At 33.7% G+C, this 112,577-nt stretch carries 146 protein-coding genes, 13 tRNA genes and 1 pseudogene (2 of these 160 cut by a window edge); 129 read left to right on the plus strand and 31 right to left on the minus strand.

Annotation, left to right across the window (positions count from 1 at the left end; translation table 11 throughout):
- The 20 genes from BJL90_RS12915 to BJL90_RS21990 all read left to right on the plus strand — a co-directional run.
- Positions 1–390, plus strand: the end of a protein-coding gene (locus BJL90_RS12915; protein WP_070968700.1) for an XkdQ/YqbQ family protein. Its footprint begins 615 nt before the window's first position; the window shows 390 of its 1,005 coding nt (coding positions 616–1,005); its start codon lies beyond the left edge, outside the window; the stop codon is at positions 388–390.
- Positions 390–788 carry a DUF2577 family protein gene (locus BJL90_RS12920; protein ID WP_070968704.1) on the plus strand — a complete coding sequence of 133 codons (399 nt, stop codon included), beginning with the start codon at positions 390–392 and terminating at the stop codon, positions 786–788. Before BJL90_RS12915 ends, BJL90_RS12920 begins: the two co-directional genes overlap by 1 nt.
- 14 nt (positions 789–802) lie before the next feature.
- Positions 803–1,249 carry a DUF2634 domain-containing protein gene (locus BJL90_RS12925; protein WP_070968707.1) on the plus strand — a complete coding sequence of 149 codons (447 nt, stop codon included), beginning with the start codon at positions 803–805 and terminating at the stop codon, positions 1,247–1,249.
- Positions 1,250–2,284 carry a baseplate J/gp47 family protein gene (locus tag BJL90_RS12930; protein WP_070968710.1) on the plus strand — a complete coding sequence of 345 codons (1,035 nt, stop codon included), beginning with the start codon at positions 1,250–1,252 and terminating at the stop codon, positions 2,282–2,284.
- A complete protein-coding gene (locus BJL90_RS12935; RefSeq protein WP_081561981.1) occupies positions 2,277–2,816 on the plus strand; it encodes a YmfQ family protein in 540 nt (179 codons plus the stop codon). The genes BJL90_RS12930 and BJL90_RS12935 overlap by 8 nt, the downstream gene beginning before the upstream one ends.
- A complete protein-coding gene (locus tag BJL90_RS12940; RefSeq protein ID WP_070968713.1) occupies positions 2,817–3,104 on the plus strand; it encodes a hypothetical protein in 288 nt (95 codons plus the stop codon).
- 12 nt (positions 3,105–3,116) lie between these two features.
- Positions 3,117–3,929: a collagen-like domain-containing protein gene (locus BJL90_RS12945; protein WP_070968717.1), complete on the plus strand. Its 813-nt coding sequence runs from the start codon at positions 3,117–3,119 to the stop codon at positions 3,927–3,929.
- An 11-nt stretch (positions 3,930–3,940) separates the two neighbouring features.
- Positions 3,941–4,807: a pyocin knob domain-containing protein gene (locus BJL90_RS12950; protein WP_070968720.1), complete on the plus strand. Its 867-nt coding sequence runs from the start codon at positions 3,941–3,943 to the stop codon at positions 4,805–4,807.
- A 13-nt stretch (positions 4,808–4,820) separates the two neighbouring features.
- Positions 4,821–5,057 carry a hypothetical protein gene (locus BJL90_RS12955; protein ID WP_070968723.1) on the plus strand — a complete coding sequence of 79 codons (237 nt, stop codon included), beginning with the start codon at positions 4,821–4,823 and terminating at the stop codon, positions 5,055–5,057.
- A 104-nt stretch (positions 5,058–5,161) separates the two neighbouring features.
- Entirely contained in the window at positions 5,162–5,365 is a 204-nt protein-coding gene (locus BJL90_RS12960) for a BhlA/UviB family holin-like peptide (RefSeq protein ID WP_070968726.1), read from the plus strand.
- Positions 5,366–5,378: 13 nt separating this feature from the next.
- Positions 5,379–6,158, plus strand: coding sequence for an N-acetylmuramoyl-L-alanine amidase family protein (locus tag BJL90_RS12965; RefSeq protein WP_070968729.1), 780 nt, complete (start codon positions 5,379–5,381; stop codon positions 6,156–6,158).
- A gap of 2 nt (positions 6,159–6,160) precedes the next feature.
- On the plus strand, positions 6,161–7,207 hold the full coding sequence (locus tag BJL90_RS12970) for a stalk domain-containing protein (protein ID WP_070968733.1): 1,047 nt from the start codon (positions 6,161–6,163) through the stop codon (positions 7,205–7,207).
- Between the two features lie 12 nt (positions 7,208–7,219).
- Positions 7,220–7,507, plus strand: coding sequence for a phage holin family protein (locus tag BJL90_RS12975; protein WP_070968736.1), 288 nt, complete (start codon positions 7,220–7,222; stop codon positions 7,505–7,507).
- A 409-nt stretch (positions 7,508–7,916) separates the two neighbouring features.
- On the plus strand, positions 7,917–8,759 hold the full coding sequence (locus tag BJL90_RS12985; RefSeq protein WP_070968742.1) for an LPO_1073/Vpar_1526 family protein: 843 nt from the start codon (positions 7,917–7,919) through the stop codon (positions 8,757–8,759).
- A 353-nt stretch (positions 8,760–9,112) separates the two neighbouring features.
- A complete protein-coding gene (locus BJL90_RS12990) occupies positions 9,113–10,075 on the plus strand; it encodes a hypothetical protein (protein WP_070968745.1) in 963 nt (320 codons plus the stop codon).
- Between the two features lie 213 nt (positions 10,076–10,288).
- Positions 10,289–11,527 (plus strand): PIN domain-containing protein, encoded by a 1,239-nt coding sequence (locus BJL90_RS23145; RefSeq protein ID WP_070968748.1) that lies wholly within the window; start codon positions 10,289–10,291, stop codon positions 11,525–11,527.
- Positions 11,528–11,775: 248 nt separating this feature from the next.
- Positions 11,776–12,849, plus strand: a complete 1,074-nt coding sequence (locus BJL90_RS13000) for a hypothetical protein (RefSeq protein WP_156778783.1) — start codon at positions 11,776–11,778, stop codon at positions 12,847–12,849.
- A 26-nt stretch (positions 12,850–12,875) separates the two neighbouring features.
- Positions 12,876–13,028: a hypothetical protein gene (locus BJL90_RS21985; protein ID WP_156778784.1), complete on the plus strand. Its 153-nt coding sequence runs from the start codon at positions 12,876–12,878 to the stop codon at positions 13,026–13,028.
- A gap of 166 nt (positions 13,029–13,194) precedes the next feature.
- A complete protein-coding gene (locus tag BJL90_RS13005; RefSeq protein WP_070968752.1) occupies positions 13,195–13,437 on the plus strand; it encodes a hypothetical protein in 243 nt (80 codons plus the stop codon).
- The gene (locus tag BJL90_RS21990) at positions 13,434–13,580 is read left to right on the plus strand and encodes a hypothetical protein (RefSeq protein ID WP_156778785.1); all 147 of its coding nucleotides are present in this window, start codon (positions 13,434–13,436) and stop codon (positions 13,578–13,580) included. The genes BJL90_RS13005 and BJL90_RS21990 overlap by 4 nt, the downstream gene beginning before the upstream one ends.
- A 181-nt stretch (positions 13,581–13,761) precedes the next feature.
- On the opposite strand, the gene BJL90_RS13010 is transcribed toward BJL90_RS21990, so the two are convergent.
- Positions 13,762–13,848 (minus strand) — tRNA-Leu (locus BJL90_RS13010).
- 163 nt (positions 13,849–14,011) lie between these two features.
- On the opposite strand from BJL90_RS13010, the gene BJL90_RS13015 reads away from it, so the two are divergent.
- The 10 genes from BJL90_RS13015 (at position 14,012) to BJL90_RS13060 (ending at position 24,347) form a co-directional block, all read left to right on the plus strand.
- Entirely contained in the window at positions 14,012–14,971 is a 960-nt protein-coding gene (locus BJL90_RS13015) for a metal-dependent hydrolase (protein WP_070968755.1), read from the plus strand.
- A 303-nt stretch (positions 14,972–15,274) separates the two neighbouring features.
- A complete protein-coding gene (locus tag BJL90_RS13020; protein ID WP_236904913.1) occupies positions 15,275–15,859 on the plus strand; it encodes an RNA polymerase sigma factor in 585 nt (194 codons plus the stop codon).
- Positions 15,860–15,872: 13 nt separating this feature from the next.
- A complete protein-coding gene (locus BJL90_RS13025) occupies positions 15,873–17,138 on the plus strand; it encodes a DUF4349 domain-containing protein (protein WP_070968761.1) in 1,266 nt (421 codons plus the stop codon).
- Between the two features lie 88 nt (positions 17,139–17,226).
- Positions 17,227–17,391 carry a hypothetical protein gene (locus tag BJL90_RS13030; protein WP_169824218.1) on the plus strand — a complete coding sequence of 55 codons (165 nt, stop codon included), beginning with the start codon at positions 17,227–17,229 and terminating at the stop codon, positions 17,389–17,391.
- The gene (gene polA / locus BJL90_RS13035) at positions 17,354–20,044 is read left to right on the plus strand and encodes a DNA polymerase I (protein WP_070968765.1); all 2,691 of its coding nucleotides are present in this window, start codon (positions 17,354–17,356) and stop codon (positions 20,042–20,044) included. Before BJL90_RS13030 ends, polA begins: the two co-directional genes overlap by 38 nt.
- Positions 20,045–20,059: 15 nt before the next feature.
- Positions 20,060–20,659 carry a dephospho-CoA kinase gene (gene coaE, locus BJL90_RS13040; RefSeq protein ID WP_070968768.1) on the plus strand — a complete coding sequence of 200 codons (600 nt, stop codon included), beginning with the start codon at positions 20,060–20,062 and terminating at the stop codon, positions 20,657–20,659.
- Positions 20,660–20,676: 17 nt separating this feature from the next.
- Positions 20,677–21,249 (plus strand): lytic transglycosylase domain-containing protein, encoded by a 573-nt coding sequence (locus BJL90_RS13045; protein ID WP_236904914.1) that lies wholly within the window; start codon positions 20,677–20,679, stop codon positions 21,247–21,249.
- Positions 21,250–21,334: 85 nt separating this feature from the next.
- Entirely contained in the window at positions 21,335–22,963 is a 1,629-nt protein-coding gene (locus tag BJL90_RS13050) for a peptide ABC transporter substrate-binding protein (RefSeq protein WP_070968771.1), read from the plus strand.
- Positions 22,964–23,199: 236 nt separating this feature from the next.
- Positions 23,200–23,284, plus strand: a tRNA-Leu gene (locus tag BJL90_RS13055).
- A 673-nt stretch (positions 23,285–23,957) separates the two neighbouring features.
- Positions 23,958–24,347, plus strand: a complete 390-nt coding sequence (locus BJL90_RS13060; protein ID WP_070968776.1) for a hypothetical protein — start codon at positions 23,958–23,960, stop codon at positions 24,345–24,347.
- Here the strand turns inward: BJL90_RS13060 and istB are convergent.
- Together istB and istA are read right to left on the minus strand one after the other, a co-directional pair.
- Positions 24,312–25,073 carry an IS21-like element helper ATPase IstB gene (gene istB / locus BJL90_RS13065; protein ID WP_070963417.1) on the minus strand — a complete coding sequence of 254 codons (762 nt, stop codon included), beginning with the start codon at positions 25,071–25,073 and terminating at the stop codon, positions 24,312–24,314. The genes BJL90_RS13060 and istB overlap by 36 nt on opposite strands.
- Positions 25,070–26,653, minus strand: a complete 1,584-nt coding sequence (istA, locus tag BJL90_RS13070) for an IS21 family transposase (protein ID WP_070963420.1) — start codon at positions 26,651–26,653, stop codon at positions 25,070–25,072. The genes istB and istA overlap by 4 nt, the downstream gene beginning before the upstream one ends.
- A 110-nt stretch (positions 26,654–26,763) precedes the next feature.
- On the opposite strand from istA, the gene ltrA (BJL90_RS13075) reads away from it, so the two are divergent.
- The 45 genes and pseudogenes from ltrA (BJL90_RS13075) (at position 26,764) to BJL90_RS13265 (ending at position 59,467) form a co-directional block, all read left to right on the plus strand.
- A complete protein-coding gene (gene ltrA, locus BJL90_RS13075) occupies positions 26,764–27,777 on the plus strand; it encodes a group II intron reverse transcriptase/maturase (protein ID WP_081561985.1) in 1,014 nt (337 codons plus the stop codon).
- 588 nt (positions 27,778–28,365) lie between these two features.
- Entirely contained in the window at positions 28,366–29,676 is a 1,311-nt protein-coding gene (gene ltrA / locus BJL90_RS13080) for a group II intron reverse transcriptase/maturase (RefSeq protein WP_070968781.1), read from the plus strand.
- 204 nt (positions 29,677–29,880) lie between these two features.
- On the plus strand, positions 29,881–30,234 hold the full coding sequence (locus tag BJL90_RS13085; protein ID WP_070968784.1) for a calcium-binding protein: 354 nt from the start codon (positions 29,881–29,883) through the stop codon (positions 30,232–30,234).
- 571 nt (positions 30,235–30,805) lie between these two features.
- Complete coding sequence (locus tag BJL90_RS21515) at positions 30,806–30,976, plus strand: Ada metal-binding domain-containing protein (RefSeq protein ID WP_081561986.1); 171 nt, start codon at positions 30,806–30,808, stop codon at positions 30,974–30,976.
- A 45-nt stretch (positions 30,977–31,021) separates the two neighbouring features.
- Entirely contained in the window at positions 31,022–31,438 is a 417-nt protein-coding gene (locus BJL90_RS13090; protein ID WP_070968788.1) for a secondary thiamine-phosphate synthase enzyme YjbQ, read from the plus strand.
- Positions 31,439–31,514: 76 nt separating this feature from the next.
- On the plus strand, positions 31,515–31,712 hold the full coding sequence (locus BJL90_RS13095; protein WP_070968791.1) for a DUF3006 domain-containing protein: 198 nt from the start codon (positions 31,515–31,517) through the stop codon (positions 31,710–31,712).
- 135 nt (positions 31,713–31,847) lie between these two features.
- Entirely contained in the window at positions 31,848–33,908 is a 2,061-nt protein-coding gene (locus BJL90_RS13100; protein ID WP_070968794.1) for a DUF262 domain-containing protein, read from the plus strand.
- A gap of 332 nt (positions 33,909–34,240) precedes the next feature.
- Positions 34,241–34,459, plus strand: a complete 219-nt coding sequence (locus tag BJL90_RS13105) for a hypothetical protein (RefSeq protein WP_156778787.1) — start codon at positions 34,241–34,243, stop codon at positions 34,457–34,459.
- A gap of 68 nt (positions 34,460–34,527) precedes the next feature.
- On the plus strand, positions 34,528–35,529 hold the full coding sequence (locus tag BJL90_RS13110) for an HIRAN domain-containing protein (RefSeq protein WP_156894491.1): 1,002 nt from the start codon (positions 34,528–34,530) through the stop codon (positions 35,527–35,529).
- A 1-nt stretch (position 35,530) separates the two neighbouring features.
- Positions 35,531–36,325: pseudogene (locus tag BJL90_RS13115) on the plus strand (IS982 family transposase); the annotation flags it as partial.
- A gap of 247 nt (positions 36,326–36,572) precedes the next feature.
- Positions 36,573–37,148, plus strand: a complete 576-nt coding sequence (locus tag BJL90_RS13120) for a hypothetical protein (RefSeq protein ID WP_070968805.1) — start codon at positions 36,573–36,575, stop codon at positions 37,146–37,148.
- A 96-nt stretch (positions 37,149–37,244) separates the two neighbouring features.
- Positions 37,245–38,051 carry a hypothetical protein gene (locus BJL90_RS13125; protein WP_070968809.1) on the plus strand — a complete coding sequence of 269 codons (807 nt, stop codon included), beginning with the start codon at positions 37,245–37,247 and terminating at the stop codon, positions 38,049–38,051.
- A 197-nt stretch (positions 38,052–38,248) separates the two neighbouring features.
- Positions 38,249–38,464, plus strand: a complete 216-nt coding sequence (locus BJL90_RS13130) for a hypothetical protein (protein ID WP_156778789.1) — start codon at positions 38,249–38,251, stop codon at positions 38,462–38,464.
- Between the two features lie 74 nt (positions 38,465–38,538).
- On the plus strand, positions 38,539–38,733 hold the full coding sequence (locus BJL90_RS13135; RefSeq protein ID WP_070968814.1) for a transcription initiation factor TFIIIB: 195 nt from the start codon (positions 38,539–38,541) through the stop codon (positions 38,731–38,733).
- A gap of 11 nt (positions 38,734–38,744) precedes the next feature.
- Positions 38,745–39,278, plus strand: coding sequence for a GIY-YIG nuclease family protein (locus BJL90_RS13140; RefSeq protein WP_156778790.1), 534 nt, complete (start codon positions 38,745–38,747; stop codon positions 39,276–39,278).
- A 77-nt stretch (positions 39,279–39,355) separates the two neighbouring features.
- Complete coding sequence (locus BJL90_RS13145) at positions 39,356–39,751, plus strand: hypothetical protein (protein ID WP_070968819.1); 396 nt, start codon at positions 39,356–39,358, stop codon at positions 39,749–39,751.
- 38 nt (positions 39,752–39,789) lie between these two features.
- Positions 39,790–40,362, plus strand: coding sequence for a hypothetical protein (locus BJL90_RS13150; protein ID WP_070968822.1), 573 nt, complete (start codon positions 39,790–39,792; stop codon positions 40,360–40,362).
- Between the two features lie 174 nt (positions 40,363–40,536).
- Positions 40,537–41,385, plus strand: coding sequence for a tyrosine-type recombinase/integrase (locus tag BJL90_RS13155; protein WP_070968825.1), 849 nt, complete (start codon positions 40,537–40,539; stop codon positions 41,383–41,385).
- Between the two features lie 279 nt (positions 41,386–41,664).
- The gene (locus BJL90_RS13160) at positions 41,665–41,862 is read left to right on the plus strand and encodes a hypothetical protein (RefSeq protein WP_070968828.1); all 198 of its coding nucleotides are present in this window, start codon (positions 41,665–41,667) and stop codon (positions 41,860–41,862) included.
- A 174-nt stretch (positions 41,863–42,036) separates the two neighbouring features.
- Positions 42,037–42,651, plus strand: coding sequence for a DUF3841 domain-containing protein (locus tag BJL90_RS13165; protein WP_070968831.1), 615 nt, complete (start codon positions 42,037–42,039; stop codon positions 42,649–42,651).
- A 15-nt stretch (positions 42,652–42,666) separates the two neighbouring features.
- Positions 42,667–44,274 carry a hypothetical protein gene (locus tag BJL90_RS13170; protein ID WP_205684241.1) on the plus strand — a complete coding sequence of 536 codons (1,608 nt, stop codon included), beginning with the start codon at positions 42,667–42,669 and terminating at the stop codon, positions 44,272–44,274.
- A 58-nt stretch (positions 44,275–44,332) separates the two neighbouring features.
- Positions 44,333–45,127 carry a hypothetical protein gene (locus tag BJL90_RS13175; RefSeq protein ID WP_169824219.1) on the plus strand — a complete coding sequence of 265 codons (795 nt, stop codon included), beginning with the start codon at positions 44,333–44,335 and terminating at the stop codon, positions 45,125–45,127.
- Between the two features lie 73 nt (positions 45,128–45,200).
- Complete coding sequence (locus BJL90_RS13180; RefSeq protein ID WP_070968835.1) at positions 45,201–46,466, plus strand: phage portal protein; 1,266 nt, start codon at positions 45,201–45,203, stop codon at positions 46,464–46,466.
- A complete protein-coding gene (locus BJL90_RS13185) occupies positions 46,459–47,217 on the plus strand; it encodes a minor capsid protein (protein WP_070968838.1) in 759 nt (252 codons plus the stop codon). The genes BJL90_RS13180 and BJL90_RS13185 overlap by 8 nt, the downstream gene beginning before the upstream one ends.
- 49 nt (positions 47,218–47,266) lie before the next feature.
- Positions 47,267–47,677, plus strand: coding sequence for a cysteine-rich VLP protein (locus BJL90_RS13190; RefSeq protein ID WP_081561988.1), 411 nt, complete (start codon positions 47,267–47,269; stop codon positions 47,675–47,677).
- A 142-nt stretch (positions 47,678–47,819) separates the two neighbouring features.
- Positions 47,820–48,428: a capsid assembly scaffolding protein Gp46 family protein gene (locus BJL90_RS13195; RefSeq protein WP_236904915.1), complete on the plus strand. Its 609-nt coding sequence runs from the start codon at positions 47,820–47,822 to the stop codon at positions 48,426–48,428.
- Between the two features lie 30 nt (positions 48,429–48,458).
- Positions 48,459–48,842 (plus strand): hypothetical protein, encoded by a 384-nt coding sequence (locus BJL90_RS13200; protein WP_070968848.1) that lies wholly within the window; start codon positions 48,459–48,461, stop codon positions 48,840–48,842.
- A gap of 27 nt (positions 48,843–48,869) precedes the next feature.
- Positions 48,870–49,004 (plus strand): hypothetical protein, encoded by a 135-nt coding sequence (locus BJL90_RS23075; RefSeq protein ID WP_257786386.1) that lies wholly within the window; start codon positions 48,870–48,872, stop codon positions 49,002–49,004.
- 33 nt (positions 49,005–49,037) lie between these two features.
- On the plus strand, positions 49,038–49,925 hold the full coding sequence (locus BJL90_RS13205; RefSeq protein ID WP_236904916.1) for a major capsid protein: 888 nt from the start codon (positions 49,038–49,040) through the stop codon (positions 49,923–49,925).
- 211 nt (positions 49,926–50,136) lie between these two features.
- On the plus strand, positions 50,137–50,697 hold the full coding sequence (locus BJL90_RS13210; RefSeq protein WP_070968851.1) for a GNAT family N-acetyltransferase: 561 nt from the start codon (positions 50,137–50,139) through the stop codon (positions 50,695–50,697).
- Positions 50,698–50,789: 92 nt separating this feature from the next.
- Positions 50,790–50,954, plus strand: coding sequence for a hypothetical protein (locus BJL90_RS21995; RefSeq protein WP_156778791.1), 165 nt, complete (start codon positions 50,790–50,792; stop codon positions 50,952–50,954).
- 146 nt (positions 50,955–51,100) lie between these two features.
- Positions 51,101–51,343, plus strand: a complete 243-nt coding sequence (locus tag BJL90_RS13215) for a hypothetical protein (RefSeq protein WP_156778792.1) — start codon at positions 51,101–51,103, stop codon at positions 51,341–51,343.
- An 83-nt stretch (positions 51,344–51,426) separates the two neighbouring features.
- Entirely contained in the window at positions 51,427–51,594 is a 168-nt protein-coding gene (locus BJL90_RS22000; RefSeq protein WP_156778793.1) for a hypothetical protein, read from the plus strand.
- Positions 51,595–51,672: 78 nt separating this feature from the next.
- Positions 51,673–51,972, plus strand: coding sequence for a hypothetical protein (locus BJL90_RS22805; RefSeq protein ID WP_236904917.1), 300 nt, complete (start codon positions 51,673–51,675; stop codon positions 51,970–51,972).
- 127 nt (positions 51,973–52,099) lie between these two features.
- Positions 52,100–52,321, plus strand: a complete 222-nt coding sequence (locus tag BJL90_RS13225; protein ID WP_070973220.1) for a PF20097 family protein — start codon at positions 52,100–52,102, stop codon at positions 52,319–52,321.
- 262 nt (positions 52,322–52,583) lie between these two features.
- The gene (gene tnpA / locus BJL90_RS13230) at positions 52,584–52,922 is read left to right on the plus strand and encodes an IS66 family insertion sequence element accessory protein TnpA (RefSeq protein WP_081561990.1); all 339 of its coding nucleotides are present in this window, start codon (positions 52,584–52,586) and stop codon (positions 52,920–52,922) included.
- Positions 52,916–53,266 carry an IS66 family insertion sequence element accessory protein TnpB gene (tnpB, locus tag BJL90_RS13235; protein WP_070968856.1) on the plus strand — a complete coding sequence of 117 codons (351 nt, stop codon included), beginning with the start codon at positions 52,916–52,918 and terminating at the stop codon, positions 53,264–53,266. Before tnpA (BJL90_RS13230) ends, tnpB (BJL90_RS13235) begins: the two co-directional genes overlap by 7 nt.
- 73 nt (positions 53,267–53,339) lie before the next feature.
- Positions 53,340–54,968, plus strand: a complete 1,629-nt coding sequence (gene tnpC / locus BJL90_RS13240) for an IS66 family transposase (RefSeq protein ID WP_081561992.1) — start codon at positions 53,340–53,342, stop codon at positions 54,966–54,968.
- 171 nt (positions 54,969–55,139) lie between these two features.
- The gene (locus BJL90_RS22005; RefSeq protein WP_156778794.1) at positions 55,140–55,286 is read left to right on the plus strand and encodes a hypothetical protein; all 147 of its coding nucleotides are present in this window, start codon (positions 55,140–55,142) and stop codon (positions 55,284–55,286) included.
- On the plus strand, positions 55,238–55,522 hold the full coding sequence (gene tnpB, locus BJL90_RS21520) for an IS66 family insertion sequence element accessory protein TnpB (RefSeq protein WP_070968859.1): 285 nt from the start codon (positions 55,238–55,240) through the stop codon (positions 55,520–55,522). The genes BJL90_RS22005 and tnpB (BJL90_RS21520) overlap by 49 nt, the downstream gene beginning before the upstream one ends.
- 368 nt (positions 55,523–55,890) lie before the next feature.
- Complete coding sequence (locus BJL90_RS13250; protein WP_156778796.1) at positions 55,891–56,880, plus strand: ATP-dependent DNA helicase; 990 nt, start codon at positions 55,891–55,893, stop codon at positions 56,878–56,880.
- A 91-nt stretch (positions 56,881–56,971) separates the two neighbouring features.
- Positions 56,972–57,136 (plus strand): hypothetical protein, encoded by a 165-nt coding sequence (locus tag BJL90_RS22010; RefSeq protein WP_156778797.1) that lies wholly within the window; start codon positions 56,972–56,974, stop codon positions 57,134–57,136.
- A 241-nt stretch (positions 57,137–57,377) separates the two neighbouring features.
- Positions 57,378–57,761, plus strand: coding sequence for a helix-turn-helix domain-containing protein (locus BJL90_RS13255; protein WP_070968865.1), 384 nt, complete (start codon positions 57,378–57,380; stop codon positions 57,759–57,761).
- Entirely contained in the window at positions 57,751–58,551 is an 801-nt protein-coding gene (locus BJL90_RS13260; protein WP_070968868.1) for an ImmA/IrrE family metallo-endopeptidase, read from the plus strand. The genes BJL90_RS13255 and BJL90_RS13260 overlap by 11 nt, the downstream gene beginning before the upstream one ends.
- Complete coding sequence (locus tag BJL90_RS13265) at positions 58,544–59,467, plus strand: transposase (RefSeq protein WP_070968871.1); 924 nt, start codon at positions 58,544–58,546, stop codon at positions 59,465–59,467. The genes BJL90_RS13260 and BJL90_RS13265 overlap by 8 nt, the downstream gene beginning before the upstream one ends.
- Positions 59,468–59,682: 215 nt before the next feature.
- Here the strand turns inward: BJL90_RS13265 and BJL90_RS13270 are convergent, their stop codons facing one another.
- The 4 genes from BJL90_RS13270 to BJL90_RS13280 all read right to left on the minus strand — a co-directional run bounded on the left by BJL90_RS13270 (position 59,683) and on the right by BJL90_RS13280 (position 63,222).
- Positions 59,683–60,423, minus strand: a complete 741-nt coding sequence (locus BJL90_RS13270; protein WP_169824220.1) for an arsenic resistance protein — start codon at positions 60,421–60,423, stop codon at positions 59,683–59,685.
- On the minus strand, positions 60,417–60,656 hold the full coding sequence (locus BJL90_RS21525) for a hypothetical protein (RefSeq protein WP_081561994.1): 240 nt from the start codon (positions 60,654–60,656) through the stop codon (positions 60,417–60,419). Before BJL90_RS21525 ends, BJL90_RS13270 begins: the two co-directional genes overlap by 7 nt.
- Before the next feature lie 402 nt (positions 60,657–61,058).
- Positions 61,059–61,730 (minus strand): P-II family nitrogen regulator, encoded by a 672-nt coding sequence (locus BJL90_RS13275; protein ID WP_070968874.1) that lies wholly within the window; start codon positions 61,728–61,730, stop codon positions 61,059–61,061.
- Positions 61,720–63,222 (minus strand): DUF1538 domain-containing protein, encoded by a 1,503-nt coding sequence (locus BJL90_RS13280; RefSeq protein ID WP_472234729.1) that lies wholly within the window; start codon positions 63,220–63,222, stop codon positions 61,720–61,722. Before BJL90_RS13280 ends, BJL90_RS13275 begins: the two co-directional genes overlap by 11 nt.
- An 882-nt stretch (positions 63,223–64,104) precedes the next feature.
- On the opposite strand from BJL90_RS13280, the gene BJL90_RS22015 reads away from it, so the two are divergent.
- From BJL90_RS22015 to BJL90_RS13295, 4 genes are all read left to right on the plus strand, one after another.
- Positions 64,105–64,260 carry a hypothetical protein gene (locus BJL90_RS22015; protein ID WP_156778798.1) on the plus strand — a complete coding sequence of 52 codons (156 nt, stop codon included), beginning with the start codon at positions 64,105–64,107 and terminating at the stop codon, positions 64,258–64,260.
- 828 nt (positions 64,261–65,088) lie between these two features.
- Complete coding sequence (locus BJL90_RS13285; RefSeq protein WP_070968879.1) at positions 65,089–65,790, plus strand: lysophospholipid acyltransferase family protein; 702 nt, start codon at positions 65,089–65,091, stop codon at positions 65,788–65,790.
- 435 nt (positions 65,791–66,225) lie between these two features.
- The gene (locus tag BJL90_RS13290) at positions 66,226–67,797 is read left to right on the plus strand and encodes a glycoside hydrolase family 26 protein (RefSeq protein ID WP_070968882.1); all 1,572 of its coding nucleotides are present in this window, start codon (positions 66,226–66,228) and stop codon (positions 67,795–67,797) included.
- A gap of 192 nt (positions 67,798–67,989) precedes the next feature.
- A complete protein-coding gene (locus BJL90_RS13295) occupies positions 67,990–68,427 on the plus strand; it encodes a YaiI/YqxD family protein (protein ID WP_070968885.1) in 438 nt (145 codons plus the stop codon).
- 187 nt (positions 68,428–68,614) lie between these two features.
- Here BJL90_RS13295 and BJL90_RS13300 read toward each other — a convergent pair whose 3' ends face one another.
- A complete protein-coding gene (locus BJL90_RS13300) occupies positions 68,615–69,085 on the minus strand; it encodes an AmiS/UreI family transporter (RefSeq protein ID WP_236904918.1) in 471 nt (156 codons plus the stop codon).
- Between the two features lie 363 nt (positions 69,086–69,448).
- Positions 69,449–70,150, minus strand: a complete 702-nt coding sequence (locus BJL90_RS13305; protein ID WP_156778799.1) for a hypothetical protein — start codon at positions 70,148–70,150, stop codon at positions 69,449–69,451.
- A 431-nt stretch (positions 70,151–70,581) separates the two neighbouring features.
- Here BJL90_RS13305 and BJL90_RS13310 point away from each other — a divergent pair.
- The 11 genes from BJL90_RS13310 (at position 70,582) to BJL90_RS13360 (ending at position 71,617) form a co-directional block, all read left to right on the plus strand.
- Positions 70,582–70,656 (plus strand) — tRNA-Asn (locus BJL90_RS13310).
- A gap of 9 nt (positions 70,657–70,665) precedes the next feature.
- Positions 70,666–70,754: transfer RNA gene (locus BJL90_RS13315), tRNA-Leu, on the plus strand.
- Between the two features lie 8 nt (positions 70,755–70,762).
- Positions 70,763–70,836, plus strand: a tRNA-Gly gene (locus tag BJL90_RS13320).
- A 13-nt stretch (positions 70,837–70,849) separates the two neighbouring features.
- Positions 70,850–70,925: transfer RNA gene (locus BJL90_RS13325), tRNA-Lys, on the plus strand.
- A 3-nt stretch (positions 70,926–70,928) separates the two neighbouring features.
- Positions 70,929–71,017 (plus strand) — tRNA-Ser (locus BJL90_RS13330).
- Positions 71,018–71,039: 22 nt separating this feature from the next.
- Positions 71,040–71,131, plus strand: a tRNA-Ser gene (locus BJL90_RS13335).
- 4 nt (positions 71,132–71,135) lie between these two features.
- Positions 71,136–71,212: transfer RNA gene (locus BJL90_RS13340), tRNA-Pro, on the plus strand.
- A gap of 26 nt (positions 71,213–71,238) precedes the next feature.
- Positions 71,239–71,315 (plus strand) — tRNA-Ile (locus tag BJL90_RS13345).
- A 20-nt stretch (positions 71,316–71,335) separates the two neighbouring features.
- Positions 71,336–71,411: transfer RNA gene (locus tag BJL90_RS13350), tRNA-Trp, on the plus strand.
- A 45-nt stretch (positions 71,412–71,456) separates the two neighbouring features.
- A tRNA-Ile gene (locus BJL90_RS13355) sits at positions 71,457–71,533 on the plus strand.
- Positions 71,534–71,541: 8 nt separating this feature from the next.
- Positions 71,542–71,617: transfer RNA gene (locus BJL90_RS13360), tRNA-Phe, on the plus strand.
- A gap of 45 nt (positions 71,618–71,662) precedes the next feature.
- Here BJL90_RS13360 and BJL90_RS13365 read toward each other — a convergent pair.
- A complete protein-coding gene (locus BJL90_RS13365) occupies positions 71,663–72,655 on the minus strand; it encodes an asparaginase (protein ID WP_070968892.1) in 993 nt (330 codons plus the stop codon).
- Positions 72,656–73,248: 593 nt separating this feature from the next.
- On the opposite strand from BJL90_RS13365, the gene BJL90_RS13370 reads away from it, so the two are divergent.
- The 4 genes from BJL90_RS13370 (at position 73,249) to moaC (ending at position 76,951) form a co-directional block, all read left to right on the plus strand.
- Positions 73,249–73,851, plus strand: a complete 603-nt coding sequence (locus tag BJL90_RS13370) for a lactate utilization protein (RefSeq protein WP_070973224.1) — start codon at positions 73,249–73,251, stop codon at positions 73,849–73,851.
- Between the two features lie 205 nt (positions 73,852–74,056).
- Positions 74,057–75,214 carry a cysteine desulfurase family protein gene (locus BJL90_RS13375; protein ID WP_070968895.1) on the plus strand — a complete coding sequence of 386 codons (1,158 nt, stop codon included), beginning with the start codon at positions 74,057–74,059 and terminating at the stop codon, positions 75,212–75,214.
- A 7-nt stretch (positions 75,215–75,221) separates the two neighbouring features.
- Positions 75,222–76,394: a tRNA uracil 4-sulfurtransferase ThiI gene (gene thiI / locus BJL90_RS13380; protein WP_070968899.1), complete on the plus strand. Its 1,173-nt coding sequence runs from the start codon at positions 75,222–75,224 to the stop codon at positions 76,392–76,394.
- A gap of 80 nt (positions 76,395–76,474) precedes the next feature.
- Positions 76,475–76,951, plus strand: a complete 477-nt coding sequence (gene moaC / locus BJL90_RS13385; protein WP_070968903.1) for a cyclic pyranopterin monophosphate synthase MoaC — start codon at positions 76,475–76,477, stop codon at positions 76,949–76,951.
- A gap of 127 nt (positions 76,952–77,078) precedes the next feature.
- Here the strand turns inward: moaC and BJL90_RS13390 are convergent, their stop codons facing one another.
- The 3 genes from BJL90_RS13390 to pflB form a co-directional block, all read right to left on the minus strand.
- Complete coding sequence (locus BJL90_RS13390) at positions 77,079–77,582, minus strand: MogA/MoaB family molybdenum cofactor biosynthesis protein (protein WP_070968906.1); 504 nt, start codon at positions 77,580–77,582, stop codon at positions 77,079–77,081.
- 211 nt (positions 77,583–77,793) lie between these two features.
- The gene (gene pflA / locus BJL90_RS13395) at positions 77,794–78,534 is read right to left on the minus strand and encodes a pyruvate formate-lyase-activating protein (protein WP_070968909.1); all 741 of its coding nucleotides are present in this window, start codon (positions 78,532–78,534) and stop codon (positions 77,794–77,796) included.
- 26 nt (positions 78,535–78,560) lie between these two features.
- The gene (pflB, locus tag BJL90_RS13400) at positions 78,561–80,792 is read right to left on the minus strand and encodes a formate C-acetyltransferase (RefSeq protein ID WP_335617793.1); all 2,232 of its coding nucleotides are present in this window, start codon (positions 80,790–80,792) and stop codon (positions 78,561–78,563) included.
- Between the two features lie 225 nt (positions 80,793–81,017).
- On the opposite strand from pflB, the gene spoIIAA reads away from it, so the two are divergent.
- The 11 genes from spoIIAA to spoVAEA all read left to right on the plus strand — a co-directional run bounded on the left by spoIIAA (position 81,018) and on the right by spoVAEA (position 86,862).
- Entirely contained in the window at positions 81,018–81,353 is a 336-nt protein-coding gene (gene spoIIAA / locus BJL90_RS13405) for an anti-sigma F factor antagonist (protein ID WP_070968911.1), read from the plus strand.
- A 14-nt stretch (positions 81,354–81,367) separates the two neighbouring features.
- Positions 81,368–81,805, plus strand: a complete 438-nt coding sequence (gene spoIIAB, locus BJL90_RS13410) for an anti-sigma F factor (RefSeq protein ID WP_070973228.1) — start codon at positions 81,368–81,370, stop codon at positions 81,803–81,805.
- 12 nt (positions 81,806–81,817) lie between these two features.
- A complete protein-coding gene (gene sigF / locus BJL90_RS13415) occupies positions 81,818–82,588 on the plus strand; it encodes an RNA polymerase sporulation sigma factor SigF (RefSeq protein ID WP_070968913.1) in 771 nt (256 codons plus the stop codon).
- Positions 82,589–82,842: 254 nt separating this feature from the next.
- Positions 82,843–83,007 carry a hypothetical protein gene (locus BJL90_RS22020; RefSeq protein ID WP_156778800.1) on the plus strand — a complete coding sequence of 55 codons (165 nt, stop codon included), beginning with the start codon at positions 82,843–82,845 and terminating at the stop codon, positions 83,005–83,007.
- Positions 83,008–83,009: 2 nt separating this feature from the next.
- Complete coding sequence (locus BJL90_RS23150; RefSeq protein WP_070968916.1) at positions 83,010–83,639, plus strand: stage V sporulation protein AA; 630 nt, start codon at positions 83,010–83,012, stop codon at positions 83,637–83,639.
- Between the two features lie 11 nt (positions 83,640–83,650).
- A complete protein-coding gene (locus tag BJL90_RS13425; protein WP_081561996.1) occupies positions 83,651–84,061 on the plus strand; it encodes a stage V sporulation protein AB in 411 nt (136 codons plus the stop codon).
- A 19-nt stretch (positions 84,062–84,080) separates the two neighbouring features.
- Positions 84,081–84,239 carry a hypothetical protein gene (locus BJL90_RS22025; RefSeq protein WP_156778801.1) on the plus strand — a complete coding sequence of 53 codons (159 nt, stop codon included), beginning with the start codon at positions 84,081–84,083 and terminating at the stop codon, positions 84,237–84,239.
- Positions 84,240–84,285: 46 nt separating this feature from the next.
- Positions 84,286–84,741 (plus strand): stage V sporulation protein AC, encoded by a 456-nt coding sequence (gene spoVAC / locus BJL90_RS13430; protein WP_070968921.1) that lies wholly within the window; start codon positions 84,286–84,288, stop codon positions 84,739–84,741.
- A gap of 12 nt (positions 84,742–84,753) precedes the next feature.
- Complete coding sequence (gene spoVAD, locus BJL90_RS13435) at positions 84,754–85,779, plus strand: stage V sporulation protein AD (RefSeq protein WP_070968925.1); 1,026 nt, start codon at positions 84,754–84,756, stop codon at positions 85,777–85,779.
- Between the two features lie 12 nt (positions 85,780–85,791).
- Positions 85,792–86,148 (plus strand): stage V sporulation protein AE, encoded by a 357-nt coding sequence (gene spoVAE, locus BJL90_RS13440; protein ID WP_070968928.1) that lies wholly within the window; start codon positions 85,792–85,794, stop codon positions 86,146–86,148.
- Between the two features lie 138 nt (positions 86,149–86,286).
- Entirely contained in the window at positions 86,287–86,862 is a 576-nt protein-coding gene (gene spoVAEA, locus BJL90_RS13445; protein WP_070968930.1) for a stage V sporulation protein SpoVABEA, read from the plus strand.
- Between the two features lie 76 nt (positions 86,863–86,938).
- Here spoVAEA and BJL90_RS13450 read toward each other — a convergent pair whose 3' ends face one another.
- Positions 86,939–89,518, minus strand: coding sequence for a transglycosylase domain-containing protein (locus BJL90_RS13450; RefSeq protein ID WP_070968933.1), 2,580 nt, complete (start codon positions 89,516–89,518; stop codon positions 86,939–86,941).
- Between the two features lie 286 nt (positions 89,519–89,804).
- Between BJL90_RS13450 and BJL90_RS13455 the strand changes: the two genes are divergently transcribed.
- Positions 89,805–90,104, plus strand: coding sequence for a hypothetical protein (locus BJL90_RS13455; protein ID WP_070968936.1), 300 nt, complete (start codon positions 89,805–89,807; stop codon positions 90,102–90,104).
- Between the two features lie 23 nt (positions 90,105–90,127).
- Here BJL90_RS13455 and BJL90_RS13460 read toward each other — a convergent pair whose 3' ends face one another.
- Entirely contained in the window at positions 90,128–91,711 is a 1,584-nt protein-coding gene (locus BJL90_RS13460; RefSeq protein WP_070968939.1) for a recombinase family protein, read from the minus strand.
- Between the two features lie 474 nt (positions 91,712–92,185).
- Between BJL90_RS13460 and BJL90_RS13465 the strand changes: the two genes are divergently transcribed.
- Positions 92,186–92,947, plus strand: a complete 762-nt coding sequence (locus BJL90_RS13465) for a hypothetical protein (RefSeq protein WP_070968942.1) — start codon at positions 92,186–92,188, stop codon at positions 92,945–92,947.
- 445 nt (positions 92,948–93,392) lie between these two features.
- On the opposite strand, the gene tnpC (BJL90_RS13470) is transcribed toward BJL90_RS13465, so the two are convergent.
- From tnpC (BJL90_RS13470) to BJL90_RS13525, 12 genes are all read right to left on the minus strand, one after another.
- A complete protein-coding gene (tnpC, locus tag BJL90_RS13470) occupies positions 93,393–94,349 on the minus strand; it encodes an IS66 family transposase (protein ID WP_070968945.1) in 957 nt (318 codons plus the stop codon).
- Positions 94,350–94,462: 113 nt separating this feature from the next.
- A complete protein-coding gene (tnpC, locus tag BJL90_RS13475) occupies positions 94,463–96,109 on the minus strand; it encodes an IS66 family transposase (protein ID WP_081561940.1) in 1,647 nt (548 codons plus the stop codon).
- A 72-nt stretch (positions 96,110–96,181) separates the two neighbouring features.
- On the minus strand, positions 96,182–96,532 hold the full coding sequence (gene tnpB, locus BJL90_RS13480) for an IS66 family insertion sequence element accessory protein TnpB (RefSeq protein WP_070967449.1): 351 nt from the start codon (positions 96,530–96,532) through the stop codon (positions 96,182–96,184).
- Complete coding sequence (gene tnpA / locus BJL90_RS13485) at positions 96,526–96,864, minus strand: IS66 family insertion sequence element accessory protein TnpA (protein WP_070964102.1); 339 nt, start codon at positions 96,862–96,864, stop codon at positions 96,526–96,528. The genes tnpB (BJL90_RS13480) and tnpA (BJL90_RS13485) overlap by 7 nt, the downstream gene beginning before the upstream one ends.
- Before the next feature lie 12 nt (positions 96,865–96,876).
- Entirely contained in the window at positions 96,877–97,362 is a 486-nt protein-coding gene (locus tag BJL90_RS13490) for an IS66 family transposase (RefSeq protein WP_070968948.1), read from the minus strand.
- A 113-nt stretch (positions 97,363–97,475) separates the two neighbouring features.
- Positions 97,476–97,790 (minus strand): IS66 family insertion sequence element accessory protein TnpB, encoded by a 315-nt coding sequence (locus tag BJL90_RS13495; protein ID WP_070968951.1) that lies wholly within the window; start codon positions 97,788–97,790, stop codon positions 97,476–97,478.
- Positions 97,787–98,146 (minus strand): IS66 family insertion sequence element accessory protein TnpA, encoded by a 360-nt coding sequence (gene tnpA / locus BJL90_RS13500; RefSeq protein ID WP_070968954.1) that lies wholly within the window; start codon positions 98,144–98,146, stop codon positions 97,787–97,789. Before tnpA (BJL90_RS13500) ends, BJL90_RS13495 begins: the two co-directional genes overlap by 4 nt.
- A gap of 111 nt (positions 98,147–98,257) precedes the next feature.
- Entirely contained in the window at positions 98,258–99,385 is a 1,128-nt protein-coding gene (locus BJL90_RS13505) for a hypothetical protein (RefSeq protein WP_070968957.1), read from the minus strand.
- Between the two features lie 425 nt (positions 99,386–99,810).
- Positions 99,811–100,236, minus strand: coding sequence for an ImmA/IrrE family metallo-endopeptidase (locus BJL90_RS13510; protein ID WP_070968960.1), 426 nt, complete (start codon positions 100,234–100,236; stop codon positions 99,811–99,813).
- Positions 100,237–100,296: 60 nt separating this feature from the next.
- A complete protein-coding gene (locus BJL90_RS13515; RefSeq protein WP_070968963.1) occupies positions 100,297–100,650 on the minus strand; it encodes a hypothetical protein in 354 nt (117 codons plus the stop codon).
- A 36-nt stretch (positions 100,651–100,686) separates the two neighbouring features.
- Positions 100,687–100,950 carry a hypothetical protein gene (locus BJL90_RS13520; RefSeq protein ID WP_070968967.1) on the minus strand — a complete coding sequence of 88 codons (264 nt, stop codon included), beginning with the start codon at positions 100,948–100,950 and terminating at the stop codon, positions 100,687–100,689.
- Positions 100,951–100,988: 38 nt separating this feature from the next.
- Positions 100,989–101,444 carry a helix-turn-helix domain-containing protein gene (locus tag BJL90_RS13525; RefSeq protein ID WP_070968970.1) on the minus strand — a complete coding sequence of 152 codons (456 nt, stop codon included), beginning with the start codon at positions 101,442–101,444 and terminating at the stop codon, positions 100,989–100,991.
- Between the two features lie 121 nt (positions 101,445–101,565).
- Here BJL90_RS13525 and BJL90_RS13530 point away from each other — a divergent pair, with 121 nt between their 5' ends.
- Entirely contained in the window at positions 101,566–101,829 is a 264-nt protein-coding gene (locus BJL90_RS13530; RefSeq protein ID WP_070968973.1) for a helix-turn-helix transcriptional regulator, read from the plus strand.
- A 39-nt stretch (positions 101,830–101,868) separates the two neighbouring features.
- Positions 101,869–102,045 (plus strand): hypothetical protein, encoded by a 177-nt coding sequence (locus tag BJL90_RS22035; RefSeq protein WP_156778803.1) that lies wholly within the window; start codon positions 101,869–101,871, stop codon positions 102,043–102,045.
- Positions 102,046–102,083: 38 nt separating this feature from the next.
- Here BJL90_RS22035 and BJL90_RS22040 read toward each other — a convergent pair whose 3' ends face one another.
- Positions 102,084–102,236 (minus strand): hypothetical protein, encoded by a 153-nt coding sequence (locus tag BJL90_RS22040; RefSeq protein WP_156778804.1) that lies wholly within the window; start codon positions 102,234–102,236, stop codon positions 102,084–102,086.
- Between the two features lie 249 nt (positions 102,237–102,485).
- Here BJL90_RS22040 and BJL90_RS13535 point away from each other — a divergent pair, with 249 nt between their 5' ends.
- The 8 genes from BJL90_RS13535 (at position 102,486) to BJL90_RS22050 (ending at position 105,618) form a co-directional block, all read left to right on the plus strand.
- On the plus strand, positions 102,486–102,680 hold the full coding sequence (locus BJL90_RS13535; RefSeq protein ID WP_070968975.1) for a hypothetical protein: 195 nt from the start codon (positions 102,486–102,488) through the stop codon (positions 102,678–102,680).
- Positions 102,681–102,907: 227 nt separating this feature from the next.
- On the plus strand, positions 102,908–103,036 hold the full coding sequence (locus BJL90_RS23080; RefSeq protein WP_257786387.1) for a hypothetical protein: 129 nt from the start codon (positions 102,908–102,910) through the stop codon (positions 103,034–103,036).
- Positions 103,037–103,104: 68 nt separating this feature from the next.
- The gene (locus tag BJL90_RS13540) at positions 103,105–103,665 is read left to right on the plus strand and encodes a helix-turn-helix domain-containing protein (protein ID WP_070968978.1); all 561 of its coding nucleotides are present in this window, start codon (positions 103,105–103,107) and stop codon (positions 103,663–103,665) included.
- A gap of 145 nt (positions 103,666–103,810) precedes the next feature.
- Entirely contained in the window at positions 103,811–104,284 is a 474-nt protein-coding gene (locus tag BJL90_RS13545; RefSeq protein WP_081561997.1) for a DnaD domain-containing protein, read from the plus strand.
- On the plus strand, positions 104,217–104,984 hold the full coding sequence (locus BJL90_RS13550; RefSeq protein ID WP_236904919.1) for a DnaA ATPase domain-containing protein: 768 nt from the start codon (positions 104,217–104,219) through the stop codon (positions 104,982–104,984). Before BJL90_RS13545 ends, BJL90_RS13550 begins: the two co-directional genes overlap by 68 nt.
- A gap of 10 nt (positions 104,985–104,994) precedes the next feature.
- Complete coding sequence (locus BJL90_RS22045) at positions 104,995–105,135, plus strand: hypothetical protein (RefSeq protein ID WP_156778805.1); 141 nt, start codon at positions 104,995–104,997, stop codon at positions 105,133–105,135.
- Complete coding sequence (locus BJL90_RS13555; RefSeq protein ID WP_070968985.1) at positions 105,128–105,463, plus strand: nucleoside triphosphate pyrophosphohydrolase family protein; 336 nt, start codon at positions 105,128–105,130, stop codon at positions 105,461–105,463. Before BJL90_RS22045 ends, BJL90_RS13555 begins: the two co-directional genes overlap by 8 nt.
- A gap of 14 nt (positions 105,464–105,477) precedes the next feature.
- Positions 105,478–105,618: a hypothetical protein gene (locus BJL90_RS22050; protein ID WP_156778806.1), complete on the plus strand. Its 141-nt coding sequence runs from the start codon at positions 105,478–105,480 to the stop codon at positions 105,616–105,618.
- A 4-nt stretch (positions 105,619–105,622) separates the two neighbouring features.
- Here the strand turns inward: BJL90_RS22050 and BJL90_RS13560 are convergent, their stop codons facing one another.
- Positions 105,623–105,949, minus strand: coding sequence for a hypothetical protein (locus BJL90_RS13560; protein ID WP_070968989.1), 327 nt, complete (start codon positions 105,947–105,949; stop codon positions 105,623–105,625).
- Positions 105,950–106,537: 588 nt separating this feature from the next.
- Between BJL90_RS13560 and BJL90_RS13565 the strand changes: the two genes are divergently transcribed.
- The 9 genes from BJL90_RS13565 to BJL90_RS22060 all read left to right on the plus strand — a co-directional run bounded on the left by BJL90_RS13565 (position 106,538) and on the right by BJL90_RS22060 (position 110,460).
- Positions 106,538–106,720, plus strand: a complete 183-nt coding sequence (locus BJL90_RS13565; RefSeq protein ID WP_070968991.1) for a hypothetical protein — start codon at positions 106,538–106,540, stop codon at positions 106,718–106,720.
- Positions 106,721–107,002: 282 nt separating this feature from the next.
- The gene (locus tag BJL90_RS21530; protein ID WP_081561999.1) at positions 107,003–107,224 is read left to right on the plus strand and encodes a site-specific integrase; all 222 of its coding nucleotides are present in this window, start codon (positions 107,003–107,005) and stop codon (positions 107,222–107,224) included.
- A gap of 13 nt (positions 107,225–107,237) precedes the next feature.
- A complete protein-coding gene (locus BJL90_RS23195; protein ID WP_335617853.1) occupies positions 107,238–107,567 on the plus strand; it encodes a site-specific integrase in 330 nt (109 codons plus the stop codon).
- Positions 107,568–107,812: 245 nt separating this feature from the next.
- Positions 107,813–108,142, plus strand: coding sequence for a hypothetical protein (locus tag BJL90_RS22565; RefSeq protein WP_070968994.1), 330 nt, complete (start codon positions 107,813–107,815; stop codon positions 108,140–108,142).
- 15 nt (positions 108,143–108,157) lie between these two features.
- Complete coding sequence (locus BJL90_RS22570; RefSeq protein WP_070968996.1) at positions 108,158–108,889, plus strand: terminase gpA endonuclease subunit; 732 nt, start codon at positions 108,158–108,160, stop codon at positions 108,887–108,889.
- Positions 108,890–109,129: 240 nt separating this feature from the next.
- The gene (locus BJL90_RS13585) at positions 109,130–109,285 is read left to right on the plus strand and encodes a BhlA/UviB family holin-like peptide (protein WP_070969000.1); all 156 of its coding nucleotides are present in this window, start codon (positions 109,130–109,132) and stop codon (positions 109,283–109,285) included.
- A gap of 158 nt (positions 109,286–109,443) precedes the next feature.
- Entirely contained in the window at positions 109,444–109,821 is a 378-nt protein-coding gene (locus tag BJL90_RS13590) for a hypothetical protein (RefSeq protein WP_070969001.1), read from the plus strand.
- A gap of 43 nt (positions 109,822–109,864) precedes the next feature.
- Complete coding sequence (locus BJL90_RS13595) at positions 109,865–110,083, plus strand: hypothetical protein (protein WP_070969003.1); 219 nt, start codon at positions 109,865–109,867, stop codon at positions 110,081–110,083.
- Positions 110,084–110,304: 221 nt separating this feature from the next.
- Entirely contained in the window at positions 110,305–110,460 is a 156-nt protein-coding gene (locus BJL90_RS22060; protein ID WP_156778807.1) for a hypothetical protein, read from the plus strand.
- 94 nt (positions 110,461–110,554) lie between these two features.
- Here the strand turns inward: BJL90_RS22060 and BJL90_RS13600 are convergent, their stop codons facing one another.
- Positions 110,555–110,914 carry a DUF2512 family protein gene (locus tag BJL90_RS13600; protein WP_070969008.1) on the minus strand — a complete coding sequence of 120 codons (360 nt, stop codon included), beginning with the start codon at positions 110,912–110,914 and terminating at the stop codon, positions 110,555–110,557.
- 123 nt (positions 110,915–111,037) lie between these two features.
- Between BJL90_RS13600 and BJL90_RS21545 the strand changes: the two genes are divergently transcribed.
- From BJL90_RS21545 to BJL90_RS22065, 3 genes are all read left to right on the plus strand, one after another.
- Complete coding sequence (locus BJL90_RS21545) at positions 111,038–111,208, plus strand: alpha/beta-type small acid-soluble spore protein (protein WP_081562002.1); 171 nt, start codon at positions 111,038–111,040, stop codon at positions 111,206–111,208.
- Positions 111,209–111,325: 117 nt separating this feature from the next.
- Complete coding sequence (locus BJL90_RS13605) at positions 111,326–111,535, plus strand: hypothetical protein (protein ID WP_070969011.1); 210 nt, start codon at positions 111,326–111,328, stop codon at positions 111,533–111,535.
- A gap of 168 nt (positions 111,536–111,703) precedes the next feature.
- Positions 111,704–111,877, plus strand: a complete 174-nt coding sequence (locus tag BJL90_RS22065) for a hypothetical protein (protein WP_156778808.1) — start codon at positions 111,704–111,706, stop codon at positions 111,875–111,877.
- 282 nt (positions 111,878–112,159) lie between these two features.
- Here BJL90_RS22065 and yunB read toward each other — a convergent pair whose 3' ends face one another.
- Positions 112,160–112,577 carry the 3' portion of a sporulation protein YunB gene (gene yunB, locus BJL90_RS13610; protein WP_236904920.1) on the minus strand. It continues 29 nt past the right edge of the window, so 418 of the gene's 447 nt are visible here — the last part of the coding sequence; its start codon lies off the right edge, out of view — the gene reads right to left on this strand; the stop codon is at positions 112,160–112,162.

The following is a 112,577-nucleotide window of genomic DNA, read 5'->3' on the forward strand; positions in this document are numbered from 1 at the left end:
GGGAGCATTAACAAAACAGAATCAATTCAAGCCATGAGAAACAGTATTCAAATTACAAGTGGTGACGAACAAAGTACTAGAGTTGTAGCAACTGTAGAAGATGCAGCAAATATAGCAAAATATGGGCTATTACAAGATGTAGAAAGTATAGATGATAAAAACATCTCTCAAGCTAAAAATATAGCTGAAAACAAGCTTAAAGATTCAAACAAAGTACATGAAGATATCTCCCTAGAACTCTTAGGAGATGATAAAGTTAGAAGTGGAAGAATCTTAGAAATTAACAATGAAACCTTCGGGTTAAGTGGAAGATATCTAGTAAAAGAATGTACCCACACCTATAATAACCGTATTCATAAAATGAGTATTACTGTAGAGAAGGTGATCTAATGTCCAAGAAAAATTGGGATGTGGAAATATCTAAGTTATTTACGGAGAGGAATAATCGACAAGTTATAGGAAATGTGGTAGGTAAAGTAGTGTCAACATTTCCAAATGTAAAAGTTAGCATTTTAGATGGCACTGTGATTTTAGAGAAAGATCAACTGTATTGTTGTGACCATGTTTTAGCAGGATACACAAGAGAATTTCAAAGTGAAAGTGAAGGAGATATCATCACTCACACACCACCTCCCCAAATATATGATGCTCATACTGTGATGGAATCTTTGGAACACACAGGCAAAATTACTTATATAGATACAATAAAAGTCGGTGATGAAGTGTTGCTTGTCAGTACAGTTGACGAGCAAACATGGTTTATAGTTGATAAGATCACTAAATTGTAGAGGTGGGTGATGGGATGTTTCCTAGTTTGGATTTAGATGAAATAAGAGAAGCAGGACAATCAGAAGAAGAAAAGCCTGGTGGTAAAAGTTTTTTATATGATTTTAAAAAGGGCGATTTTGTTATGAAGGATGGCCGACTTGTGGTAGTAGAAGATGTTGAGGCTGTTAAAGTTTGGATTGAAAAACTCTTAAGAACTGAAAAGTTTAAATTCAAAATCTATAAAGAAGAGGATGCGGATGAATACGGCGTAACTGTTAGAAAGCTAATACTAGGAAAGAAATTTCCAGCATTCTTTCTACAATCTGAACTCAAAAGAGAAATATCAGAAGCCTTGGCAAAGCACACCAAGATAGAAAAAGTCGAAAATTTTAGGATTGAACGGGAAGTGGCTACTTTGAATATATTTTTTACAGTGGTATTAAAAGATGGACACACCTTCGAGCAGGAGGTGGTATTTTAAATGGACAAAGAACGGTTAAACAGAATGTTGTCAAGTATCAATGATCAGTATGATAAAACAGAAGGGTCTTTTTTTTATGACAATCTTAAAGCAGTTGGTCTAGAACTTGACGAAGCTGATAAAAAAGCTGATGCCATCCTGGATAAAGGTTTTGCCGAAACTTCCTTTGGTGAATGGTTAGATAAAAAAGTCGCTGAACAGGGGATAAAACGTAAGCCGGCAACAAAAGCAACAACTACAGTACTTATAACCGGCTCCCAAGGAGCTTTGATTAATACTGGTGATAAAGTTGCTAGTGATGTAGTGACCTTTGTGTTTAAAGAAAGTAAGACAATAGGACCCAGTGGGCAAGAGAGTGTATTGGTAGAGTGTGAATCCTTTGGCACTATAGGAAATGTGCCGGCAGGAGCTATTAGGTTTTTCCCAGTAACTTTAGCAGGACTTACTTCCGTAACGAACCCTGAAGCTGTGACAAGTGGTTACAATGGAGAAACTAACGAAGAACTCAGAGGGAGGTATTGGGATAAGGTGAGAACTCCTGCTACTAGCGGTAATAAGTATCATTATAGGAATTGGGCCAAAGAGGTTATAGGGGTAGGGGATGCTAGAGTTTTTCCTACTTGGGATGGTCCTGGCACAGTAAAGGTAGTAATTATCAATAGTAATAAACGCGGAGCTGATGCTCAATTAGTGACTAACGTAGCTACACATATTGAAGAAGAAAGGCCGATAGGAGCTACAGTAACAGTTGAGAGCGCTGCAGAATTACAAATAAACTTATCTGTAACATTAATAATTGACACAGATAACTATGAGCTAGACTTTGTTAAGGTAGCCATTGAAAACAATATCACGAATTATTTAACATCTATAGCTTTTCACGAAAACTACGTAAGCTATGCCATCGTTGGAAGCACTATCTTAAATACTAATGGCGTACTTGATTACTCAGGTCTTACAATCAATGGTGGAGCTGGAAACATTAATATTTTAGATACTCAAGTGGCTGTTTTGGGGGTGTTAACAGTTGTCTAACCAATTACTAAGACATATGCCAGGGTATTATAAAACTAGTCAAGTAATGAATAGTTTAACAGGCGTTGAAGCTATACAAATGCAGGAATTCAATAGCAAATTAGATGATGTATTGAATCAATTCTTTGTAGATACAGCAACCTTTGCTTTAGAACGATGGGAAAAAGAGTTAGGTATACCAGTGAATAATTCTAAACCGGCTGCATTCAGAAGATCGGTTATCAAAAGCAAACTTAGAGGATCCGGTACTGTTACTGTAAACTTAATTAAAAACGTATCCGAATCTTACTCCAATGGAGAGGTAGATGTGATTGAAAATAATCCTAACTATTCCTTTACAGTGAAGTTTGTAGGAACTTTAGGTATACCACCTAATCTGGAAGATTTAAAGAACGCTATTGAAGAAATAAAACCGGCACATCTGGTGGCTTTATTTCAATTTATCTACAACACACATAATACCTTGGCACAATTTACACATAATCAATTAAGCCAGTATACTCACGATCAATTAAGAGAAGAGGTGATTTAGTTGGCGCAGACACCTAATTATAGTCTAAAGAAACCTGCAGGTAATGAGTACTATGATGTGCAGATTCAAAATGACAACATGGATATAATCGATCAAAAAATGAAAGAAAATGCTACTGCAATTAATACGCATTTGGCTGAGCATATACAGATAGTAGTAACTGAGGAAAATATACCTGTAGGGGAGAGGGAAAAAGGAGCATTTTATTTTGTTGCTACAGATAAAGCTCCAATAGCCACTACTGAAAATATAAAAGTGAGCCCTACTATGGGGTTGAAAATAGAATAGGGGGAATGCAAGATGTCTACGTTAAGTAAGGTAAGAGTACAATTGCTAGATGAAGCTACTGGCAATGTAATTGAGGAAGTTGATGTACTAACATCAGCTGATGCAGTCAAATTTGCAGACGGACAAACATTTCAGCAGAAGCTTGATGCAGGTACATTAAAGGGACCTAAGGGAGATACTGGTGCTACAGGAGCAACAGGTCCACAGGGTCCACAAGGGTTGAAGGGAGATACAGGGGCAACAGGGTCTCAAGGACCACAGGGGGTTGCTGGTGCTGATGGGAAAACATGGTATGTAGCAACATCAAATCCAAGTACCGGATTAGGTGTTGTTGGAGATATGCATTTAAACACTACTACATGGGATGTGAGGGAAAAGACAGGGTCAAGCACATGGACAGTAAGAGGTAATATAAAAGGGACTACTGGAGATACTGGACCGCAAGGACCACAAGGCATTCAGGGACCCAAAGGAGACACTGGAAATACTGGGGCAACAGGACCTACAGGTCCACAGGGTCCTCAAGGAGTTGCTGGGGCAGATGGGAAGACATGGCACATAAGCACCGGGACTCCTGCAGCAGGACTAGGTGTTGTTGGAGATATGCACCTAAACACATCAACGTGGGATATAAGAGAAAAAACAGCAGCTAGTACATGGACAGTGAGAGGTAATATAAAAGGAGCTACAGGAAACACTGGTGCCACAGGAGCTACAGGACCCCAAGGACCAAAAGGGGATAAAGGAGATCCAGGGGACAGTGTAAAATTTGGAACAACTCTAGCTACAGCTGCTGACGTTAAAGTATTCTTCAAGAAAATATAGGGGGTGGTATAATGACAGAACATAAAATTAGAATAGAGGATCATAGTGGGAATATATATTATCCTCATACAAAAGGGGATGTTGTTTTCACCGCAGATGGACAGTCAATTGAACAGAAAGTTAATATACATTTGGCTGAAAGTACGACACATGATGGGTTTGTAGGTGGTTACAAAATTCTACCTAACTTTACTAATTTCAACGATTTAATAACAGTAGGTAATTATCAGGGTGTTTATTCAACAGCGAAAATAAACGAGCCTATAACCACAGGCACCAACAGAAGAGTAATAATAGCAGTAGAGTCTAACGCCACTGCACTAACACAAAGATTGCAGTATATTGACTTCGGAAACGATAGGGGTAGAATTTTTTATCGTTCAAGAGTAGATGGCAATTGGGGAAATTGGATTGAAATAGCACGAAAGTCAGAGTTAGATACACATATCAACAAAAGTGTTGTAAATGGTGGAGTGCATGGATTTGAAACAGAAAAAGGAAGTTTTACACCTAGCTTATTAAATGGAAGTTATACTTATACTGCTCAAGTTGGGAGATATATTAGACAAGGAAATTTAGTCTTTGTCAATATATGGATTCAATTATCAAGTATTACTACAGCAGGTAGTGGTGCAATAATAATTGAAGGTTTACCCTTCGTTCCTGCACATTACAATGGTGCTGTATATCCTGCAACGATTGCTGAGATGAGAAATGTTTTAATTGATATAACAAATAAACAAGTAGGTGCTAGAATTACATCTGATGCAAGATTAAATTTTCAGATTACCCAAAATAATGCGGGTCCTGAACAATTACAATATAGTGCCTTAACATCAATTACTAGGATAGATGTTTCTTGTGTTTATGAAATATAGGGAGGGATTTTAAATGATTGAAAAAATAACGCTTGATATGCTGAAACAAGATAGTGTAAGTGTAAAAAGACAGCAATACATTATACACGAAGGTATTGAATATCCCATTGGAGAGCCTCATAGAAAAGCTTATGTAAACAATGAAAGAGATAGACAGGAAGCACAAAACGAATTACCAGAAGCACAACAAAAAGCTGTATTTGCAGTATGGGGAGATACACCGACAGTCGATGAAGCTGTGACAGAATAGAAAATTTATGCGACACAAGAGCAATATAACAGTATGAAGAGGGTACTGGTGCACCTATGTAGATGCATTAAAACGCTCCTTTAACTTCAGAAAGCAGGTGGGTTATGGAAAATGAGGTTATCAAAATGTTAGTGGGCCAAGGGGTATTTGCTATACTCTTTGGCTATTTACTTTTTTACGTATTAAAAGAAAACAGTAAAAGAGAAATAAAGTATCAAGAGATTATTCAAGACTTAAGCGGCAGATTTAACATCATTGAAGATGTACAAAAGGATGTTAAAGAGATCAAGAACAAAGTTTTTAGATAAGGGAGGATGAATGATGGAAAAGGTAATTATTCCTGATCCAGGACACGGTGGAGAGGATCGGGCCAATCAAGGCCCTACTGGATATATAGAAGCAGACGGTGTTTTGGATATTGGCCTTAGACTAAAAGAATTGTTAATAAAAGAAGGTTACCCAATAAAAATGACGAGAGAAAAGGATGAAACAGTAGCACTTTATGACAGAGCCCAAATGGCTAATAGATGGCAGGGGAGGCTTTTTATTAGCCTTCATACCAATGCTGGAACTGAAACCTCAAATGGAATAGAAACCTTCTATACCTTAAACAATGAATGGCAAAACCAACAACACCATCAAGAGGCAAAACGAGCAGCAGAAATTCTTCAAAGGAATTTAGTTGAAGCTACAGGATTAAGGGATAGAGGGATCAAAACAAGGCTAGTAGACAATGCAACCTCGCCCATCCATGGTAAAGACTATTATGCAGTCATCAGAAGAAGTAATATGCCAGCAATTCTTGTGGAGATGGGTTTTCATTCCAACCCACGAGAAGAAGCCCTATTAAAAACACCAGCCTTCAGACAAAAACTAGCTGAAGCTCTATTAAAAGGCATGAAGGAGGTCTATCCATTGAAGAAGCAAAACATCGTTGAAAAACAAAATATCAAGTTAAATATTCACGGTATGCCTTCACAAGTTGAAGGTATTTTTTATGAAAATAAAAACTATGTGCCGGTTACTTTTCTAAGAGAATTAGGTTATAAAGTTACTGGCCACGGAACAAATGTAGAAATTGAATACAGAAAGGAGCAATAATCATGTTTGAAAAAGAATATTCTAAATGGTTAAAAAGAATTGAGGAAATCAAAAAACAGTGTCCTGACTCAGCAGTTCTTCCCTCCCCTCCAGATGCCAGGGACTACGCCTTAAGTACATCACCTTTAGCCGCCAAAATAACTACAAACAATGCCAAACTCCCCTATCCACCCTTTGTCATTAACCAAGGGGCAGAACCTGAATGTGTAGAAGCTACTGTAGCAGGCATATTCAATGCTTTCTTTCATGCCTTAGGAAAAATGCCGGAGGGTGGATTTTCCTGGAGTTGGCTTTACGCTATGTGCAAAAAAGAGGATGGTATCCCTAATACCCCTGGTACTTACATCCGTGTAGCCATGAAAATTATTCAAAAGCATGGCCTTTGTCCTGAAAAATTCTGTCCTAGCGGAAAAGGGGTAAAGAACACAGTTCTTACAGATACCATGATGAGACAAGCGGCTCAATACAAAATCAAAGCTTATTATCAGCTGCAGGGGTTAGAAGAAATTAAAAATGCCATAGCAAATGGTATGTATGTGGCTGTTGGAACCATGGTGACAGAAAACAACTGGAAAACAAACATTGATAAAAACAAAGGACATCTTAATAAACCAGATGGCACCCTACTAGGGGGACATGCAACCTTTCTATTGAGCTTTGATGATTACTATAAATTTGCTGATTTAATAGGCTATCAAGAAGGACAAAACAGCTGGGGGAAAGAATGGGCCAACCAAGGGAGATACTTTATGCCATATGCTTATCAAAAATGGCCTTTATCCCTAGACATCCCCGAATGGTTGACCTTCATGGAGGCATGGGCAATAGAATTTCACCAACCTGCCCCAGTAACTGTAGAAGAAAAAGCAAGCATTTCCCTTTGGATAGGAAAAGATGTAGCTACAGTAGAGGGAAAAGAAATCAAACTGGATGTAGCCCCTGAAACAAAGAACAGCCGCACCATGGTACCATTAAAATTCATAAGTGATCAGTTAGGCATAAAAGTAACCTGGGATGAAAAAGAACAAAGAGTAGATATTTACAAATAAGGGGGAGATACAATGCATGAGTTAGATAGTATTATAGAAGTTTTAAAAATATTTTTAGCCAATCCATGGTTATTAGTATTTGCTGGCCTTTGGGTAGTAGGTTACATGCTTAAGGAGCATAGTAATTTAAACAATAAATTAATTCCTTGGATTTTGTTATTATTAGGTGGGACTTTGGGCATCTTTCTAATAGAATGGTCCCTAGGAGGACTTATTATTGGTCTTTTGATGTCCTACATTATTATAGGGTTTTATGAACATTTAAAAAATAGTATAGAACTATTCAAAGGGCTGGATTAATTTCCAGCTTTTTTTGTTTTTTGGAGGATTTTCCATTTTATTGTAGAAATAGGGAGATAGAATAGAAGCTATTTATAAGAAGTGAGTAGTTTTAAGTTGTTATGAAATAAGCAAATATTACTGAAATTAAGTTCGCAAATCCCACTAATATAGCATAAAATGCGAATCTAGGGGCGGTAATGCGATGTTATGTGACAATGTCAACTAGTTGAGGAGGAAATATGGATACAATACTAGCTTTTTTAAAGAATAATTATGAGTGGTTATTGTCAGGTATATTTACTAGTTTTATTTTCTATATACTGGGATTTTTTAAAGGTAGGAACTCGGTTCAAAAACAGAAAATAGGCAATAATAGCAGAGGCATTCAGGTTAGAGGCAACTATACTTCAAATAGGGGGAAATCAAGATGAATGATAGGCAAAAACAGAGTCTAGGTAATAATTCTAGTGCAATTCAAGTGTCTGGTGATATGATTGTTGGTAGCTCATATAAAGATATAAAAGAAATTTTTATGGATTTGTTTGAAATGAATTTTCCTAGAATACAGGATGTAGCTAGACAAGAAGCTGATATAAGAGTTAGTAAAGGATTGGACTCGCTAGAGGACGCTTTAAGTAGGCATCATGATTCGATAGATACGGAGAGGTTTATTGATCCTAATATACAGTATGAATTACAAGGATTAGGTAAGAGTTTCGCAAGATTTGGTGACAAATGCAATTATGAGCTTTTAAGTGAGTTGTTTGCTACACTACTTAATAAAGATGCTACAGATGTTGTTAGCTTAATTGCTGGGGAAGCTCTTCAAGTAGTACCTAAACTTACTAAAAGACATGTATCTGTGTTGACCCTAATGTGCTTGGTTTATGATTTAACAATGGATGATTCTACACTTAGTAGGGTTAATTCAATTATTGATCCTATTGTTAAGAGGATAAACAGTGTTGACATGACAAGACTATTAGATTTAAGCTACTTAACAACCATGAATTGTATGAGAGGGCGCGCCATCACTATTAGTAATAATCAACCATTGATTATTACTAATACTGACGAGTATAAAGCAGTTGGTTCGAAGAATTTTAGAGAGACTAATGCTGTAGCACCTTATAAAAATCTTAGTCTTATAGTTGACTGGATGAATTTATGCCAAGCTGGAAGGTATGAACTAACACCACTAGGGAGACTTATTGGAATGACCTATATTAATGATTTAGTTGGATTGAATGTAAATGACTTTATTATATAGTGTTTCGCGTACTTCCATTAACATCATCGCCTAACAAGCCATTCCGTGTGTCTTGCAAGTCATAGTTTGCTTGCCAGTGAAAGTCTGGTTATGGTAACTGAGATCTGTGTAAAAATCTTGCAGGTTACGGGTAAGGCTGGGTTAATGCCCAGTCTTTTTTCGTTTTTTGGAGGATTTTTCATTTTATTATAGAAATAGATAGAAGGTGTTTATTAGGAAAAATTAGTTAAAATTATTAGGAGATAAGCAAATTTAACAAAGTTAAATTTGCAAATCACACTAATATGGCATAAAATGCGAACCTAGTGTCGGTAATGCGATGTTATGCAACACTATAATTTAGGAGGTATATAATGGTATCAAAGAAATTCAATAAAATGCTATATTTTATTTTCTTTGTTTTATTTGTTCTTTTCTTTGGACTTGCTTTTATCAGCTATAGGAATCCCAAGTTTGAGTTTATTACATACCTTTCGGGATCTTCAACATTTATTGTTGCAGTTTTAACTGTATTATATGTATTTACTACTTCAAAGCAACTTGATATTATGTCAAATCAGCTTGAAGAAATGAAAAAGGATAGAGAATTGCAGAGTCAACCCTTGCCTTATGTAGAAAACATTAAGATAATAGTAGACAAACCAAAGTTTTTTTATACACCTCCAGAAGATGAATATAGTTTTCATTCTAGGTATAGATTAAAAGCGATCTTAAATAATTTATCTGAAGCTGCTGCAATTTGTATTGATTTTTCTGCTTGCATTATAATTCCAACAGAGAATGAAAAATTATCCCTAGAATGCACATTGTATAGAATTGATGTTATGGAAGGAAAGAGTAGGTTAGACGAAGGTGATGGAATTAACTTGCTTTATCCTTTAGATAGAAATGGAAAGTTTTTTCAAGCATTACGTAGTAAAGGAGCTAAAACATATCCAAGATTATATATAAAATCTTTTTATAGAAATGTTTCAGGTGGATGTTTTACTTATACAAATGAATATTATATTATTCCTGATGTTAATAAAGACGATACAATTAAAGATTGGCATACTCAGATAGTTTCTTTTGAAACTAAATATAAAGATAAGTTATCAGACTTACGGTTGTTAAGAAATAGAAGGCGTGAGAAGTGGGATGATTTAGTCAAAGAGGTTAAAGACGAAATTGCATGTGGATTGATTGACGATGTTCTAGAGTTAGAAGTTCTTGCTATTCCAGGAAAATTTAATATTGAAAGTATGGAGCGTAGTGATTATGAAAAAATTATTGAAAACAATAAGTATGGTCGATTTTTAGGTGTAAGTAAAAGATAACTCTTGATGTTTAGCATCGCATAACAAGCCATTCCCACAAGGGTGCAAGAAGCACTGTCAAAAAGCAAGGTCAGCACCACACCTTCTCACTGGGTGCAAGCACTTCCAAGAGGGTATTCCTATGAGGTTCAGTTCGAAGGCGTCGGGAATAGCAGAACCGTTAGGCGTAATCATAATTAAAATGCGTAGAAGAACAAAAAGGGGGGAGAATTAATGACTGATAAAACAAATCCGTACATATTAAACAAGATATATCCTGATGCTAATTCAATATTAAAGCTATCTATAGAGAAACTAGAAAACATTAAAGATAGCTGTGTCGTTGTTATTGATACAAATGTATTGCTTTTACCATATACTGTTGGGAATAAAGGGCTTGATGAAATACGAAAAACTTTTTTAAAACTAGCATCTGAGGAAAGGCTTTTAATTCCTGGGCAAGTTATTAGAGAGTTTGCCAAAAACAGACCCAATAAGTTAGCTGAGATATATCATGCTATATCTGACCAGAAAAGTAGAGTTCAAAAATATAAGATAAATAGCTATCCACTTTTAGAGTCGTTAAGTGAGTTCCAATCAGCATTAAAAACCATTAATGATATGAATGAACTAGTAAGCAAGTTTCAAAAAGAAATGGGTCAGGTGTTAGATTATATAAAAACCTTGAATTGGGATGACGTTGTTAGTAATACATATAAGGAATTATTTAGTCCAAAGCAAATATTTGAACCTGAGATAAATGAAGAAGAATATTTAAGCGAACTTAAAGAAAGGTATGTAAACAAGATACCTCCAGGTTATAAAGACGGTAGGAAATTGGACGAAGGGATAGGCGATTTTATAATTTGGAAAACAATATTAGCAATCGGAAGCAAATTTAAAAGAAATTTAATATTTGTAACAGGTGATGAAAAAAATGATTGGAATCATCAATCAATGGGGAAGCCGCTATATCCTAGGTTTGAGCTTATTGAAGAATATAGAGCGATTAGTAATGGAGCATCTATACATTTAATAAACTTATCAAATTTACTAGAACTCTATGGCGCTGATACATCTATAGTGGATCAGATTGAAACTATAGAAAATCAGTATGTTCAGCAAATGGGAAGAACTAACAGAATTAGAAATATATATGATAAAAAGGTTGCAATGAGTATGGCACGTGAAAAATGTGATATCTGTCAAGAGGAATATCCTTATTTAGAGATACATCATAAGATTCCCTTATCAGAGGGTGGACAAGATGTAATAGATAATATCATAGTATTATGTCCTAATTGCCATAGAAAAATTCATCAGAAAAAGACAAAGCAAAAGGATCCTATAATACCTATAATAGATGAGTCTTTAATTACTGGCATATATTGCATGAAATGTAAAAAGCCCACAATGGGCTCTGGAGGGTATGAAAATGTGTGTGGCTACTGCAACTATACAGATTCTGAATAATGAAGATTTGTTGTTGACTACTCCTAACAATGTTTTTACGCGAGGGTGAGGACGACACGTTATTAGGGAAAGAACAGTGCACTACATCCCTTCACCGGGAACGAAGTTCCTCCAGAGGACAGGTCAGGCGAGTTTGGTTCAGGGACATCGTAAACACGGAAATGTTAAATGAAATTAGTCGCAAGACAGTCGCCACATCGTGTAGCGGAAAGGAAATTCAGGCTTTGGAGTATTTAATTTAGTTACTTATGGAGGAAATTATGAAATCTATTGAAACATATAAAAACAGGTTTTTAGACGAGTTAGAAACAATAGACCGGTATGTCCAATATATGGAGCAAAACTTTTATTTACAATACAAAAAATTAGAAGTTGCAAATGAATTGGTTAAAAAGTTTGATTTATTTACTGAATGTCAGGAGCAAAGAAAGAGTAACCAAATCATTCTTAAAGAAGTTCAAGAAAAAATTAAAAAAGCTTTAGTTGAATGTGAAGATAAAATTAATAAATCTAAAAGGATTGAAATTCCTGAATGGGCAAATGATTTGAGAATATTGAATGATGAATATGGACTTACGGAGTATTTAAATCCAGTTTATTGCGATAATGATTCAGATTATATAGAATATTTAAATACAGTAGATCCTTTAGAATTGAAGTTAAAAATTGATAAGTTGGATGAAAAGAATAATTACGCTGAATTTCACAGTGAAGATTATAAGTACTTAATAGAGTACATGAAAATTATCCATAATAATGAAACTATTAATGATCTTGAAAATACATATGATGAATTAATTAATTTTCTAACCTTATACAAAATCTTTGACTCAGAAAATCCAATAAACATTTATAGACAGTCTTTTATACTTTTAATGACTGCATTTGATGCAACAATTTATGATATTTCAAAGGAATTATTTATTAATAATTTCTTCAGCTGTGTAGAAAAACTGGATAACAAAGGTAAGATATCTTACTCGGATATTGCAAAAAAGGGAAGCTTTGAAAGTATGGCATTAGATATTGTAGAGGATTCATTGAGTAAAATATACCTACATAAATTGTTGTTCATTATTAGGGATAGTATAGAACATTTCTTCGTATTTGAGGGCAAGGATATTTTTGTTGATATTATCGAAATGGTTAAACGTAGGAATATCCATGTTCACAATAAAGGTATAGTAGACCAGCAATATTTTGAATCTGACATAAAACACAATATTTATAATTTGGTTATAAATGAGTATGCAACTATAGATGATGATTATTACATTAAAGCATATGATTACTTAAAGTTAATGATGATAAATATAAGTTGAGGAGTCGACTATAGAGGGGGATAGCTATGTTAGAAAAAAGAGCGGAGTATAAAACAGACACTGTCATCAGTGATAAAGTTAGGCTACAACTCATGGTCAAGCGAATGATTGATTTAGGACGGGATATAGAGAAGCTTACAGAAGAAGGAAAGAGATTTGTTATCCAAGGAGTAGAGTAACAATATTTCCTTGCTTTAGTAGAGTTATATAATACAATACTTGAATAAATGTAGTAAATGTACTAGGCCTTTCTGGGTCTATTTTTTTATCCTTTACACCAAACGTATGTTCTGATATAATATTAGAAAATACTGTAAATAATATAAAATAAATTAGGGTGATAATATGGTTGATTTTTCTCTAAAATATTCAATAGAAAATAAAGCACCAATCACTATAATCTATCAGAAGGGTATGGAAATTATCCAAAGGAAAGTAATTGTTAAAGAAATCCAAGGAGACATGGTTAAAAGCTATTGCTGCAGCAAGAAAGCCACTAGGAATTTTAAGAAGGACAATATTTTAGCGGCTATGATTCTAGGAGTACAAGAAAATTATACTATAGGAAGTAGAACTGTAGGAGTGTGATAGTAATTGCAAAACAATCTGAAGTTAGAGAATGGTACCAAGGATTTAATATACAGGAAGTGGAAGTAGGATACTCTGTATGTAGAGAGAATAAAGGGAGAAGAAATTTTAAGGAACTGATTATAACTAATTATAATCTATAGAATAGAAAACTCATCAGTTAAAGAAATAAAAGTAAAAATATAAGAGGGTCATTTAAAACTTATGAGTGTTGTTTTGAAATAATTAAGTCCTAATAAGTGCATTATGAAAGAAAAATAAAAAAGTAGATCCTGTTTTTAGGATCTACTTTTTATCTATGTGCACTCTTCGTGTGCGTACGTTTGGTGCCGTGGAAGGGAATCGAACCCCCACGCCCTTGCGAGCGGCAGATTTTGAGTCTGCTGCGTCTGCCAGTTCCGCCACCACGGCTCGTTGGCTACAAGAAATATAATAACATAAATAAAAAATAATGTCAACATAAAATTAATTATAAAATTAATAGAAAAAAATACAACTATAAATCAAGTAAAACCTTTGTTATAATAAAAATATTGTAATGAACAAAAATCGTTTAAATAAAGGGGGGATCAGTATGGATCCAATATCTCATGGTGTTGTTGGTTTGGCACTATATAGTTTGCAGCATTCGCCTACTATAACCAGTGCCGCTTGTTTAGGAGCCGTTATTGGTAGTATTTCCCCAGACATAGATATTATCACAAGATTTAAGGGAGACTATGTGTTTCTAAACCATCATCGAGTAGAGACCCATTCTATCCCTGGCATTGCGATATTATCGGGGCTTATTACTATAGTATTATTTTTTATCTATCCTTCGTTTTCTTTTTTTCAGGTTTTTTTATGGACATTCTTAGGAGGATTGTCTCATACTCTTTTAGATTATTTTAATTCCTATGGGGTTTCTTTATTATACCCCTTCAATAGAAAAAAATATTCATTAAATCTACTGATGATTTATGATCCTATCTTAATGCTTTTATCCTTATATAGTATATTTTTTATACCAAGAGCAGCAAACCAGTATTTTATTATGGGAACGATAATGTTTTTATATCTATTATATCGATTTTTAGATAAAAGTAGGCTAAGAAAAAAATTAATGGTACTGTATAAAAATCAATATGTTATAAAAAATATGAACATTTTTCCTTCGGATTTTAATCTTTTAAAGTGGGACTACATTGCAGATACAGATAGTCACTATATTGTAGGGGAAATCAATAGTATTACTAATAGAAGTAATATTATTAGAAAACTAAAAAAGGTAGTATCACCAATGATTGATAAGTCGTTGAAGCACCAATTAGGAATTTATTTTAAAAATTTCACCCCTATTTTCCATGTGGATTTGATTAAAGAAAAAGAAAAGCTTATTGTAAAGATGACGGATCTAAGGTATCGAATAAAGAATGAGTTTAAACATCATGCAAGTTTTTACTATGGTGTAGATGAGAGTTTAATAAAAAGTGTTTTTCATCCCTTCAGCGAAAAAAATGTTATAGAGGTAGAGTGTGAAAAAATCAGTGGATAGTAAGAACACTGAAAAAGTGTTTTTGTCATCCTGAACAGTAGCGGAAGATCTTTAAAACCTAGATGCTTCACTGTGTTTAGGATAGCAAATCATAATAATATTATAAAAAAATCAGTGGCCTTTGGGTAACCACTGATTTTTTTATGATAAAATAGAAGTACATGTCTATATAAATCCTGCTAAGTAAACCGTAGTTAAGGAAAGTGGCAGAGGTCAAAAGGGACATGCTGCAATTAGATTGGTGGTGTAGGGAACAAAATAAAATTTCTATCGTCTAATAGATTAGAAGAAAAGGGGAAGGGAGTGAGTTTGTTGCAACATCAAGAGGATGTTTTAATAGAAAAGGCTAAGAAAGGGGATGTTGAGAGCTTCGAGCTATTAATTGGAGCTTATCAGAAAAAAGCCTTTAATATAGCTTATCGTATCCTGGGAAACCTAGAAGATGCAAATGATATGACGCAAGAAGCCTTAGTAAAGGTGTATCGATCGATTCACAATTTTAAGGGTAACAGTAGTTTTTCTACATGGCTTTATTCCATTGTAAACAATGTATGTATAGATTTTATAAGAAAAAATAAAAAAACAAAGCTTCTTTATATTGATGGCCAACAAGAAGAAGGAGCTTATACAAAAGAACTACCAGATGAAATGAATACTCCGGAGTGTTTATTTGAAAAAAATGAAGTAAAAAAAATGATACACGATGCTATTAATCAATTGAACTATGAACAAAGAAAAATTATTGTTTTAAGAGATATTCAAGGTTTTAGTTATCAGGAAATAGCGGAAATCCTTGATATTTCTGTAGGAACAGTGAAGTCCCGTATCAACCGTGGACGGAATCACCTAAAGCTATTAATCGGTGAAGGAATGAAAGTAACTTCTTGAAAGGAGGGATAAAATGGATTGCAAAAATATAGATAATTATATCTCGTCTTATATAGATGGTTGTCTTACAGAGAGGGAGGAGGATGACTTTGAAAAACATATAAATCAGTGCGAAACTTGCAAAGCTAAATATGAAAATTTAAAAATGATATTAGATTGTGTTCATGAAATTGAGGAAGTTCCCTTACCCAAGAATTTTTCTGCAGAGTTAGGAGAAAAACTAAGAGAAGAAGCTGCCACTAGCGAAGTTGATATAAACAGTAAAGTTGATCTAAAGAAAAAGCGGTTATCTAAAAAGTGGAAGTTCATAGGAGGTATTGCAGCGGGCTTGCTGATTATGATGATGTCTGTTACTATGCTGAATAACTTCTCCAATAAGTCTGCTGATTATTTGACAACAGAAAGTGCGGATGCTGGTATGGGTGTAATGGGTTTCAGAAACGAAGAAGCCCCAGTGGCTTTTGACACGGGTAGAGATGGTACGTCTGTAGAAGCGCAAGAAGAGATGCTAAATTTTAAGCAAAAAACTTTGGATGACCTTGCAATGGCATCTGAGATGACAACCAATGCTGAAAGCTTTCGCAAGATTATCCAAAGGGGACGTGTTGCACTGGAGGTAGAAAATTTTGAAGAGGTGCATCAAAAGGTGCTGACATTGGTAGAATCTACAAAAGGTTATGTGCAGCACAATGAAGTGTATTATTATTCTTTGAATCGTGAATATCCAGAGGAATCTTTAAAGAATGCTTCTATGGAATTAAAAGTACCAAACCATGAGTTTTTCAGTGTATTCGAAGCACTAAAGACTTTAGGAAATGTAGTAGAGGAAAACACTTCAGCACAGGATATCACAGAAAGTTATATGGATATTGAAAATCAAGTGAAAAACCTCAAAATTCAAGAGGAGAGGTTAAGGGATATTTTGCAAAAAGCTGAGAAGGTAGAAGATCTATTACGAATAGAAAATGAGCTAAATAGAATAAGGACAGAGATTAATCATTTTACGGGCACCCTTAAAAATTATGATCATCTTGTAGCGATGTCCACCATAAGTTTAAATATTACTCAGGTAAAAGATGGAAATATGACACTGCAATCTATTAACGAAGGATTATGGAGTAGGGGAAAAAATAGCTTTATTCACTCTATCAATCGTATGCTTGCTTTATTTGAGAGATCACTTGTTGCCTTTTTAGGTCTCCTGCCACCCCTTATATTAATGACAATTTTAACAGGATTAGGCTATTTTTTCTGCAAAAAACTTGTTAGAAAAAAATAATTTCTATAAAATTGAGGTGCACCGCAGGCGTTAGATTCTCATCTAACACTTGGAGGTGCATTTTATTGTCATGAAATATCTGTTAGAAATGAAGGGCAAAGAAGCTTATTTTTTTATAGGCTATGTTTATACTATTAAAGAGATTCATTACAATTTTACTATGGTGGAAATACATGTTAAAATGTTTATAAAGATAGAAGGAAAGGAAGAAAATCATGGAAAAAGAGCGTATTGTTATTATAGATGGAAATAGTTTAATTAATAGAGCCTTTTATGCTTTACCTCCTTTAACTACAAAGGAAGGACAACACACCAATGCTATCTATGGATTTATGACGATGTTGTTTAAAGTCATAGAAGAGTATAAGCCCCAGTATATAGGTGTGGCTTTTGATAAAAAAGCCCCAACATTTCGTCATAAAGAATATGGAGACTATAAAGCAGGAAGAAAAAAGATGCCGCAGGAGCTGGCGGAGCAAATGGAACCTCTGAAGGAAATACTAGATGTTCTTAGTATTTATAGGATAGAGATAGAAGGGTTCGAGGCTGATGACTTAATTGGTACTTTGGCAAAGTATTGTGAAGGAAAAGATTTTGAAAGTCTTATTGTAACAGGGGATAAGGATGCATTACAACTTGCTTCTCCTAATACGAAAGTTTTATTTACTAAAAAAGGTATCTCTAATTTAGAAATTTATGATGATAAAAAGGTAATGGAGGACTTTCAAGTAACTCCCTTACAATTTATAGATTTAAAGGGTTTGATGGGGGATAAATCGGATAATATTCCAGGTGTTCCAGGAATAGGAGAAAAAACAGCGGTTAAATTGATTAAAGAATTTGGTTCCGTAGAGAATTTGGTGCAAAATACCGAAAAAATTTCTGCTGCAAAGCTAAGAGAAAAAATAGAGACCAATAAACAACAGGCGATTTTAAGTAAAAGATTAGCCACCATTGTCACTAATGTACCAGTAGATATTCATGTAGATCATTTAAAGGTCGAAGCATTTGAAAAAGAAAAGGTACTGAAGATTTTTAATAAATATGAGTTTAATAGTCTAATTAATAAATTGGTGGAGACCCATAGAGAAGAAAATACAGAAAAAAACTATGAGAAAGAAAACGGTATGGCTATTGTAGATATAAAAGATTTGAAAGCTTTAAATCAAATGCTACAAGACATAGAAGTAAGCAAAAAAATAATATTAAAATCAATAACAGAAGAAAAAAATATTGTCAATAACAAGATCATCGCTATAGGGATAGGTATTATAGAAGGTAAGCAGTATTACATAGATTTAAGGGATTTTGAAAATAAGGATAAGGTGTTGCAACAATTAAAGCCATTATTAGAAGATGAAACTATTGAAAAAATAAGTCATGATGTAAAAAAAGAACTACTACATTTCTACCCTTATGATATTCAAATAAAGAACTTTATCTTTGATACCATGATTGGAGAATATTTAATAGATCCTTCTAAGTCCAGCTATAGTATAAAAGAGCTAGGAGCACAATATTTTGGAGAAAGTCTGCTGGAGGAGGAAGAATTAGTAGGAAAGGGTAAAAGCCAAATAGACAGAGCAGATATACCCAGAGAGAAGCTGAAAACTTATTTAGGACAACAGGTGGAGGTAAGCTATCGTTTAAAAGATCTTCTTGAAAAAAAGATAATTGAATTAGAACTAACTGCATTATACTATGAGGTGGAACTACCGCTAACGGAAGTACTAGCCTCTATGGAATTTAGAGGAATTAAGGTAGATAAGCATATGTTGGAAGATTTAAAAATAGAATTTAAAAATAGAGTTGATCATCTAACGACAGAAATTTATGATTTAGCTGGGGAGGTTTTTAATATCAATTCTCCCAAACAATTAGGAGAAATTTTATTTGATAAATTACAATTACCTCCTATTAAGAAAACTAAAACAGGTTACTCTACTAATGTAGAGGTTTTAGAAAAACTTCATGATAAGCATGATATTATACCTAAGATATTAGAGTATAGACAGGTAACAAAGTTGAAAACCACCTATATTGATGGGTTGTTGAATATTATTAATCCTATTACAGGAAGAATTCATTCTAGCTTCCATCAGACGGTTACCACTACAGGAAGAATTTCTAGTACAGAACCTAATTTACAGAATATACCTATAAAGTTAGAGATGGGAAGAGGTCTTAGAAAAGTATTTAGAGCAGAAGAAGGGCATAAGCTTATTGATGCCGATTATTCACAGATAGAATTAAGGGTACTGGCACATATCTCTGAGGATAAGAATTTATTAGAGTCTTTTTTGCAGGATCAAGACGTACACACTAGAACTGCATCTGAAATTTTTAATGTGCCTATTGAGGAGGTAACCTCTTCAATGAGGAGCAGTGCGAAGGCTGTAAATTTTGGTATTGTTTATGGCATAAGTGATTTTGGATTAGCAGAGAACTTAAATATTTCCAGATATCATGCAAAAAAGTACATAGATAGTTATCTTGAAAAATATGCTTCTGTTCAAAAATATATGGAGGATGCAGTAAGAACTGCGAAAGAAAGGGGATATGTACTGACCCTACTAAATCGCAGAAGATATTTACCAGAGGTTCATTCTAGAAACTTCAATCTTCGTTCCTTCGGTGAAAGGGTGGCCATGAATACCCCTATTCAAGGAAGTGCTGCTGATATTATAAAAATAGCCATGGTGAAGGTATACAAAAGATTAAAGGAAGGTAACTTCAAATCGAAGCTGATTCTACAGGTACATGATGAATTAATTGTTGAGGCTATGGATAGTGAGTTGGAAAAAGTATCTAGCATAGTAAAGGAATCTATGGAGGAAGCTATGACGATTAAAGTACCATTAAAAGTAGACTTAGCCTATGGTGAGACATGGTACGATACAAAGTAAGGAGTCGTTTAAGAAATGAAAATCATTGGATTAACGGGTGGCATTGCAAGTGGAAAAAGCACTGTGTCTAGCATGTTACAAGGGTTGGGGGCGGCGGTGATAGATGCAGATATTGTAGCGAGAAAAATTGTTGCAAAGGGTCAGCCTGCCCTTCAGGATATTGTAGCATATTTTGGAAAAGAAGTATTATTGGAGAGTGGAGAGCTAAATCGAAAGATGTTAGGAAGCATTGTCTTTAAAGATGCTACCGCTTTGAAGAAGTTAAATGAAATAACGCATGATAGGATTACAGAGGAAATACAAAAAGAGATAAATTGGTATAAGAAATATCAGCCTCATCGTGTTATAATAATAGATGCTGCTTTGTTAATTGAGACGGACTTAAAGGATGCAGTGGATGAAATTTGGCTTGTTACAATACCTAAGGATCAACAGAAGTTCAGACTCATGGAACGGGATCGTCTAACAGCTTTGGAAGCAGAGGGACGAATGATAGCTCAAATGCCTATGGAAGAAAAGCTGTCTTATGCTGATAAACTTATAAATAATCAAGGTAGTTATGAAGATTTAGAAAAACAAGTGAAAAAATTGTGGGGGATGATAGAAAAGACATGATTTTGGAGGGATCGTTTTTGTTAATTATTTTATCAAAAAAATTTATGCGTATTATTGCAACTATTTTCTTTGTTATTGTCTTAGTAGTTGCCCTTCAAAATGGAAGATGGTTAATGAAAATTATTTATCCAATGCACTATAGAGATATTATTGAAATCTATGCGAAGGAATATGACGTGGATCCCTACCTTGTGGCAGCTATTATGAGAAATGAAAGCAAATTTAATCCTAATGCTATCTCTAGAAGAGAAGCTAAGGGCTTAATGCAAATTGCTCCCATAACAGGAAACTGGGCTGCGGAAAAATTGTCTATTGAAGATTATCATGAGGATATGCTTTATGATCCTGATTTAAATATTAGAATAGGTTGCTGGTATTTAGATATACTTCATAAAGAGTTTGATAATAACCTACAGCTTATTGTTGCCGCCTATAATGCAGGCAATGGCAATGTAACAAAATGGCTACAAAATCCAGCGTATAGTAAAGATGGTGAAACCTTAGATGAGATTCCCTTTGGTGAAACAAGAATCTATCTTCAAAAAGTTTTAAGAGACTACAAAATCTACCAATGGATTTATCGAAAGTAAATAGAATTTTACCATAAAAATGAGGTGTAAAAGCCTTGTTTTTTTGATATAGTAGTAGTTGTAGTTTTATGAAAGGAGGACGCTCATGGGTATAAAAAAATATTTAGCTATATTTTTAATTATGTCACTGGCCTTTTTGATGGTGGCCTGTGGTGCAGAGGAAATAGAAGATCCATTAGAAAGTGAAGAAGAAATTGTAGAGAACTATGAACCAGCTGATGGCGGCACACTAAAGGTATCTGTTACTAGATTTAATACCTTGAACCCACTTTATACCAACAATTATAGTTTATTTCAGTTACAACACTTAATTTACGAAGGATTAGTAACCTTTGATCAAAATATGAATATCATTCCTTTGCTGGCAGAAAGCTGGAGGATTGCTGAGGATGGACAAAGTATTCAAATGACACTGCGACAAAATGTCACTTGGCATGATGGGACGCCTTTTACAGCAGAGGATGTGATTTTTACCGTCAACTTAATTAAAGGAAACATAAGAAATGCTGCTGGTACTTCTGTTTTTAGGCCAAGTCTGCAACAAGTATCTGATATAAGAGAAGTAGGGGATAGCACCATCCATATTAGTTTTTCTAGATCCCTTAGCAATAGCTTGGAGATAATGACTTTTCCTATCTTGCCTAAGCATTTATTCGAAGGAAATGATATGAATAAAATAAACAGTACAGAATTCCCAATTATTGGTACAGGCCGCTATCAATTAAAAGAATATGAGACAATGAGAAGTATTAAGTTAACAAAAAATAATAATTATTGGGGACAAAAGCCTTATATTGAAGAGGTACAAGCAGTAATTGTACCAGATTTAGAGGCACAGCTGGCAGTTTTTGAAAATGGTGATATTGATTTAGTAAAACCGATATCTATTGATTGGGCAAAATATACAGAAAACAAAAGGATAAAAGTATATGAGTATGTGGCTCATGACTACGAATTTTTAGGACTGAACTTTAAACACCCTCTTCTACGGGATAAAAATATTAGAGAGGCTATTGCCTATGGGATGGATCGTCACAAGCTAATTAATAATATTTATTTAGGACATGGTACTGTAGTAGACGTACCTATATATCCATTGTCTGCTATTTATGATGAAGCTAGCTTGCGATATGGGTATAATGCAAATCAAGCTGTAGAACTACTGGATAATAGTGGTTATTTCTACGGTGGTGACGGCAATATCCGGATTAACGGAAATGGGAATCCCTTGATTTTTAACTTAATTACCAATAAAGAAAATATTCTAAGGGAAAAAGCAGCTTTTTTTATTGAAGATGAGTTAGAAAAGCTAGGTATAAAAATAAATGTTGAAATTTTAGAATGGGAAGAATACAATGATAGAATTCGTAGAGGTAATTTTGATATGGTATTAGGGGGATGGGAACTATCCTATCTACCGGATGTATCCTTTGCTTTTCATTCCTCACAAATAGGAGGAAGTAATTTCATTTCCTACAGAGATGAGGTGATGGATGAACTTATAGAAATAAGCCTTAGAGCCCCAAATCCAACAGAAAAACAACAAGCCTATAGTGAATTGCAGCAGCATATTGTAGAAGAATTACCTTATATAAGTCTGTTTTTTAGAAACGGTGCCATTGCAGTGAGAGATAAGATAAAGGGAGACTTTAAGCCCAACAATTATAATTTATTCTATGGGATTGAGAATTGGTTTATTAATACAAAACAATAAAGTTATTTTATTAAGAAGCTACATCATATGTGGCTTCTTAATGAATATTTTTTTCTACAAATGTAATACTTATTAGATAGTTGACATGTCATGAAAATCATATTATAATGTATAAGCATGATAATTTAATAAAACATGCGGATGTGGCGGAACCGGTAGACGCACTATCTTGTGATGATAACTGCTCGGTGATAACCCTCATAAATATATTAGAAAAAATAGCACAATCAGTATAAGCGGTAGTGCTGGAATCGGCAGACAGGCACGTTTGAGGGGCGTGTGTCAGCAGACGTATGGGTTCAAGTCCCATCTACCGCACCAAGAAAAATTAACTACCTGACAAGGTAGTTTTTGTTTTATAATAAATATTAATTATAGGAGCATTTTTAGCATTTCAGGGGGAATTATCTGTAATTAAAAGCTATCTGTATAATTTTTATAGCAGACAGAATATAGTTCCGCATACGCCGCATGTGGAAACGGTGGTAAGGCTATGCGCGTCCAGTTGAAAACTTTTAATTGCTTACTGGTGAAAGTCCAGTCAAGATAATGGTCAAGCAGTCTTGTAGTCAGCAACCAGCGTTAGTAGTAATACGAGCGTTGAAGCGTTGTGTAGGCAAATCAGCAGGTCGTAACATAAAGTGAATACTGCTGCATCGTCAAAAACTACTCTGAAAAGGGTCAAAGAGGAAGCCGAGTCTTAATAGCTTGGGCGAAGGCAACAGATGGTATGAAGAACTTGAATACGCAGTACCTAAGAATCCTCCGGTGTATGGGTAGCGACATGTTGATATAGTAGTTAAAGGAACTGGAGAGACCCTACTTTGCACGAACTAATTCGTAAAGAGATAGCATATAAGCTGGAAAGTGAAGTTGCTTATCTGCAAAGAGGGAGTCAGAGGAGTTCATAGTACCGATGATTATACAGACAACAAAACTGTATATTAGGAAAGGGACTCTACTTTGTTCATGTTTTTGGAGGAGGTAAGAGTGAGTGAATGCCCAAAAGGCTAACAACACCATAGATAAAGTTCGACAACTTCAAAGAAAACTATACCTATCAGCCAAAGCAAACAGCAAGAGAAGATACCATGCTTTATATGATAAAGTGTATCGAACGGACATTTTAATGGAAGCATGGAAGAGAGTAAAAAGTAATGGAGGGGTAGGAGGAATTGACCGTATAACCATAATGGATATAGAAAGTTATGGAGTTGAAAAATTCTTGGTTGAAATACAAAAAGAGTTGATTAACGGTACATACCATCCCTTACCAGTAAGAAGTGTATTTGTCAATCCAAAATTCCTCTATATACTAATTGAAATTTCCCCTAGGGGAGTAAAAAAATTATTGTTCCTCAAGCCATCGTTTGGTTTCTTTTAATCTGTAAGAATTACCATTCATATTTACTATATAAGATTTATGGGTTAATCTATCTATCATAGCTGCTGTCATAACTGGATCTTTAAATATTTCATCCCACCTTTCAAAGGAAAGATTGGTTGTGATAATGGTTGATTTTCTACCCGCTCTCAAAGATAAGTATGTGAAAAGTAGCTCGGAAGCCTCCTTATCAAAGGAGATATATCCTAATTCATCGGCTATGATTAAATCATACTTTTCAAACCTTTTTTCAAAGGCACGAAGGTTTTTTTCTGACCTACTTTCCTTTAATTCATTCACCAATAGGGGAATGGTAGTGAATAGGACTTTATAGCCTACATTACAGGCTTTTATGCCCAAACCAATAGCCATATGGGTCTTCCCCGTGCCTGGGTTACCTGCAAGGATAATATTTTGACCCGTTTCAATAAATTCAAGGGTTGAAAACACCTTCACTTTATTTCTTGCATCTTCTGGCAAATCTTCTATGATTAAATCTTCAAGGTATTTTTTATATGGAAATCTTGCACTTCTAATCCTGCTCTTCCTCCCATTGTCTTTTCTAAGGTCATATTCTTTTTCTAAAAGATCGTAAAGGAAAGTGTCATAGGTTTTAGAGTCTTTATTGGCTTCGGTAAGTTCTTCTTTAAAATGCCTTAGAATATATGGCAGCTTAAGTTCTTTAGAAAACAATGCTATTTTTTCATAGATGTCTTTATGGTTCATATGATTTTCGCCTCCTTCTTAAAGGCTACACAGGAACCTTTAAGAAGATTACCATAATGGCTTAATATTAATTTAGATTGTTCTTCTATTTGAGTAGTCCTTTCGCGATTAATGACTTTTCCTTCGTCTTCATTTCTGTTACAAAGCATTTTTATCTTCTCTGTATTAACTCCTATGGGACTGAGCTTTTCCAAATCTTTAATGATATTCTCAACTTTTTCTAATCCTTTTTGACCAATTAATTCAAGAAGGTCTATGAAATCCTTAGGATTTTCGGTATAATATTTATTGTATATGGTTTGAAGCGTGGGGTTCATTTGTCGCATGGCTGTGCTGGAATGAAGTGACCCAGGCTTCTTTTTTATGGTTTTTATGTAATGCTCTATCTTAATATTCCAAGTGTGAACACCATAGTTTCTGTTATGCTGAGCTATGAGCTTATTTTGATGGTAGACAAAGATTGTTTCTGGATATATTTTTACAAAGACGAACTTACCTACTAGATCATCGGGAACAGAGTATTTGTTTTCATCAATGCTTATGACAGAATATTTATTGACTCTAAGCTCTGCCGTTCTAGCGGTATCATAACTAGGCATTAATTCAAGAAGATATGGTTTCTCTTCCTCAAGGACATCTCTAGGACTTTTACCATCGTTGTACTCTGTTATGCGGTTATTCAGTTTAACTAATACTTCTTGAAGATATTCATTGGCTTCATCAAGGTTTTTAAAGGTATCTCTTTTGCCAAAAACCTTTCTCCTTATGTACTCGATACTTCTTTCCACATGACCTTTTTCATTGCCGCTACAGGTATTGCAAAATCTATATCTAAACCCGTAATACAAGGATAACTTCAAAAGATCTTCTGTAGGTTCCTTTTCTGTTTTACTGACAAACCTTTTTACAGCTACCTTCATATTGTCATAAACTACTGTTTGATAAACCCCTTCAATTTGGTTAAAAAACTTCACATGGACATCTAGAAAGTGCTCCATCCTTTGGTTATGATACAACCTAGCATAACGATAGTTGCCTTTAGCACTGGTGAAGGCTGCCATTTGCAGAGTCTTAGGCTTGCCATCTATGATAAGATTCACATAACCCCAATCAAATTCACATATTTCCCCTAGATGATACTCTTGTCTTATGTAGGCTTCTTTGGTTTGCTTACAATTCTCCCTGATGTAGGTACATACTGTTGGATAGCTTATATCATAACCTTCTTCAATTAGAGCTTCATAAATATCAATCTTTTTCTTCTGTTGTTTACTCCTTCCTGTAGCTTTCTTTATCTCATTTTCCTTGAGGAAAAAGTGAATCCTCTCTATTATCTCATCTGTTAGCTTTCTTCTAATCCTATTGCTGCTATCATACTTTGGTGCTGAGATAATATCTGTTATTAGTTCCTTATCTTCCTCCTGAGAGTTGAGTAAATCTCTTTTTTTCTTTTCATACTCCCTAATATATTTTCTTATGGTTTTTCTATCAATTCCAGTTCTCCTATGAATCTCCCACTGGGACTTTCCCTCCCTGAAATGTGATAGAATTATTTCTTGTTTTTCCACTAAACTGATCATCCCCTTAGCCCCCTATGAAGTATCATAGGGTTATTTTATATTTCCTCTAGGGGAATTTTCAACTATTCTATTAGGGTATTTTTAGATTATCATAAACAAGAAGATGCTATATTCCCAAGAATGATGGAAAGGGTAGTAAACGACCATTAGGAATACCTGTTGTAAAAGATAGAGTGGTACAAATGGCAACTAAAATCGTAGTAGAACCTGTATTTGAAGCAGACTTTAAAGATTGTTCATATGGCTTTAGACCAAAGCGAAACGCAAATCAAGCACTAAAAGCCATCAATGAAGAAGTAAATAAAGGCTGTTTATGGGTAATAGATGCAGATATTAAAGAATATTTTTGTAGCATTAATCATGAAAAACTAATGCTACTTGTAAAACAGCGTATATCTGATAGAAGGATATTAAAGCTAATATCAAAGTGGTTAAAAGCAGGAGTAATGGAAAATGGGAAAATACAAGAAAGTATAGTAGGTTCTCCGCAGGGTGGAGTAATTTCACCGCTACTATCGAACATATATTTACATTATTTCGATTATCTTTGGGGAAAGAAATATAGTCATCTAGGGAGATTAATAAGATATGCTGATGATTTTGTAGTGATCTGCAAAGGATGGGAGAATGCAAAGTTTTCAATGAGAGCAATCAAGGAAATAATGAGAAAACTAGAGTTAAAACTTCATCCTGATAAAACAAGGTTCATTGACTTATGGAATAGTAAAGAAGGTTTTGATTTTTTGGGATTTCATCATAGGTGGAAGAAAGGGAAAACAAAGAACTGGAAGAAATTTTGGGATTTATACCAGTATCCTTCACAAAAGGCAATGAAGAAAATGAGACAAAATATAAAACAAGTATTTCAGAGCAGAGCAACTTTGTTATTAGACGTGAAAGATTTAATTGAAATAATCAATCCTAAAATTGTTGGCATGAGGAATTATTACAACCTTAGATTTTCATATCATGAACTTTGTAAAATTGATTGGTATATTAAAAAGAAATTTACAATATGGCACAATCGTAAAAGGCAAAAAAGTCATCGGCATTGTAGAATAGAAAAGGTTTGTGAGATTATATACAAACAAGGATTAAAGAGACTTGCTGTAGCTGAATGCTGAAGGAAGAAGAATATCGGAAAGCCGTATGAGGGAAAACTTCATGTACGGTTTGATGAGGAGGGGCTGGATAAGCCAGTCCTTTACTCTATGCGCGTCCAGTTGAAAACTTTTAATTGCTTACTGGTGAAAGTCCAGTCAAGATAATGGTCAAGCAGTCTTGTAGTCAGCAACCAGCGTTAGTAGTAATACGAGCGTTGAAGCGTTGTGTAGGCAAATCAGCAGGTCGTAACATAAAGTGAATACTGCTGCATCGTCAAAAACTACTCTGAAAAGGGTCAAAGAGGAAGCCGAGTCTTAATAGCTTGGGCGAAGGCAACAGATGGTATGAAGAACTTGAATACGCAGTACCTAAGAATCCTCCGGTGTATGGGTAGCGACATGTTGATATAGTAGTTAAAGGAACTGGAGAGACCCTACTTTGCACGAACTAATTCGTAAAGAGATAGCATATAAGCTGGAAAGTGAAGTTGCTTATCTGCAAAGAGGGAGTCAGAGGAGTTCATAGTACCGATGATTATACAGACAACAAAACTGTATATTAGGAAAGGGACTCTACTTTGTTCATGTTTTTGGAGGAGGTAAGAGTGAGTGAATGCCCAAAAGGCTAACAACACCATAGATAAAGTTCGACAACTTCAAAGAAAACTATACCTATCAGCCAAAGCAAACAGCAAGAGAAGATACCATGCTTTATATGATAAAGTGTATCGAACGGACATTTTAATGGAAGCATGGAAGAGAGTAAAAAGTAATGGAGGGGTAGGAGGAATTGACCGTATAACCATAATGGATATAGAAAGTTATGGAGTTGAAAAATTCTTGGTTGAAATACAAAAAGAGTTGATTAACGGTACATACCATCCCTTACCAGTAAGAAGATGCTATATTCCCAAGAATGATGGAAAGGGTAGTAAACGACCATTAGGAATACCTGTTGTAAAAGATAGAGTGGTACAAATGGCAACTAAAATCGTAGTAGAACCTGTATTTGAAGCAGACTTTAAAGATTGTTCATATGGCTTTAGACCAAAGCGAAACGCAAATCAAGCACTAAAAGCCATCAATGAAGAAGTAAATAAAGGCTGTTTATGGGTAATAGATGCAGATATTAAAGAATATTTTTGTAGCATTAATCATGAAAAACTAATGCTACTTGTAAAACAGCGTATATCTGATAGAAGGATATTAAAGCTAATATCAAAGTGGTTAAAAGCAGGAGTAATGGAAAATGGGAAAATACAAGAAAGTATAATAGGTTCTCCGCAGGGTGGAGTAATTTCACCGCTACTATCGAACATATATTTACATTATTTCGATTATCTTTGGGGAAAGAAATATAGTCATCTAGGGAGATTAATAAGATATGCTGATGATTTTGTAGTGATCTGCAAAGGATGGGAGAATGCAAAGTTTTCAATGAGAGCAATCAAGGAAATAATGAGAAAACTAGAGTTAAAACTTCATCCTGATAAAACAAGGTTCATTGACTTATGGAATAGTAAAGAAGGTTTTGATTTTTTGGGATTTCATCATAGGTGGAAGAAAGGGAAAACAAAGAACTGGAAGAAATTTTGGGATTTATACCAGTATCCTTCACAAAAGGCAATGAAGAAAATGAGACAAAATATAAAACAAGTATTTCAGAGCAGAGCAACTTTGTTATTAGACGTGAAAGATTTAATTGAAATAATCAATCCTAAAATTGTTGGCATGAGGAATTATTACAGCCTTAGATTTTCATATCATGAACTTTGTAAAATTGATTGGTATATTAAAAAGAAATTTACAATATGGCACAATCGTAAAAGGCAAAAAAGTCATCGGCATTGTAGAATAGAAAAGGTTTGTGAGATTATATACAAACAAGGATTAAAGAGACTTGCTGTAGCTGAATGCTGAAGGAAGAAGAATATCGGAAAGCCGTATGAGGGAAAACTTCATGTACGGTTTGATGAGGAGGGGCTGGATAAGCCAGTCCTTTACTCTATATCGGAAGTAAAATTGATGTAGTTATTTCAGTGTTTAGAGAGGGCATATATTCTTTTTATAGTTTGGCATTGTATAGGGAAACATAACAAGATTGATTAGAAAAAGGTGAAAGCAATGAAATGGGAAATTGATTCAGAACAAGATAAACGAATTTATGAAGTTTTAAAAGACATTAAATCTGATGATTACATGGTTGCCTTGGAGAAATGGGAACAAATTCTTAAAGAGAGATTAGAGTTTCCGTTTGAAGTTGAAGTTGTAGATTCTGATAGTCATATAATTCAAGTAGGAAATAAATTAAGAGTTCATGGTATTGAAATGATAGATGATTTGCATGGAATTATTGTAACTGTAAGAAAAGGAAGAAAAAAGTATGCATTTGAATTATGCTTGTTAGAAGTTCTTGAAGATAATGCAGAAATGAAGCAGTTGGTAGATGATTATAGTGTTTGGTTTGCCAATAGATAGATCGTTTAGCTATTATAAAGGGCATCTGCTTAGGTAGGTGCTTTTTATTATGGTTGAATTGTCGAAAAATGGAGGTCGAAAGTTTGGAGAAATTTGGTTTTTATACAGGGAAGAGAAAGAATGTGTTGAAATATAATTAAGTATGTTCTGAGAAATTTTGAGAATCATTTAAGTGGCTTATTGAGATAACTCCAGATTATTGATAAAATAAACCCAATAGGAGGGATTTAAAATGAGAAATATATATTACTTGTTTTATTTAATACTTATTTATCTATATCTTTATACAAATATTAACAAATATCTAACAGTATCATTATTAATCATAAATACAGTTTTAATAGTTGTTAATAGATATAAACAATAAAATACTATAGAAGTATATTTTAAAAATGGTAAAATAGAGACAATTAATAAAAAACACCTTAGATCATTCATATTACTGCATAAAGCAAATATAATTTGCTATAAAACAGTATAACAGCAGCTACATCATAACAGCCGGACACCTGGGACTCTCAACACATCAACACCAAATAACAATTTTATCTCCAAAGGATGCCAAAGTCCAATGAACCGCACAGATTATGCTCTTGATAAAAAACGCAACAGAATAATTTTATATTTATTCCATATAGATAGTTGCAGTTCTTTGCCAGCAGAACATAATAGAGTTTATTTTAGTAGTAGAGATGAAGCTATTAATGCTGGTCATACGCCATGTCAAAGGTGTAAACCATAAAGTGCAAACATAAAAAACTATCTAAAAGTACGGAGGAGAGTACTAATGAAGTCCTATAGAAAAGAGTTAACCTATAATTTACCAACAAGGCGAGGTTATATAAATATAACACCTGAAGTACAACGCTGTATTGATGAAAGCGGCATTAAGGAGGGCTTAGTGTTAGTTAATGCTATGCATATTACTGCCAGTGTGTTTATTAATGATGATGAAAGTGGGCTTCATAAGGATTTTGAAATATGGTTAGAAAAGCTGGCACCTGAGAAGCCTTATAATCAATATAATCATAATGGTTATGAAGATAATGCTGATGGGCATTTAAAGAGACAAATTATGGGCAGAGAAGTAGTAGCTGCTATTACTGAAGGCAAGCTTGATTTTGGAACATGGGAGCAGATTTTTTATGGAGAGTTTGATGGAAAACGACCCAAGAGAGTGCTTGTAAAAATCATTGGAGAATAAGGATATTATCTTAGAGATGTATTTTGTTAAAAAAAGTATATCTTGAACTCAACTTTATAGTGAGAGAGGGAGAATAATGAAAGTAACAATTGACCGTTTTGAAGGTGAATATGCAGTAGTTGAATTAGAAAACAGAAGAACGATTGATATGCCAAAGAGCTTAGTGCCAGAAGGTGCTAAAGAGGGTGATGTATTGGAGATTAGAATTGATAGGGAAGAGACGGATAGCAGGAAGAAAAGGATTGAAGAGTTGATGGAGGATTTGTGGGAGTAGAATACTAGGTATTGTAAAGAGTCAATGGGCATCTGCTGAGGTAGGTGCTTTTGTTATGGCTAAAGATGGAAGATTGTGTATAAAAAACAATTGGGGTATAATGGATATAGTACTAACATTGGGGGTGGGGTAGTTATGGAAGCAAGACAAATTGGGCTTTTAGGATTACTTTCAGGGGAAGATAGGAGATTCATAATACCAGTATTTCAAAGAAACTACGATTGGAAAGATGAACAGTGTATTCAGCTGTTCAAGGATATAGAAAACGTAGAGATTGATGAGGAAAGGAAAAGTCATTTTCTTGGAACAATTGTGTATATTTCTAATAGTGAAGTGGATATGATTGACTTTCATGAATATGTACTAATAGATGGACAGCAAAGAATTACTACCACAATACTCTTACTTAAAGCGTTACATGACACTTTACAGGAAAAAGAGGACAAGGAGTGCATAAATCTAAGAAATAGGATTTATGATTTTTACTTGACTAATAGGTATGCTGATGAGGTACATAAATTTCGATTAAAACCTATGATAGATGATGATGTTGTATTTCAAAGGTTGATGAATAATGATTTTGATTTCATAGATAAAACCTCTAGGATTTATAAAAATTACATCTTGTTTATTGAGTTGATAAATAATTCACAAATGTCTGTTATGGAGATATTTGAAGGAATTAAGAAATTAATAGTGGTCTACATAGGATTAAAAAGAGGAGAGGATGATCCTCAATTAATTTTTGAAAGCTTAAACTCTACTGGACTTAGTCTATCAGAAGCTGATTTAATAAGAAACTATATTTTAATGGAGAGAGAGCCATTGGAACAAGAAGAACTATATAAAAAATATTGGTATAAGATAGAAAAAATATTGAGTAATGAAAATATATCTGATTTTATTAGAGATTATTTAACAATGAAGCAGAATGATATACCAAATAAAAATAATATTTATGTTGAATTTAAAAAGTATGTAAGAAAAAATAGTTACCAAAATATAGAATTGATTTTAGAAGATATATTATACTATTCTAAAATATATGTAAGGTTTTTAAATGATATAGAAGTAGATAAAGATATTAAAGAAGTGATAAAAGACATTAGAGATTTAAAGGTAACAGTATCTTATCCTTTTTTAATGGAAGTATACTCAGATTATGAACAAGGAATTATTAGCAAGGAGGTACTGATTAACACATATAAACTAATAGAAACTTATGTTTTTAGAAGACTTATATGTGATAGTCCTACAAATTCCTTAAATAAAGTATTTAAGAATCTAGCTAAAGAATTAAAAGAAAATAAAGACTATAAAAATAGATACTATGATTATCTAGTATCAATTTTACTAAATAAAAAATATAGTGCTGCGTTTCCACTGGACAGTGAATTTAAACATGAATTCCTAACAAGAAATATGTATAAATTTAAACATTCAAGATATCTACTAGAACATCTAGAAAATGAGAATAATAAGGAAAAAGTAGATGTTAACATCTTAAGTATTGAGCACATAATGCCACAAAAATTAGATGCTAAATGGACTTTGAAGCTAGGAAACAATGCTCAATCAATCCATGGGAAATATTTACACAACATAGGGAATTTAACATTAACTGGGTATAACTCAAATCTCTCTAACAAATCTTTTGAGGATAAGAAAATTATATTAGAAAAAAGTAGACTTAAATTAAATGAAAACCTGTCTTCCACTGAATCTTGGAACGAAGAAGAAATAGAAAAAAGAGCAAATGAACTTTTCAAAACTGCTATAAAGTGTTGGAAGATGCCCAAAGCAGATGAAAAACTGATAAATAATGCTGAATTTATTGAAAAAGAATTCTTTGACTTATCAGATGAGATAGATGTTACTGGAAGAAAGCCAATAGCTTTTGAGATTCTAGGACAAAAGCATACCGTAAATAGTTGGAAAAACTTTATGTACGAAGCTTCAAAGATTTTATATAATTTAGAGGAGAGGATATTTAAAACCTTTGTCTATGATAATGATTTTTCAGGAAGAAAGAGTAGAATAATTTCTTCAAGAAAAGATATGAGGGAGCCTGTTCAAATAAATGATGGAATCTTTATGGAAACAAATTTAAATGCTAATTCAGTTCTAAACTACGTTAAATTAATGATGGAAAAATATGAAATGTCAGATGAAGATATGAGATTTTGGATTAAGTAGAAGAATAAATTTAAAATACATTTTGAATTTGGCAAAATGAGCATCTAGGATCAAGAAATCTAGGTGCTTTCTTATATTAGAAATGTCGAATAATGCGATGGAAAATTTTGAAAAACTTAATTTGGTAAGGTAAAATTGGGTTGAGGAATATATCTATAGCAAAATCAAAACATTAGCATTTTTACTTAATGTATACATCTATATATTTATGATTTTGTTACTAATCTACTTTTACTGTTTTAGAAATATTTTTTTATTATTAGAAGAATAAAGGTAGCTTACAAAGAATTGATGATATAGAGGTTTTAATAATGATAGGAGGAGAGAGGATTTTGAATAACAATACATACTGGAGACGTTTAATAGAAAGCATGGAACCAGAAAAATTAAAGCAGTACACCAAAACAGATTATGGAAAGGCTCTGGAAAAAGAACTTAATGATTTAGAAGCTAAAGGATTGATATCAGGTTTTCAAAAAAAATTAATATTGAGTATAAAACCAAAGAATATTTTAGATTTTACGAAAATAAGAATACATGGTTGTGCGTAAAATATTTTTTGATAAATTTTCCTGATATTCTACATATTCATGATTTGCTATTTATTGATGCACCGTTTATGAAATTTATTTATGTCATTAATAAACAAGCTGAGATAGAGTTTGAAAAAATATTATACTATAAAAACCTCAAGTTTCAAAAATACTCAAAACAATTAGATGACGGTAGGGAAATAAATATTTATACTGGTATACTGAGACATTATGAAAAATACACATTGGAAGATAATCCAGCTAGAGTTGTATTTCGTACCGCAGAAGATGCAGGAATTAGAATAGGGTTTTATTACTATAGTGGTATGGAAAATTTCAAGGAACTTAGTTCGCTTTCACTAATCAGAAGCTTCCCAATTGAATCAGATGATTTCGGTGACTTTTCATCTGCATCTGGTGGTTTTAGACAGGATCTTAAAGCCGGCTTTAAATCTTCATGGGAGGCAAATATTGCAAGAATATTGAATAAACAAAATGCAAACTGGAAGTATGAAATAGCTTCAGAGAGTTATGCAACTGACATTGGTTACTATATTCCAGACTTTTTTATACAACGTGAAAATGGCATTGATATTCTTGAAGTGAAAGGCTTTTGGGATAGTAGAAGTATTAGAAAAGTTTCCTCTGCGATAGAACAAGCTAAGGATGAAAAGATTATTGTTATCGATAAGGATTATTACTCTTTACTTGAAGAAAAATATGGGAGTTGTATTTCTAATTGGGAAAAAACAGGTAAAATAGACACCTCCTTCGAGGTACCTGTTGTAGGAATTAATGTGAAGAATCGTTTTAATATTGCACAAAAGTTAGTACATGGGGAAAAATTAAAGATACTCCGAGAACCAGAAAATGCTTATGATAGTAATGCTATAAAGATATTAACACTAGAAGATGAAGAAGTGGGATATATTGCGAAGGACTGGGCATCAATTTTTGCGTTTAAGATAGATAATGGATTTACATATGAATGTTTTGTTCATAAAATCGAAATAACTAAAAAACGTATTATCATAAAATTACAAAGAAATAAAGCCACACTTGACTTGCTAAAAAACATCGGATTTTAATAGTGATAGTGAAATAATTACCATTAGTATTGTTGGGGAACTACTGACTATTGACTCAGAAAAAGCATGGTTAGGATTCTGTAAGAAGAACCTAAAGGATTTATTTCCAAGGTTTAGCCATAGAACTCGCTTTAATAGAACCCGTAGAGCACTACATTCGGTAATTGATGCAATTCGTAAGGAACTAACTTCCATGTTAGGATTTCGGGATAAATCCTTTAGGCTCGTAGATAGCATTCCTATTCCCGTGTGTAAGTTTGGTTGAGCACGCTTTCATAAATCTTTTAAAGTTGACTCAGCTTATGGGTATTGTGCTTCTAAAAAAGAAACCTACTATGGATTTAAACTACATTCTATCACTACGATAGAAGGATTTATCACTGACTTTATCCTTACACCAGCTAATATCGATGATCGAGAAGCTGTGTGGGAATTAGTAGATGACTACAATTCCATAACAATCGTAGGTGATAAGGGTTACACTAGTAAGCATTTGCCCTCGCAGCTACAATCAGAAAAGGGAATTCAACTAATATTTATGAAAAGGAATAACTGTAAAGATCCCTATCCTAAATGGCTTCGCCAACATATTTTTAAACTTAGAAGGCGAATTGAGACTACCTTTTCACAATTGACGGAACAGCTAAATATCAATAAAGTCTTAGCAAAATCTCTATGGGGACTTATGACAAGACTCAGAACAAAGATCTTATCCCATAATCTCTGTTATTATATCAATATGCTGTTAGGCAAGGACATTAACCTAGGACACATTAAAGAACTAATATTTGGATAATATATCCAATGTTTGTTCGTAAGAGAAATGTTTTTTTGTAAAAATAAATTGGTAAATTTATCTTGGTGTAGATTTACTAGCACATGAAGTTAAATTATAAAGATGGCGTTAGTGGAGATGATGTTATTGTTGAAAGAGATGGAGATCGAATAAAATATTCAGAATTGGAGAACTAGATTTATATATTTTGCTATGTTATTCTAAAAATACAATAAGTAACCAATAAATAATTAGGGGGGGTATTTTGATGGATAACAAATTATATGAAGTTATAGTTTCATCTATTAATGCTACATTTGACGATTTTTCAAAGAATCCATTTGATTTTGTTCAAAATGAAAGAGAAGCACAATACTGCTTATTTGAAAAATTAAAGGATAAAGTTCAAGGCTCGATGAAAGTACAGAGACAAGATTCAATACCACCATTTGAAAATATGAATGCACGTAGGGTTAGGGTGGAATATAAGTTAAAAAATTTTGTCCCTGACATAGTTATATTCAAAGAAAATATTATTAACACTAAAGAAACAGATATAGATGATGTAGAAGCATTTATAGAAGTGAAAATTGGATGGGGATGTAACTCAGGTTGCTTTACAGGTGATGGATTCTATAAAGATATTTTGAACTTGAAAAAATATCCGAGTAAAGGGTTCATAGTGTATTATATGGGTGATAACTTTGACAGTCTATCTTCAAGTATAAGGTCAAATTGCAAAAAGATTTTTCAAGAATATAAAGATGAGATCGACTTTAAAAATACATTTATTGTGTTTAGAGATAGAGTTATTAATAGCAATGAAATAGAATCTGCTTGGTAAAGAAATAAATAGGAAAAAATCCCTTCAAAGTGTATTGACTTAGTGTGTTAATTGAGTGATTAATGTTATACAACAAATACACATGGAGGGATTTTTATGGATAGAAAAGAAATAGTAAGATTATTAGGTGAGTATTTTGGAGTTAAGCCACAGTACATGGGAGCACCAAGTTTTGCATTTCAGATTGAAGCAGAAGAAGAAATTTATACAATTGATAAAGCAGGAAAGATTACAACTGCACAAGGTAATGAAGTGGAATTTGAAAAGCTGATAAATGGAAGGATTGAAAAGGAAGCTATAGAAGAAGTAGATGAAGCAGCTATTAAACAGAAAAGTGAGCAGGAGCCACTAACTGAAGATGAAATTGAATTTATAGTAGCCTTGCCCATGGAAGGTCACACAGGAGAAACCTTGAGAAATATTGTAAACATGATAGCCAGTAAACAGCCACTTATCAGTAAAGCCTTTCAATTAGAAGAGGATATCATAGAGGAAAGTTTTATCATAGGCATTAACGAAGTAAAAATTGAAACCTTAGAGGAATTCAGGACAGCCATTGATGATATAGGGGCAGAGTGCTGTAGAGGCATCGGATTTGATTTCCATGAGAAAAAGATAACCTTTAACTTTTATCAAGGGGAAGAAAAAAGAGATGCTTATATCCAACTGGTGGCATTGATAAACCAGAAGGCTAAGGAGCAGAAATATGCATCGGCAAAGTGCAAACTCACAGATAATGAAAAGTTCACATTTAGGACTTGGTTAACAAGGCTGGGAATGGTGGGGTATGGGTACAAGGAAATCAGAAAACAGCTACTTGAGAATATGGAGGGCAATGGAGCCTTTAGGCATGGAAAACCTGAAAAAATGGAGAATGAAGATGTGCAAATCCATGGGGAGTAACATCCCTTTTTTCTTTTGCCATATTTGCCCTGTAAGGCTTGATATTGCTTAAAGTGGAAGTGTTGAACCATTGGTAAACTGAAAACCGACACAGGCGAAGGTATAAATGGAAGAAATGGATATATATTTCAACTTTACTTTCTTGGAGAGTAGAGGTAATGTACTACCTAACCAAATATGGAAAGGTGGAGATTGGAATGACCAAACTAAAACTAAATATTATGATGGAAGGACTCATTGCCACAGCAGTAGAAAAAATATACGTGCTGGGGTGGGAAGATGCTCAAGAGGATGTTAAAAGGATTATTGATATGGTAAATGATCTAGAACTGTTTTGGGATGAGGATGGAAAACTTACTGGCGTAGACTGGGGCATGAAGATAGCAGAAACAGTAGAAAAAGCTAGGGGCTGAGAAATCGGCTCTTTTCCTTTTGATATACTATCTATGATATAATTATCTAAAATATAAGCATATGAGGTGATTGTGTGGAAGCTACTCAATGTCCCAAATGTGGATGTAAAGAAATTGGCAAAGGCAAATTGACTGGACATGCGGTGATAAGACCAGTTGATAAGTTTTTTTCCTTGGGATCTGATATTATAGCAGATATTTGTACAGAATGTGGTTACATATTAGAAATGAAAGTTTCACAACCAGAAAAGTTTAAGGATAAACGATGAGTGGAATGAACATGGAAATTATAAACCTGTTAAAGCAAAATGCTTTTTATCCTTTGATAAATAAGGAAATTGATTTACCAGATAAGCAAGGATTGTATTTAATTTGCATCAATAAAATAGAAGTATTACCTGAAGCTATGGAGAATCTAACCTATACATATTTTGAAGGTAAAGCAGTTATTTATCTTGGCATTTCGGGTAGTAGAGGATTGCGGAAAAGGGATTATAACAATCATTTCCATGGAACAGCGAGAGTATCTACATTGAGAAAAAGCCTAGGTGTTCTATTTGGCTATGAAAAGGTTCAAAGCTTAAAAGATCAAGGAACTTCAAATTTTAAGTTTATTACAGAATATGAAAAGGCATTAACTGAATGGATGCTTAATAATTTAATCATGTATTATTATGCTACGGATGAAGATGTAGAAAATATTGAAACAGAGCTAATCAGTTATTTTAATCCACCATTGAATTTAAGTAAGAATAAAAGTGAGGTTAATAAAGAGTTTAGAAGGAAATTATCGAAATTGAGGTGTACTTTATAGTGAATGGCAATCAGCTCTTTTTAGATTGTCCATTTCCTTTTACTGGTATATAATTATTGGTGAAAGGGGATGAGGGTATGAGTATATGGAAGAATGAAAGATTGGAAGATAAAATAATCGAGATTTTAAAAGATGTTAATTTTAAACCAAATCAGAATCACCATTTTGGAAAGCCTTTTCTAACTCCATATCAATTAGCTTTTGAATTAAAAAAGAGATATCCTGAGACTGTAGAAAACCTTAATTCTTGTAAGGACATTGGTGGTGAAGGAAGTGGTAATTATAATTCTCTACCACAATATTTAGCAGGACAAATATCTCAACATTATCAATCAATGAAAGCTAGGGGAGTGGAAGGAGCCTTTCTGTCAGGGAATGATCTTAAAGAATTAATATTTGATAGGGACATAAAATCTTCTGTAAGAGATGTATCATTATTTAGATATAATAGAGACTTTGATGAGAGCCAATAATAAGGCTCTTTTTTAGTTATGAGGAGGTAAGGTGATAGTTGAGCAGAAAAGGTGTACCAAATAAAATGACTAAATGGGAAACTCATATTTTACCCCATCTATCTGATATTAAAGACTGGTTATTAGAAGGAGCCACTGATAAAGAAATATGTGACCGCTTAGATATAAGCCATGATACATGGTATAGATATATGAAGGAACATGAAATACTATCTGAACTCGTTTCTATGGGGAAGTCTGTTATGGATTCTCAGGTAGAAAAAGCACTTTTCAAATTAGCTATTGGGTATGAATATGAAGAAATTAAAACAATTGTAGAGGAAGATAAAAATGGTAAAAAAAGAACGAGGATAGAAAAGATAAAACGTCATCAACCAGCAAATGCTACAGCTTTATCCTTTTGGTTAAGGAATCGGCAACCTGAAAAGTGGAATGAAAGAAAAGAAATTATATTGGATACTAAAGATAACGAGCAGGCAAGAAAGAAACTGTTCCTAGAAATGATTCAAGATGATATTGTTGAAGCTGAGTATTCGGAGGTTGATGAGGGTGCGAAGGATTATGAAGATAATATCTTAGACGCTCCCCAAGAAGATGAATATACTGATTAGCAGTAACATTATGTATCGAGTTTTTAGGGAGATAAATGCCCTTTTCATTGCAATTATTAGCCTAAATTAGCCAAAACTGACGACATAATGACGGTTATGGATTGAGATTTATCTTTACTTACAGCACCTTCAGAGGTATCATGTACACACCAAATACTAATGGAGGTGCTGAACATGGCTTATACCAAAGCTTTTGAAGAATATCTAAAGGGACAAGATAAAAGCATTAATACCGTTTCCTGCTATATTAGGGATGCCAAAGCTTTTATAAACTGGTACAATAACCGAACTGATTATGGCTTGGATAAACTAATAGAACTGGACTTGGTAGAATATAAGAAGTATATGCAAAACGGTACTGATTCAATCATAACAATAAATCGTAAAATTGCAAGCGTTAATGCTTTCTTAGCTTGGCTGCACAGGGAAGGAAAAGTTGAAAAGGAACTAAGCATCAAACCTATAAAAAACAAGGAAACACGCCAATATAAAGGGCTTGATGACAGGGAACTAAGGAAACTTAGGGCAGAGATTCATAGGACAGGAGATAAGATGCATATAGCAATCATTGAGATATTGTTGGGAACAGGCATAAGAGTAAGCGAACTGGTGGATTTAAAGCTTGACGATATAGAGATGACCGATAGGAAGGGCAAAATAGCAGTGCTTGGCAAAGGAAATGCACTAAGAGGTGTTCCACTTAATAAAGATGTAAGGAAAGCTATAGGTGAATACCTAGAAGTTAGAAGAGAATCAGCCGATAATCACTTACTAATAGGTCAAAGAGGGAGCTTAAATCGAAATGCTATCAATCTAATATTGAAGAAGTATGGGGATCGAGTAGGAATTGCAATAACTCCTCATAAATTAAGGCATACCTTGGGATATAAGCTGGTTAGAGAAGGCAAGCCAATAACAACTATTCAGCAGATATTTGGACATGACAATATACAAAGCACTAACATATACACATTGACAATTGAAAAGGATAAAATTGAAGCACTAGAAGGACTGGAGTGGTAGAGATAGCCACTCTTTTTTTCTATTTATTATAGAAGGGAGGGGTTCTTCTATTTCAAACAGATGCCCTGACAGCAAAGGGTGCAGAAATTTTTTTGACATTTTTTATGGGGAAGTTTTAATCGGGATTAATAACTTTTAAAACAGACTTCCTGCGTGTAAAATCAATGGGTGTAGGGGTTATAATGGGGTACAGTCATATGTCTTTAGAGGAAAATAGAAGGAAATGTAGAATTACATAATAAAACATACCAAATTTATAGTAATGAGAGGAAAGTGCCTATGAAGATAATAGGGGATATTAATGATATAGATTTAAAAATTCTTGCTAATGAATTTATTGTAACAGTGGATATACAGTCTAAAGATGAAGTTTCAATGAAACTACTAAAGTTTTTAAGGGATGGAGAAATAAAAATTGAAGATGCAGCTATATTTCATGAGATATGTATGATTATAGAGGATAAGTTGTTTGGGTAGATGTATGGATTAGAGTGGTAAAATACCCATTCTTTTTTAACGCACTTTTCCCAATGGGAGGGGTGCTTCTATTTTGGGAAGATAGGCTAACAGTAAAGGATATGAAAATTTTTTTGACATTTATTACCCCAAAATTTATCATATATGTAAGGTGAAAAAGTAAGGAGAATGCAAATGAAGCTATGGACTATACAGAATATTGCTGCATATGAGAAGTTCAAGGAAACAGGGGTGCTTCGTGCAGAAGAAGAATTTATTTGGAATGATTTCAAATTTCAGTATAATTGGATAGTAGGACAAATGAAAAATAGGATTGGATCGCCACTTGATAAAAAAATCAAATTTCCAATATGGGCATGGCATCAGTGGAGTGGAGTAAAAAAGCCAAAACCAGATTTAAGGTTTTCAGGACATTTAGAGAAAGGTACAAAAGGTGCTAGAATAGAATTTGAAGCATCTAATAAAAGTTTTCTCCTATCCGATTTTCATGGATTCAATTGTATCCTAAACTATGGATATATATGCGATTACGAAATGGAATATGATAATTTTTATGAAAGATTAGCCCAATATGGTTATGTGCATGAAAGCATGTTTAATTTAAATGAACAGTCTGAAACAATGGGTTTCTTTAGAGATGAGTTAATTAGAAGTTGGGAGAAGATCTTTGATTTAGATGTTAACGATGAATATTGGTCAGGGAAAAAAGAAGAACAATCAATACAAGCTACATTATGGGAAGTTAAATGGGAACAGGTTATTAGCGTTAAGGAATTTATGGCAAAGTAACGAAAAGGAGGCAATATGCATCAGATACATGAACAAGACCATCGCCGTCAAAGCCTCCTGTTAAAAGAATATCTGAACAAATCTTTCTCTCCGAACAAGATAGAAGAACTTGTAGGGGAGTTTTCATTTTCAGAACTTAGAAGGTTACTTGGCGAGATGGACATAGAATTTTTTGCCCTGTGTTACTTCCCTAAATATTTTGACAGGAAGTTTGGGCAGTTTCACAAAGAGCTATTTGAAGAATTAAAATATATGCTAAACAATAAAGGGTTGATTGAAGCTTTTGGACTTCCAAGGGAACATGGCAAAAGCACAATCAACTCTTTTTTATTTCCCCTGTATTCCACTTTATATAACAAGTCACAATTCACATTAATCATTTCAGCAACAGAACAGATTGCCCTACCATTCTTAGATATGATTAAAGACGAATTAGAAAACAATCAAATGTTAATAGAGGACTTTGGTATTGAAAAAGGCAGTCGCTGGAACAATAATGAGATATGGATTAAAAGTAGAGGTGGACTGGATTCATGTATCATGATAAGGGGAATTGATGGTTCCCTTAGGGGTATCCATTATAAGCAACATCGCCCTACATTGGTACTTTTGGATGATCTGCTTAAAGATGATACCGCTAAAAGTGAAGCCAAAAGAGAACAAGTAAAAAGTGTCTTTAGAGATGTAGTAATTCCCATAGGTACAAGAGATACCAACATTTTAGTAGTTGGAAAAATTTTAAATGAAGAAGATTTAATGGCAGATTTACTAAAAGGTAAAATACCAGGGGTGAGAAGCATAAAGAAAGCAGCCATTATTAACTGGTCTGAACGAGATGATTTATGGAGCCAGTGGGAAACTAAATATAATAACCTTCAAGACTTGGATAGAATTGAAACTTCCAAGTCTTTTTTTTATGACCATGAAGAGGAAATGCTAGAGGGAACTGAAATTCTATGGGGAGAGTATTTAGATTATTACTATCTTATGTGTAAGAAGCAAGCCATGGGAGATAAGTCCTTTTATAAAGAGATGCAGAATGACCCTAGAAGTACAGATGATTATATATTTCAAAATATATCTTACTGGGACAGGCTGCCAGAATATGAGGAAATGGAAATGGTCATGTATATTGATCCTGCAATTAAAGCAGGAAAAAGAAATGACTATAGTGCTATTACAATCTTGGGAAAGCATAATAAAACTAATCAGATGTATGTAGTAGATGGTTCTATTTATAAATTGCTTCCTGATGATTTATTTAAAATGGCAATTGATAAACTTAAGCTATATCCAGTTGAGAAGATTGGCTTTGAAGGAACACAGGCACAGAGTTATATGAAGCAGAAATTTGAAGAGGAACTGTGGAATAATAGAATCTTTGTTCTTGTTGAAGAGGTAGTTGCAAGAGGGCAAAAACATGAAAGGATTATTAGCTTAGAGCCTGATATTAAGAAGGGACATATACTGTTCAATTCTTCCAACATAGGATATAATAATCAAATAAAGGACTATAATAAATTTGCTAAAAATGATGATGCTCCTGATAGTTTATATGGAGCTGTTCAATTGGTGCAAGGTGTACAGAGGATTAGGTTTTATGATAGGGGATTGTTATTTTGATTGATAATAAAATAAGTTAAAAGAAGGTGTATGGGTTATGATATTTTGTAAAATTACGATGCGAGAGCCTGACGAAAATAGTGGACAATATTATAAGGCATTCTATAACATATATAGTTTTATGCAACTAAGCAACTTGGCATTTCACAGTTTATTAGAATCAGCATCAAACAATGATATTAAGGAATTTATAGATGAACATAACGGTAGAATTACCAATAATGACGATAGAATTTGTGTGCATCTTTTGGGAATGGGTATTGATGCTAGAGGATTGTATGATAAAGGTGATAAGTCAAATGTTTTTACAAATGTTTTCGATACGTTGAGTAAGAAAGGATTAAGCTTTAAATATACACTTGAATTTTTTCTAAATTTACAGGAGTTTATTCTTATATATGCTCTGTTTGAAGATAATATAAAGGCGATTATTGGCAATCCGAAGGCAACACAGTCAGGATTGATGAGAGAGTTAGAACAGTTCATTGTAAAGAAAAATAAGCTTACTATATTTACAGATAAAATAAGCGAAATGACTGGTTCAACTATAGAAGCTTATAATGAGATTAAAAGTCTATGGACATATTTTACCATTATAAGAAATTTATATGCACATTCAGCAGGAATAGTAACGGATAGAGTGTTAGGTGATTTAGAAAAAATCAAAAATGAGATTGGCGATTTTTGTAATAAGAAAAACTTCTTGTTACTTAATATTATGGCTGACAATGATGAAGATGTTCTAAATTTCTTATTAGAAAAAGAACAGTTATATGTAATAACTGATTGCCAGTTGAATTTTTTCCGCAGTTTCATCGTATATATATTAGAAGCATTAGATATAACAATATAGCACTATAGTATTAGTCTATACCAGAAATGGTATGGGCTATTTTTATGTCCATTTTTAGAAAGGAAGTGATACTTTGCAAATTAATGAAAGCCTTATAAAACAATGCTTAACCGAGTTAGAGAATAACTCCAGCATCAAGCAAAAATACAAGGACTACTACGAAGGAAACCATAGTATACTTAACAACTATGCCATGCAGGACAGCAGAAGTAACATGAAGTTAGTTTTCAATTTTCCTAGAAAATTCGTTGACAATGAAACAGGCTATCTATTGGGTAAGCCTGTTAATTTCATATCCAAAACAGATGATGATGAAATCATAGATGCCATTGATAAAAATATTAGTCACTGGGACAAGGAGCACAATATTCATCTTAGAAAATCCAGTGAAATTTATGGAGAGAGCTACGAATTGAACTATATCAATCAAGATGGAGAGTTTTGTGGTACAATCCTAAATCCTATGAGTTGCTATGTCCTAGAGGATGGCACAGCAGAAAGAAATGGTATACTAGCTCTTCATAAATTTAATAGGAGATTTGATGAAAATACCTATCTTGATGTATATACAAATCATGAAATACTTCACTATATTATAGAAGATGGACTAAAGCTACAAGGTAAGCATACTCATATTTTTGATAGAGTACCCATAATCGTCTGCCCAGCAAACAGCGAAAGGAAGAGTGGCTTTCATGATGTCATTAGTCTGGTAGATGCCTATAATGCCATCAATTCAGATTTAGTTAACGAGATTTCAGACCATAGAAATGCCTATCTCGTGATAGAAAATGCCAAAATTGAAGAAGAAGATTTACTAAAGATGAAATCCATGGGAATTATCCAAGTCCCGAAAGGTGGTTCAGTAAAGTGGCTCACAAAAGACATCAATGATTCCTTCGTAAAAAATGAACTGGATAATATTGAAAGAAAAATATTTGATATGATGGATCAAGTAAATTTTAATGAGAACTGGGCAGCCAATACATCCTCCTTGGCAATTAGGAATAAATTACTAAATCTTGAAAATAGAGTAGCCCTCCGTGAAGCCATCATGGAGCAGGTAATAAAGAAGAGACTAAAAAATCTCTTTATTTTTTTGTCTAAAAAAGAGGGTAGATATTTTGACTATAAGGACATAGCCATCAAATTCACAAGAAACCTTCCAACGGATCTTGTTGGTCTTGCTGATGTTATCACCAAGCTTCAAAATGTATGCTCTCAAGAATCTCTGCTGACATTACTTCCCTTCATCGAAAGCCCGAAGGTGGAGATCAGTAAATTCAAGGCTGAACAAAAGCAAATAGAATTACATAATTTGGATGGTTTAGATGAGTAGACATGGTGAAATTATTGAGATAAAACAGGCAATGATTCAAAGAACGGAGGAACAAGAGAAGAAACTTCAAATTGAGCATAGGAAAATACTAAGACTATTACTATTGATGCTACTGGAATTTTATCATCATTACTCTGTGGATGGGAAACTAATTATTAATAGGTATCAACGTGAAAGCTTTATGGTACAGGTGGAGAAATTGCTACTGGAAAAAGTCGGTGCTATGGCAGCACTGGAAAAAAACATCTTGGAAAATCTGTTAAATGAAATCTATGAAGATACCTATATCAAGCATAGTGATCTACTAGATGGTAGTTCGCCACTTCCTTTGAATCCTAATCTAATCAATGACCATATACATCAAAAGTTTAAGGAAGATACCTTTGGCAATAGAATCCATAGGAATAAACAGGAGTTGGTTACAAAGCTATATCATCTAATTAATACTGGCATAAAGGAGGGAAGGGATTATCAACAATTGACTAAAGAGATAGATAAAGCATTTCAATATAGTGGGTATCAGAGCAAACGGTTAATGATGACGGAAGAATCCCGTATATTTAACTTATCTCAACGTACAGCTTTTAAAGTCATGGACTATAAAGGTAAAATTATGTGGTGTTCAGTATTATGCCACACTACCTGTGATTATTGCCAAAGCATGCATGGAGAAACCTTTTATATAGAGGATGATAACCTTCCAGATATGCCAGCCCATGCAAACTGTCAATGCTTTTGGGTGCCAGTGTAGATATAGTAGATATTTAATATAAGATATTGAAAGAGGGGAAATGTGGATATTGGATAAAAAATTTAAAAAGGAAATCACTAGCTTAATCAAGAGGGAATGTGCAAACTATGATTCTCAGTTTTGTGGTATTAATCATTATTGTTGTATGGTTGATACCACTTGTATATTTTTTAGAGAGAATCAAGAAGTAGGTAGATGCAAGTATTTTGAAAAAGGAGTGCTACCTTTAGAGGATGATTTAGAAAGCGGATATCGTATTTATCATTCAAAGGATCAAGGAAGTACAACTTCATCTAAACCAGCAAAGCCTAGAATCAAATGTGAAAGGTGTGGTACTTATGTAAAAGCTAATTCAAACAGACAGCGATATTGTGATAGCTGCAAGAAACATAGTGATAAAGAAAAGGCTAGACTTAGAAAACAAAAAAGTAGGAGTGAAACACAAAATGTCACGATTTAGACATACCTGAAAGTTAGTAAAATCAATGGGTGTGAAATGCAAAAATGAGGGATTAGATGTAATATACCACTTGCTGTTTTTTTAAAATCCTAAAGCGTGACAAATCGATTTTTATGAGGGTTTTTAACCATAACATTATGGGATGGATAGAATTACTCATTCAAATAAAATAAAAATATTGGAGGTAATCATTATGGAAGAAAACAAAAATGTAAAGACTGAGGGGACACAGGAAGTGGATACTCAATCAAAGGAAACACAGGAGTTTGATATTAAATCTGTGCTAGAGAATGATGAATTTAAAAGGTTCATGGAATCCTACGCAGATAAAAGAGTAAGTGAAGCTGTTAAAACAACTAAAAAGAAATTACAACAGGAGTATGAGGAAGAAAAGAAAAAATCAGAAATGACTCAGGAGGAAATATTACAGCAAAAAGAAAGAGAACTATATGATAGAGAACTGAAACTAGAAAAAATCCAGTATTTCAAGGAGAAAAACTATGACCTTGATTTACTGGATTTTGTTGTTGGTGGAGATATAGATATGATTCAGGAAAAGGCTGATTCTCTTATATCCACCATTAATAAAGTGGTAGAAAAACAGGTGGCTGAAAGATTAAAGCAAGGATATGTTCCACCAGCTAATGGATCTAAAACCACAGCTACAGAGAGCATTGGTTTGAAATTAGCAAAGCAAATAAAAGAAAGTCAACAGTATTCACAAGAAGCACAGCAACAATATTTTAAGTAAAACAAAATAAAAAATTAGGAGGAATTGATTATGTCAAAGTTTGTTGAAACAAATTATACGAGCACGAGGGAAATATTAAAGTTTCCCGACCATTATGTAGCCATAGCAGTTACAGTGAGTGATGAGGGAATAGAAGTAAACGAGTATGGAAAGAAAGTCATACCAGCAGGAACCATTGTAGGAGGAAAATCAAAGCCGGTTTTATTAAATGAAGATGAAGTAGTTGTAAGGAAAAACACTCAAGGCACTGATGCAAATGAAGCCGAGGGTGTTTTATTTTATGATGTGGATGTGACTTATGGTGCAAAAGAAGCTGCTATGCTTATTCATGGATTTATAGCAATAGATAAACTTCCAGAAGCACCAGCTGTAGATGCAGTAACAGCATTAAAACAAATTAGCTTTATAAAATAAAAAATAAGAAAAGGAGAAGTGATACATATGAAAAATATATTTGATTTAGTAAATGCAGAGGAGATAGCAACCTATTATACCAATAACCCTAGTAACAATATTCCTTATCTAGGAGGAACGCTATTTCCACCAAAGAAACAGTTAGGGTTAGATTTATCTTGAATTAAAGGGCATAATGGACTACCAGTAGCTTTAATGCCTAGTGCCTTTGATACCAAGGCAACCTTAAGGGATAGAATAGGGATTAGTAAAATTGAAACAGAGATGCCTTTCTTTAGAGAAGCCATGAGGATTGGTGAAAAGGAGAGACAGGAGTTAAATAAAGCAGCAGGTTCAATGAATAGTGCCTATGTGATGCCTATTATTCAACGGATTTATGATGATGTAAATAATCTTGTAGAAGGGGCAGAAGTTAACAATGAAAGAATGAGGATGCAGTTACTCTCCACAGGAAAAATATCCATCACAGCCAATCGAGTAAATTATGACTATGGCTATAAATTTAGTTCTGAGCATAAAGAAACATTACTAACAGGAGCTAGATGGAGTAACGTAGAATCCTCTACACCGATTCAGGATATACAAAGATGGGTTAACAAGATTGAAGAAAGTACAGGGGATAAACCAACAAGAGCAATATGTACATTAAAGACTTGGAATTATTTACTTACAAATAAGTCCATAAGATTAGACATGAATCCAATAGGAGCAGATAATATTATTCTAACGGATAATATGTTAAGACAGTATTTATCTGCAAAACTAGGACTTACTGTAGCAGTATATAATAAAAAATATGCTCTAACAGATGGAAGTACCCATCAATTCTTCCCTGATGATGTGTTTACATTAATTCCAGAGGGTAACTTAGGAAATACCTATTTTGGAACAACACCTGAAGAATCCGATTTAATGAGTGGCAATACTGATGCAAAGGTACAGATTGTTAACACAGGTGTGGCTATTACTACCATTAAAGAACCTCACCCAGTGAATGTACAGACCATTGTTTCAGAAATTGCTCTGCCTTCATTTGAGAAAATAGACAGTATTTTTATTGCGAAGGTTAATGAAGAATTGTAAGTATAATAAATGAAGCTTAAGAGAGGGATGGCTTAATCAGTTATCCCTTTTCTACAGAGATTACTGTGAACTTTTATTTAGTATTTTAAAGGATTCTTAAATTTTTATGCAGAAATATATTTATAGTGAAGGATATTTCTTGTAGTGTTTTATATCAGATAAAAAATATGACATGATGTGCTACTAAATTATTCAAAGGAGAAAATAACACATGGTGAACAATAAAGATAATGAATTTCCCATATTACGAACTGAAAGATTAATCCTACGGAAATTGACAGAAGAGGATGCAAGTTCTTTATTCAAATATTGGTCAGATAACGAAGTTACTAGATATATGAATATAAATACTTTTACTAATACGTGTGAAGCAAGAAATATGATTAACCTATTGAATATACTATTTGAAAAGAAACAAGCCATTCGTTGGGGCATATATAGCAAGACATTGGAGTGTCTTATCGGTACTTGTGGATATAATTCTGGACTAAAGCAAGAAGAATATATTGGGGAAATTGGCTATGAGTTAGGAAGCCATTACTGGGGGAAAGGGTTTATGGCAGAAGCATTAAATGCTATTTTGGATTATGGGTTTAAGGATTTAAATTTAAACCGTATAGAAGCATATGTAATGCTAGAAAATGAAAAATCAATAAACCTTCTTGAAAAGCTATATTTTCAAAAAGAAGGAATTTTAAGAGAGCATGGATGCTATAAAAACGGTTTTTGGGATGAATACATTTTTTCATTACTAAAGAGAGATAGAAGCTAAAACTATTACACATTATCTTTCAAAGGTGTAACAGATGAATTTTGCACATTTAAGCCTATTGATTTATCGACTACTTGTAGGGGGAATAACTTATGGAGTATATTCAAGCGGGTTTAGCACTATCAATGGTATTTTTTATAGTTATAGTAATCACAAGAATTTGGATGAAATTCGCAAATCATATTGGGAATACCTTTGGGATAGGAAATTTTTTAATTAAATTATGGGAAAAAATAAGAAAATTAAGTAATATGTAGTTAAACATTTACTTTATATTATGTTTTTAAGACTTAGTAGATAAATTATGCGAAACTAAACATTGTTTATATAATAAAGGGAATGGTTAAATATGAAAAAGAATAAGTGGATGATTACATTATATCTAAATGCTGTTAAGTGGAGGTTGATATCGTATATAATTGCTTTTTTGGTAATTTTTATTCCTATATTTATAGTGTCAGTTACCGATAATGGATTCAGTTCGTTTTATGGCAAAACTTTTATTACTTTAGCAATTATTTTTATTATAATTGGAAAAATACTAACTACATTTAAAAGAACTATAGATGATGGTGCTATGCACTGGACTGGCATTGGCAGTATTACTGGGCTTTTAATTGTACTACTATGGGGTGTACTAAGATAACTAATCTAAAGACACATTATCTTTTTAAGGCGTCACAGATGCAAAGTGTGAAATAGCAATTAATTATAGAGGGGGAGAAGATAATGTTTTTGATTTTTATATCTCTGATAACGGGATATATCGGTATGGCATTAGGAAGTAGCTCAAATGCGGGAGGAATATTTGGTCTTGTAGGATTTCTAAGTCCAACCATATTTCTTTTGCAAAAAATGTATATAAAGTTAGAGGAAGTAGAGAAGAAACTAGATTAGTTTACATCATCTTTTTTAGTCGTCACATATGAATTATGTGCAACAGAAGTAGAAAAAGATGTGAGGGAGTGATGTTAGTTGAATCCTGGTATATACGCATCGGTGTTTATAACATTTTTTGTTATTTTTACGCAACAACATGAAATGCGAAAAGCAGTAATGATAAAAAGAAAGAAAAAAAAGGGGTTGAAAAATATAATGAACGAATTAATCAAAAAGTATATTAGGAAAAGTTGCAAAATAAGCACAGGGTCATTTGGAACAACTATAGTAGGAAAAATAATTGATGTAAATGAAAACTGGATTGAAGTTGAAACTAAAAAAGGCAATGAACTTGTAAATGCAGAATTTATACAGAATATCAAAATAAATTCATAATAGCATAAAGACGCACTCTCTTTTAAATGTGTAGTAACAGATAATTGGATTTGACAATGGAAGAATTGCTTATAGTGGCTAGTAGTTTTATATAATGCGTAAAGCAGGAGTACAAAGGGTGGGATCAATGAGAAAAGTAGATAATGTAAGTTGTCCTAAATGTGGACAAAAAATGAAAAATGGATACATATATTCTCCACATCAAATAATGTGGGCTGATAATAATAATACTAAAATTACCGCTATAGGAGATGAAACATTAGTAGGTTTGTCAGGATTTAAGATGAAAAAAGTAGTAGCTTATAGATGCGAAGCGTGTAAGATTGTTACATTTGAATACGATTCATAAATTTGAAATGAGAGATATCATCTTCTTTAAATGCCATAAATTTATTGAAATAATCAAATAAAGGTTAAAGGAATGGACATATTTGCTTGAAAGATTAGCAATATACCCATTCCTTGTTTTATGTAGAATTACACGTACCTTTATCAAAACTTAAATAAAAATGAAAGGATGAATATGAGTAAGCGCCAAAGAATTTCTGCCTAGATTGTACCAGGAAGCTTTGCTAGAATAACAGATAACAAGCAATAGGGAGGTATCTGTTATGACAAATGAAGCACTGAACATTGACTGGGAAGATATTTTAGATAAATTCTCTTCTCATGAAGGAAGCATCAAGGCCTTTTGTGAAGAGAATAGTATAAGTGCCCATCAGCTTTACTACAGGAGAAAAAAATTACAAAACAATAACACTCCTGTATTTCATGCTGTTAGCTTTAAAGATAAGGAAGCTGATGAGGCTGTAAATCAAAATATTATTCCACCTAATCCTGTCTCAGCATCAACTATAAAAATTGAAATAGGCAAAGCTAAGATATATATACCAAGCAATGATAAGGTATCTCTATCTAATGTTTTTAAGGAAATCATAGCATTATGCTAAATATAGATAAAGTGGATAAAGTATATTTGGCTTGTGGGGTAACGGATCTTAGGAAAAATATAGATGGACTAAGTATGATTGTACAGACCGAGTTTAAGCTGGACCCTTTTGAAAAGGCACTATTTGTCTTTTGCAATAGGCAGATGAATAAACTAAAGATACTTCACTTTGATGATGGCTTTTGGCTATACTATCATCGGCTAGAAAGAAATAAATTCAGATGGTCTATGTCAAAGGAAGAAGCTTTAAAGGTTTCCATTGAAGAACTAAGGTGGCTGCTTAAGGGGTATGAAGTAAGAACTATATCAAAATTCAAGCCCGTTAAAGAGAGAAATTACTTTTAGAAAAAGATACCATAAAACCTTTGTATGCATTCAAATTACAAGGATTTTATGGTATAATTGTTTTGTAAATAAAATGAAAACGGGGATGAAAATGACGAAGGTAAATTTACAAAACCAACTGGACGAAAAGACGAAAGAACTAATTTTAAAAATGGAAGAAGAGCTTGAAGCAAAGGATAAGGAAATAGAAAACTTGAAAAATGAGTTAGCTTATCTTAAAAATCAAGTACTTAATAAAAACAGAAAAATATTTGGCTCTTCCAGTGAACAGGCTAATACTATACAGGTATCCTTTTTTGATGAAGCTGAAAAAGATAGTAACTTAAAAGCAGCTGAGCCTACTATTGAGGAAATTACTTACAAGAGAACGAAGCCAACCAGCAATACTGGAAAAAAAGATAACTTAGCAAACCTAGAAAAAATAGTAATTGAGCATAAGCTTGATGAAGATCAACAGTCCTGCAGAGATTGTTCCAGTGATTTAGTGGTTATAGGTAAGAAGTCAAAGGAAGTGTTAAAGTATATACCTGCAAAGCTGTATGTAGAAGAACATCTAACCTACAGCTATGCCTGCAGATCATGTGAAGAAAATAATGATAAAGCAAATATAATTACAACAAAGGCTCCAAAGACCTTGCTACATAAGAGTATGGCATCTAACGAGCTTCTTAGTCATGTCATAAATTTAAAATACCAGCATGCACTGCCTTTAAATAGACAAGAATCCTACTTCAAGATGATGGGGGCAAATCTTTCTAGACAAACCCTTGCCAACTGGGTTATTGGTGCAGCCCATGAACTAGATCCAATTTATCAGCTTATGAAGGAAGAACTCCTTAAGAGAAACTATATCCAGGCTGATGAAACAGTTGTTAAAGTTTTAGATGATAGGGGCAAGGAGTCCAATAAACAAAAGTATATGTGGCTCTATAAATGCCCAGATAAAGATCAACCTATTATCATCTACGACTACCAAAAGACAAGATCTGGTTCTTGTCCTAAGGGTTTTTTAAGTGGATTTTCAAAATATATTCAAACAGATGGCTATGCTGGATATAATAAAGTTGAAAATGTCAAAAGACTTTATTGCCTAGCCCATATAAGAAGAAAGTTCCACGAAATAATAGTGAATCTAGACGAAGAAGCCCTAAAGTCTTCAAGAGCATTAATAGGGTTTAATTATTGTGCTCAGCTTTATAAGATTGAAAAAGACCTAAAAGAACAGCATAGTGGAAAAGAAGATTTCTATGAGAGGCGTTATAAAAAGCGACTTGACGCATCCAAGTCAATAATAGAAGAATTTATAGATTATGTAGATAAAGAAATAAAAGATGCTGTTCCCAAAAGTGCCCTTGGTAAAGCCTTAGCATATACCAAACCACTACTTCCTAGTTTTTTAAAAGTATTTCTAGAAGATGGATCTTTAGAAATAGATAATAACTCTGCAGAGCGATCCATAAGACCATTTGTAGTGGGTCGTAGCAACTGGCTTTTCTCAGCTTCAACCAAAGGTGCAGAGTCTAGTGCATTAATCTATAGCATCACTGAAACGGCTAAGAACAATAATTTAGTTGTTGAAAAATATTTACTTTACTTAATGAACAACTTTTCAAATATAGACCCTCAAGACAAGGGAAGCTTGTTAAAACTACTACCCTTTTCAAAGGAAGTACCTGAAAGTTTAAAAGTTCAAGCTAAGTAAAAATATAGAATCCAGTAGAGTTAGCAACATATCTAACTTCTACTGGATTTATTTTATCAGCTATTAAATTGGATTTCTATACGTTAATTCCTTGGCGCTTACACTTATAGGTACTGGGTCACAAGGTTAAGAAAGCAGGAACATGTAACGGCGGATATTGATTGGGCTGAAATGAAAATTCAGCCACAGGAAACGTTAGTTTATCCGAAGGCTTCTTTTATCACTATAGGGTATGAAGGTTTTACAATAGATATATCTGAAGCTACAGATTGTCGGTTGTTGGCGGAGGTATTAAAGATTCTGCTGACGGTATGCTAGGGGGTTTTATACAAGGAGCAGAACATATCTACATCGCTTGCGGCTATACGGATTTTAGGAAGCAGATTGATGGTCTTGCTGCTCTTGTAAGCATGAAATTTAAATTGGACCCTTATTCTTCTACCTGTGTGTTTCTATTCTGTAATAAGAGAAGAAACTCTCTAAAAGCATTGCGCTTTGAAGAAGATGGGTTTATCATGGCAACAAAGAAACTTATGAAGGACATGTCTTTTTAATGGCCTCGTAAGACGGATGAGATAAAAGACATCACACCGGAAGGAAAAGAGGATTATCTGCTCTTTTTCCTGATTACACCCATGCCATTATAGATGAAGCGCATAAATTGAAAGACGCTGCCAACCAGATGTATGACACTTCAGTTAGACAAGATGAAATCAATCGATTATTGAGAAAAGCACTGCCAAAGCATGATGGTTCCAATGTCAAACGGATTTGAGAAATATGTAATGAAGGTATAACCTACAATGATTTATTCTTCAAGGAAGTAATTCATCAGATTCCAAAAGAGATTGAAGATGAAGATACTGAAAAATACAAGACCATCATCACTCAACGAGCTAGAGTGTTTTTAAATCGAGTTGTTGTGAATTTAGAAGAAATTCTTAGATTGCTTCCGGAAAAAGATAGAAAGCTGATGGTAGATATTAAGCGAAATATTCGCCAGATGAAAATCTTTAATTGTTGCGATATCATCTACTGGCTTGAAGAGCCTTTTTCGAAAGGTCAAACCACACTAGCATCGGTTCCGATTACTTTAAGTAAAGAACTTGGACAAGATCTATGGACAAACGACATTTCTTTTCTTTTAACATCGGGAACCATAGCAGTTGATGGAGATTTCAATTATATAAAGAATGAATTGGGAATGAAGCAAGTCCGCAAAGATCGGATTATTGAAATAAGTAAAGGAACACCTTTCAATTTTGAAGAAAACTGCTTACTGTATGTAGCTGAAAATATGGAATATCCGGATTATGATAATCCAAAGTACATTGCCAATATTACTGATGAGGTCGAAAGATTAATTCGAGCATCTAATGGACATGGTCTGGTCCTATTTACTTCGTATAAGCCGTTGAGGCTTGTGTATCAAAATCTCAATGAAAGGATAATGGAGATTCCACTGTTTCAAATGACAAGAGGCAGATCAGATGCGATTAATGCATTTAGAGCAAGTGGAAAAGGTGTTTTGTTTGCAACAGGTAGTATGTGGGAAGGGGTTAATATTCCAGGGGATATCTTATCTCACTTAATTATTTGTTATGTGAAATTACCATTTCCAATACCTGATCCAATCAGTGAATACGAGAAGACTTGTTACAGTTCTATTGATGATTACTTGAATTCAGTTCTGATTCCTCAGATGCTAATTAAACTCAAACAAGGTGCTGGGCGTTTGATTAGAAACGAGACAGATACAGACATCATATCGATTTTGGATTCAAGAGCAGGTGCAAATGGTAGATACCACGAAGTTGTCTTGGTAGCATTGCCTAAATGCAGTATTACATCGGATATTCAAGAGATCAAGCAATTTTTAAGGCTGATGAAAGACAAGACATATTTTGAATGATTGTAGGTTTACAAGGGTTAGATGAACTCTTGTTTTTTTTTATATCAAATTTGAGCTAAAAAAATGGTGTCATATAAAGGAGGACATAGAAATGGATGATACTTTAAAGTTTTGTGAGCAAATGGCATTACTAAATCAACTAAGGAATAAGAAACTCGTAACTGCATACGAATACGATAAGATTAAAAGGTATATCAAGAAAAAATATAAAATCGGTATTTATGGAATGGAACTGTATCCTAATACTGATAGCTAAATTGAAACGTAAAAAAATAGTGGATTTAAACTCAATGCCATATTAAAAATCTTTCATATTAAATGATGTAGCAGATTGAAGGATGTCTCATACAATAATAATAAATATTGATTTAGATATCAAATATTGATACAATAAACAGAGCGAACTTTGATATAAACATTTGTAAAGATATAAAAGGTAAAAATGTTGAATAAAAGTATCATTATGTGATATAATATAATTAAAAGGAGGAATTGTTATGACTAAGTTTATACAAAATCTTAACGAATACATTACACATTATAATATTAAGAATAGTTTTATTGTAAAACTTACTGGAATTGAGAAAAATAAGTTTTCTCGCTTACTTAATAGCAAGCAAGATATACTTTATGAGGACATGGAAGCAATTGCTAAAGCTTTAGGTAAGGAAATAAGTTACTTTATGCAAGAAAATTTAATGTTAAAATCATCTGGTTATGAAGAATCAACTTCAATAGCATTTTATATGGGTGCTGTTGATGAAGAAAAAAAAGAATTAGCAAATCTAATATTTGATTTTCTTGAGCATGTTGATGCAGTCTTAGGTATTCAGAAGAAGATTGATAAGGATGCATTAGAGGTGCTTGATTATGGATTTTAGTAGATTTAAAGCCATTATTATTAAAAATCGGGAATATGAGATGAGTGTTAAAGAAGCAATAAAAGATTTCCATAATCAAGTTATATGGGATGGTGATATTCCTAAAATAATGAGAGAAATCGGAAAAAAACTTAATACACTAATTATTGAAATCCCAATGAGAGATAATGATTTTGGAGCATGTTATTTGGGAACTGGCTATAGTAAGTATCTGCTTTTAAATTCAAATCAACCTAGAAACAAAATGTATTTCTCTTTTTGTCATGACATTTATCATATACTCAAGGGAACCCCTGATTATATTAATGAAAAACGTGAGGTTCATTTTAACCAAGAGTATTTTGAAAACGAAAATGAAAGTAAAGCAAATCTTTTTGCAGCAAATCTGCTTATGCCAGAAGTAGAATTTAAAAAAATGTATGATATGTTCAATGTGGACAGTGAAAGAATTGAATGCGTAGTTGTAAAATTAATGAATTACTTCAATGCACCTTTCGTAGCAGTTTTAGTAAGAATATATGAACTGCGAATATTGGAAGACATAAATGTTGCTAAAGAATTATTAGATTTTAATGCTGAGAAAATAGAAGAATTGTTTGAAGAACTTTGGTTAGATAAAGAAATTCTTAAAGCATCTTTGAAGGATGAAATGGGCTACCTTTTCGAAACGCTAAAGAAAGAAGGCAATAGACTAGTAAAGAAAGAATTGCTTTCAGAGTCAAGCTTAGAAGGTATATTAAAAAACACATGGAAACTTTATCTATCAATTAGGGTAAAGCAGGATGAGTAAAGTATACCAAGAATTTCCTCAAAATTATAGCGATATAGAAAAGTACCTAATATCTGCACCTGATCAAATTATTGATTTATTCTTCAAACATGAAAAACATTTTTTTTATGATACTTGCTCTATAATACATCATTCAAATGCAAGTTCTAATGATTTTATTATAGAATTCTTTTTGAAGCATTCAGCTGTAATTATAATAACGAAAACAGTTTTAATGGAACTTTCATCGAGTACTTTTGTCATTGATCCAATTCAAATTGATTACCTAAGAAAGATTCATGAAAATGGTATACCAATTCTATTTATTGCTGAAGAAATGGTCATGGATATACTAAAGGATGCATTGTCAATTAGTAATGAGGAAGCAAATGTATTATTAGGGTATGCTGTAAAAGAAGTTAGTAAATTCAAAACAGCTACTTATAATATAATAAATACGCTTGATGAGGGTGTTAGAAATAGAATCGTAAATCGTAATCCAGGTAGTGAAACGCTATATGAACCATTCTTCAAATATGCTCGTCATCAAAAATCTGAAGGAGACAGTTTAGCAGAAGAACTGATTTTAATTAGTATAATTGTCTTAACAAGAATTCCTGTGGGCAAATATATTCTTATTAGTGATGATTTAAAAATAAGGAGTAATGTCATTAGTGTAAATAGTTATATTGAAAAGCACCACGGCAGAAAAGCTCCTATGCAACTGACAACATCCAGACTGATCTATGAAATGTATAAGAACGAAATCCTAACTGTCCGGGATGATATGATGAATATTTTGTCAGCTTCTTTTCATGGTAACGTCAAAGTGTATTACATTGGTGAGGAAGACATCCAATTAGTGGATGAATCTTTTGGCAAAGATGATTTGCTAAATCAAATGCTTACAATACCGGAATTTAGGATAGTATATTAGAAAAATACAATTTAAACACCTATATATAACAAATGAATGCTAAAAATTAGAGCCTTCTCGAATCACACCTTCCCCCTTTCACTTTGTGACATCCCTCTATCGAAAGGAGAGTTTAAAACCTCCTTCTACAAGGGAGATGGTAGCAAAACTAACAGAGGGAGTGCGACATCCATATAAATGCTGCAATTTATTTTTTTATGCTGCCATTATAAACATCAGGTAAGATTTGTCCACCATTTTTTAGAATAAAAAAGAAGCATAAGCTGAGAAAATGCAAAAAGCATTGGTAATTCAATTAAAGATTTAACAGCTAAAACCAAAGGAATAAGAGGTTTATCTGGAAAAGTAGCCACAGCAATAGTTAAAGCTAGTGGTGCGTTTCTGGCTAATATAGTAAAAATCAAACTGGTTCCCTCTTGATAAGATAACTTAAATCCCCGACCTATTATCTGCCCTACAGAGAAATTAATTATAAAAAATAAGGTTACTGGTATAATGAGTCGAATTACCAAGCCTAGGTTCTCAATTAAAATAATTCCTTGAGAAGCAAACATTGCCATAATGGCAAACATAAGAAATAAAGATTGAAATATACCTACTCTCCCAAGGATATTTTGTTCAAACCAATTTTCATCCTTTATGTACAAGATAATCTTCCTCGTTAATACTGCAATAATAAAGGGTAGTAGCAATACCCTCAAAAAACTTTCTAGAAAAAAATATGGCTGTATTTCTACCACGGTTCCAGCAAAAAGGAAAATAGCAACAGGTATTGAAATAAATTGCATAAATAAATTCCAGGGTAAAAATGTCGTAGACAGTGCAATACTTCCGCCAGCTATTCCTGTAAAAACTAAATACCAGTCGGTACAAGGGGTTACCATATCCATAATTAATGCAATAAAAACATCAGGGGTGTCACGGAAAAAAATAAAACTGAGACCAAAAGCTAACAAAGGCGTCCATAAAAAATGATAACGAGGTTCATTCTCAATACTTTTGCATTTTTAAATCCTGCCTTCAAACTTGCAACTGGCGTCTGAAGAAAAACACCAAAAAGCATCACAATAAGAAAAGGAGTAATAAAATGTGTTGCTATCCCAGCAACATTACCTATCTGTCCTAGTGCAAGACCTGCAATCATGGCTGCAATCATAAAAATCCATTGAAATATTTCAAAAAAATCCATATTTTTCACTCCCATCATAATAGTATCTTATAATAACATAACACTAAAATTCTAGTAAAACAAGTTAAATATATCGTGTTTCTGAACAAGTGTACAGCTCTCACGTATTATAACTACCTATTAAGCCTGTTTTCCTTTTAAAGCTACCGTCCTCTTCATCCTTTTCATAATATACTGTAATAGACATATGACCATAACTATTATACTTCATACCCCACTTGCAAAACATACCTTTTGAACGTATTTTAGTTTCTCTTCTGCTGAAAGTTTACTTTTTCGTCCGATAAAAATATGCTCCTCCTTATGGTTAATCGTTTTATTTATCTTAACTGTCTACCGTAAGGAGAGCATATGGCAGGGGTAATGTGAGCTTCTATCAGCATTTTTTTGTATATAAAGATGTTAATACAAACCATAGGTTTTATTTATGTCTTGGATAAAAATAATACCATTACCTGGTTCATCAATCTTGAGGTTTTCTCTAATAGAAGAAACTATACCTTCTGTTAGATGATTTTGAGATATGATCAATACAACTTCCTTTTCTGGCTCTATTTCCATATCAAACAGTTTACTAGTTTCATGAATACCAGAACCTCTTGCATTGACAATCGTTGCTCCTCTGGAATCTGCTTTATTTGCAGCCTCTACAACAATTTCTCCTTTTCCCCTATCAACAACAGTGATAATAAGATTATACATAGGATTTTCCACCCCTCTACTTTCTTTAAAATCATGGTCTCTCCTTGCTAAACACTTAGCTCCTAATATATTTAAGACAGAAGTACTAAATGCTATACCGTGATGAGGTTTATCAAATTTAAACTTCTTATTAAGTTCCTCTAAAGCAGTATAGGCTGTGTCCTTCTTTGATACCATTAGAACAATTTCTCTTCTTACCTCATTTAAACCCAAAAATTCCCATATAGGATTTTTAATAGTTCCTTTCCCTAAGAAAATAGTGCCTCCTGTTACTCCATATTGTTTTGCATGTTTTATGATTTTACTTGCTGTTCCGAAATTTATAATTACGCAGAGTAGTTCAAAACCAGTACTATCAGAACTATTCTTCATCCTCTGTTATACCTCCTTTTTTAGATTTGACACTAAAGATAAATCCTAATATTTGTAAAGTGATTATTGGCGTCATAGCTACCATAGCAATCATTCCAAATCCATCTATTAAAACATTTGCTCCTTCAATTGCTTCAGCAGCTCCTTGAGTAAAAGCTAGAATAAAAGTAGCGGTCATAGGCCCGGTAGCAACCCCACCTGCATCAAAGGCGATCCCTACGAACAATTTTGGTACAAAATAAGTCATAGCAATTGAGATTATGTATCCTGGTAAAAGATAATGCCATAGTTGGATTCCAGGTACAATAATTCTTAACATTGAAAGAGCTACTGCAATACCAACGCCAAGAGAAAGAGCAATTAATACAGCTTTTCTCTTAACATACCCACTTGTAACATCTTCTATTTGATGGGTTAATACATAAACAGCAGGCTCAGCTAATATTGTCACTATGCCAAGTACTAACCCCATAAGTATAAGATAATAGTTACTATCTAAAGATGCAAGAATATATCCCACAATGCCTCCTACATCCATAAATCCAGCATTTACACCAACTAAAAATAGCACTAATCCTACCAAGGCATAAACAAAGCCCTTTAATATCTTTGAAAAAGCATTTTTGCTCAATTTAAAGGATATTTTTTGTAGAAGTAAAAGAATAATCAATAAGGGCAAAAGAGCAAAAAAACCTTCCCTTAATACCACAGGGAACACCTGAACAAAGGGACCTAGAATGGAGGTTGACTCGGGTATGTCGAATTCAAGTCCAGGGGAAAACTCACTGGTTTTTGAAAAAACACTTAAAATTATAACCGATATTATGGCACCTATAGATGCTATGGCAACTAAGCCAAAGCTATCTTTTTCAGCAGCCTTGCTATCTTTCTTCATTGCAGAAACACCTATTGCAAGGGCTAAAATAAATGGTACTGCTAATATACCTGTTGTGGCACCTGAAGCATCAAAGGATATAGCTAAAAATTCTGATGATGTAAATAAAGCTAGAATAAAAGTAAGCCCATAAAGTCCCGTTAGTATTTTGTATAATGGCACATTTGAGACTATTCTAATTAAGCCAAAGGCAATCATCACTGCTAGACCAATAGACACCACAATAAGGATACTTAGGCTGGATATTTGCCCAGATGTAACCAAATCAACTTGATTTGCAAGAACCAGTAGACCAGGTTCAGCGATGGAAATAAAAAATCCAAGGATTAATCCAGCAGTAATTATTATCCATAGCTTATTTGTTTTAGCAATAGTTGCCCCCACTAGGCTTCCAAGGGGAGTAATCCCAATATCTACTCCAATCAGAAAGATGGATAGCCCTAAAACAACAAAAAGTGCTCCAATAATAAACCTGATGATGAGGGGAGTTTCAAGAGGTGTAAGAGAAAAATTTAATATTAGTACGATGATTGTGATAGGAAGAACTGAAAATAAAACCTCCTTCAGCTTTTCAGTAAGTACACTCAATATCTTCATTTCCTTTCATTCAATTTCTATTAAGGCAATTATTAGTTAATTTGATGTGATTGGTTTACATACTCATCATTACCTAGTATAGCATAGGCATAATCTATAAACAACAGTAGCAGGTTCTCTTCATTGCAATTACAAAGTATATTTTAAACTGTTTAAATGTTAAAATTACACCAATTACGGTGTGGTCTTCTAATTTATATATAAGAGATTTACTTTTATCATAGATGCTATTAAAGGTATATGCAGATATTTTTTAAAAAACCAAGTAATAGGTATACTTCAAATATTTTAAACACACATTGTAATATCTAATCAACTTATTATATGCTTCGTAAGAAAATAAATTTTAAATTGAGGATTAGTTTAGCTTACCCAGTTTTAGATTATATGATATGATATAAATATGGATTTAATCTTTGTTTTTACGATAGGGAGTATACACTCATATGATTTATTTAATCAATAAAAAACAATCAACGATAATTATTTATATTATTCTTGTTTTATTCTTATTAAACTATTTCATAATAGATAGCTCGTATAGCAGTACCAATGATGCTGACGATTTAAAATTTCCATACCTTTTGACTGCGCAGTATCAATCAGAAATTCTAAATATACAAGAACTGCCTCGAAATAGGATTAGCCTTGATATATTATATAGAATTGCCAGCATATTTGGTCTAATATTAGTTTGCAGCTATAATTTGATTGTAGATTATAGATACTTAACCTATATATACTTACACATTTCAAGGCTATTTATAATATTGCAGAGGTTACTTCTGCCAAGAAAAAATTCCAGTAGGTACAAAGCTTCCTTAATTACTAAGTACACAGTTCAATCTAAACTAATAGCTTAATATTAAGGAGGCATTGTCAATGGAACTACAGTTAGATGTAATTGCGGTTTTGCTTGTTTTTATTGGATTTTGCATAGGTAGTGCACTGCTAGTAAAGAAAGCAAATAAGGAAATGAAAAAACAAGAATTAGAAAATAATAAGCTTAGTCAGAATGATAAGAATACAAAAAAATAAAAAGTAGAAAATAAAAGATATTGGGGTAATTCACTCCAATATCTTTTATTTATTGTTGTGAACTATTATCCTTTAATATGCTATTTATTGATTCTATTTTATTATAAAGGGACATCAAAATAGATAGTTCATTTTTAATAGATTCATTTATTTCATCATCATTTGTATTTTGTTGTTTTTTTTGATTTGATGGTATCTGGTTAAAACTAAGTTTAATAAATATTGTATTTCTTCTGTTTTAAAATCTATAGAATCTACCCCCTATCCTCGTAAATTATTCAATAATATACAACTACATAGTATATTTATTACCCAAGATTATGCAGAATAATTATTTTTCTGTAAATCTATCATAATAGGTCATCAATAAGATAATTTAATCTTCTATTTTAATATAGCAACAAGGATATGTCATTATGCATAATTCATCTAATTTGTCTTAAACGCAATTGTTTTTTGTCATTAATTAATTTTCGACAAAGTTAGTCAAAGGGGTTCTTCAAGATTTGTAGAAAATTATGTATTAAATGGAAATCATGGTAAAAAATGAATCAGTATATAGGATATATTTCTACTAAGGTAATTCAAGATTTTGTAAAAGATTTCATTTTAATGCGATATAATTAATGCGGTATAAAAATATTTCAATACTATCAACATATCAGAGCTGTTTTCTTGGGTCTATATTATTTAGTTGGGGAGCTAATTAAGTTTTGTATTAATTCGCAAATTAGGGTCACCTAAATTAGTAGTAATAATTACTGTTAGACATTTTACGTGTTTCAATACATAATTTCAAGTATAGAAACATTCAGGAGGAGTAAGTAAATGATATCCACTATAACGGCAAAAATTATAAATATTTTACCGGATAAATTTGTCACATACATATCTAAAAAAGTTGTTGATAAATACCTAAAAAAATATGCCAATATAAACATAGAGGGCAGTGAAAACTTAAAGGGAATAAAAACACCAACTATTTTTATATGTAATCATTTAAGCAATTCTGATGGATTAGTTTTAGACAAGGCTTTAAAAGAGATTGATCCAACTTTTGTAGCAGGTGTAAAGCTGTCAAATAATATTGTTACAAGTATAGGGGTTAATGGAATAAAGACTACAAATATAAAACCTAATACTGCTGATAAAGAGGGTCTTAAGAAAATTATTAAGCTTGTTAACCAAGGGGAAAGTTTATTGATTTTCCCAGAAGGAACTAGAAGTAGAGTTGGTAGTTTGATAGAAGCAAAGAAAGGAATCTTTCTTATAGCAAGAATGACAGGAGCTCCTATTGTACCTATTGGATTATATGGGACAGAAAAATTGTTACCTATAAATAAAGAAGGAGATATGAGTGCGGAAACCTTTAATTATGCAGATGTTCATATCAACATTGGAAAACAATTTGAATTTCCCAAGAGAGCAAAAGAGCAAGATAAAAAAGATTATGAAGATTTTGCTACAAAATATATAATGAAGAAAATAGCAGAATTATTACCTGAGAATTATAGAGGAGTATATAAATAAGTAGACTGAAAACAGTCTAACTGATTAGGTTTCTAACATCGTTAGTAATCGAGGTCACCTAAATTAATATCTAAAGAAGCAACATTTATTATATAATTATCTTGGTAATATTCGGATCATAGAAAAAAGTTGTTAGGGTAGGCCGTTGGAGCTGAATAGGCAACTATACATAACATTATCAAAAATGAAGGATGTAGGATGCTAGGAATAGCATAAGTAATACAAAAACCGTTGGGCAAACGGGGATAGCTTGGTAATTATATCAGCGGTAGCTGCTATGTCCCATATAGCTAAAATTTTTTGGATTTTTCCTAATGAAATAAAGGTTTTTTATATCAGGATGTAGAAAATATAGAAGATTAATACAGGAATGCTCTAGTGCAGTAAAATGCATAGGCATATATCTGTAGGACAGATAAAAGGAGAGAGGCGACAATGGGAAAAAAGATCATGCTATTTCTAGTGGTGTTAATTTTTTGTACTACAATCGTAGGCTTTGATGTATATGCTAGTCAATATGCTAGCACCTACATAAAGAATGGTCAGCTAGTGACATCTGCTGATTATGATTATGAAGACGATTTTAAAGCAATCAAACCAATGAATAACGCCTATAATCAGTATACTGATTATTCTCACGGTTATTCTATTAACTATCCAAGTCATATGTGGGTGGATACATCCTTATCGGAAGTTAGAACTGTGATTGCTGATGAAGATACACTTATTGAAATTTACTATGATGATTTTAGAAATACCATACATACGGCAGATAGATATATTCATTATAGTAATCAATTTAAACTTAACAAAAAAGATCATAAAATAGAAAAGGATCAGACGATTCGTGTAAATGGGCTGAGGGCACATCTTTTAGAATGGAACAGAAATAAGTTAGAAAAGCTTACCAATGACAAAAATTACTATGTTAATGTTAAAATTGTTAAGAATTCTTATGAAGTCTATACTATTTTTATAAAGTCTTCAAAACCTATTGAGGACTATATGACTATGATTAATAGCTTTCATATTCTTGAAAAGAAAGCAACGCCTCGGATAAATACTACTTATAAGATGAAAGAGCCAAATGTAAGCCAAGAAACTAGAGATTTTTATAGCAAATATTTTTTAGAAAGCGATTCTCTAAAGTGGGGAATTTTTGAATGGTCAACAGCTTATCATTTTGATTATTTAAGCAGTTTAGAAAAAAGAATGGATTATTCCTTTGAATTTATAGTAAGGTATCAAACTTTAGAAACAAATTTCCCAATGGAAGAGATGCTCAGTGCTTATCGTAATAATAAATATGTAGAACTTACATTGCAGACAGAACATAGCCAAAATGATAATGCAAGTGTTACTTATGACTTGCTCAATGGGAAGTATGATGATTTCCTAAATCAATATGCTAGGGATATGAAAGCCTTTGGCCATCCTGTGTTGTTTCGACTAAATAATGAAATGAATGGTGATTGGTGTGTATATTCCAGCTATTTTAGTTCCAACGATACAGAATTGTTTAAGGCAGTTTGGCGATATATTTACGGCATTTTTAAGGAGAATGGCGTAGATAATGCCTTGTGGGTATGGAATCCTCATGATATTTCATTTCCAGGCTTTAAGTGGAACCATTATCTAACCTATTATCCTGGGGATGATTATGTAGACATTATAGGATTGACAGGATATAATACAGGAACTTACTATAAGGGGGAATACTGGAGAGGTTTTAATGAGGTATACGATGATTTTTATGAAGAGTATCTATCTATTTTTGAATATCCTTTTATGATTACAGAATTTGGAGCTAGTTCTATAGGAGGAGACAAGATTGGTTGGATTAAAGATATGTTTGCTAATATACATAGATTTGATAATATAAAAGTGGCCATTTGGTGGAATGGAATTGACTGGGATGAGGGAAAAAATCCTGCTAGAATCTATAAGCTTGATGAGACTGATGAAATGTTAGAAGTCTTCAGACAAGGTCTTCAGAAATATAAATAACGTGAGTTATTAGAGTCCTTTCAAATACTACTAATTAGGGATTAAAGTAAGATGTTTTCCCCAGGAAGCATGAGAAGCAAATGTATCGAAGGAAAAATAATAGAGCATACTGAAGGAAGTTAGTAAAATCAATAGAGCAATCTCTTAAAATTGGTAAGTACAGTTAAAAGACTTTGCTAAAGGGTGAGGCAAATGAAAATACTAGTAGATGCAGATGGATGTCCTGTAAAAGAGATAATACTCAAGGTAGCAAAAACCTATAGAATAGAGTTGGTGATGATAAAAAATATTTGTCATGAACTTTACGATGATTATGCAAAAATTATAACAGTAGATCAGGGTAGGGATATGGCGGATCTGGTACTTATTAATCATGTAGCACAGGGAGATATCGTGGTTACACAGGACTATGGTGTAGCGGCTTTGGCTCTTGGAAAAAAAGCTATAGCTATTCATCAAAATGGTTGGTTATATACAGATGGAAATATAGATGAATTACTGATGAAAAGACATTTTAATCAAGAAATGAGAAGAAAACATAAGAAATATACAAAAATACCTAAGAGGAGCAAAGAGGATGATTTGAGGTTTGAAGCTAAACTTAGAGAATTAATCGTCAATATGTTATAAATATGTCTCCATGAATTTCAATATACTAAGGATTAATAAAATCTAGATCTAAACTTTTTAAGACCATTTATATCTGTAAATGGTCTTAAAAAATAAATAACAATTAAGATTATATAGAGAGGAAAGTTTTATTTCATTGAATCAGGTAGTACATATAATTATGAAGATAATTAAAATGTATTTTTAACTAAAATGGTAAAGCTTTTCCTAGTCCTAATAAAAATGCAGGAATCCAAAGACCTATAGGTATCCATACGATAAGGGAACAGGCAACCACTCGATTCGATAACTTGCCATAGAAGTTTAACCATACCATGTAAGTAAGTACAGCGTAGCCACCTGTTACTAAACCCATGTAAATGTCACCGCTTGAGAAGTTAATAAATGAATAAATGGTAGAAATAAATGCTACAGTAAGACTTACATTTCCAATAGACTTTAAATTTTCAAGTCCATATAGAAGAGCATATGCAATACAAATATAAAGAAGACCATGAGCGAAAAGTAAGCCAGCACCTAATACATCTCCTTTAACCCCATCAATTAACCCACATATTACTGTGAGAAGACCCACAATACCACAAACAAACCCTGTACCCTTAGCTTCTCCATAACCTAAATTTAAAAGAGCTACTGTAAACCACATTAAGCTAATCATTATAAGACCGGGTATTACCATTAAAAAAACCCCCTCTTGAAATATAATTTTTTATTTTCCCCTCTATTAATCTTAAAATTAAAACTTAATGGATTGTCCGCTAAAAGGTATAACAGGATAAACATGACAAAATTATCAATATTTTCTAAATATTGATAATATAACATATTCTAGTAAAAATCAAAAAATCCTTCTTTATTTATGAATTTTATGAAAAGTTTTAAATAAAGAAGGATTTTTGATTTTGAATAGCTTCCTTTCAGAAGATATAGGTTTAAGATATTTTTCTTTAAACAAAAACATATACTTAAAACCTCGTAGTTTAGCATACGCTAAACTATTTCATTGAGGCTAAAAGATGCACTAATGACTTATTCGTTTATTTAATTTATAGATGAGACTTTCTAAGGTAGTAACAATTTGTTGAAATTTTGTCCAGCTCTCCACATGATTAATGTCACGATAGAGTCCATTGATTTCTAACTGAAAAGAAGGAACGCCAGTTTTTTCCCAAACTGTTTTAACAACAGTTCCTTGTCTATCGGCATTGAATAAATAATTGAACCGTACATCATTAATATTTCCTTCTTGAAAGGTTTGAATAATTAAGGTTTTTATTTCCTGTGGAATGGATTTGCCATCGAGGGTTCCTACATCAATCATAAAAGATCTTCTCTTATGAAGACCATGTAGATCAATAACACAGCGTAAAGAGCATTCTTTTATTTTATGAATCAGATAGTCTTTATAAGCACATATTAGGTCACTATTAGAGTCACCATGACCTGTAAAGGTGCGGTAAATTGCATGGCATTTTGTACGTTGTGCTAATATTAGTGCTAAGCTACCTGTAAAAATATCTGGATTTTTTATTAAGCCGTTTCTTATTTGTTTGACAGCATGAGGAGCAGAAATAATAATAGGAATATCCCCTTCCTTATATTTAAAAAGACAACTGTAGTTTTTTCCCAAATAATAATTACTAGAAAACTCTCCTTCTAATAATAGAGCAGTGCTGATTAACTGATTATCAAAACCAAATATCTTAGCTATATAGATCACCACCTGATAAATATATATAAATATATTTTATTTAACAATAAACCTTGTAATGGGATTATAATTATATTCATATTATTAAATTTTGTTCAAATATATTTTTTCTAAAGAGCTTAAGAAATATAGAAGTAATTAATGGATGTATGAAGGAATCCTATAGAGTAATGTATGAAAATAAAGGGATATGTCAATAATGAATGACAAAAGCTATTAATAATGTAAAATATTACAATATAATTTTACAAAAATATGCTGAAATATTGTTGACAAAATAATAAAAAAGTGTATAATAATATTTGTCGTTATTTTAAATATTTTTCCCTTTTGTAGTAAAGGACTGAAAGGTTTGATGAATATTTATATAAAATGACGTTTTTTAAGAAGTTATTGACAAACTAGCAGATTTATGATTATGTATTTCTGTGATCTATAAATATTCCAGAGTAGCTCAATGGTGGAGCACCCGGCTGTTAACCGGTAGGTTGGAGGTTCGAGTCCTCTCTCTGGAGCCAATATATAGTGCCGAAGTGGCGGAACTGGCAGACGCACAGGACTTAAAATCCTGCGGTCCTTCAAGATCGTACCGGTTCGATTCCGGTCTTCGGCACCACCATATAAGCGGGTGTAGTTCAGTGGTAGAACTTCAGCCTTCCAAGCTGACCGCGAGGGTTCGATTCCCTTCACCCGCTCCACTAAAACAATTGCGATCCATTAGCTCAGTCGGTAGAGCACCTGACTTTTAATCAGGGTGTCCCGCGTTCGAGTCGCGGATGGATCACCAAATGGAGAGGTGTCCGAGTGGTTTAAGGAGCTGGTCTTGAAAACCAGTGACTCCGAAAGGGGCCGTGGGTTCGAATCCCACCCTCTCCGCCAATGTAACAATCATAAATTACTGGGAGAAGTACTCAAGTAGGCTGAAGAGGACGGTTTGCTAAACCGTTAGGTCGTGTAAGCGGCGCGCGGGTTCGAATCCCGCCTTCTCCGCCATTTTCCGGGTGTAGCGCAGTTTGGTAGCGCACATGGTTTGGGACCATGGGGTCGGGAGTTCGAATCTCTCCACCCGGACCATTTAAGTTTTATTAACCTAAATATTAGGGCCTTTAGCTCAGTTGGTCAGAGCGTCCGGCTCATAACCGGCAGGTCCGGGGTTCGAGTCCCTGAAGGCCCACCATTTATAAATCAAAGAGCAGAAGGGGTGTAGTTCAGCTGGTAGAACGGCGGTCTCCAAAACCGCATGCCGTGGGTTCAAATCCTGCCACCCCTGCCAAAAATAGAAACAAGCGGGATGTTATACCATATCTTTCAATATAATGGGCTCATAGCTCAGCAGGTTAGAGCGCACGCCTGATAAGCGTGAGGTCGGTGGTTCGAGTCCACTTGAGCCCACCAATAAATTTGCCCAGATAGCTCAGTCGGTAGAGCAGGGGACTGAAAATCCCCGTGTCGGTGGTTCGATTCCGCCTCTGGGCACCAATAATAAAAAAACTAGTACAATTTGTACTAGTTTTTTTATTATTTTTATTGATATTGATCATTCTCCATAACAGTTCTCAACGTGTTTAAATCGTTTGTTAGGCTAAGGGCCAACATTAATTTAATTCGGGCTTTTTGTCCTGGTAAATCTCCACAAAAAATAACGCCTAGTACTCTTAGTTGTCTCCCTCCTCCTTGATAACCATAGGTATCTAATACACGACCAGTAGGGCATCTTGAAACCACAACAACAGCTACTTTTTTATTAATAGCATATTGAATTCCTTCTAACATCTTAGGAGGGATATTTCCTCTGCCCAAAGCTTCAATAACAATTCCTTTTGCGTTAGAATCAACGCAGCATTTTATGAGATGTGAATCCATGCCCGCAGCACACTTAATTAAATGAACATTTGTTTCAATGGAAGTTGCTGGGATGTATTGTCGATCAATAACTTCACGATGGAAAATGACTTTATCATTATCTACAATGCCTAAGGCACCAAAGGACAGCGATTTAAATGTATCTAAGCTTAGCGTGTTTGTTTTTGTTACTTCACTGGCAGCGTTTACTTCATTATTCATTACTACCAAAACACCTTTGTTTTTTGCGTGAGGAGAGATAGCAGTACATACCGCAGCAGCTAAGTTACTAGGGCCGTCATAGCCAAGTTCAGAGCTATTTCTCATGGCACCAACAACGACAATGGGTTTATCGGATTTAATGGTCAAATCTAATAAATAAGCTGTTTCTTCTAATGTATCTGTGCCATGGGTAATGATGACACCAGTTATATCTTTTCTAAGTACTGTTTTAACAACAAGTTGTTGTAGCTCCATCATAAGAAGAGGATCAATGTGTGGTCCAGGGAGTGTGGAAAAGTTGATAGCTTCAATCTCTGCAAACTTGTCAATATTGGTTACCAAAGACATAATTTCTTGATTGGATAAAGAGGGGATAGCTGCGCCGATTCTAGGATCTATTGACATAGAAATGGTCCCTCCTGTAAAAATAATAGCAACCTTAGGTTTTTCCATAGAATACCTCCTAATAAATAATTGTTATTCATAAAGAAATTTTGTGAAAAAATATTGATATATTCCTATAACTTTTAGTATATCAAGAAATATATTTATAGCCATTGACTATGTTTTTTCTAGGGTAAAAGCATGGATCATATGTATTGAGGTTCGAGTGTAAAGGCCTATGCTTAGTAAATACTTTTAAATAATAGTACTGTCGCCTAAAATTTAAATGTGAAAGTATATAGTTATGGTGATGTAGGTAAAGCAAGTCCTCTAATATATAGTAACAGATATATTTTTAACATTCAAAACAAAAAAAACCCAGGCTAAGCCTGGGAAAAACAAAATAAAATTGTTTAAAAGGGGTATTGGGAATAGAGATTATATTTACGAGGTTATCAGGGGGATAACCATAGTAAGATTATAACAAATTACGACAAGACATGCAACAATTTAGCGAAAATATATATAATTTTTTTTACCAAATAACTTTTATCCATAAAAACTTTGTATAAAATTTACGTAAAGGATATTTGGCTTAACTGACTATATAGTATATAATAAGATGAGAGAATATTATAAAGGTGGGGTAATCATTGGAGAAGATGGTAAGTACAGTAGTACAAAACTTGGAAAAAAGAAAAATAAAGGCTAAGTTTTTTGAAACGAAGGAAGAAGCTAAAAAGGAAGTTTTAAAAGACATACAACCTTATGCTAGTATAGGAATTGGTGGTTCTGCAACCATCAAGGAAATGGAATTATATGAGGCTTTATTGAAGGAAAATAAAAAAGTATACTGGCACTGGCAAGTAGAAAAGGAAAAAGTAAGCGAGATTAGACAATTAGCTAGTCAATCAGAGGTATATTTAACCAGCAGCAATGCATTAACTGAAGCTGGAGAGTTAATCAATATTGATGGTGTGGGAAATAGAGTAAGTGCTATGTATTATGGTCCTAAAAAAGTGATCGTGGTATGTGGTGTGAATAAAATTTGTAGTGATATGATTTCAGCAATGGATAGAATAAAAAAAGAAGCCTGTCCTCCAAATGCAAAAAGATTGGGACTAAATACGCCTTGTGCAGCTACAGGGAACTGCAATGACTGTCTAAGTGAAGCTAGAATGTGTAATGTAACAGTTATTATAAATCATAAGCCCATGACTGTAGATTTAAGTGTATATATTGTTGGGGAATCATTAGGCTATTAAAAAATTCCTTTCTTACCAGCACTCAGATGCCATTTATAGGGTGCTGGTTTGTTTTGGTGAGATTTTTGTATAGGGTGTTTTTATTAATATCCTATGTATTGCTTCATTATATTAGGTAAAACTAAAAATTAAGATAAACTTTACAAAGCATTGTCATTTTTATATGATAATAACTGTAGGAATAGATGAGTGAGGTTGAAGTGTAATGGAAGTATATTTAGATAATGCGGCTACAACAAAACCTGCAGAGGAAGTTGTAGATGTTATGGTAAAATCTCTAAAAGAGATGTATGGTAATCCATCTTCGCTGCATAGAAAAGGCGTAGAGGTGGAACGAGAAATTAAGAAGGTTAGAAAATTGGTGGCAAAGGCTTTAGGATGCAATGAAAAAGAAGTGATTTTTACTTCTGGAGGAACAGAAGCAAATAATTTAGCTATAAGGGGTTTGGTAAAGGCCCATAGCCGAAAAGGTAATCATCTTATTACATCAAAAATAGAACATAAGTCAGTACTTAGTCTGCTTCAGCAATTAGAAGAAGAAGGATTTGAAGTAACGTATCTGGATGTCGATGAAAAAGGTTTTATTTCTCTTGAGAAACTAGAAAAAGCAGTTAAAGAAAATACGATCTTAGTAAGTGTTATGCATGTAAATAATGAAGTGGGTAGTGTACAACCTATAAAAGAAATTACAAAGATTGTAAGACAAAAGAATCCTAATACAAGAATACATATTGATGGGGTACAATCCTTTGGAAAAATAAAATATTTTGTTAAAGATCTAGAGATAGATAGCCTCTCTATTAGTGCTCATAAATTTCATGGGCCTAAGGGAATTGGCGCGCTTTATCTCAGAAACAGTGTAAGGATGATTCCCCTGCTAGTTGGTGGAGGACAAGAGTTAGAGCTGCGAGCGGGAACCGAAAATGTACCTGGTATTTTTGGCTTAGGAGAAGCAGTGAGGTTATTGCTTGAAGAGCAGGATAAAAAAATAAATGAAATCAAAAACTTAAAGAAGCATTTGCTTCGTAGATTGAGAGAGAAATTAGAAGATATATATATAGCTACAGAGGAAGATGATCAATACGCTCCCCATATAATTAATGTTTCTTTAAAAGGTGTAAGGAGTGAGATTATGCTACACAGTTTAGAGTCGGATGGCATCTACATATCTTCAGGATCTGCGTGTTCCTCTAAAAAGAGAGGCTATAGCCATGTATTAGAAGCGATGGGTATGAGAGAAAGTCATATAGATAGCGCCATAAGGATTAGTTTAAGCCATACCAACACAGTTGAAGAAATAGACTATGCAGTGGACAGCATAAAAAGACATCTCAATAGCTTGAGAAAAATTATCAGGAGGTGATAGCCTAGTGAAGGATGTCATTATCATTCGTTATGGAGAAATTATTTTAAAGGGACTTAATAAAAGATTTTTTGAAGATAAGCTTGTAAAACATATTCGTTATGCACTGGCAGACTTAGGAAAACCAAGCGTATATAAGGAACACAGCAGGATTTATGTGGATGTAGAAGATTATAATCCGCAAGAAATTATTGATAGGGTGAAAAGAGTATTTGGTGTTGTTTCTGTCAGTCCTGCAAAGCGGTTTCCTGTAGATATGGAGGAAATAAAGAAAGTAGTTCTTAAAGAAATACGAGAAAAAATGTTAAAAAATGGAATAAAGACCTTTAAAATAGAAAGTAAAAGGGCCGATAAAAATTTTCCTATGAAATCTCCAGAAATTAGTAGAGAAATAGGAGGATTTATTTTGCAAAATATAGAAGAAATATCTGTAGATGTACATCATCCTGATATTTCTGTTCATGTAGAGGTTAGAAATGATGCTTTTGTACATAGTGAAAAAATAAATGGTTTTGGAGGGCTGCCGCTAGGAACCAATGGAAAAGCTTTGTTATTGCTTTCAGGAGGGATTGATAGCCCTGTAGCTGGCTGGCTGGTAGGGAAAAGGGGTGTGGAGGTCGAAGCTATTCATTTTCACAGCTATCCCTTCACCAGTGAAAGAGCAAAGGAAAAGGTAATTGATCTAGCTAAAATTTTAGCTTCTTATTGTGGGCAGTTTAAGATCTATTCTGTAAACTTATTGCCAATACAGAAGGAAATTAATGAAAAATGTCCTGAAGAGGAAATGACAATATTATCAAGGCGTTTTATGATGAAGATTGCTGAAAAAATTGCTTTAAAATTTGAATACGATGCACTGATTACTGGGGAAAGTATTGGACAAGTTGCTAGTCAAACAGTAAAGAGTCTTCATGTAACCAATGCAGCAGTAAACATACCAGTATTTAGACCACTAATAGCAATGGACAAAGTGGACATCATAGAACTAGCTCATAAAATCGGCACCTATGAAACCTCTATACTACCTTTTGAAGATTGTTGTACCGTATTTTTACCGAAACATCCAGTAACAAAGCCTAAGTTGGAAAAAATATTGCTCTCAGAAGAGTTGTTGGATGTAGAGGGATTAATAGAAAGTGCAATTGATGAAATGGAAGTAATAAGTACATTTGACGAGTAAAAAACTTTAGTTTTGTTAAAACCTGAGGAATAAAATCCATCAGTAAAAGGTAAAAAATTTATTTTCGGGGAGGAAGAACAATGGATCAGTTTACTCACTTTAATGAAGAAGGCAGAGCTAAGATGGTGGAGGTAGGTAATAAATTAAATACAAAGCGAGAGGCTATAGCAACGGGAAGCATCTATATGATGGCGGAAACCTTAAATAAAATCATTGATCGAGAAATCAGCAAAGGGGATGTGCTGGCGGTGTCCCAAGTTGCAGGAATTATGGCTGCTAAAAAAACAAGTGATATGATTCCAATGTGCCACAACATTATATTAACTGGGGCAGATATTCATTTTAATATTGATAGAGAAAACAATAAGATAGATATTCAAGCTACTGTTAGAACCACAGGAAAGACAGGTGTTGAAATAGAAGCATTGAACGCGGTTTCAACAGCGGCACTTACTATTTATGATATGTGTAAAGCAGTAGATCGGGGCATGGAAATCACCGGTATTAAGTTAATGAAGAAAACTGGAGGAAAGTCAGGGGATTTTATAAGAGAATAAAAATCCACTCTTGTAGCTAAAGCTGGACATTGGGGAATCGGGTGGAGACATTACTTTATCTGATTTAAAGAAGTGAAGGTCTTTTAATCCAGTAAAGTATTTCATAAAAAATAAGCACATTTTGTGCTTATTTTTTATGGTTTCCACCACATTCACCCTCAATACCTTTAAGAATACCAATACCATGAGAAAGAGCTGGTAAAATGACTTCTAAGCTTTCCTTTACCCCTTTAGGACTTCCAGGTAGGTTAATAATTAATGTTTGCTTACGAATGCCAGCTACGGCACGGGAGAGCATAGCTTTAGGGGTAATACTAAGGCTTTTCATACGAATAGCTTCGGATATACCGGGAGCCAGTCGATCAATTACATCTAATGTAGCTTCAGGGGTAACATCTCTAGGAGAAAAGCCTGTTCCCCCAGTGGTAAAAACGATATCTAATTTTGCATCATCGCACATAGTTATTAAGGCATTGGCAAGTTTTTCTCTTTCATCCGGCACAATAACATACTCCTTTAAAACCCCGCCAAGCTCCTTCATCATTTCAGCAATTAGTGGACCACTAGTATCCTGTCGCTCACCTATAGACCCCTTATCACTAGCAGTAATTACTCCAATCGTAAATGTCATATTATTTCCTCCTTAGGTATGTAAAGATATTTACAGACGTGTGTTTATAAAACTAAAGTACATAGTCACACATCTATAGAACATAGTATTAGTATAGCCTATCATTTGCCAAAGTGTAAAGAGATTAAATAAATAGACAAAAAACCGCCTACACTTCAAGTTTCATTATGAAGGGTAGGCGGTTTCCATATAGGATAAAGTTTTCTTTAAGTTAAGCTGTTAGACTATATTTGCTGTATTTATTAAATATACTTCTAGCTTTAGCAATATCTGCTTCATTAGCATCGCGAATTCCTTCTAGAGGATATAAGGAATTGTATTCTTTCCATTTGAATTTACCCATAGAGTGATAGGGAAGGAGATCTACTTTTTTCACTGCGTCAAGGGTAAAAACAAACTCTGCTAATGCTTTTAAGGCGGCTTCTTCATCTGTAATTGTAGGAATAACAACATGACGGATCCACATAGGCATATTTTTACTATCTAAATATTTAGCAAAAGATAAAATACCGTGATTATCGACCCCTGTTAAATTCTTATGCTTAGCAGGATCAATATGTTTTAAGTCTAGGAGGACTAAATCGACATATTCTAGTATTTCATCTATGCTGCTGGCAGAAGAAATAAAACCAGAGGTATCTAAACAAGTATGCAGATCATGTTTTTTTAATTCTTTTAGTAAATTTAGCAAGAACTCTGATTGAAGGGTAGGTTCTCCACCGCTGATTGTAACACCGCCTCCAGATGCTTTGATAAAGGGAATGTATTTTTTAATATCGTCAACCAATTCACTTACACTAATTTCTTTACCATCTTCTAGATTCCAAGTATCTCTGTTGTGACAAAACTTACATCTTAAGGGACAACCTTGAAAAAATATAACATAGCGAATTCCCGGACCATCAACAGTACCAAAAGTTTCAACAGAATGAATTTTTCCTTTTACAGTCATGAGAAACACCTGCCTTTCAAAAATGTCTATACAATAGCTTCGTGGAAAGTTCGATGAATAACATCTAATTGTTGTTCTTTTGTTAGCTTGATAAAATTAACAGCATATCCAGAAACGCGAATTGTTAATTGAGGATATTTTTCTGGATGTTCCATAGCGTCTATCAAAGTTTCACGATCAAATACATTAATGTTCACATGATGACCATCTTGAATAAAATAGCCGTCAAGTAATGAAGTTAGAATATTAATTCTATCTGCAGGGGTTTTTCCCAAAGCCTTTGGTACAATTGAGAAGGTGTAGGAAATACCGTCTTGTGAATCTTTATAAGGAAGTTTCGCTACAGAGGATAAAGAAGCTAATGCCCCCTTTGTATCACGTCCATGCATTGGATTGGCACCAGGTGCAAAGGGTTCTCCTGCTTTTCTGCCATCTGGTGTACTGCCAGTCTTTTTGCCATAAACAACATTAGAGGTTATGGTTAATACAGATTGGGTAGGAATGGCATTCCTATAGGTTCTGTTCTTTCTGATGGCATCCATAAATCTTTTTACAAGGGCCTCTGCAATTGTATCAACAGCATCATCGTTATTACCGTATTTAGGGAAATCGCCTTCGATTTCAAAGTCAACCACTAAACCCTCCGCATTTCTAATAGGCTTGACTTTTGCATATTTAATAGCACTTAAGGAGTCTGCGCATACTGATAGTCCTGCAATACCGCAAGCCATGGTTCTGATAACATCACGATCATGAAGGGCCATTTGAATTCTTTCATAGGCATACTTGTCGTGCATATAATGAATGACATTTAGCGTATTGACGTATAGCTTTGCAATCCAATCGATGAAGGTATTGAATTTCTCCATCACTTCGTTATAGTCAAGATATTCAGAAGTAATCTGTTGGAATTTAGGGCCTACTTGAATGCCAGACATTTCATCTCTTCCGCCATTAATAGAGTAAAGAAGAGCCTTGGCTAAATTGCATCTAGCACCAAAAAACTGCATTTGTTTACCGATGGGCATAGCAGATACGCAGCAGGCAATACCATAATCATCTCCCCAGTAGCAACGCATTAAGTCATCATTTTCATATTGGAGGGAGCTAGTATCAATAGACACTTTAGAACAATATTTTTTAAAGCCTTCGGGTAATTGTTGCGCCCATAATACTGTTAAGTTTGGTTCTGGTGCAGGGCCTAGGTTGTATAGTGTATGCAGTATTCTAAAGGAGGTTTTCGTCACTAAAGGCCTTCCGTCCAAGCCTACTCCCCCAATAGACTCTGTCACCCAAGTAGGGTCACCACTAAAAAGCTCGTTATATTCAGGAGATCTTAAAAATCTTACCATTCTTAGCTTCATGACAAAATGATCAATTAATTCTTGAGCTTCTTCTTCAGTAAGATTACCTTCAGCAAGATCTTTTTCAATATAAATATCTATAAAGTTAGAAACTCTACCTAAGCTCATAGCCGCTCCATTTTGTTCTTTTACTGCAGCTAGGTAAGCCAAATAGACCCATTGTATAGCTTCAAAAGCATTGGTAGCAGGTTGAGATAGATCAAAACCATAAGACTTACCCATCTCTTTTAGCTCTATTAAGGCTCTAATTTGTTCTTGGATTTCCTCACGAAGACGGATGGTTTCTTCATTCATAAAATCTACTTCCAAAGATTTTTTTTGCTGCTTTTTATCTTCAATTAGTAAATCTACCCCATAAAGGGCTACTCTTCTGTAATCGCCTATAATTCTTCCTCTGCCGTAGGCATCGGGTAGCCCTGTAATAATACCAGCCTTTCTAGCTGCCAACATTTCTTCGGTATAAGCATCAAAAACACCAGCATTGTGGGTTTTTCTATACTTATTAAAGATATCTCTTACTTGAGGATCTAATTCATAGCCATAAGCTTTGCACGCACTTTCAATCATGCGAATACCACCATTAGGAATGATAGCTCTTTTTAAAGGGGCATCTGTTTGAAGGCCTACAATTTTTTCTAGGTTTTTATTAATATAACCTGGTTTATGAGAAATGATGGTAGAAATTGTGCTGGCATCTACATCGAGTGTACCATTATTTTTACGCTCTGCTTCCATTAATTTTAAAACTTCGTCCCAAAGTTTTTTTGTGGCATCCGTAGCATCGCTTAAGAAACTTTCATCTCCATAATAAGGAGAATAATTTGTTTGTATAAAGTCTCTTGTATCTATTGTTTTCGTCCATTTTCCTTTTTTAAATGCACTGTTATTTATCAACTGTCTCACTCCTTTTAATATGCTTTGTATTTCTTAATAAGATTATAACACAAAATACGGTATATTGTATACAATAATTTGTTAAATTTTTATTCAGGGGAAAAGTTTAAAAATTCTTTCAACAAAAATAGAAGGAAAATTACAAAACTAGTGTTTTTTCTCTGAAGGAGTTGGTAAGGGACAAAGAGAATTACTATTCAATTATATGATAAGGGGGGAAGAACTTTGCAAGTACACTATGAAAATATAGGAAATACACTTATTGTTAAGCTAAGAGGAGAGCTCGATCATCATGTTGCTGAAAAAATAAGAGTAGAACTAGATGAAATGATTTCAAATAAACGTTCAAAGAATCTTATCTTTGACTTAAAAGAAATGAACTTTATGGATAGTTCAGGTATTGGTGTGATTATTGGCAGATATAAAAATATTCATAAACTGGGGGGCAAGGTAGCTGTGGTACAGGCATCTAACAAAGTAGATAAAATATTTAGTTTAGCTGGTTTGTACCGTATTGTTAGTAAATTTGAAACCTCAGAGGATGCTCTTAAATGCATATAAAGGAGTGTAATGATATGGAATGTAAAAACTATATGAAAATGGAGTTCTATAGTAAATCTCAAAACGAGGCATTTGCAAGGGTTGTGGTAGCGGCTTTTGCAGCACAATTAGATCCGACTATTGAAGAAATCTCAGATATAAAAACTGCGGTTTCAGAAGCTGTAACAAATGCAATTATTCATGGTTATGAGGACAAGAGTGATCTTATTACGGTGATATGTAGAATAAATCATGAAGAATTGGAAATTATAGTAGAAGATAAGGGCAGAGGCATTGAAGATGTACAGAAGGCTAGAGAACCTCTGTATACTTCTAAGCCTGAACTAGAACGTTCTGGCATGGGTTTTACGGTGATGGAAACTTTTATGGATCAGATAGATGTATATTCTGAGATAGGAAAGGGAACAAAAGTAAGAATGATAAAAAAGTTCAAAAGCCTGAGTGAAGATTAAGGGGTAGATAAGATGAATATACCAGCATTTTCAGGGGAACACAATGAAATATTAGAACATGAAGAAACAATGGAGCTTATAAAAAAAGCCCAGAAAGGGGACATGCAGGCACAAGAAATTTTGGTAAGTCATAACCTTGGTCTTGTGAGAAGTATGATTAATAGATTTGCTAATAGGGGTTATGAGAGGGAAGATTTATTTCAGCTGGGATGCATAGGATTAATAAAGGCGATAAAAAAATTTGACGCTAGTTATGACGTTAAATTTTCTACTTATGCAGTACCTATGATTGTTGGTGAAATAAAACGTTTTTTGCGTGATGATGGTATTATTAAGGTTTCAAGAAACTTAAAACAGACAGCTTCTAAGGTGAAAATGGTAAAAGAAAAACTGTTTAAAGAGTTTGGAAGAGAAGCAACTTTACAGGAAATTGCTGATGAACTAAATATTGAAAAGGAAGATATTGTTCTAGCGTTAGATTCCAATGCACATCCTGAATATTTATATGATGTGATTCATCATGATGACGGCGCTCCCATATATTTAATAGATAAAATCACGAAAGATGAATCTTTAAATGATACAGAGGTGATTGATAGGCTATTACTGCAGGATACTTTAGCAAAGTTAGAGCCTAGGGAACGTCAAATTATTTTACTTCGCTACTTTAAAGATAAAACGCAAACAGAAATTGCTGAAACTTTGGGCATATCACAGGTGCAGGTGTCAAGAATTGAGAAAAAAGTTTTACAATCTATGAAAGAGTTAATGAAGAAGGCTTGATTTTAGGTCTTCTTTTTTATTTTTATCTATAAGTATACGTCTTGAAATCTGAATTTTAATATCCGCGGTCTACGGTTTTATCCTGGCTAAAAAATGCAGCTAAGGATTGCAAGTGTAGCTCTTAGATATTATTAAAAAGCGTAGACGTATGTCTATATAACACAATGAGTAAATATAGTTAAATATTTCTCTATTGTCTAAAAGAATTAAAAAATTTTTTTAGACAATAATAAGGTAGAGGAAGGTGATTTATTATGATAGATTTTTTAAGAAAATATAAAAGTTACATTATTATTGTATCTATTGTCATACTTATTTTTGGTTCTTGGTATTTTTTAATGAGTAGAAAGATGAGAGGTGAACCTGAAAGGGCAGATTTGGTTTTAAACGCTATTTTCTTAGAAAATGTGGGGATATAGAGATGGAGAAGAGAGAATCACAGGAAATATTTTTACAATCCAAAGGCAAGGTTAGATGTGATTCAAGGAAAGCAGTTTTGTTAAAGGATTTAATTGATGTTTCGATAGAAGAGCAGGACATAAGAGATAAGATAAATCATATAGAGTATAAAATGAATCATGCTCAAGGACAAAAGACCTATGTGATTTCTATGCTATCAATCATATCCTTGATAAAAAACCAATTTCCAAATATCACAGTTCATGTTCTTGGAGAGCCAGATATATTGATGATTTTTCAGGATGTTGAAGTGAAAAATAGGGATAAAACAAAGTTAATAAGGGTAGTTTGTATATGTTTTTTATTATTTGTAGGATCTGCCACTGCCATCATTAATTTTCATTCTGATGTTGATATGCCTCAAACGCAGAAAACAATTTATAGAATTATTACAGGGAAAGAAACGGACCAACTTTTACTTTTGCAAATTCCCTACTCTTTAGGCATTGGTACAGGAATGTCGATATTCTTTAATCATGTTTTCAAAAAGAGAATTAACAATGAACCTAGTCCTCTAGAAGTGGAAGTACATTTATACCAAGAAAACATGGACCAATACATAAAAAATATGAGTGAGAAACATAATAGATAGAAGGGATTGTAGTGCTATATATTATTATTCCAATAATAGGATTTTCAAATGGGATTGTAGTAGGGAGCGGTATCGTGGCGCTTCTAACTTTGCTAGATATTGTACCAAGACTAGGGCAACTGACAAAAACCTATAAATTTACACCAATCTATGAAAATGCAATTATAGGGGGGGCAACGATAGCTGCCTTCCTTTCACTGATTAATAAGGGCATTAACATAGGAACAATTTTGGTGATTTTGATAGGATTTACCATGGGTATTTTCATAGGGTTATTAGCATCTGCATTGGCAGAGGTGATGAATGTTATACCTGTGGTGGTTAGAAGGTTTAAGATAGAAGAGTATGTGCTTTATATTGTTTACTCTTTAATTTTAGGGAAAACAATAGGTTCGTTTATACATTGGCTAGTACTTCACTGATATAATAAGGAGAAAAAATATGAAAAGTAATAAAAAATATTTTCAAAGTTTAGAGATTCATCCTATGAGATTTGAAAATATTGAAGAAAAACAAATCATTCATCAATATGAAAATAGATCTTTAGAAATAAATACAGAAAAACTAAAAGGAAAGAAAAATACAAATGAAATAAGGTGAGTTAGAAAAACAAGAAGTGGTTATAGGGAAGCTTGAGGGTGATATGATGGCAAATAATTTATTTCACAATAAACAGGATTATAAAAAATATGTACAGGAGAAGTCTCCTAAGCATAATTACTTTAAAAATTGTATCTGGGCTTTTATGGTAGGCGGCACGATATGTACGATAGGGCAATTTGTACATAATCAAATAGAAAAATTTTTAAATCTTGATCATTTAAATGCGACAAATGCAACAATACTGGTTATGATTTTCTTAGGAGCACTGTTTACTGGATTAGGCGTCTATGATCAAATCGGTAAACGAGCTGGTGCAGGTTCTATTGTGCCTATTACAGGATTTGCTAATTCTATTGTAGCACCTGCCATGGAATTTAAAAGAGAAGGATATGTTTTTGGTGTAGCCGCAAAAATGTTTGTTTTGGCAGGGCCTGTTCTAGTTTATGGCATTACAAGCTCTGTTATTGTAGGTATCATTTATTACTTTATACAAAAATAGGAGAATGAGGCAATGGCTAGAAAAAAAATTGGTAAGCAAACGATTGAGTTCATAGATCCTCCTTCTATTATTTCTACTACTTCTATTGTAGGGCCTAAGGAAGGTCAAGGGCCTTTATCCCAGTATTTTGATATTATTTTAGAAGACGATTTGTATGGAGAGGATAGCTGGGAAAAAGCTGAAAGTAAGATGGTAAAGGAAGCGGTAAAGCTAGCAGCGATGCAGGGAAGACTTCATTTAGAAGATATTGATTATTTATTCGCAGGAGATTTATTAAATCAGCTAATGTCCTCTTCTTTTGCTGCTAGAGATTTAGGTATGCCCTATTTTGGATTATTTGGTGCTTGCTCGACTATGGCAGAATCTTTGAGTTTGGCGGCTATAATGATTGAAGGTGGTTTTGCTGATTATGTAGTGGCTACTACCTCTAGTCATTTTTCTTCAGCAGAAAGGCAGTTTAGGTTTCCTCTAGAATTAGGAAATCAAAGGCCCCTTACTTCACAGTGGACAGTTACTGGTGCAGGTGCTGCTATATTAGCTCCTATGCGAAATAAAGGTCCGTATATAACCCATGTTACAACTGGTAAAGTCATTGATTATGGTATTACAGACCCTAATAATATGGGAGCTGCCATGGCACCAGCAGCAGTTGATACAATTAAAGCATATTTTGAAGATACAGGAAGATCCCCAGATGAATTTGATTTAATCATTACGGGAGACTTAGGTAAAATAGGAAATGAAATTGCAATAGACCTGTTAAAACAAGGAGGACTTCCCATAAACAAGACCTTAAGGGATTGTGGTGTGGAAATATTTGATCACGTAAGGCAAGATACACATGCGGGTGGTAGTGGATGTGGATGTTCCGCAGTGGTCTTTTGTGGCTATTTATATAAATTATTAAAGGAGAATATATTTAGGAAAGTTTTATTAGTTTCTACAGGGGCATTATTATCCCCTACAAGTATTCAACAGGGCGAATCTATTCCTAGCATAGCACATGCAGTAGCTATAGAAGGTAAACTGAAGGACTAGGGGGTTGAAACGATGGGTTATGTTAGCGCATTTATTGTAGGTGGGTTAATTTGTTTAATAGGGCAGCTGTTAATGGACGCGACGAAACTAGCGCCAGCCCATGTATTGATCATTTTTGTTACATCTGGCGTTATTTTAACTGCTGTAGGGCTTTATGAGCCGTTGGTGAAGATCGGTGGTGCAGGAGCAACAATACCTTTGCCGGGGTTTGGTTATTCGTTGGCCAAGGGTGCTTTTAAAGGTGTAAAAGAAAGTGGACTGTTAGGGGCATTTATTGGTGGGGTTGAGGCTACAGCAGGAGGCATCACAGCAGCTATTGTGTTTGGATATATCATGGCAGTCATATTTGATCCTAAAACAAAACCATAGTTAGTGAACTTTTTTACTTGTTTCAAAAGCAACTTGCATAATGAAATAGTGAAAACTTTAGTTTGATGTTAGTGAGCTAGTTGCTTTATGTAAAGGTGGAGTTTTAACTAGTAAAATACTTGATAGAAGGAGCAAAAAATGGAGGAGAAAAGAAAGGTTATACTAATTACAGATGGAGACATGTGTGCAAAAAAGGCAGTAGAGATAGCTGCGAAAAACATTGGTGGCAGATGTATCTCCCGTTCTGGTGGAAACCCAACGCCTATTACAGCAGGAGAAATTATAGAGCTTGTTAAGGAAGCTAAAAATGACCCGGTGATTGTAATGGTAGATGATGAAGGTAATGAAAACATAGGGATAGGAGAAAAAATATTATGTAAGTTGGTCAATCATCCTGTGATAGATGTATTAGGCGTTGTAGTTGTAGCCTCTAACACAAAGGACGTAGACGGCGTGCATCCAGATTTTTGCATTGATAATTATGGTAATATTATTTACGAAGCTGTGGACAAAGACGGAAACCCAACAGATGAAAAGGTGCTTTATGGGGACACAGTTGATATAGTGGAGAAATGCAAGGTTCCAATGGTTGTGGGTATAGGAGATATTGGAAAAATGAATGGTAAAGATGATAGAAAAAAAGGAGCACCTATCATTACAAAGGCACTACAAGAGATACTGAATAGAAGTAAGTTGTTAGATAAAAGTAATTGATAGAACAAACATTAAATAAAAATAAAAATGATAAAAGAGCAGAATGTGAACTGCTCTTTTATCATTCGTCTAATCATTAATTGTTTCTCATAGAATCTATGATGGTATCATCTATTGGCTCTTCATAAGGATCGGTACCTGGATCTAAATCATCATCAAGCCATCCATCATCTTCTATTAAGCCATCGGTAGAATCGTCCCCAAAAGGGGGGAAACTACCTCCATCCTCTAATGGATCATAATGACTTTTGGGGAGTGTATAAGCATAATCTGCCGGTACGATACCACCATGAGCTTCGGGGTAATAGGGAACAGGCCTCTTTATAAACACTCTTGACTCAACTTCCCAAGGCGGTGTGTGTTCTGTGGCTAGCTTACCAGTAGGCACGTGAATATCTGCCTTTACATGGACATCACAATAGTCTTTGGGTTCAGTGCCACGAACAAAGACTTCTGAACGAACTCTACTACCACGGGGATCCAGCGAGCAATACTCTGTAGGCAATTTACCAGATACATTACAGACATTTCTCCTTACAATATCACTAGGCTCTTCAAAGTTTTTAGAGCTAAGTTCTTCATGAATACGCTGCATTACGTTTTTCCATACAGTACCTGCCATTCTACCCCCACCACCGGGTAATTTATCCGGTGTATCATATCCCACCCAAGTAGCAGCAACATAGTAAGGGGTATATCCTACAAACCAAGCATCTTTATTATTGGTGGTTGTACCAGTTTTACCAGCTACAGGAATTCTACTATTACTTTGATCGAATTTAGCTGATGATCCTGTACCAGAAGTAACGGCTGTTCTTAGCATATCTGTCAGGATATAGGCTGTCTCTGGAGAAACAACACGATGTTTTTCTGAGTTGTTTTCGAGAATTAAGTTGCCTCGTCGATCAGTAATTTTAGTAAAGGTAATTGGTTCTGTATAAATTCCTTCATTGGCTAAAGAATTGAAGGCAGCAGTCATTTCTAAAGGGGACACGCCATGGGTCATGCCACCTAAAGCTGTGGAAAAAGTAGCATCAGAATATCTTTTGCCATCAGGGGCTATATAAGGATTTTCAGGTCTTACAACTGTAGAGATGCCCATTTTTTCCATGTATTCAAACATAATATTAAATGCTTGATTATCATTACCATTAGCTAATTGATGGATAGTTACCATAGCACCTACATTACTAGAATCTCGAATAGCTTCTCTTATAGTTATAAGACCGTTATATCTGTTGTTGTGATTGTTTGGATAACGTCTAGTAGGGTTATTCCTATCAAAATATACCGGTATATCATCAATAACAGTAGCAGCAGTAAAGCCTAAATCTAATGCAGGTGTATAGACAGCAATGGGTTTAATAGATGACCCAGGTTGTCTTGGGTTGAGGGCTCGATTATATATTTTTCGACCACTAATTCCTCGACCACCAATAAGCGCTTTGATTTCTCCTGTAGTAGGTTCCATAATCACCATAGCTGATTGAGGTTGCACATTACCATCTTCACCCACAGTTAGCAGAGGTCTTCCCTGCAAATCTGTAAAGTTACTTTGTTTTTCAAACTCTTCGTCTAAGATCCGTTGAAATTTTGTATCCATGGTGCTATAAATTCTTAGGCCACCAGAGTAGAGGGTATTGTTGGCTTCTTCTCTAGAATAACCTTGCTGTAAGAAGGCTTTTATAACATCCTCCTTTACCAAATCACCAAAATAAGAAGTAAATATATCTGCTGTTAATCGATTTGGTTTCAGACTAGATTTGATATCCTCTTGTAAAGCAGCTTGATACTCGCTTTCAGTAATCATCTCTAACCTTCTCATGATGCTCAAAACTAAACGTTGTCTCGGTATAGTGTTTTCATTAAATACAATGGTGTAGATAGAATCACTATCATTTAAAACATGATGGACATCTGCATCTACTTGGTGTTTTTCTAAGGTTCTTATAGGGGAATATCTAGAAGGGTTTCTAGTAACCCCTGCAATAAGTGCTGATTCGGCAATGGTTAGTTCTGACACATCTTTTGAGAAATATACCTGTGATGCTGCTTGTACACCATAGGCACTGCTGCCTAGATAAATGGTATTTAAATATGCTTCTAAGATCTGTTCTTTAGACAGTTGTCTATCCAGTTGAATACCATAATACATATCTTGAATTTTTCTAGTAAAGGTTTGTTCATGGGTTAAATATAGATTTTTAGCAAGCTGTTGATTGATGGTGCTGGCACCTTGCCTAGAGCCAGTACGCAAGTTTGTCCAAGCAGCACCGAAAATACGTTTAATATCTAGACCATTGTGATCCCAAAATCGCTCATCTTCAATAGCAACAAAGGCATCTATCAAATGAGGGGGCATTTTAGAATAGTCAGTGATGGATCGATAGTCAGTGGTTTGAACTTTTTCTAATACTTGGCCTTCACTATCTAAAATAAAAGAACTTTCATCAAGCAAGTCGTAAATATTGGCTGCATCAATTGGATCTGCATCTTTAATAATACCCACTACAATGCCAACAGCCGCTCCTCCCACGATAAAACCAAGTAAAACCATAACTGTAATAAATATAAGAAATACTTTCTTTTTGTTAACTTTCTTACTTTTTTTAGTAGTTCTATTAGTGGTCTTTTCTGATTGTTTTTTTTGTGACATACAAATACCTCCATCCTTAAAATTAAAAGGATATACTTTTTAAAAACGAATGTTAATAAAAGTAATAATCAATATATCCACTTTAATACTAACATAACAATACAGATTAATACTTTAGTACAGCATATAAAGGCTAGGATAACATTAATATTATAACATAAAATATATAAACTGTTAAACTATCTATGTTACTATACATAATTTGCATAAAAAAGTCAAAGTTAAAATGAAATACTACACAATATTTTCTTTCTTTACATATACTGTATAGAAGGAGATGATTTTTTTGTACATAAAAAAAAGAAGTAAAAGAAAGAAATATTTTAAATATAAAGTCTACCTGTTAATCATCTTCATGTTTATGACCTGTACAACTACATTTATTTATATAGATAACAAGATTATGCCTACGGTACAGGCAATTGGGGAGTTAAAAGCGCAAGAAATTACAACAAGAGCCATCAATGAGTCTGTTAGCATTGTAGTAAAACAGGATATTACTTACGAAGACCTAATAGCTATAAAGGAAGATGAAGAAGGAAATATTACTTTTATGCAGGCGAATGCAATGATTACAAAATTATAAACAGCCTTGTATTGCTACAAGGCTTAAAATTTCAGTATCTGAACCTTCAACTCCTTATCGTCCCATTCAACATAATTGACAATAGTCTTAAGAAGTATTCTCTGCTCTTGAAAATCAACGATATGAATCTTACTTTTAAACTCCAATAGTGCTTCCTTGAAAAGGTCTATATTAAAATTAACCCTATCAGAATCATCCTCCACCAGATGTCCTTCCAAGGTTTTATTTTCCTTAGCAAGTTTTTCAACTTCTGCCATAAGATACTCTGCAGCAAAAGAGTCTTCTTTGCCAGCGATCTGTCTTACGAGGTTTTCTATAGACTTTTTATTCTTATCTATTTTTTCTACGATTAGTTTATTTTGCAGATCCTTATCTTTATTTTTCTTTTTCATAGACTCCAACTGATCGAAGGTGGTAGAGGTAATAATGCCTTCGATTTTTTCAATGACTTCTTTATCTGTCTTTATACCATTCAGCCTTTTAGCATCGCATATAACGCCCTTAGAAATGACTTTTTTATTGCAGACATAGTAATGATATCTTTCTTCACTATTTGGCTTCTTAGGGCCAAATAAAACCCGCATAAAACTACCACAGGAACATCTTATGAGGCCGCTTAAAAGGGCAGCGGCAGAAGTACCGGCTCTGGGAGCCTTATCTTTATTCTGCTCAAATATCTGCTGCACCCTCACCCAATCCCTACCAGGAATAACCCCTTTGTGTTTACCAATAGCAACGATCCAATCAGACTTTTCATTGTATCGACCCATCCGAGTGTTTTTCAAATCCCTTTTATTATAACCAATCACCCCATATTTCCCGGAAAATTCTTCTTTAGCATTACAGATATCAGCACCATTTGTTTTGAAATACTCATAGATACCCTCATCAGCTACAGCGTAGACTGGATTATGCAGGATTTGTTTTAAAGACTGCTTCTGAAAGTCATTGCCATTTTTGGTTTTAATTTTGTTTAGTAGGCAGTAGGTTTCTAACTTTTGTAGGGATTGAAGCTCCAAGTATTTCTGGAAAATAGTTTTTATTATCTCCAGCTCTTCCTCAACAGGGATCAGCTTAAACAACTTTCTTTCCTTCATATTTTGATCGATATAGATGATGGGTTCGCTAGTAAAACCAGTAGGATAAATCCCACCTAACCATCTTCCAGTACGGGCCAACTGATGCATATTATCCCTGATACGCTCTGCAATAGTCTCCCTTTCTAGCTGTGCAAAGACACTGGCTATATAAAGCATAGCACGACCCATAGGGGTAGAGGTATCAAACTGTTCTTTGATGGAAACGAAGGCTATATTATTTTTCTGTAGCAGCTCAAGTGTATTAGAAAAATCAGATACATTACGACTGATACGGTCCAATCGATAGCATATCAAAACATCATATTTTTTCTTCTCAGCATCCTTCACCAACCTTTTAAACTCAGGCCGATCTATATTCCCACCAGAGAACCCCTCATCTTCATAGATAGAAAACTCCCTAGCCTCAAAATGACTTCTGGCATATTCCTTACACATCTGTATTTGATTCTCAATAGACTCACCCTTGCCGGTGAACTTTGACTTTCTTGAATAGATGGCTATTTTCATTTGAATCACCTCGATTATTTATCATAAACATAATATGCTTAAGGGATGGGGTTTACCATTGGGATTAATCATTTTAGTTAATCGTTAATCGTTAACTCAGATAAGAAATAGAACGTTTGTTTTATTATAGTATGGTTAGGAAGGAAATGGTAAGTGAGATGTGGTTTAACCACTATATATAAAAGTACAGTAATTAAATTTTATTTTTTGAAAGCATATAAGAGGTATTTTTTATGTATCCTTTATAACATTTCACCGAATATTTTTATATTTTGTCTAATTTGGAGCCTAAAGGGAAGAAAAAATAGTACAACTGGACTGGATGGAAGATTTTACAAAATTGCTTACCAAATTACAAATATCGACATTGAAACATTCTAATTAATGGTATCATAGTGTTGTATAGGTAAATGTAGGTAGTCTAACGTTGTGCGAAACTCTCTAAAGTTAAAATCATATGTGGAGGTAAATTATATGAAGAAAATAATAACATTAATCTGTTTTTTTATGATAATAGGACTTTTGAGAGCATGCAATTATTTTTCTAACGGTGATATTTCTTCTACAGAAACTATTAATAATGACCTATCATATTCATCTTCAAATTCAGATGATGAAAGATTAATTTCAGAAGTTTCAAATCAAGAAGAGAAAGAAACAAAAGATATTAATTCATTAATACCAGATGGATGGCATATATTTGAGCAAATTAAAGGAGAACCAGTAAAGGTTGAAGGAGATTTAAATAAAGATAATATATTAGATATCGCGGCAGTTATTGAAAAAAACACAAGCGTTAATGAGTCGGAAGCTCCACCTAGGTCATTATTAATTGCATTTGGAAATAATGATAATACGTATTCACTATCTATCATCGCCGATAATGTTATTTTGAGTGCAGATGAAGGTGGAGTTTTCGGAGATCCCTTCGACAGTCTAAAGATTGATAGGGGTTCAATCGTTGTAAGTGATTATGGTGGAAGTAACTGGAGATGGTATAATAAATATCGATTTAGATATCAAGCCAATGATTGGTACTTAATTGGGGTTACGATGGGGTCATATTTCACGGGTAATACAACCATGGATAATGCAGATGAGGAAGATTATAATTTATTGACCGGAGACTATATTATTAAACGAACAGATGAAAATGGTAAGCGTAAAGTAACAAATGGAAACAGAGGAATAAACCCTTTAGTCAAATTAAAAGATTTTAATATAGAAAACATGTAATAAAAAAGCAGACAAATCTCCTTGTGATCTTCAAGGAAGTTGAGAACTCCGCATAGCAGCATGCTTACGGGGGTGCTGGTTGTAATGTTTTTAGGGTAAGGTCAGTGCACCACATCCCCTCACCAGGAGCAAGCCCCATCAATAGGAACTTTGGTACTTGACACCTACTTACTTCATGGTTAGTGTAATTTAAATATATTCTGAGTGAGGAAGAAAGATGGAGCGGATAATATTAAATTGGTACGGTCCTTATAGCATTGACAACATTAAGAATTATGATGTTGCTTATCTATGGGGGATATATGCAATATATAGAAGATGGGGTAATAGAGAAAAGTTACTGTATATAGGGAAAACTGAAAGAGAATTTCTCGAAAGAATAAATGAACACTATGGAAGTTGGCTATGGGGATTGCGGGGTCAATTAGCCATTAGGCTAGCTACCTTACAATACAGTAAATGGGCGTATGCTATTTTCTGCAAGATTATTGGAGATTTCACAATTACCATCTTCCAGATATGTCATTAATCCAGATTGTTGATTTTTTACATATTGTAAAGCCTGTCCAATCTTGGATTTTGCTAAAACTCTATTAATATTTAAATCAACCCATGACCAAAAGGCCTCCAAAACTGGTTTTTCCAGTTTAAGTCGCTGCTTTTTACGATCTTCAGGCGGCAGGTCTTTTAGTTTTTTTTCAATTTCAAAAAGTCTATTGCAATAGCCCAGGCCTTGCTTCGGCAATGTGGCATCTACACTTTTCATGTCTTTAGGCAGAGCCTCTAAAAAGTATCTTCTGGCATGACTCCAGCAAAGGTACCTAGTTATTCCTTTTACCTTTCCATAACCTTTATAGCCGTCTGTATGGAGAAATCCAGTGTAGCCATCTAGGAAATCAGCTGCATTTGCTCCTGCACGACCAGAGCGATATTCAAAGATTCTAATCTGTTTATCACTATAGCTGCCGGTTGTATATACCCACATGTATGATTTGGTAGTATTTTTCCTGCTATCTTCATTCATTACTTGAACTGGCGTCTCATCAGCATGTAGATAATTATCTTTGAGCAGATTTTCGTGAAGCCTTAAGACCATTTTGTTTAGCCATTCTTCTGTTGTTTTTAATATCCAATTGGATAAAGTACTCCTTTTAATTTCCATACCAAGGTTTTGCCAATCCTTTTCCTGACGGTATAAAGGAATGTGGTTGACATATTTCTGGTACATTGTCCATGCAACACTAGATGCCGATGCCATAGAATGTTGAAGAAGTGGAGAATCTATTTTTGCTTGTTTAAGATAAGCTCTTTCTTCTTTACGGCAGGTTCTACACTCCCAATTTTCTTGATAGATATGTACAATTTTCATTGTTGCAGGGATATATTCAATTTCACTACGCATGTATTTCTTTCGTAAGTGCCAAAAAATTGACGTATAGAAATCCAATTGAATAGCTGATACAATAAATCCAGTAGAAGTTAGGTATGTTACTAACTCTACTGGATTTTATATTTTTACTTAGCTTGAACTTTTAAATCTTCAGGTAGATCCTTTGAAAAAGGTAGTAGTTTTAATAAGCTTTCCTTGTCTTGAGGGTCTACATTTGAGAAGTGGTTCATTAAGTAAAGTAAATATTTTTCAACAACTAAATTATTATTCCTAGCCGTTTCAATGATGCTATAGATTAATGCACTGGACTCTGCACCTTTGGTAGAAGCCGAGAAAAGCCAATTGCTACGACCCACCACAAATGGCCTTATAGATCGTTCTGCAGCGTTATTGTCTATTTCTAAAGAACCATCTTCTAAAAGCACCTTAAGACTTGGAAGAAGAGGTTTTGCATAAGCCAAAGCTTTACCAAGGGCACTTTTAGGAACAGCTTCCTCTATTTCTCTATCTACATAAGCTATAAATTCTTCTATTATTGGCTTGGATGCCTCAAGTCGCTTTTTATAACGTCTCTCATAGAAATCTTCTTTTCCACTATGCTGTTCTTTTAGGTCTTTTTCAATCTTATAAAGCTGAGCACAATAATTAAACCCTATTAATGCTCTTGAAGACTTTAGGGCTTCTTCATCTAGGTTTACTATTATTTCGTGGAACTTTCTTCTTATATGGGCTAGGCAATAAAGTCTTTTGACATTTTCAACTTTATTATACCCAGCATATCCATCTGTTTGAATATATTTTGAAAATCCACTTAAAAAACCCTTAGGACAAGAACCAGATCTTGTCTTTTGGTAGTCGTAGATGATAATAGGTTGATCTTTATCTGGGGATTTATAGAGCCACATATACTTTTGTTTATTGGACTCCTTGCCCCTATCATCTAAAACTTTAAGTACTGTTTCATCAGCCTGGATATAGTCTCTTTTAAGGAGTTTTTCCTTCATAAGCTGATAGATTGGCTCTAGTTCATGGGCTGCACCAATAACCCAGTTGGCAAGGGTTTGCCTAGAAAGATTTGCCCCCATCATCTTGAAGTAGGATTCTTGTCTATTTAAAGGCAGTGCATGCTGGTATTTTAAATTTATGACATGACTAAGAAGCTCGTTAGATGCCATACTCTTATGTAGCAAGGTCTTTGGAGCCTTTGTTGTAGTAATATTTGCTTTATCATTACTTTCTTCACATGATCTGCAGGCGTAGCTGTAGGTTACATGTTCTTCTACATATAACTTTGCAGGTATGTACTTAAGGATTTCTTTAGATTTCTTACCGATAACCACTAAATCACTGGAACAGTCACTGCAGGACTGCTGATTTTCATCTAGTTTATGCTCAATTACTACTTTTTCTAGGTTTGCTAAGTTATCTTTTTTTCCAGTGTTTTTAGAAGATTTACTTCTTGTATAAGTAATCTCCTCGATAGTAGGATCTGCTACTTTTAAGTTGCTCTCTTTTTCAGCTTCATCAAAAAAGGATACTTGCATAGAACTAGTCTGTTCACTGGAGGAACCAAATATTTTTCTATTTTTATTGAGAACTTGGCCTTTGAGATATGCTAACTCATTTTTCAAATCTGCTATTTCTTTATCCTTAGATTTTATTTCATTATCTCTAGCTTCAAGTTCTTCTTCCATTTTTAAAATCAGTTCTTTCGTCTTTTCGTCCAGTTGGTTTTGTAAATTTACCTTCGTCATTTTCATCCCCGTTTTCATTTTATTTACAAAACAATTATACCATAAAATCCTTGTAATTTGAATGCATACAAAGGTTTTATGGTATCTTTTTCAGAAGTGATTTCTTTCTTTAACGGGCTTGAATTTTGATATAGTTCTTACTTCATACCCCTTAAGCAGCCATCGTAGTTCTTCAATGGAAACCTTTAAAGCTTCTTCCTTTGACATAGGCCATTTAAATTTATTTCTCTCTAGTCGATGATAGTATAGCCAAAACCCATCATCAAAATGGAGTATTTTTAGTTTATTCATCTGCCTATTACAAAAGACAAATAGTGCCTTTTCAAAAGGATCCAGATTAAACTGCGTTTGTACAATCATACTTAATCCATCTATATTTTTTCTAAGATCCGTTACCCCGCAAGCTAAATATACCTTATCCACTTTATCTATATTTAGCATGATGCTATAATTTCCTTAAAAACATTAGATAGAGATACCTTGTCATTGCTTGGTATATATATCTTAGCTTTGCCTATTTCGATTTTTATAGTTGCCGTTGGGGAAGGATTAGATGGGGTATTTTCTTGATTTACAGCCTCATCAGCTTCCGTATCTTTAAAGCTAACAGCATGAAATACAGGAGTATTATTGTTTTCTAGCTTTTTTCTCCGATAATACAGCTGATGAATACCTATATTATTCTCTTCACAAAAGGCTTTGATGGTCCCTTCACGAGAAGAGAATTTATCTAAAATATCTTCCCAATCAATGTCTAGTGCTTCATTCGTCATAACAGATACCTCCTATTGCTTATTATCTGTTATTCTAGCAAAACTTCTTGGTACAATACTAGGCGGAAATTCTTTGGCGCTTACTTTCTTTCCTGCGTAATGTAATTGATCTGCATCAACTGTACAGATTTTATCTTCTTCAGATAATGTATATACTTTATCCTCTTCTGGAAGATTGATAAGGGCTTTTTCTCTGGAATATCCTTTTCGAGTTCGTTTCTTTGTAATTACAGGTTCAATTTCCTCTGGATCTGCTTCTACCTCTGCTTCATCAAACTGGCCAAATTCTACTCCTTCTATAACTATTTGACCTGATAATGCTGATGTCTTTTCACTTTTTGTTCCAAATAGCTTTTTTGTCAAATAGTCAATCTGCTCACGAAGAATTTTAGAGTCAGCATTTAACTCTTCGATGGTTTGTCTCAAAGATGCAATTGTTATATTCTGTTCTTTGATTACCTCTATTAAAGCGGAGGTTTCAGATGTAGTTAAACCCATTGATTTTCAGCCCTTTTTCAATAATTTCTTTTTACAAATATTATACCATAATATACTTGTAAGTGCACGAAAAAACCTAGGAAAAACACTGAAAATTCAATATTTCTCCTAGGTCATAATATCCTTTTGTTCTCTACTTTATGGATGACTTTTTTCTGATCAATTGTTAGTCCTTCAATGAGCCATCTATATTGTTGAGCAGTAATTTCTCTAACATCTTCAGTAGTTCTTGGCCACTGAAATATTCCATTTTCTAGCCTCTTGTACAAAAGGAGAAATCCATCTCCTTCCCAAAATAGTGCATTCTCAAATGGATCTAGATGTAAACTCTCAGATACGATTGCAGCAAGGCCATCTATGGATTTTCTCATATCTGTCTTGCCACAGGCAATGTATATCCGTACATCATCAGGAAATCTTATCTTCATGATCTTCTAAAAATCTTAAGTATAGCTTCTAGTGTGCTTGGGTCTGCACCATTTAGAATTTCAATTTCATTTCCATTTGAGCGAAGAACAGCACAGACTCCTTGGTGACTAAGTTGAGGTTCCTCTGTACTTGGTTTAATCTCTGCAAACTGGGTTTGCCCTGTGACAGCTAGTGTTCCTGCTTGAATCAGAGATTCTTGACGGAGGACTTTTAACCAGTAATAGTACTGACTTGTGGAGACCTGATTTTCTTCACACCACTGCTTAACGGGTAATCCACTTTCATTATACCTTTTAATTATTTTTCGCCATTTTTCTTTTGATATTTCATGATGAGCTGCTTTCATAGTAGTCATGTATAATCATCTCCCTACACTTTTAATGTTAGCAAAGCTACTCTGTCAACATTAAAAGTACTTTGTAGAGTATATTATCTCATGGTCCCGAAGCATTTTAAATCCATGGGATTACTGACCGCTTACATTGTTTCCGTTTAATAATTTATCATATAGAGATACATATCTCAAGTGATATATCATAGTTTGCTCTAAAAGAGCCCGCATGAGAATAGTAGCAGAAATAGGATATCTTTTATATGCACTATTCTTAGAAATATTTACTATTTCCTGTGCAATTAAAATTAACCCGTGATTTTCAGTAATTTGCACGTCGACTTGAGACCAAGTTAAATTTTCAAAAAAGTTACATCCTTTAAAAGGGACAGATTTAGTAGGTAAAGATGGGTTGGGATTTTGATGTTTTTCTGATTTTTTAGCATTATTATTATTGCTAGAGCTATCCTCAAATTTTGTAGTATTGGAAGTAATTGTGTTATCATTTGATGAACTGATAGCTATTTTACATTCATTTGAAATTTTTTCATCGAAATTATCATTGGCGTTAAAATCGTCAAATTCTACAGTATCAATTTTACTAGATTGATTGTTTGCTAAATAGATAGGACTTAATAAGTCAATGACTCCAGGAACATCATCTATTGTATTTCTCGTATTAAATGATTCATCAACAAAAGCTCCTTTAGCAATTAAGTGTATTGCTTCATCAAAAATAGGCTTTGGTAAATCGGAAGTTGGCGCTAAGGTAATATCGTCACTAGACAACTTTAACAGATCTTTCGCAGTTAGCTGAAAAAATTCACTTTTAGTAGTAAATACGCGTAAAAATGGTGTAGGTTTTAATTTTTGCAGATCTAAATATTCTATTAATTCATCTTCTGTCCATACATTAAGATTAAATGCATAATTAAGTAATTTATATTCAATAATACCTGTTTTAATTTTAGGTTTTGAAGTACCAGTTACATCAGAAATAAAATCAATAGATTTGCCACCATCAAAAGAGTTAGCATAAAATTTCTGTTTTGAGAGTGTAGACCATTTTTTTATACCATCAATATGCTTTGATGCGAGACTACTTTGAGCTTCCATTCTACTACTTGCTATATCAACATCAATCTGCTGTATACTATTTTTTGTCTTGTTCTTTATACTTGGTATTTTATATCCTGGAGGGGTAAGATGAGGGGATAGAAGTAACTGACAAGCAGAAACACGTCGGTTGCCTTCTAAAACCACATATTTGTCTTTCTCCTAACATCAATCCGCCAAATTCATTTATTCCATTGGCTAAATCCTCAATTTCTTCATATTGAAGTAAGTACGCTCTGATAGCTTCTTGAGATGCATTTGGTGGAATGATGAAACGTGGATTTTCGTAATCTAATACCAGTTGTAATGGTGAAATTGAAATTGTTTATCCCCCTTTATAACATTAACTTCAAAAGCCCCACACTGATTTCTTTTGGAGGAGCCGTTTTAATAGGCAATAAAATAATTAATAAAATATAATCACTAATAAAAGATTTTATAAGACTATACTTTAAAAACAACCCAAATCAAATTTGAGCTTCAACAACTCCATAATCAAATTTTCCGCCACAGAAATTTGCGCTATCGATAGCCCCTTTATTAATATTTAGGTTATTTCTACTTATCACTATTTATAACTTTAATTTTAAAAGTGCCACATCTATTCCTTCAGTAGAAGCTATCTGTTCGATGGTAAAGTAACTTGGGTAGTTATGTAATATTTCATTCGACAGTAATAACTCCACAGCAAACCGATTAGCTTCAGTCTCAAGTTTATTTTTAACAAAAAAAGTATTAGCCTCCAGAAAACATACGTTAAGTCCTTTGTACAGAACCGCATGTCCTATTTCGTGTGCTAATACTATCATTTGTTGTCTATATGATAATTTTTTATTAATATAGATAAACTTATTTCTCTGGCACTTCTGATATAGCCCATTAATATCTTTATTTAGTGGCCATAGTTTGACATGTATATTAAGACAAGAAGCAAGCTCAAATGGATCTCTAGTCTTGTATTTCTTTGCTAATTTAGCAGCTAATGTTTTAATGTCCATGAAAATTCCCCCAATCCCTTTTGGGTGCTGTTAAAGCAAGTTTGAATATTGTTTTATTTATTATTTAATGAGCTTAAGTTTAGCAATATCGTAAAGATTTTCTTTTGTTACAGCTTCAACAGCGTTTAACTTATTAGTGATATTGTCTAGTTTTTCATTAGATTCAGTACGAAATTCTGTGAGGTTGGCAGTTTGGTCATAAATGGTATCTAATTTCTTTTCAATTCGTTCTTGACTAGCCTCAAGCTTAGCTTGCCCGGCTTCCAACTTGGCTTGACCAGTTTCCAACTTGACTTGACCAGTTTCCAACTTGACTTGACCAGTTTCCAACTTGACTTGACCCTGCTTTAAATCATTGATATCAGCCTTTATCGTTTTAATTTCACTTAGAATTTCTTTTAGTAAACTTTCCATAGTATCACCCTTTATTTTTATTTACTGTGCTATCTGTTACCTTACTCTTCTATAAATCATTTCTTCATGCTTAGAGACTTCTTGCTCTATGCGTTCTAGTTTTTCAGAGTTTTGTTTGTAGCCATCAAATAAAGCAGATAACTTTTTCCCATGGTCATTTTCTATTTTGATTACTGTTTTTTTAACGTCAGCTACTTCGGTTTTAATCTCCTTTAATTCCTTGGTAGTTTCTTCTCTAAAAGAAGTAAATTCACCATACATCTTTTCTAATAAACTAAACATTTTATCTTCATTACTCATTTTAAAGCATCCTTTGAAAAATTATTTTTATTTAACATCTAATCGCTTTCTTTTCTATGCTTCTTTGGAGTATACTTCTTGTTGATTCTTTTGGCTTGTCGCATACCGTATTCCAGTGCTTCAAGGATAGATTCTAAAGCTTCTGGTGACATAGGTTCACCTGATAGCATTAACTCATTGTCTGAGATAAGCGTTTCCTTCAACAGATGCATCCTTTTTTCTATGTCTTTTTCATCTTTTTTGGTTAGTTCTTCAGTATGTTTATTATATTTATTATTTAATTTAGGATTTCTTATATCGGATCTGCCAAGGAGGTAGTCAACGGATACGTTGAAATAGTCAGCTAATAATTGCAAAGTATCTGTATCAGGCTGTCTTCTACCAGTTTCGTAATGGGCATAAGTAGCCCTATTAATATTTAAATCACTGCTTAAGTCATCTTGTGTTAAACCTCTCGCAGCTCTTAATTCCTTTAATATATTTGGCAATTTCATATATACCACCTCAAGATAATATTAACTAATTTTGATACTAAAAGAAACATTTGATACAAAAAGTATATTTATTTTAAAAAGAGGTTGGCCTTGATACAATTTGTATTAAAGGAGGGTTGTTATGGAAAAAAAATTAACATTAAAAGAGCTAAGAAAAAAAAGAAAAGAAACTCAAGAGGCTGCAGCAAAAGGTGTAGGTATTAATAGAGCAATCTATTCTCATTATGAAAATGGAATTAGGGTTCCGAATGTGATTGTAGCTAAACGTATCGCAGAATACTTCAAAGTCAGAGTAGAAGATATTTTTTTGCAACAAGTGATACAATATGCCACAACGAAAAGTCAGCATAAGGGTGGGGGAGGTGCTTCTTCGGTGTCTCTGTAGGGGTGTGAGTTAGGAGGTTTAGGAGAGGAGGGGTGAAGGATGGAAAAACTTAATTACAGCAGAATCAATTGGAAAGATAGAGTATTAACAGATGCAGGAGAAGTTAAGGAAGAAGGAACAGCACTTAATGCTGATAACTTGAACAGAATGGATGAAATGATTGGTAAGTTAGTAAACAGAGTCAATGAGCTAGAAGAAAAAGTTCAAAAGACATAATTAAGAAAAAAAGGGGGTGCCTGTCTTAGAGTTAGGTTTTAGTTATTTTCTTCTTTAGTACAGTCACGACAAGTTGTATCAATAGTAGCTGTTGGGTAGCTACTTTCAGAAGCGACTTCAGTACCACAAAAAGTTGTTAGTTTTGGTTCAGTATTAAAGTCTTTACTACATATTGTACATTTTACAATCATAGTTGTGCCTCCTTTTTCATTAGCAGACACCCCCTATAAAAAGTTCTACAAAGAAGGTAGCAAACCTTCGAAATTCTTTCGCCAAATAACAATAACTAAAACCATTGTAAGGGGGAGTGGTGTTTCTTTGGAGCAAAAGGTAAAGCTTTAGAAAAAAGGTGGGAAAAACTAAATTGGCAAGCAGTACCACAAATACCTAGAATAGTACAACCAAGTATTTTCATAGTGTTTAATACGGGGGTGGGGGATGTGAAGGTAAATATTTATATAGGAGACACAAAATTTGAAGATTTATCTCTTGAAGAACAAAATGAAGTGGGGCAGAAAATAGCTGCTGTTTTTGCAGAGATTAAATTCAATAAACTATTTCAATTAATAGAAGATAATGACCCCAGAGCAAAGGAATATTATGAGCAATTAGTAGATTGTATCGTGAAAAATTAAGGGGGAGAAGCGATGTTTGGTAAGAAGTTAAGCGATTATTCTATAGAGGAGCTTGTCAAAGAGATTGTATGTAGAAAGCATACCAGTATTCTAAAAGCGGACAAGCATCAAGTATTCTAAGTAAAAAACAATCAAAAGAGAATCAAGGAAAAGGGGCCTGCAGTAGTACTAGTAATTCGAGAGGAGGCATAGATCGTGCTGGAAGTACCTTTGAAGGGAGGTGCCCAATGATTACCTTTGATAGAACACCCGTAATTAAAGGAGAGAGTATTAAAATCTATTGTTTTACAGGGAAAGTAAAAGATTTGAAAACTTATCTTAGGGGAGAGAAAGAGAAAGCAAGAAAGATAAACTAATTATTTACACTATATCACTTGAGTCAAGTCTTTACCATGAACATTTATGCAGGAAGGAAGGGGAAAACATGTATAGATTTGCAAGAGAAAAGGCTGGGCTGACAAGAGAACAGGCAGCTGAGTATTTGCCAATATGCGAAAGAACAATAGCCAAAATTGAGTATGAAGAAATAACCCCATTGCCAGCAGTAGCGGATAAAATGAATGATGTCTACGGAGTACACCATTTAAGTATGTGGTACTGCAAAGAAGAGTGTCCTATAGGGAAGAAATACTGCTACGAAATATTAAACAATGTAGACCTATCACCTATGGCAATCCTTACAAAGTATCGACAGGAGGCTAAAGAAGCTCAAGAAGGCTTAGACCGGTTAACTGAGCTTATGTTAAATAAAAAGGGTGAAGCAGATTGCACCAAGGAAGAGCTTGAGGAAATAAGGCATTGGGGACTTGAATTACTTGACTTAGAACATGTTATAGAAACCTTTAAGCTAAGACTTTGGGACTTTCTAAATGTCGGGGAGCTTATTAAACAGCATAATGAGAAATGTATAAGAGAAAAGTACGTCATAAAAGAAAATAACCGACCAGGGCAACTGTATCGGCTATTTAAAAAATCTTTGATTTAACCTAAGTATATCATATTAAATTCAAAATGGAAAGAAAGAGGATTGTAACAGGGGTGATTACCTGATCTCTTATTTTAATAAAACTTATGGGTGAAATGATGCAATGGGGAGTTAAGGAACTAGACACAGTTATACAAGGGGTAAAATGATGAAAGAGGCATACTATTTTTCACATGACAGTAATGCAAGGAAAGAAAATAATATTATTTATGAAGAAGAAGAAAAGAAGCTGGTACCCAACGAAGATAAAAAAGGTTTGGTAGATGATAATTTCAAAAGAATAGTGCACGCCTTCAACCAAAATATTCACCCCATTAGTCCTATGGAAGCAGAAAAACTTAGTGGTTGGCTTAATCAAATGTCAGCTGATGTAATTATTAAAGCCATCGAAGAAGCAGTTGATTATAACGCTAGGAGCATGAAGCAGATTAATACTGTCTTAAAGGATTGGTATTCCAAAGGTCTAGACACTTTAGATGCAGTTGAAGCCCACATAAGAGACAGGGCAGATAAGAATAAAAATAGGGGGGATTATTCAAGTGGAAGCTCTAATGGCAAAAATGGAAAAACGATTGAATTTGATAAGGCAAAATTCCTTTACCAAGGAGGAAGTGGCTGAAAAAGAAGTAAAATATCAGTGTTCTATATGTCAGGATAGGGAATATATTATAGACAGGCACTCTGTAAAACCTTGCAGATGCAGAGAGACTAAAATATATCAAAGGATTCTGCAAAAATCAGGTATATCAGAAGCTTTCCAAAGAAAAACCTTCAAGAACTATGATACCAACAAAAAGCCTTTGATTATTATAAATGCTAAAAAAATGGCTATGGAGTATGTAGCTGCCTTCCAGAAAATCAGTCAACAGAAAAATAATAGCATAGCTTTTTTTGGACAAGTAGGAGCAGCTAAAACTCATTTAAGTATTGCCATTGCTAATGAGTTGATGCGCAGAAACATTGGTGTGCTCTATATGCAGTATAGAGAAATTATTACCCATTTGAAACAATGCATCATTGATGAAGAGTATTATCAAAGGGAAATCAGTAAATATAAGACTTGTAGCGTCCTGATGATAGATGATTTATTTAAGGGGCTCCTTAAAAAGAACAAGGTAAATGATACAGATATTAATATTATGTTTGAAATTATTAACTACAGATACTTAAAAGGTTTGCCAGTGATAGTATCTAGCGAATATGCCGTTGATAAGCTTTTAGAATTTGATGAAGCAGTTGGCAGTAGAATTATAGAAATGTCTAGGGGTAAGATTGTGGAATTTGAAGGGATTGAACTAAATCATAGGTTAGTAATTTAGGAGGGATCACATGGATAAATTAGCATGGAATCTAGCTGGCTTAGCATCTGAAGTAATACTAAGTGGGAGAAAATTATCAGAAGTGATGGAAGATGTGAAGTTTATCTATAGAGAGTTGCAAGAAAGCATGGAGGGGGGCTACAATGATTAATATTAAAATGCCGGTGTTAAAAAAGGATCATGAGTGGAATGAGCATCTAAAGAAACTCAGAGAAGAGTCTTATGAGCTTAGAACTGCAGTTCAAATGCTAGATTACTCTGAGAAATGCAAAGATAAAAACACTTTGAAGGACGAAGGAGCGGCGGCAGCCTGTGTGTTGAGTGAAGTTCTTGATGTAATGCAAGTTTGTATAGGAATCATAGAAAAGTTATTAGAAAAATATCCAACAATGTTGAAAAATGCAGTAATGATACATATTGAAAAACTATATCAGCGCGGTTGGAAATTTAGAAAATGGATTCAGATTGAAGAGGAATAGGAGGAAAATCATGATTGACTGAGGTGATGGAAGAAGTTAAATCAGCAAAGAGGGCTTTATTGGGTTATCTTGATGGCTTGGAAGTGAGGTTTAGATGCTATGAAGCAAGCTCTAATGAACTAAATAAAAATGGTACAATATTAAATTGTACCTAAAGAACTAATCTTCCTTACTATGACGATTTGTATAGGTTTCAAAGGCCTCAAGGACGATTAATAAGGATTGACAGATAACTTTCCAAATTAAAATGGAGATAACTAGAACACCTGCTCCAACCAAGATCCCAAGCATGATATTAGGCCCAGACGTGAAAGTGACAAACCCAGGGGTTTCAGCTGGAACTTGATAATCTGCAGGAAACAAAATGGCAAAGTATCTTCCTAACCAAAAGGCTGGGAAAAGCAGAGGAGCTATGCCAACAGAAAAAATTCTTTCCATTAGATTAAAGGCAGAATCTCTTTTAAAAGTTAGAAGTTTATCAGACATAAAACACCCCCAAACCAGTGAAGATTATAATAATAGTACCATGGAAAAAACTTACAGTCAAACTATAATATATCACACATGCTATAAGTTTTTCAGTAAATATCTTTTGACGATTTGCCAAAGAAAGCATGCCAAAAGATTAAGTGCAAGATTAAGTAGAAAATTAAGTAAAGGATTCATAAGTAACTTCATAAAATCGCCCCTTTCAAAGAATTAATTAGTACAATTGACTTTTCTTCAACTGAGTCAACAGAAACATCTAGCACTGGGCAGCCTATTGTTTTCATGATTTAGTAATATGAACTAAATACATGCTTTCTAATGTTTTAGAAGTTCTAGAAACTGATTTGACTTTAAACAATTTACTATCATTTAGGGTTATAAAATATGGGTGGGGAAACATAGAATGAAGGTAGGCAAAATTATAGGATTTAATCAATAAAAAATTGTAGTAATATTTGAACTTACAGTAATCAGAAGTATTAGGCAGGTTAGTAAGTGCATTATAGATTTTATGAAAAAAAGCAGATAAAGAAAGCACCATGATGAAAAAACAAACGGGTAATATAACAATTAAGGAGGGACCTCATGAGGGAAATAGAATTTGGAAAAAAGGAAATGTTACAGCACCAAATAAGTGAATTTGTTAAGTCAGTACTGAGCATGGCTGAAACTGAGGGTAAATTAGATCACATAAATATTGAAATAAGTAACCATAATGGAAATCTTCAGATGGATTATACTTTAAGAGATAGAAAAAAAGCATATTAGAGTCCTACTGGACATCCAGCGGACACTACTGGGCGATACATACTGGTAGTGTCTTTGTTTTTTACGAATGAAGTAAGGGTATAGGGTCAACACTGGTAAAAGTAATAGAAAATATATTTCTAATGATATTACTAAGGTAATAAATGATAAGCATTGTAATGCCTCAGATAAGCTCAAAGAGTTTATACAAAAAGAATTATAATTACTCAAAGAAAGTTTTTTAACAGTGGGCTATGGAGCTCTTTTTTTATGGCGTTAATTTTGAAATAGTAGGTGGTGTCAATGAATACAGTTGAGCCCATCAGGGATATAGATGTGGTATATGATATTGCTGAATACCTTAGAGTACGAAATCAGAGAGACTATGTGATGTGGATGTTTGGAATTCATACTGGATTAAAAATCTCTGATATTTTGAAACTGAGGGTAAGAGATGTAAAAGACAAAGAGTTTATCTATTTGAGGGAAAAGAAAAAAAGAAAGAAAGATTATTTTACATTATGATTTAAGGCAAATCATAAATGAGTATATTCATGATAAAGAAAACTACGAGTATCTTTTCAAGTCACGGAAAGGAACAAACCAACCAATAAGTGCAGTACAGGCATGGAGGATAATTAAGGGTGCAGCAAAAGTTTTTCTCATAGAATGTGTTGCAACACATTCTATGAGAAAAACCTACGGATATATTATTTATATCTTATCAGAGAAAGATCCTGTAGCAGTAAAAGAAGCTCTTAATCAAGGGGATGTTTCATCAGCTTTAAGATATATTGGAGTGAGACAGGATATGGTTGATAAGCATGTGAAGAAATTAGGGGACTATATAAGTCAAAAGCGGAAGTAATTTCTTCTTATGCCTTTAATGTAATAAAAAAAGGTGACATTACATTGGCTGATAAAAATAATAGATATATAAGTAGCAAAAAATATTTGCGAATGTAAAAATATCACTGTTTTATTACATTCAAATAAGAAAAAAGAGCGGGTTCTTCTGAAAAAGACGAAAACCAGTGGGTATTCTCGACCCCAAAATCCGTCTGGATTCAAAAAATTTTTATTTGCCATTTCCACTACCAATAAGGTGATTTTATGAATGAAATAAACACTAAAAAAATTGAATCCGTTGACAGTGTAACTGTATCCAGTGGTGTACTTGCTGATCTTTTTAGCTTGACCGATAAAAGAGTAAGGCAGCTAAGTGAAGAGGGTATTTTGGTTAAAGTTAAAAGAGGGAGATACAGTTTAGCTGATAGTGTAAAAAACTATATTATTCATATCAAGACAAACCAAGATATACAAGACAGTAAAAATGAAGCTGAACTAGATCTAGAAAAGGAAAAAGCTCTTCATGAAAAAACCAAAAGAGAAATTACTGAATTAAAGCTTGCTGCCATGAGGGGTGAGATGCATCATTCATAAGATGTTAAAAGAGTGATGAATGATGTGCTAACTTCTTTTGGAAGTAAAATTTTAGCTATGGCTTCAAAGCCGGCTCCAGCACTGATCGCTAGAGACGATATAGGGATAATTCAAGAGCTTATTAAAAAAGAATGTTTTGAAGTGTTGGATGAGCTGTCTAGTTATGATCCAGCAGCTTTTTACGGTGAAGATTATATTGATGTATGTGATGATATGGATATAGAAGTACAGGGTAATAGAGGTGATAAAAAAGAATTTAAAGATTCTAAAATAAAAGGTACAGAAGCGTTAAAGACTTTTATCAACACTTATCTAGGAGAGAACTGGGAAGACCTAGAAGGAGAAGTGAATGATGAGGAAGCTTTAATCAAGCGTAGAGAAAGATATGGATGCCCAGTTCCAGAAAGTGTATTAATGCTTACAGCTGGCATAACAGGTGTAGAACAGGGTTATGGTTTATTACAAACTATAAATGGTCATGGTGTCAGGACTGCAAATGAAGGAGAGTGTATTATAGGTGTTACAAGTGCAACAGCAGGAGTAATACTTGGAGACACGCTTTTTTCATGGCAAGGTAGATGGCTAAAAGACGAATGGGGTGCTTACATCTATGAAACTGTTATTGATGAGGATACAGGAGAAAAAATAGAAGTGCCTAAAGAAAATCCTGATTGGAATCCCGAAATAGAGCAACAATCAAGATTAGAAAGACCTGATGAATGGACGATTGTAGGGTTAGTAGTATAGAAATCAACAGAACCTACGAACTTATAGGTTATGAAAATTACACAAGAGTACGATTCACAAAAAGGATATAAGATAGGATTTTGTCTGTTGAAGTAAGACACGTAAGGAAATTTATACGACATAAACATGCTAGAAAAGCGTGTTATTTTTATGCGCTAAAAACGATCCTTTAACTTCAGAAAGTAGGTGGGCTATGGAAAATGAGGTTATCAAAATGCTGGTAGGTTAAGGGTATTTGCTATACTCTTTGGTTATTTGCTTTTTTATGTATTAAAAGAAAACAGTAAAAGAGAAACAAAGTATCAAGAGATTATTCAAGACTTAAGTGGTAGATTTAACATCATTGAAGATGTACAAAAGGATGTTAAAGAAATCAAGAACAAAGTTTTCAGATAAGGGGCAGTAAATTATAGAAAAGATAATTATCCCATCCTAAATTCAATTGCATAATTACTAATTTAAAAAGATTTTAAGGAAATAATAATCATATAGTGATTATCTATTCAACTTATGAATAATTGTAGATTTATACCTTACAGAAAGGATGGGAAAAGGTGGAAGTAAGAGAAAATATTGTTGTTCCTTTAGGATATGGAAAATTTGTACGTTCCGATAAAATAGTAGCACTTGAGCCAATAGAGGATAATCGTGGGCCTGGTAGAAGAACCCATGTGTATGTTGAGGCGCTTAAAAGTCCACTAGTAGCATCAAGGACAGAAACAGCAATATTAGCTAATATTGCAGAGACACCTGCAGAAATTGTAGAAGCAACTGCAGCATTTGAGCTGTTACAAGATTTGCTAGATGACATACAACAAGTGGGACCAATGCTTAGAAAGAGTATTAAAAAAGAGGCAGAGCTTGATTTAGATGCGATAGAGAAGAAAATTCAAGAAATGTTAACCCGTAACTTCGATTTTAACGAGCATTAAATGATAAGAACATTAACCTTTAGCATGAAAAGAGGAAAAATCGATGAATAACTTATGGCGAATTGTCCAATTAATGGGGGTTATTATTTTTATCATTGGAGCAAGTGGAAGTAAAATTTTAGGAAGGTCCTATTTTAAGTTTATGAAGGAACATGGCAACAAGAACAATTTAGGAGTCATTGGTTATTATCCTATGTTTTTTACATTCTTAATGATAGGACTTGGAATGATAGTTATAGGAACATTGCTTATGGCCCGTTAACTTAGAAAGAACATAAAAAACTATGAAGGATGGAACGATAGCACAGATATAGATTTGAATTTCTAATACAAACTTTAAAATCATCAGTGATAATGTATTTAGTTTTATAGCACCCAACTGGGTGTTTTTATTTTGCGGAAAGAAGATAAACGTATGTTATGTGAATTTATACGGATAATGACACTAGAGTGCAGAGTGGACTAGCAAAGGAAAGAACTAATATGATTTTCAAGATACTAAATAAGATTAAAGATATCGTAAGCACAATAGCCAAAAAAATAGAAGATATTGAATCAAAGCCCAGCATGCTTCTATGGGATGTTTTAGGCACTTTTTCAAGGGCTTTAGCTATGGCCGGAATAAAAATATTAGGTTAGGGAGGGGCATTCATGAACTATATAAAGGAATATAACTTTAAGTATTAATAGTAAAATATTGGTTGCTAGGGTAGGCGCTCACCTACCCTGCAAATTACTCATCTTCTGGCTTTTTTGTCTTTCCTTTGTTAATAAGCCATACATGCTGAAAGTATTCAGTAATAGCCAGCAAGAAAGCAGCTAACATAGCTGAATAAATGCTTATTCTAGCTCCAGTAAATAACAATTGAGAATAATAGATAACAAGCGATGCAGCAATAAAGTCCATAAGGTTGCTTATTCCAGATGATCCCTTTCTTAATATAGCTATTTCCATCATATGAGCTAATACAGCAAGTATAACACCTACAATAATTGGCTGGTATAGGTTTGTATAATTAATGCCAGGAAGTATGATATCAGCCAACACTACTACAACAGGACAAACTACGAGTTTGATTAATAAGCCTATCAATTTACTACCTCCTTTATTACAGATAATATTATAATTTCCAAAACTTCACCTTAAATTACCTAGTATGTAGAGAAAATTTATACAGAGAATAATAATAAGTAATCACAAAAGAGGTGAGCTGCATTGAATACAAGAGAACCATTAGATCCTAATGCGTTAAAAGCATTAAATCAGATGAGAGAAGAAATGGCAAAGGAATTAAACACCAGAGTTCAAATTGGTGGTAAAATCGGTGGTAATATGACAAAAAGGCTAATTGAAATGGCAGAAAAAGATCTAATTAATAAAAAGTAGTAGGGTAGCGTAAATCAATCTGGTTTTTTATTTCCTGTATGACATTAAGAGCAATGTACCAATGTACTACAAACAATAATAACCATAAGACAAATACTATAGAAGAGGTGATTTGCTTTGACTAGAAAAAAATTGCTAAATCCTAACGCAGCAAAGGCTATAGAAGAATTTAATGAGGAAATGGGTACTGAAATAGGTACTGAAATAGGTACTGAAATGCATGTAGATATATCTAAGGATGACGGATTTATATATGTACATAGCGGAAATTCTGTCTCTAGAGCAGTGGTTGAAGAGGCAGAAAGACAAAAGACTAATAAGAAGTAATAGGGGGCTGGGTTCATTTCCCAGCTTCTATTTTTCCTTCCTAAACATACTATAACAAAACAAACGTTCTGTTTCATGTCCTTGATTAGCCCAAGTTAATTTAATTCCAATGGTAAACCCCTTCCCTTAAGCATATTATGTTTGTGATAAATAGTTGAGGTAATTCAAATGAAAATAGCAATCTATTCAAGAAAATTAAAGTTCATCGGCAAGGGTGAGTCTATTCAGAACAAAATACAAATGTGCAAAGAATATGCTAAAAATCATTTTGAAGCTAGAGAGTTTCCCATCTATGAATACGAAGAATACGAAGGATTTTCTGATGGGGATATAGCAGCTTGAGTTTAAAAGATTGGTAAAATGTTCTTATAGTGTTTTTTTTATACGGGTTCTCTTCGACTCTTTGTGTATCCTAAGACTTTTAATAATAGTTTATACGAGTTAATTTGTGATAGTATAAAACTCATTTCAAACCCCTCTGTTACCCTTTTTTTAGTATTATAAGGATATCTTTTAAACTTTTCCCCAATACAAATTTTCATTCTGTTTGCTACTATAACTAAGTGTAGTTTAATGGTAAATTTTATTTAATTTTGTAAAGCGTCTATAGATAACTTAAGTATTCTATTCTCCATACAATGGTGTTATATTTAAAAATTGGTCTTTTGGTACATTGATATAATTCATAGGTACCCTTCCAACAATAATCGTTTCAGCTACTGGCATATATGTAGTTACTTCGATTGTGTTAGAACTAAAGGGTATGATTACTCTTACTTTTGTATTTACAATTAAAAATATACGGTGCCGCGTTTGATTGATACCAGACTGTTCAAACTCTGTACCGAAATTTACATCCACCATACCAAGGGGAGTAACCACCAATTTAATTTTTGGTCCGTACTGCGCCAGCAACTGACTTCCAATAGCGTTTCCTAAAGGAATACGATCAGCAGCTGTTTGGATTTGTTTTAAATGTTCCTGTATTGTCAATGCTACATCTGAAGCTACCTTATTCATCATCATTGTATTAGCTACGATT

Origin of the sequence: Clostridium formicaceticum (assembly GCF_001854185.1) — a bacterium.
Classification (GTDB): Bacteria; Bacillota; Clostridia; order Peptostreptococcales; family Natronincolaceae; genus Andreesenella; species Andreesenella formicacetica.

Excerpts from the sequence above, each read along its gene's own strand:
- tnpC (WP_081561992.1), top strand. The coding sequence starts at position 53,340 with ATGAAAACGGGGATGAAAATGACGAAGGTAAATTTACAAAACCAACTG.
- BJL90_RS13210 (WP_070968851.1), top strand. The coding sequence starts at position 50,137 with ATGGTGAACAATAAAGATAATGAATTTCCCATATTACGAACTGAAAGA.
- BJL90_RS21985 (WP_156778784.1), top strand. The coding sequence starts at position 12,876 with ATGTTAGAAAAAAGAGCGGAGTATAAAACAGACACTGTCATCAGTGAT.
- BJL90_RS13560 (WP_070968989.1), bottom strand. The coding sequence starts at position 105,949 with ATGTCTGATAAACTTCTAACTTTTAAAAGAGATTCTGCCTTTAATCTA.
- BJL90_RS13390 (WP_070968906.1), bottom strand. The coding sequence starts at position 77,582 with ATGACATTTACGATTGGAGTAATTACTGCTAGTGATAAGGGGTCTATA.
- BJL90_RS13280 (WP_472234729.1), bottom strand. The coding sequence starts at position 63,222 with ATGAAGATATTGAGTGTACTTACTGAAAAGCTGAAGGAGGTTTTATTT.
- BJL90_RS13370 (WP_070973224.1), top strand. The coding sequence starts at position 73,249 with ATGGTAAGTACAGTAGTACAAAACTTGGAAAAAAGAAAAATAAAGGCT.
- BJL90_RS13300 (WP_236904918.1), bottom strand. The coding sequence starts at position 69,085 with ATGATTAGCTTAATGTGGTTTACAGTAGCTCTTTTAAATTTAGGTTAT.
- BJL90_RS13000 (WP_156778783.1), top strand. The coding sequence starts at position 11,776 with ATGGAGGAAATTATGAAATCTATTGAAACATATAAAAACAGGTTTTTA.
- tnpA (WP_070964102.1), bottom strand. The coding sequence starts at position 96,864 with ATGACGAATGAAGCACTAGACATTGATTGGGAAGATATTTTAGATAAA.
- BJL90_RS13490 (WP_070968948.1), bottom strand. The coding sequence starts at position 97,362 with ATGGGTTTAACTACATCTGAAACCTCCGCTTTAATAGAGGTAATCAAA.
- BJL90_RS13525 (WP_070968970.1), bottom strand. The coding sequence starts at position 101,444 with ATGAAATTGCCAAATATATTAAAGGAATTAAGAGCTGCGAGAGGTTTA.
- BJL90_RS13530 (WP_070968973.1), top strand. The coding sequence starts at position 101,566 with ATGGAAAAAAAATTAACATTAAAAGAGCTAAGAAAAAAAAGAAAAGAA.
- BJL90_RS13195 (WP_236904915.1), top strand. The coding sequence starts at position 47,820 with ATGGATAGAATTACTCATTCAAATAAAATAAAAATATTGGAGGTAATC.
- tnpC (WP_070968945.1), bottom strand. The coding sequence starts at position 94,349 with ATGCGTAGTGAAATTGAATATATCCCTGCAACAATGAAAATTGTACAT.
- BJL90_RS13205 (WP_236904916.1), top strand. The coding sequence starts at position 49,038 with ATGCCTAGTGCCTTTGATACCAAGGCAACCTTAAGGGATAGAATAGGG.
- spoVAD (WP_070968925.1), top strand. The coding sequence starts at position 84,754 with ATGGCTAGAAAAAAAATTGGTAAGCAAACGATTGAGTTCATAGATCCT.
- BJL90_RS12955 (WP_070968723.1), top strand. The coding sequence starts at position 4,821 with ATGATTGAAAAAATAACGCTTGATATGCTGAAACAAGATAGTGTAAGT.
- BJL90_RS13465 (WP_070968942.1), top strand. The coding sequence starts at position 92,186 with ATGAAGAAAATAATAACATTAATCTGTTTTTTTATGATAATAGGACTT.
- BJL90_RS13155 (WP_070968825.1), top strand. The coding sequence starts at position 40,537 with ATGGCTTATACCAAAGCTTTTGAAGAATATCTAAAGGGACAAGATAAA.
- BJL90_RS22045 (WP_156778805.1), top strand. The coding sequence starts at position 104,995 with ATGGATAAATTAGCATGGAATCTAGCTGGCTTAGCATCTGAAGTAATA.
- tnpC (WP_081561940.1), bottom strand. The coding sequence starts at position 96,109 with ATGAAAACGGGGATGAAAATGACGAAGGTAAATTTACAAAACCAACTG.
- BJL90_RS12950 (WP_070968720.1), top strand. The coding sequence starts at position 3,941 with ATGACAGAACATAAAATTAGAATAGAGGATCATAGTGGGAATATATAT.
- BJL90_RS13015 (WP_070968755.1), top strand. The coding sequence starts at position 14,012 with ATGGATCCAATATCTCATGGTGTTGTTGGTTTGGCACTATATAGTTTG.
- BJL90_RS13550 (WP_236904919.1), top strand. The coding sequence starts at position 104,217 with ATGGCAAAAATGGAAAAACGATTGAATTTGATAAGGCAAAATTCCTTT.
- BJL90_RS13110 (WP_156894491.1), top strand. The coding sequence starts at position 34,528 with ATGAAATTTATTTATGTCATTAATAAACAAGCTGAGATAGAGTTTGAA.
- BJL90_RS23080 (WP_257786387.1), top strand. The coding sequence starts at position 102,908 with ATGATTACCTTTGATAGAACACCCGTAATTAAAGGAGAGAGTATTAAA.
- BJL90_RS22570 (WP_070968996.1), top strand. The coding sequence starts at position 108,158 with ATGAATGATGTGCTAACTTCTTTTGGAAGTAAAATTTTAGCTATGGCT.
- tnpB (WP_070968856.1), top strand. The coding sequence starts at position 52,916 with ATGCTAAATATAGATAAAGTGGATAAAGTATATTTGGCTTGTGGGGTA.
- BJL90_RS12920 (WP_070968704.1), top strand. The coding sequence starts at position 390 with ATGTCCAAGAAAAATTGGGATGTGGAAATATCTAAGTTATTTACGGAG.
- sigF (WP_070968913.1), top strand. The coding sequence starts at position 81,818 with ATGAATATACCAGCATTTTCAGGGGAACACAATGAAATATTAGAACAT.
- BJL90_RS22060 (WP_156778807.1), top strand. The coding sequence starts at position 110,305 with ATGATTTTCAAGATACTAAATAAGATTAAAGATATCGTAAGCACAATA.
- istA (WP_070963420.1), bottom strand. The coding sequence starts at position 26,653 with ATGATCAGTTTAGTGGAAAAACAAGAAATAATTCTATCACATTTCAGG.
- BJL90_RS13090 (WP_070968788.1), top strand. The coding sequence starts at position 31,022 with ATGAAGTCCTATAGAAAAGAGTTAACCTATAATTTACCAACAAGGCGA.
- BJL90_RS12975 (WP_070968736.1), top strand. The coding sequence starts at position 7,220 with ATGCATGAGTTAGATAGTATTATAGAAGTTTTAAAAATATTTTTAGCC.
- BJL90_RS13290 (WP_070968882.1), top strand. The coding sequence starts at position 66,226 with ATGGGAAAAAAGATCATGCTATTTCTAGTGGTGTTAATTTTTTGTACT.
- BJL90_RS13285 (WP_070968879.1), top strand. The coding sequence starts at position 65,089 with ATGATATCCACTATAACGGCAAAAATTATAAATATTTTACCGGATAAA.
- BJL90_RS23150 (WP_070968916.1), top strand. The coding sequence starts at position 83,010 with ATGGAGAAGAGAGAATCACAGGAAATATTTTTACAATCCAAAGGCAAG.
- BJL90_RS12960 (WP_070968726.1), top strand. The coding sequence starts at position 5,162 with ATGGAAAATGAGGTTATCAAAATGTTAGTGGGCCAAGGGGTATTTGCT.
- BJL90_RS13170 (WP_205684241.1), top strand. The coding sequence starts at position 42,667 with ATGCATCAGATACATGAACAAGACCATCGCCGTCAAAGCCTCCTGTTA.
- BJL90_RS22565 (WP_070968994.1), top strand. The coding sequence starts at position 107,813 with ATGAATGAAATAAACACTAAAAAAATTGAATCCGTTGACAGTGTAACT.
- BJL90_RS13185 (WP_070968838.1), top strand. The coding sequence starts at position 46,459 with ATGAGTAGACATGGTGAAATTATTGAGATAAAACAGGCAATGATTCAA.
- pflA (WP_070968909.1), bottom strand. The coding sequence starts at position 78,534 with ATGACTGTAAAAGGAAAAATTCATTCTGTTGAAACTTTTGGTACTGTT.
- spoIIAB (WP_070973228.1), top strand. The coding sequence starts at position 81,368 with ATGGAATGTAAAAACTATATGAAAATGGAGTTCTATAGTAAATCTCAA.
- BJL90_RS23145 (WP_070968748.1), top strand. The coding sequence starts at position 10,289 with ATGACTGATAAAACAAATCCGTACATATTAAACAAGATATATCCTGAT.
- polA (WP_070968765.1), top strand. The coding sequence starts at position 17,354 with ATGGAAAAAGAGCGTATTGTTATTATAGATGGAAATAGTTTAATTAAT.
- BJL90_RS21530 (WP_081561999.1), top strand. The coding sequence starts at position 107,003 with ATGAATACAGTTGAGCCCATCAGGGATATAGATGTGGTATATGATATT.
- BJL90_RS22000 (WP_156778793.1), top strand. The coding sequence starts at position 51,427 with ATGTTTTTGATTTTTATATCTCTGATAACGGGATATATCGGTATGGCA.
- BJL90_RS13375 (WP_070968895.1), top strand. The coding sequence starts at position 74,057 with ATGGAAGTATATTTAGATAATGCGGCTACAACAAAACCTGCAGAGGAA.
- BJL90_RS22005 (WP_156778794.1), top strand. The coding sequence starts at position 55,140 with ATGAAAATTCAGCCACAGGAAACGTTAGTTTATCCGAAGGCTTCTTTT.
- BJL90_RS13515 (WP_070968963.1), bottom strand. The coding sequence starts at position 100,650 with ATGGAAAGTTTACTAAAAGAAATTCTAAGTGAAATTAAAACGATAAAG.
- BJL90_RS12925 (WP_070968707.1), top strand. The coding sequence starts at position 803 with ATGTTTCCTAGTTTGGATTTAGATGAAATAAGAGAAGCAGGACAATCA.
- BJL90_RS13265 (WP_070968871.1), top strand. The coding sequence starts at position 58,544 with ATGAGTAAAGTATACCAAGAATTTCCTCAAAATTATAGCGATATAGAA.
- spoVAC (WP_070968921.1), top strand. The coding sequence starts at position 84,286 with ATGGCAAATAATTTATTTCACAATAAACAGGATTATAAAAAATATGTA.
- BJL90_RS13120 (WP_070968805.1), top strand. The coding sequence starts at position 36,573 with ATGGATAACAAATTATATGAAGTTATAGTTTCATCTATTAATGCTACA.
- BJL90_RS12930 (WP_070968710.1), top strand. The coding sequence starts at position 1,250 with ATGGACAAAGAACGGTTAAACAGAATGTTGTCAAGTATCAATGATCAG.
- spoVAE (WP_070968928.1), top strand. The coding sequence starts at position 85,792 with ATGGGTTATGTTAGCGCATTTATTGTAGGTGGGTTAATTTGTTTAATA.
- BJL90_RS13125 (WP_070968809.1), top strand. The coding sequence starts at position 37,245 with ATGGATAGAAAAGAAATAGTAAGATTATTAGGTGAGTATTTTGGAGTT.
- BJL90_RS13555 (WP_070968985.1), top strand. The coding sequence starts at position 105,128 with ATGATTAATATTAAAATGCCGGTGTTAAAAAAGGATCATGAGTGGAAT.
- BJL90_RS13140 (WP_156778790.1), top strand. The coding sequence starts at position 38,745 with ATGGAAATTATAAACCTGTTAAAGCAAAATGCTTTTTATCCTTTGATA.
- BJL90_RS13260 (WP_070968868.1), top strand. The coding sequence starts at position 57,751 with ATGGATTTTAGTAGATTTAAAGCCATTATTATTAAAAATCGGGAATAT.
- BJL90_RS13225 (WP_070973220.1), top strand. The coding sequence starts at position 52,100 with ATGAGAAAAGTAGATAATGTAAGTTGTCCTAAATGTGGACAAAAAATG.
- BJL90_RS13295 (WP_070968885.1), top strand. The coding sequence starts at position 67,990 with ATGAAAATACTAGTAGATGCAGATGGATGTCCTGTAAAAGAGATAATA.
- BJL90_RS12945 (WP_070968717.1), top strand. The coding sequence starts at position 3,117 with ATGTCTACGTTAAGTAAGGTAAGAGTACAATTGCTAGATGAAGCTACT.
- BJL90_RS13005 (WP_070968752.1), top strand. The coding sequence starts at position 13,195 with ATGGTTGATTTTTCTCTAAAATATTCAATAGAAAATAAAGCACCAATC.
- BJL90_RS22025 (WP_156778801.1), top strand. The coding sequence starts at position 84,081 with ATGAAAAGTAATAAAAAATATTTTCAAAGTTTAGAGATTCATCCTATG.
- BJL90_RS12965 (WP_070968729.1), top strand. The coding sequence starts at position 5,379 with ATGGAAAAGGTAATTATTCCTGATCCAGGACACGGTGGAGAGGATCGG.
- BJL90_RS13085 (WP_070968784.1), top strand. The coding sequence starts at position 29,881 with ATGAAATGGGAAATTGATTCAGAACAAGATAAACGAATTTATGAAGTT.
- istB (WP_070963417.1), bottom strand. The coding sequence starts at position 25,073 with ATGAACCATAAAGACATCTATGAAAAAATAGCATTGTTTTCTAAAGAA.
- BJL90_RS22040 (WP_156778804.1), bottom strand. The coding sequence starts at position 102,236 with ATGATTGTAAAATGTACAATATGTAGTAAAGACTTTAATACTGAACCA.
- BJL90_RS12985 (WP_070968742.1), top strand. The coding sequence starts at position 7,917 with ATGAATGATAGGCAAAAACAGAGTCTAGGTAATAATTCTAGTGCAATT.
- BJL90_RS13450 (WP_070968933.1), bottom strand. The coding sequence starts at position 89,518 with ATGTCACAAAAAAAACAATCAGAAAAGACCACTAATAGAACTACTAAA.
- BJL90_RS22020 (WP_156778800.1), top strand. The coding sequence starts at position 82,843 with ATGATAGATTTTTTAAGAAAATATAAAAGTTACATTATTATTGTATCT.
- BJL90_RS13025 (WP_070968761.1), top strand. The coding sequence starts at position 15,873 with ATGGATTGCAAAAATATAGATAATTATATCTCGTCTTATATAGATGGT.
- BJL90_RS13365 (WP_070968892.1), bottom strand. The coding sequence starts at position 72,655 with ATGGAAAAACCTAAGGTTGCTATTATTTTTACAGGAGGGACCATTTCT.
- BJL90_RS13095 (WP_070968791.1), top strand. The coding sequence starts at position 31,515 with ATGAAAGTAACAATTGACCGTTTTGAAGGTGAATATGCAGTAGTTGAA.
- BJL90_RS13175 (WP_169824219.1), top strand. The coding sequence starts at position 44,333 with ATGCGAGAGCCTGACGAAAATAGTGGACAATATTATAAGGCATTCTAT.
- BJL90_RS13145 (WP_070968819.1), top strand. The coding sequence starts at position 39,356 with ATGAGTATATGGAAGAATGAAAGATTGGAAGATAAAATAATCGAGATT.
- BJL90_RS13595 (WP_070969003.1), top strand. The coding sequence starts at position 109,865 with ATGAATAACTTATGGCGAATTGTCCAATTAATGGGGGTTATTATTTTT.
- BJL90_RS13520 (WP_070968967.1), bottom strand. The coding sequence starts at position 100,950 with ATGAGTAATGAAGATAAAATGTTTAGTTTATTAGAAAAGATGTATGGT.
- BJL90_RS22015 (WP_156778798.1), top strand. The coding sequence starts at position 64,105 with ATGGAACTACAGTTAGATGTAATTGCGGTTTTGCTTGTTTTTATTGGA.
- BJL90_RS13050 (WP_070968771.1), top strand. The coding sequence starts at position 21,335 with ATGGGTATAAAAAAATATTTAGCTATATTTTTAATTATGTCACTGGCC.
- BJL90_RS13495 (WP_070968951.1), bottom strand. The coding sequence starts at position 97,790 with ATGAAGATAAGATTTCCTGATGATGTACGGATATACATTGCCTGTGGC.
- BJL90_RS13255 (WP_070968865.1), top strand. The coding sequence starts at position 57,378 with ATGACTAAGTTTATACAAAATCTTAACGAATACATTACACATTATAAT.
- BJL90_RS13275 (WP_070968874.1), bottom strand. The coding sequence starts at position 61,730 with ATGAAGAATAGTTCTGATAGTACTGGTTTTGAACTACTCTGCGTAATT.
- BJL90_RS21995 (WP_156778791.1), top strand. The coding sequence starts at position 50,790 with ATGGAGTATATTCAAGCGGGTTTAGCACTATCAATGGTATTTTTTATA.
- BJL90_RS13130 (WP_156778789.1), top strand. The coding sequence starts at position 38,249 with ATGACCAAACTAAAACTAAATATTATGATGGAAGGACTCATTGCCACA.
- BJL90_RS13565 (WP_070968991.1), top strand. The coding sequence starts at position 106,538 with ATGAGGGAAATAGAATTTGGAAAAAAGGAAATGTTACAGCACCAAATA.
- coaE (WP_070968768.1), top strand. The coding sequence starts at position 20,060 with ATGAAAATCATTGGATTAACGGGTGGCATTGCAAGTGGAAAAAGCACT.
- BJL90_RS13165 (WP_070968831.1), top strand. The coding sequence starts at position 42,037 with ATGAAGCTATGGACTATACAGAATATTGCTGCATATGAGAAGTTCAAG.
- spoVAEA (WP_070968930.1), top strand. The coding sequence starts at position 86,287 with ATGGAGGAGAAAAGAAAGGTTATACTAATTACAGATGGAGACATGTGT.
- BJL90_RS12970 (WP_070968733.1), top strand. The coding sequence starts at position 6,161 with ATGTTTGAAAAAGAATATTCTAAATGGTTAAAAAGAATTGAGGAAATC.
- BJL90_RS13540 (WP_070968978.1), top strand. The coding sequence starts at position 103,105 with ATGTATAGATTTGCAAGAGAAAAGGCTGGGCTGACAAGAGAACAGGCA.
- BJL90_RS13460 (WP_070968939.1), bottom strand. The coding sequence starts at position 91,711 with ATGAAAATAGCCATCTATTCAAGAAAGTCAAAGTTCACCGGCAAGGGT.
- moaC (WP_070968903.1), top strand. The coding sequence starts at position 76,475 with ATGGATCAGTTTACTCACTTTAATGAAGAAGGCAGAGCTAAGATGGTG.
- BJL90_RS13510 (WP_070968960.1), bottom strand. The coding sequence starts at position 100,236 with ATGGACATTAAAACATTAGCTGCTAAATTAGCAAAGAAATACAAGACT.
- BJL90_RS13545 (WP_081561997.1), top strand. The coding sequence starts at position 103,811 with ATGATGAAAGAGGCATACTATTTTTCACATGACAGTAATGCAAGGAAA.
- BJL90_RS13200 (WP_070968848.1), top strand. The coding sequence starts at position 48,459 with ATGTCAAAGTTTGTTGAAACAAATTATACGAGCACGAGGGAAATATTA.
- tnpA (WP_081561990.1), top strand. The coding sequence starts at position 52,584 with ATGACAAATGAAGCACTGAACATTGACTGGGAAGATATTTTAGATAAA.
- BJL90_RS13160 (WP_070968828.1), top strand. The coding sequence starts at position 41,665 with ATGAAGATAATAGGGGATATTAATGATATAGATTTAAAAATTCTTGCT.
- BJL90_RS22035 (WP_156778803.1), top strand. The coding sequence starts at position 101,869 with ATGGAAAAACTTAATTACAGCAGAATCAATTGGAAAGATAGAGTATTA.
- BJL90_RS21525 (WP_081561994.1), bottom strand. The coding sequence starts at position 60,656 with ATGGATTTTTTTGAAATATTTCAATGGATTTTTATGATTGCAGCCATG.
- BJL90_RS12990 (WP_070968745.1), top strand. The coding sequence starts at position 9,113 with ATGGTATCAAAGAAATTCAATAAAATGCTATATTTTATTTTCTTTGTT.
- tnpA (WP_070968954.1), bottom strand. The coding sequence starts at position 98,146 with ATGACTACTATGAAAGCAGCTCATCATGAAATATCAAAAGAAAAATGG.
- BJL90_RS23075 (WP_257786386.1), top strand. The coding sequence starts at position 48,870 with ATGAAAAATATATTTGATTTAGTAAATGCAGAGGAGATAGCAACCTAT.
- BJL90_RS22010 (WP_156778797.1), top strand. The coding sequence starts at position 56,972 with ATGGATGATACTTTAAAGTTTTGTGAGCAAATGGCATTACTAAATCAA.
- BJL90_RS22065 (WP_156778808.1), top strand. The coding sequence starts at position 111,704 with ATGAAAATAGCAATCTATTCAAGAAAATTAAAGTTCATCGGCAAGGGT.
- tnpB (WP_070967449.1), bottom strand. The coding sequence starts at position 96,532 with ATGCTAAATATAGATAAAGTGGATAAGGTATATTTAGCTTGCGGGGTA.
- BJL90_RS21515 (WP_081561986.1), top strand. The coding sequence starts at position 30,806 with ATGAACCGCACAGATTATGCTCTTGATAAAAAACGCAACAGAATAATT.
- BJL90_RS13030 (WP_169824218.1), top strand. The coding sequence starts at position 17,227 with ATGAAGGGCAAAGAAGCTTATTTTTTTATAGGCTATGTTTATACTATT.
- BJL90_RS13100 (WP_070968794.1), top strand. The coding sequence starts at position 31,848 with ATGGAAGCAAGACAAATTGGGCTTTTAGGATTACTTTCAGGGGAAGAT.